Annotated in this window: 99 protein-coding genes and 2 pseudogenes; 61 read left to right on the top strand and 40 right to left on the bottom strand. The window is 68.8% G+C overall.

The window, feature by feature from the left end:
- From AC067Z_RS31940 to AC067Z_RS31855, 18 genes and pseudogenes are all read right to left on the bottom strand, one after another.
- Positions 1 to 736 (bottom strand): annotated as a pseudogene (locus AC067Z_RS31940) (DNA primase); the annotation flags it as partial.
- Positions 733 to 1,806, bottom strand: coding sequence for a bifunctional DNA primase/polymerase (locus AC067Z_RS31935; RefSeq protein WP_478793139.1), 1,074 nt, complete (start codon positions 1,804 to 1,806; stop codon positions 733 to 735). The pseudogene AC067Z_RS31940 and the gene AC067Z_RS31935, both read right to left, overlap by 4 nt.
- Positions 1,807 to 2,914: 1,108 nt before the next feature.
- Positions 2,915 to 3,856, bottom strand: coding sequence for a replication-relaxation family protein (locus tag AC067Z_RS31930; protein ID WP_478793138.1), 942 nt, complete (start codon positions 3,854 to 3,856; stop codon positions 2,915 to 2,917).
- 13 nt (positions 3,857 to 3,869) lie between these two features.
- A complete protein-coding gene (locus AC067Z_RS31925; RefSeq protein WP_478793137.1) occupies positions 3,870 to 6,038 on the bottom strand; it encodes a type IV secretory system conjugative DNA transfer family protein in 2,169 nt (722 codons plus the stop codon).
- On the bottom strand, positions 6,035 to 6,502 hold the full coding sequence (locus tag AC067Z_RS31920; protein ID WP_478793136.1) for a hypothetical protein: 468 nt from the start codon (positions 6,500 to 6,502) through the stop codon (positions 6,035 to 6,037). Before AC067Z_RS31920 ends, AC067Z_RS31925 begins: the two co-directional genes overlap by 4 nt.
- A gap of 337 nt (positions 6,503 to 6,839) precedes the next feature.
- Positions 6,840 to 8,495 (bottom strand): UvrD-helicase domain-containing protein, encoded by a 1,656-nt coding sequence (locus AC067Z_RS31915; RefSeq protein WP_478793135.1) that lies wholly within the window; start codon positions 8,493 to 8,495, stop codon positions 6,840 to 6,842.
- A complete protein-coding gene (locus AC067Z_RS31910) occupies positions 8,492 to 10,378 on the bottom strand; it encodes a hypothetical protein (RefSeq protein ID WP_478793134.1) in 1,887 nt (628 codons plus the stop codon). Before AC067Z_RS31910 ends, AC067Z_RS31915 begins: the two co-directional genes overlap by 4 nt.
- Before the next feature lie 414 nt (positions 10,379 to 10,792).
- A complete protein-coding gene (locus tag AC067Z_RS31905; RefSeq protein WP_478793133.1) occupies positions 10,793 to 11,938 on the bottom strand; it encodes a C40 family peptidase in 1,146 nt (381 codons plus the stop codon).
- The gene (locus AC067Z_RS31900) at positions 11,935 to 14,280 is read right to left on the bottom strand and encodes a hypothetical protein (RefSeq protein WP_478793132.1); all 2,346 of its coding nucleotides are present in this window, start codon (positions 14,278 to 14,280) and stop codon (positions 11,935 to 11,937) included. Before AC067Z_RS31900 ends, AC067Z_RS31905 begins: the two co-directional genes overlap by 4 nt.
- Positions 14,277 to 16,820, bottom strand: coding sequence for an ATP-binding protein (locus tag AC067Z_RS31895; RefSeq protein WP_478793131.1), 2,544 nt, complete (start codon positions 16,818 to 16,820; stop codon positions 14,277 to 14,279). The genes AC067Z_RS31900 and AC067Z_RS31895 overlap by 4 nt, the downstream gene beginning before the upstream one ends.
- Before the next feature lies 1 nt (position 16,821).
- Positions 16,822 to 17,418, bottom strand: coding sequence for a hypothetical protein (locus AC067Z_RS31890; RefSeq protein WP_478793130.1), 597 nt, complete (start codon positions 17,416 to 17,418; stop codon positions 16,822 to 16,824).
- Complete coding sequence (locus tag AC067Z_RS31885; protein WP_467233172.1) at positions 17,415 to 17,705, bottom strand: hypothetical protein; 291 nt, start codon at positions 17,703 to 17,705, stop codon at positions 17,415 to 17,417. Before AC067Z_RS31885 ends, AC067Z_RS31890 begins: the two co-directional genes overlap by 4 nt.
- 15 nt (positions 17,706 to 17,720) lie before the next feature.
- Positions 17,721 to 18,854 carry a conjugal transfer protein gene (locus tag AC067Z_RS31880; protein WP_478793129.1) on the bottom strand — a complete coding sequence of 378 codons (1,134 nt, stop codon included), beginning with the start codon at positions 18,852 to 18,854 and terminating at the stop codon, positions 17,721 to 17,723.
- Positions 18,851 to 19,117, bottom strand: coding sequence for a hypothetical protein (locus tag AC067Z_RS31875; protein ID WP_478793128.1), 267 nt, complete (start codon positions 19,115 to 19,117; stop codon positions 18,851 to 18,853). Before AC067Z_RS31875 ends, AC067Z_RS31880 begins: the two co-directional genes overlap by 4 nt.
- A gap of 53 nt (positions 19,118 to 19,170) precedes the next feature.
- On the bottom strand, positions 19,171 to 20,082 hold the full coding sequence (locus AC067Z_RS31870; RefSeq protein ID WP_478793127.1) for a hypothetical protein: 912 nt from the start codon (positions 20,080 to 20,082) through the stop codon (positions 19,171 to 19,173).
- Positions 20,083 to 20,553: 471 nt separating this feature from the next.
- Positions 20,554 to 22,182: a DUF2637 domain-containing protein gene (locus AC067Z_RS31865; protein WP_478793126.1), complete on the bottom strand. Its 1,629-nt coding sequence runs from the start codon at positions 22,180 to 22,182 to the stop codon at positions 20,554 to 20,556.
- A 124-nt stretch (positions 22,183 to 22,306) separates the two neighbouring features.
- Positions 22,307 to 23,401, bottom strand: a complete 1,095-nt coding sequence (locus tag AC067Z_RS31860; protein ID WP_478793125.1) for a ParB/RepB/Spo0J family partition protein — start codon at positions 23,399 to 23,401, stop codon at positions 22,307 to 22,309.
- The gene (locus AC067Z_RS31855; RefSeq protein WP_478793124.1) at positions 23,398 to 24,546 is read right to left on the bottom strand and encodes a ParA family protein; all 1,149 of its coding nucleotides are present in this window, start codon (positions 24,544 to 24,546) and stop codon (positions 23,398 to 23,400) included. Before AC067Z_RS31855 ends, AC067Z_RS31860 begins: the two co-directional genes overlap by 4 nt.
- A 269-nt stretch (positions 24,547 to 24,815) precedes the next feature.
- Here AC067Z_RS31855 and AC067Z_RS31850 point away from each other — a divergent pair, with 269 nt between their 5' ends.
- The 3 genes from AC067Z_RS31850 (at position 24,816) to AC067Z_RS31840 (ending at position 27,122) form a co-directional block, all read left to right on the top strand.
- A complete protein-coding gene (locus AC067Z_RS31850; RefSeq protein ID WP_478793123.1) occupies positions 24,816 to 25,364 on the top strand; it encodes a hypothetical protein in 549 nt (182 codons plus the stop codon).
- Positions 25,361 to 26,341 (top strand): CopG family transcriptional regulator, encoded by a 981-nt coding sequence (locus AC067Z_RS31845; protein ID WP_478793122.1) that lies wholly within the window; start codon positions 25,361 to 25,363, stop codon positions 26,339 to 26,341. Before AC067Z_RS31850 ends, AC067Z_RS31845 begins: the two co-directional genes overlap by 4 nt.
- Positions 26,342 to 26,717: 376 nt before the next feature.
- Entirely contained in the window at positions 26,718 to 27,122 is a 405-nt protein-coding gene (locus AC067Z_RS31840) for a hypothetical protein (RefSeq protein ID WP_478793121.1), read from the top strand.
- A 468-nt stretch (positions 27,123 to 27,590) separates the two neighbouring features.
- Here the strand turns inward: AC067Z_RS31840 and AC067Z_RS31835 are convergent, their stop codons facing one another.
- The 3 genes from AC067Z_RS31835 to AC067Z_RS31825 are packed head-to-tail and all read right to left on the bottom strand — an operon-like array spanning position 27,591 to position 29,562.
- Positions 27,591 to 28,454, bottom strand: a complete 864-nt coding sequence (locus tag AC067Z_RS31835; RefSeq protein WP_478793120.1) for a hypothetical protein — start codon at positions 28,452 to 28,454, stop codon at positions 27,591 to 27,593.
- Positions 28,451 to 29,353 (bottom strand): sigma-70 family RNA polymerase sigma factor, encoded by a 903-nt coding sequence (locus AC067Z_RS31830; protein WP_478793119.1) that lies wholly within the window; start codon positions 29,351 to 29,353, stop codon positions 28,451 to 28,453. Before AC067Z_RS31830 ends, AC067Z_RS31835 begins: the two co-directional genes overlap by 4 nt.
- Positions 29,350 to 29,562, bottom strand: coding sequence for a hypothetical protein (locus AC067Z_RS31825; protein ID WP_478793118.1), 213 nt, complete (start codon positions 29,560 to 29,562; stop codon positions 29,350 to 29,352). The genes AC067Z_RS31830 and AC067Z_RS31825 overlap by 4 nt, the downstream gene beginning before the upstream one ends.
- A 1,086-nt stretch (positions 29,563 to 30,648) precedes the next feature.
- Between AC067Z_RS31825 and AC067Z_RS31820 the strand changes: the two genes are divergently transcribed.
- The 4 genes from AC067Z_RS31820 to AC067Z_RS31805 all read left to right on the top strand — a co-directional run bounded on the left by AC067Z_RS31820 (position 30,649) and on the right by AC067Z_RS31805 (position 42,086).
- A complete protein-coding gene (locus tag AC067Z_RS31820; protein ID WP_478793117.1) occupies positions 30,649 to 34,254 on the top strand; it encodes a laminin G domain-containing protein in 3,606 nt (1,201 codons plus the stop codon).
- A 122-nt stretch (positions 34,255 to 34,376) separates the two neighbouring features.
- Complete coding sequence (locus AC067Z_RS31815; RefSeq protein ID WP_478793116.1) at positions 34,377 to 40,889, top strand: RHS repeat-associated core domain-containing protein; 6,513 nt, start codon at positions 34,377 to 34,379, stop codon at positions 40,887 to 40,889.
- Positions 40,890 to 40,937: 48 nt separating this feature from the next.
- A complete protein-coding gene (locus AC067Z_RS31810; RefSeq protein WP_478793115.1) occupies positions 40,938 to 41,408 on the top strand; it encodes an SUKH-4 family immunity protein in 471 nt (156 codons plus the stop codon).
- 414 nt (positions 41,409 to 41,822) lie between these two features.
- Positions 41,823 to 42,086, top strand: coding sequence for a YrhB domain-containing protein (locus AC067Z_RS31805; RefSeq protein ID WP_478793114.1), 264 nt, complete (start codon positions 41,823 to 41,825; stop codon positions 42,084 to 42,086).
- A gap of 159 nt (positions 42,087 to 42,245) precedes the next feature.
- On the opposite strand, the gene AC067Z_RS31800 is transcribed toward AC067Z_RS31805, so the two are convergent.
- From AC067Z_RS31800 to AC067Z_RS31770, 7 genes are all read right to left on the bottom strand, one after another.
- Positions 42,246 to 43,055, bottom strand: a complete 810-nt coding sequence (locus AC067Z_RS31800; protein ID WP_478793113.1) for a hypothetical protein — start codon at positions 43,053 to 43,055, stop codon at positions 42,246 to 42,248.
- The gene (locus AC067Z_RS31795; RefSeq protein WP_478793112.1) at positions 43,052 to 43,297 is read right to left on the bottom strand and encodes a hypothetical protein; all 246 of its coding nucleotides are present in this window, start codon (positions 43,295 to 43,297) and stop codon (positions 43,052 to 43,054) included. The genes AC067Z_RS31800 and AC067Z_RS31795 overlap by 4 nt, the downstream gene beginning before the upstream one ends.
- Positions 43,294 to 45,504 carry a Mucin-19 gene (locus AC067Z_RS31790; protein WP_478793111.1) on the bottom strand — a complete coding sequence of 737 codons (2,211 nt, stop codon included), beginning with the start codon at positions 45,502 to 45,504 and terminating at the stop codon, positions 43,294 to 43,296. Before AC067Z_RS31790 ends, AC067Z_RS31795 begins: the two co-directional genes overlap by 4 nt.
- 66 nt (positions 45,505 to 45,570) lie before the next feature.
- Positions 45,571 to 45,984: a restriction system modified-DNA reader domain-containing protein gene (locus tag AC067Z_RS31785; RefSeq protein WP_478793110.1), complete on the bottom strand. Its 414-nt coding sequence runs from the start codon at positions 45,982 to 45,984 to the stop codon at positions 45,571 to 45,573.
- Positions 45,985 to 46,029: 45 nt separating this feature from the next.
- Positions 46,030 to 46,746 (bottom strand): GIY-YIG nuclease family protein, encoded by a 717-nt coding sequence (locus AC067Z_RS31780; protein WP_478793109.1) that lies wholly within the window; start codon positions 46,744 to 46,746, stop codon positions 46,030 to 46,032.
- On the bottom strand, positions 46,743 to 48,062 hold the full coding sequence (locus AC067Z_RS31775; protein WP_478793108.1) for a helix-turn-helix domain-containing protein: 1,320 nt from the start codon (positions 48,060 to 48,062) through the stop codon (positions 46,743 to 46,745). The genes AC067Z_RS31780 and AC067Z_RS31775 overlap by 4 nt, the downstream gene beginning before the upstream one ends.
- Before the next feature lie 785 nt (positions 48,063 to 48,847).
- Complete coding sequence (locus AC067Z_RS31770; RefSeq protein ID WP_478793141.1) at positions 48,848 to 49,576, bottom strand: GntR family transcriptional regulator; 729 nt, start codon at positions 49,574 to 49,576, stop codon at positions 48,848 to 48,850.
- Between the two features lie 281 nt (positions 49,577 to 49,857).
- Between AC067Z_RS31770 and AC067Z_RS31765 the strand changes: the two genes are divergently transcribed.
- The 25 genes from AC067Z_RS31765 (at position 49,858) to AC067Z_RS31645 (ending at position 66,939) form a co-directional block, all read left to right on the top strand.
- On the top strand, positions 49,858 to 50,337 hold the full coding sequence (locus AC067Z_RS31765; protein WP_478793107.1) for a hypothetical protein: 480 nt from the start codon (positions 49,858 to 49,860) through the stop codon (positions 50,335 to 50,337).
- Positions 50,334 to 50,756, top strand: a complete 423-nt coding sequence (locus AC067Z_RS31760) for a hypothetical protein (RefSeq protein WP_478793106.1) — start codon at positions 50,334 to 50,336, stop codon at positions 50,754 to 50,756. The genes AC067Z_RS31765 and AC067Z_RS31760 overlap by 4 nt, the downstream gene beginning before the upstream one ends.
- Positions 50,753 to 52,336 (top strand): hypothetical protein, encoded by a 1,584-nt coding sequence (locus AC067Z_RS31755; RefSeq protein WP_478793105.1) that lies wholly within the window; start codon positions 50,753 to 50,755, stop codon positions 52,334 to 52,336. Before AC067Z_RS31760 ends, AC067Z_RS31755 begins: the two co-directional genes overlap by 4 nt.
- On the top strand, positions 52,336 to 52,725 hold the full coding sequence (locus AC067Z_RS31750) for an RRQRL motif-containing zinc-binding protein (RefSeq protein WP_307710902.1): 390 nt from the start codon (positions 52,336 to 52,338) through the stop codon (positions 52,723 to 52,725). The genes AC067Z_RS31755 and AC067Z_RS31750 overlap by 1 nt, the downstream gene beginning before the upstream one ends.
- Positions 52,726 to 52,836: 111 nt before the next feature.
- Positions 52,837 to 55,458, top strand: a complete 2,622-nt coding sequence (locus AC067Z_RS31745; RefSeq protein WP_478793104.1) for a DNA translocase FtsK — start codon at positions 52,837 to 52,839, stop codon at positions 55,456 to 55,458.
- 192 nt (positions 55,459 to 55,650) lie between these two features.
- Positions 55,651 to 56,763, top strand: a complete 1,113-nt coding sequence (locus AC067Z_RS31740) for a hypothetical protein (RefSeq protein WP_478793103.1) — start codon at positions 55,651 to 55,653, stop codon at positions 56,761 to 56,763.
- Between the two features lie 184 nt (positions 56,764 to 56,947).
- Positions 56,948 to 57,760 carry a DUF4097 family beta strand repeat-containing protein gene (locus AC067Z_RS31735; RefSeq protein WP_478793102.1) on the top strand — a complete coding sequence of 271 codons (813 nt, stop codon included), beginning with the start codon at positions 56,948 to 56,950 and terminating at the stop codon, positions 57,758 to 57,760.
- Between the two features lie 105 nt (positions 57,761 to 57,865).
- Positions 57,866 to 58,417: a hypothetical protein gene (locus AC067Z_RS31730; RefSeq protein ID WP_478793101.1), complete on the top strand. Its 552-nt coding sequence runs from the start codon at positions 57,866 to 57,868 to the stop codon at positions 58,415 to 58,417.
- A gap of 123 nt (positions 58,418 to 58,540) precedes the next feature.
- Positions 58,541 to 58,789, top strand: a complete 249-nt coding sequence (locus tag AC067Z_RS31725; RefSeq protein ID WP_478793100.1) for a hypothetical protein — start codon at positions 58,541 to 58,543, stop codon at positions 58,787 to 58,789.
- A 90-nt stretch (positions 58,790 to 58,879) separates the two neighbouring features.
- Positions 58,880 to 59,128, top strand: coding sequence for a hypothetical protein (locus AC067Z_RS31720; protein WP_478793099.1), 249 nt, complete (start codon positions 58,880 to 58,882; stop codon positions 59,126 to 59,128).
- 14 nt (positions 59,129 to 59,142) lie between these two features.
- Positions 59,143 to 59,340: a hypothetical protein gene (locus AC067Z_RS31715; RefSeq protein ID WP_478793098.1), complete on the top strand. Its 198-nt coding sequence runs from the start codon at positions 59,143 to 59,145 to the stop codon at positions 59,338 to 59,340.
- Between the two features lie 120 nt (positions 59,341 to 59,460).
- A complete protein-coding gene (locus tag AC067Z_RS31710; protein WP_478793097.1) occupies positions 59,461 to 60,138 on the top strand; it encodes a DUF6197 family protein in 678 nt (225 codons plus the stop codon).
- A 38-nt stretch (positions 60,139 to 60,176) separates the two neighbouring features.
- Entirely contained in the window at positions 60,177 to 60,713 is a 537-nt protein-coding gene (locus AC067Z_RS31705; protein WP_478793096.1) for a hypothetical protein, read from the top strand.
- Positions 60,714 to 60,736: 23 nt separating this feature from the next.
- The gene (locus AC067Z_RS31700) at positions 60,737 to 61,732 is read left to right on the top strand and encodes a DUF6919 domain-containing protein (RefSeq protein ID WP_478793095.1); all 996 of its coding nucleotides are present in this window, start codon (positions 60,737 to 60,739) and stop codon (positions 61,730 to 61,732) included.
- Between the two features lie 108 nt (positions 61,733 to 61,840).
- A complete protein-coding gene (locus AC067Z_RS31695) occupies positions 61,841 to 62,335 on the top strand; it encodes a hypothetical protein (protein WP_478793094.1) in 495 nt (164 codons plus the stop codon).
- A complete protein-coding gene (locus AC067Z_RS31690) occupies positions 62,335 to 62,607 on the top strand; it encodes a hypothetical protein (RefSeq protein WP_478793093.1) in 273 nt (90 codons plus the stop codon). The genes AC067Z_RS31695 and AC067Z_RS31690 overlap by 1 nt, the downstream gene beginning before the upstream one ends.
- A gap of 90 nt (positions 62,608 to 62,697) precedes the next feature.
- Positions 62,698 to 62,979: a hypothetical protein gene (locus tag AC067Z_RS31685; RefSeq protein ID WP_478793092.1), complete on the top strand. Its 282-nt coding sequence runs from the start codon at positions 62,698 to 62,700 to the stop codon at positions 62,977 to 62,979.
- Positions 62,976 to 63,659, top strand: a complete 684-nt coding sequence (locus AC067Z_RS31680; RefSeq protein ID WP_478793091.1) for a hypothetical protein — start codon at positions 62,976 to 62,978, stop codon at positions 63,657 to 63,659. Before AC067Z_RS31685 ends, AC067Z_RS31680 begins: the two co-directional genes overlap by 4 nt.
- A complete protein-coding gene (locus AC067Z_RS31675; RefSeq protein WP_478793090.1) occupies positions 63,656 to 63,937 on the top strand; it encodes a WhiB family transcriptional regulator in 282 nt (93 codons plus the stop codon). The genes AC067Z_RS31680 and AC067Z_RS31675 overlap by 4 nt, the downstream gene beginning before the upstream one ends.
- Positions 63,934 to 64,530 carry a hypothetical protein gene (locus tag AC067Z_RS31670; RefSeq protein WP_478793089.1) on the top strand — a complete coding sequence of 199 codons (597 nt, stop codon included), beginning with the start codon at positions 63,934 to 63,936 and terminating at the stop codon, positions 64,528 to 64,530. Before AC067Z_RS31675 ends, AC067Z_RS31670 begins: the two co-directional genes overlap by 4 nt.
- A 182-nt stretch (positions 64,531 to 64,712) precedes the next feature.
- On the top strand, positions 64,713 to 65,021 hold the full coding sequence (locus AC067Z_RS31665; RefSeq protein ID WP_478793088.1) for a hypothetical protein: 309 nt from the start codon (positions 64,713 to 64,715) through the stop codon (positions 65,019 to 65,021).
- Positions 65,018 to 65,590, top strand: coding sequence for a hypothetical protein (locus tag AC067Z_RS31660; protein WP_478793087.1), 573 nt, complete (start codon positions 65,018 to 65,020; stop codon positions 65,588 to 65,590). Before AC067Z_RS31665 ends, AC067Z_RS31660 begins: the two co-directional genes overlap by 4 nt.
- Positions 65,580 to 65,828 carry a hypothetical protein gene (locus AC067Z_RS31655; protein WP_478793086.1) on the top strand — a complete coding sequence of 83 codons (249 nt, stop codon included), beginning with the start codon at positions 65,580 to 65,582 and terminating at the stop codon, positions 65,826 to 65,828. The genes AC067Z_RS31660 and AC067Z_RS31655 overlap by 11 nt, the downstream gene beginning before the upstream one ends.
- 64 nt (positions 65,829 to 65,892) lie before the next feature.
- Entirely contained in the window at positions 65,893 to 66,678 is a 786-nt protein-coding gene (ku, locus tag AC067Z_RS31650) for a non-homologous end joining protein Ku (protein WP_478793085.1), read from the top strand.
- Positions 66,679 to 66,732: 54 nt separating this feature from the next.
- The gene (locus AC067Z_RS31645; protein WP_478793084.1) at positions 66,733 to 66,939 is read left to right on the top strand and encodes a LexA family protein; all 207 of its coding nucleotides are present in this window, start codon (positions 66,733 to 66,735) and stop codon (positions 66,937 to 66,939) included.
- A gap of 372 nt (positions 66,940 to 67,311) precedes the next feature.
- Here AC067Z_RS31645 and AC067Z_RS31640 read toward each other — a convergent pair whose 3' ends face one another.
- Both AC067Z_RS31640 and AC067Z_RS31635 read right to left on the bottom strand, forming a co-directional pair.
- The gene (locus AC067Z_RS31640) at positions 67,312 to 67,530 is read right to left on the bottom strand and encodes a hypothetical protein (RefSeq protein ID WP_478793083.1); all 219 of its coding nucleotides are present in this window, start codon (positions 67,528 to 67,530) and stop codon (positions 67,312 to 67,314) included.
- Positions 67,531 to 67,891: 361 nt separating this feature from the next.
- Positions 67,892 to 69,262 (bottom strand): pentapeptide repeat-containing protein, encoded by a 1,371-nt coding sequence (locus AC067Z_RS31635; protein WP_478793082.1) that lies wholly within the window; start codon positions 69,260 to 69,262, stop codon positions 67,892 to 67,894.
- Between the two features lie 305 nt (positions 69,263 to 69,567).
- On the opposite strand from AC067Z_RS31635, the gene AC067Z_RS31630 reads away from it, so the two are divergent.
- The 7 genes from AC067Z_RS31630 to AC067Z_RS31600 all read left to right on the top strand — a co-directional run bounded on the left by AC067Z_RS31630 (position 69,568) and on the right by AC067Z_RS31600 (position 73,422).
- Entirely contained in the window at positions 69,568 to 69,933 is a 366-nt protein-coding gene (locus AC067Z_RS31630) for a hypothetical protein (protein WP_478793081.1), read from the top strand.
- Between the two features lie 11 nt (positions 69,934 to 69,944).
- A complete protein-coding gene (locus AC067Z_RS31625; protein ID WP_478793080.1) occupies positions 69,945 to 70,280 on the top strand; it encodes a DUF6233 domain-containing protein in 336 nt (111 codons plus the stop codon).
- 158 nt (positions 70,281 to 70,438) lie between these two features.
- On the top strand, positions 70,439 to 71,560 hold the full coding sequence (locus AC067Z_RS31620; RefSeq protein WP_478793079.1) for a type IV toxin-antitoxin system AbiEi family antitoxin domain-containing protein: 1,122 nt from the start codon (positions 70,439 to 70,441) through the stop codon (positions 71,558 to 71,560).
- Positions 71,561 to 71,598: 38 nt separating this feature from the next.
- Positions 71,599 to 72,516: a nucleotidyl transferase AbiEii/AbiGii toxin family protein gene (locus AC067Z_RS31615; protein ID WP_478793078.1), complete on the top strand. Its 918-nt coding sequence runs from the start codon at positions 71,599 to 71,601 to the stop codon at positions 72,514 to 72,516.
- Positions 72,517 to 72,651: 135 nt separating this feature from the next.
- A complete protein-coding gene (locus AC067Z_RS31610; RefSeq protein WP_478793077.1) occupies positions 72,652 to 72,789 on the top strand; it encodes a hypothetical protein in 138 nt (45 codons plus the stop codon).
- 10 nt (positions 72,790 to 72,799) lie between these two features.
- Complete coding sequence (locus AC067Z_RS31605) at positions 72,800 to 73,051, top strand: hypothetical protein (protein WP_478793076.1); 252 nt, start codon at positions 72,800 to 72,802, stop codon at positions 73,049 to 73,051.
- The gene (locus tag AC067Z_RS31600) at positions 73,048 to 73,422 is read left to right on the top strand and encodes a PIN domain-containing protein (protein ID WP_467866660.1); all 375 of its coding nucleotides are present in this window, start codon (positions 73,048 to 73,050) and stop codon (positions 73,420 to 73,422) included. The genes AC067Z_RS31605 and AC067Z_RS31600 overlap by 4 nt, the downstream gene beginning before the upstream one ends.
- A gap of 532 nt (positions 73,423 to 73,954) precedes the next feature.
- Here the strand turns inward: AC067Z_RS31600 and AC067Z_RS31595 are convergent.
- Together AC067Z_RS31595 and AC067Z_RS31590 are read right to left on the bottom strand one after the other, a co-directional pair.
- The gene (locus AC067Z_RS31595; RefSeq protein ID WP_478793075.1) at positions 73,955 to 76,033 is read right to left on the bottom strand and encodes an NACHT domain-containing protein; all 2,079 of its coding nucleotides are present in this window, start codon (positions 76,031 to 76,033) and stop codon (positions 73,955 to 73,957) included.
- A 204-nt stretch (positions 76,034 to 76,237) separates the two neighbouring features.
- Positions 76,238 to 78,913 carry an ATP/GTP-binding protein gene (locus tag AC067Z_RS31590; protein WP_478793074.1) on the bottom strand — a complete coding sequence of 892 codons (2,676 nt, stop codon included), beginning with the start codon at positions 78,911 to 78,913 and terminating at the stop codon, positions 76,238 to 76,240.
- Between the two features lie 201 nt (positions 78,914 to 79,114).
- On the opposite strand from AC067Z_RS31590, the gene AC067Z_RS31585 reads away from it, so the two are divergent.
- Positions 79,115 to 79,390 (top strand): hypothetical protein, encoded by a 276-nt coding sequence (locus tag AC067Z_RS31585; protein ID WP_478793073.1) that lies wholly within the window; start codon positions 79,115 to 79,117, stop codon positions 79,388 to 79,390.
- Here AC067Z_RS31585 and AC067Z_RS31580 read toward each other — a convergent pair.
- Positions 79,354 to 81,189 (bottom strand): zeta toxin family protein, encoded by a 1,836-nt coding sequence (locus tag AC067Z_RS31580; protein ID WP_478793072.1) that lies wholly within the window; start codon positions 81,187 to 81,189, stop codon positions 79,354 to 79,356. The two genes, AC067Z_RS31585 and AC067Z_RS31580, sit on opposite strands and share 37 nt — an antisense overlap.
- A 434-nt stretch (positions 81,190 to 81,623) precedes the next feature.
- Here AC067Z_RS31580 and AC067Z_RS31575 point away from each other — a divergent pair, with 434 nt between their 5' ends.
- Both AC067Z_RS31575 and AC067Z_RS31570 read left to right on the top strand, forming a co-directional pair.
- Positions 81,624 to 82,079 carry a hypothetical protein gene (locus AC067Z_RS31575; protein WP_478793071.1) on the top strand — a complete coding sequence of 152 codons (456 nt, stop codon included), beginning with the start codon at positions 81,624 to 81,626 and terminating at the stop codon, positions 82,077 to 82,079.
- 65 nt (positions 82,080 to 82,144) lie between these two features.
- On the top strand, positions 82,145 to 83,188 hold the full coding sequence (locus AC067Z_RS31570) for a DUF6292 family protein (RefSeq protein WP_478793070.1): 1,044 nt from the start codon (positions 82,145 to 82,147) through the stop codon (positions 83,186 to 83,188).
- Between the two features lie 7 nt (positions 83,189 to 83,195).
- Here the strand turns inward: AC067Z_RS31570 and AC067Z_RS31565 are convergent, their stop codons facing one another.
- From AC067Z_RS31565 to AC067Z_RS31555, 3 genes are all read right to left on the bottom strand, one after another.
- The gene (locus tag AC067Z_RS31565) at positions 83,196 to 83,420 is read right to left on the bottom strand and encodes a DUF4113 domain-containing protein (protein WP_478793069.1); all 225 of its coding nucleotides are present in this window, start codon (positions 83,418 to 83,420) and stop codon (positions 83,196 to 83,198) included.
- 1 nt (position 83,421) lies between these two features.
- Entirely contained in the window at positions 83,422 to 84,213 is a 792-nt protein-coding gene (locus AC067Z_RS31560) for a DNA polymerase Y family protein (RefSeq protein WP_478793068.1), read from the bottom strand.
- Between the two features lie 510 nt (positions 84,214 to 84,723).
- A complete protein-coding gene (locus tag AC067Z_RS31555; protein WP_478793140.1) occupies positions 84,724 to 85,155 on the bottom strand; it encodes a tetratricopeptide repeat protein in 432 nt (143 codons plus the stop codon).
- Positions 85,156 to 85,287: 132 nt separating this feature from the next.
- Here AC067Z_RS31555 and AC067Z_RS31550 point away from each other — a divergent pair, with 132 nt between their 5' ends.
- Positions 85,288 to 85,815: a hypothetical protein gene (locus AC067Z_RS31550; RefSeq protein WP_179436212.1), complete on the top strand. Its 528-nt coding sequence runs from the start codon at positions 85,288 to 85,290 to the stop codon at positions 85,813 to 85,815.
- Here AC067Z_RS31550 and AC067Z_RS31545 read toward each other — a convergent pair.
- Both AC067Z_RS31545 and AC067Z_RS31540 read right to left on the bottom strand, forming a co-directional pair.
- Positions 85,763 to 86,557 carry an IS5 family transposase gene (locus AC067Z_RS31545; protein ID WP_093868527.1) on the bottom strand — a complete coding sequence of 265 codons (795 nt, stop codon included), beginning with the start codon at positions 86,555 to 86,557 and terminating at the stop codon, positions 85,763 to 85,765. The two genes, AC067Z_RS31550 and AC067Z_RS31545, sit on opposite strands and share 53 nt — an antisense overlap.
- A gap of 633 nt (positions 86,558 to 87,190) precedes the next feature.
- Positions 87,191 to 88,099: a LysR family transcriptional regulator gene (locus tag AC067Z_RS31540; protein WP_260326308.1), complete on the bottom strand. Its 909-nt coding sequence runs from the start codon at positions 88,097 to 88,099 to the stop codon at positions 87,191 to 87,193.
- Between the two features lie 197 nt (positions 88,100 to 88,296).
- Between AC067Z_RS31540 and AC067Z_RS31535 the strand changes: the two genes are divergently transcribed.
- The 3 genes from AC067Z_RS31535 (at position 88,297) to AC067Z_RS31525 (ending at position 91,158) form a co-directional block, all read left to right on the top strand.
- Complete coding sequence (locus tag AC067Z_RS31535; protein WP_095849785.1) at positions 88,297 to 88,992, top strand: type 1 glutamine amidotransferase domain-containing protein; 696 nt, start codon at positions 88,297 to 88,299, stop codon at positions 88,990 to 88,992.
- A gap of 227 nt (positions 88,993 to 89,219) precedes the next feature.
- Positions 89,220 to 89,903 carry a type 1 glutamine amidotransferase domain-containing protein gene (locus AC067Z_RS31530; protein ID WP_093868131.1) on the top strand — a complete coding sequence of 228 codons (684 nt, stop codon included), beginning with the start codon at positions 89,220 to 89,222 and terminating at the stop codon, positions 89,901 to 89,903.
- Between the two features lie 289 nt (positions 89,904 to 90,192).
- Positions 90,193 to 91,158, top strand: a complete 966-nt coding sequence (locus AC067Z_RS31525; RefSeq protein ID WP_095849784.1) for an NAD(P)H-quinone oxidoreductase — start codon at positions 90,193 to 90,195, stop codon at positions 91,156 to 91,158.
- Here AC067Z_RS31525 and AC067Z_RS31520 read toward each other — a convergent pair.
- A complete protein-coding gene (locus tag AC067Z_RS31520; protein ID WP_478793067.1) occupies positions 91,139 to 91,741 on the bottom strand; it encodes a tetratricopeptide repeat protein in 603 nt (200 codons plus the stop codon). The two genes, AC067Z_RS31525 and AC067Z_RS31520, sit on opposite strands and share 20 nt — an antisense overlap.
- 88 nt (positions 91,742 to 91,829) lie before the next feature.
- On the opposite strand from AC067Z_RS31520, the pseudogene AC067Z_RS31515 reads away from it, so the two are divergent.
- From AC067Z_RS31515 to AC067Z_RS31505, 3 genes and pseudogenes are all read left to right on the top strand, one after another.
- A pseudogene (locus AC067Z_RS31515) lies at positions 91,830 to 92,012 on the top strand (IS701 family transposase); the annotation flags it as partial.
- Between the two features lie 488 nt (positions 92,013 to 92,500).
- Positions 92,501 to 94,189: a cutinase family protein gene (locus AC067Z_RS31510; RefSeq protein WP_478793066.1), complete on the top strand. Its 1,689-nt coding sequence runs from the start codon at positions 92,501 to 92,503 to the stop codon at positions 94,187 to 94,189.
- Between the two features lie 475 nt (positions 94,190 to 94,664).
- The gene (locus AC067Z_RS31505) at positions 94,665 to 95,165 is read left to right on the top strand and encodes a hypothetical protein (protein WP_478793065.1); all 501 of its coding nucleotides are present in this window, start codon (positions 94,665 to 94,667) and stop codon (positions 95,163 to 95,165) included.
- A gap of 544 nt (positions 95,166 to 95,709) precedes the next feature.
- Here the strand turns inward: AC067Z_RS31505 and AC067Z_RS31500 are convergent.
- On the bottom strand, positions 95,710 to 95,913 hold the full coding sequence (locus AC067Z_RS31500; protein ID WP_386227958.1) for a hypothetical protein: 204 nt from the start codon (positions 95,911 to 95,913) through the stop codon (positions 95,710 to 95,712).
- Positions 95,914 to 96,225: 312 nt separating this feature from the next.
- Between AC067Z_RS31500 and AC067Z_RS31495 the strand changes: the two genes are divergently transcribed.
- From AC067Z_RS31495 to AC067Z_RS31440, 12 genes are all read left to right on the top strand, one after another.
- Positions 96,226 to 96,615 (top strand): WYL domain-containing protein, encoded by a 390-nt coding sequence (locus AC067Z_RS31495; RefSeq protein WP_478793064.1) that lies wholly within the window; start codon positions 96,226 to 96,228, stop codon positions 96,613 to 96,615.
- Between the two features lie 118 nt (positions 96,616 to 96,733).
- The gene (locus AC067Z_RS31490; protein WP_478793063.1) at positions 96,734 to 97,054 is read left to right on the top strand and encodes a hypothetical protein; all 321 of its coding nucleotides are present in this window, start codon (positions 96,734 to 96,736) and stop codon (positions 97,052 to 97,054) included.
- Between the two features lie 93 nt (positions 97,055 to 97,147).
- On the top strand, positions 97,148 to 97,522 hold the full coding sequence (locus tag AC067Z_RS31485; protein WP_478793062.1) for a DUF6409 family protein: 375 nt from the start codon (positions 97,148 to 97,150) through the stop codon (positions 97,520 to 97,522).
- A 105-nt stretch (positions 97,523 to 97,627) separates the two neighbouring features.
- Positions 97,628 to 98,125, top strand: a complete 498-nt coding sequence (locus AC067Z_RS31480) for a hypothetical protein (protein WP_478793061.1) — start codon at positions 97,628 to 97,630, stop codon at positions 98,123 to 98,125.
- 142 nt (positions 98,126 to 98,267) lie between these two features.
- On the top strand, positions 98,268 to 98,657 hold the full coding sequence (locus AC067Z_RS31475; protein ID WP_478793060.1) for a DUF3846 domain-containing protein: 390 nt from the start codon (positions 98,268 to 98,270) through the stop codon (positions 98,655 to 98,657).
- 73 nt (positions 98,658 to 98,730) lie between these two features.
- A complete protein-coding gene (locus tag AC067Z_RS31470; RefSeq protein ID WP_478793059.1) occupies positions 98,731 to 99,000 on the top strand; it encodes a hypothetical protein in 270 nt (89 codons plus the stop codon).
- A complete protein-coding gene (locus AC067Z_RS31465; protein ID WP_478793058.1) occupies positions 98,997 to 99,230 on the top strand; it encodes a hypothetical protein in 234 nt (77 codons plus the stop codon). The genes AC067Z_RS31470 and AC067Z_RS31465 overlap by 4 nt, the downstream gene beginning before the upstream one ends.
- Positions 99,231 to 99,826: 596 nt before the next feature.
- The gene (locus AC067Z_RS31460; RefSeq protein WP_478793057.1) at positions 99,827 to 100,249 is read left to right on the top strand and encodes a hypothetical protein; all 423 of its coding nucleotides are present in this window, start codon (positions 99,827 to 99,829) and stop codon (positions 100,247 to 100,249) included.
- 125 nt (positions 100,250 to 100,374) lie between these two features.
- Complete coding sequence (locus AC067Z_RS31455) at positions 100,375 to 100,782, top strand: hypothetical protein (RefSeq protein WP_478793056.1); 408 nt, start codon at positions 100,375 to 100,377, stop codon at positions 100,780 to 100,782.
- Between the two features lie 184 nt (positions 100,783 to 100,966).
- Positions 100,967 to 101,320: a DUF3846 domain-containing protein gene (locus tag AC067Z_RS31450; protein ID WP_478793055.1), complete on the top strand. Its 354-nt coding sequence runs from the start codon at positions 100,967 to 100,969 to the stop codon at positions 101,318 to 101,320.
- A 107-nt stretch (positions 101,321 to 101,427) separates the two neighbouring features.
- Complete coding sequence (locus AC067Z_RS31445) at positions 101,428 to 101,733, top strand: hypothetical protein (protein WP_478793054.1); 306 nt, start codon at positions 101,428 to 101,430, stop codon at positions 101,731 to 101,733.
- Between the two features lie 103 nt (positions 101,734 to 101,836).
- On the top strand, positions 101,837 to 102,754 hold the full coding sequence (locus AC067Z_RS31440; protein ID WP_478793053.1) for a hypothetical protein: 918 nt from the start codon (positions 101,837 to 101,839) through the stop codon (positions 102,752 to 102,754).
- Positions 102,755 to 103,571: the final 817 nt, after the last annotated feature.

Here is a 103,571-nt window from a genome sequence, read left to right as displayed (position 1 = left end):
TGCCGTTGGCGCCCTTGCCCCACAGGAAGGGCAGCACCTGCGCGCCGACGTCCCCGGTGATGGAGTAGCCCAGTAGCAGGTGCAGGAAGTCGATCATTTCCTGGCCTTTGGCGTCGTCGCCGAAGGTGTCGTCCAGGAAGGCGTGCCAGCGCGGGGTGGGCATGGCTTGGGGGGCCACGTTGGTGGCGCGGGAGTGGAGGTCGCGTAGCGGATCGGGCTTGCGTAGACGGCCGTTGCGCAGGTCGATCACGCCAGCGGGGGTGCACAGGGCGTAGGCGTCGCCGTCGAGGACGTCTGGGTCGAGGCTGAGCGCGGGTGCGGCCTTGGCCTGATGGAGCAGGGCTTTCATGCCGCTGGTGGACATGGTGCGGCGGCGGTGCTGGGCGATCTCCCTGTCGCTGAAGATGCCGCGGGGGTCGGTGGCCGCCATCTGTTCGGCCATGTCGCCGGCGGCCCACAGGGCGGCCTTCTCGCCGCCCACTCGCTTCCAGCGGAACTGGTCCCAGCAGTACCAGCCGAGGCCCTCCACGTGGCGGAACTGGTCGCTGTAGAGCTGGGCGAACAGTTTGGCGTTTCCCCGGTCGGTGAGCATGGGCGGCAGCAGAGCGGGGCTGTCGGCCGCGGCGGGGGGCTGGACTTGCTGAGGAGGGACCCAGGCAGGGGCGGCAGCCTCGATGTCGAGCATCTGCTGAGCGGCGGCGGCGGCGTCGAAGCGGCTGCTCTCGGCGCTACTCATGCGAGTCCTTTGGGGTGGAACGGGCGGCTGGCGCCTGCGGAAAGGGCTGCGTCGATGATCGTTTCGCTGCGGCGGGTCTGGTGGGGACGAGCATAGTGAGCGGCTTCTGCCAGCTCTTGGCGGGCTTCGGTCTGGTTGAGGTGACCTGCTCCGACAAGTCCGCCTGCTGTGTAGGCGGCTCGGTTGAGCTTTTCGGTGAAACTGGTTCCTTCTGCTTGAGCGGCGCATTCACGAACGGTCTCGATGAGTGGCTGGAGGAGTGTCTGAGCCGCGCCGGATCGGGGGCGGGGGCTGCTGTGCGGGCGCGGGCCGGGGACGGGCCGCGGTTGTATGACGTGTCCGGTGCGCGTCAGTTCGGCTGCCAGCCAGGCGGGGAGGGGTGCGGCTTCGCGTACGGATCCGAGGGGGGTGTAGACGCCGGCGGAGGTACGGGTGGCGGGGGCGACGATGTATCCGCCGTGCGCCCGTACGTCGACCTGCCAGGCCAGGGCCGTCTTGGGGCTGGAGCCGGTGGACGAGCGGTAACGGACGTGGGGGTCAGGGTTCAGGTACCAGATGTGCAGCCCGCCTGAGGGGGTGCGTACGCGCAGAGTTGTGTCGTCCTCGGCCGGGTTCCTCTCCTGCCGGTAGGCCGCGAGGAGAGCCAGAGTGTCGAAGCCTGACGCAAGTCCGTCGAGGTTCACCGCGTTCGGGATGGGGATGCCTGGCAGGAGGCGGTCGCGGGTTGGCACTTGGGTGGCATGGGCGTCAACGTCCAGGACGACCAGATGCGCCGGACCGCAGGACACGCCAACGCCTGCGCGGGGCTCCCTGGTCCACCAAGAGTCGATCAGGACGAGGTCGGTGGTCGCACTGTGGAATCCGTGGCACCACAGGCCCTGAGCGTGGCAGGGGCACTGCGAGGGATCGTGTGAGCGGGTGCGGCACAGTTCGCAGTTGGCGGCCGGGGTCTTGCGCCCAGGGGCAAGGGGATGGACGGGCCACTGACGGTCTGCGAGCCACCGTGCGACGTCCACGGGTCGCGGCGGCTGCGCGACTCCGGGAGAAGCCGTGCCGGCATGGCGCTGCACTGTCGTCGCGTCCGTTCCTCGTGTGTCTGGCCAGGGGTTGGGTCCTTCGACTCAGTCCCCGGCATTTTGCCTGGTCAGGGGGCTGTTGAGACGGACTGAGGGACTGAAGGGACTGACTTTCCCTTATAAGGGGCAGAGCCTAGCGCAGACGTCCCTTGCTTCGTGGGAGGCATGAGCACTTATTGAAAAATCAGTCCCTTCGGTCCCTGAGTCCCTCGCGAGGGGGCGAGGGGGCCGAGAAACCGGAAAGGACTCCAGTAAGGGGGCTCTTCGGTCCCCTTTCAGTCCCTCATCCGTTTGTGCAGGTCAGAGGCTTGCACGTCTCAGAGGAGGGACTGAAGGGACCCAACTTCCTAGTTATGAGCGCACCAGAGGTATGTGCAGGTATGCCTTGTGTACGCGGGCATACACACGCGCGCACGCTGCTGGAAACAGGCACCTTCGGTCCCTTCGGTCCCTTCGGTCCCTCGTCCGGCGCTCTGATCTGCGTTTTTTGTCGAGGGACTGAAGCAAGGAGGGACCGTTTTCCAGGGCAGGTGGTGTAAGTCCCCTCATACGTCGCCAGCCAACAGGTGGCGGCGTATGGCCTGATGCGGGCCCATCACTTGAGGTCGCCGACCGGTAGAGGAAGTTTCGACGTGCGGGGCCGGGTGCCGGCGAGTCGGCATCTTCGGTTCGTTGGCGGCGCCGTGGGGGCCAGTGAGTCGTCTGCCCGAGGCAGTAGGGGGCCGCAGGATCGCTGTTGCCCGGAGCTCGAGATTTAGTACGAGAGCACGTCCGGCGCGGGCCGGGTCACTGTGTGTCGCGTTTGGAGGAGGAGGTCCTCTATCGTGCCGCGGCCCTCTGTCTGGTTCTGCCAGCCTTCCAGGATGTGGTGAATGACCGAGCGCGCGATGAGCTGGTACTCGGCCGGGCACCGCTCGTCCTGTGAGAGGGCGCCGAGTGGCCGCGTGTGGCAGTACAGCGCCATGAGTTCTCCGATCAGCGGTGAAAAGGGTGCGGTGAGCGCGTCGAGTCCGTCGCAGGTTCGTGACCGTGGGACCGGGGGCGTGGCCGGTGCTGCCGTGGTGCGCCTGAAGCGACCGAGGAACATGACTGACTTCCTTTCTCAAGCTGCGAGGCTGACGGGACTCAGCCATGCGTCGGTAGGGACGTCTGGCCCGAGGACTGGGGTGAAGATGGGCTCGAATGGGCCGTGGTCCTGGAGCTGCCCGAGCGCGGCGACTCCGGCGCGCAGTCCGGTGTTGGTGAGCGTGGGGTCGCTGGCGGCGAGGCTGCGCAGGTCTGCGACACGACGGGCCAGGCGGGAATCGGAGGCGCCGGTGAGGACCATAAGCAGGCGGGGGAAGGCTGGATAGCGGTAGCGCCAGGCTGGGGTGGTCGTGGAACGGCGCCCTGCTCTGGCCCCGCGGCCGGGCTGCTGCGGGGTGTACGCGTGGTAGACGGCGTAGGAGTGGAGCTTCTGCGCGAGGCGCGCGATGGTCATCTGGGTGCGGTCGACCTCGATGAAGAAGGTGAGCAGGGTGCGTTGCCTGGCCTTGGTGTCGGTGTGGACGTAGTTGAGCACGGCGTCGGGTACGAGGCTGAGGTCCTCGCCTGGGCGGGTGTCGTCGCGGTAGTAGTGCGCGGTTTCGGGTGACCAGTCGAGCGGGGCGCACTCGTGGCCGAGGCGCCGGGCCCATTCAACGAACGCTAGGCCCGTGTCGACGGTGGCGAGGGTGTGTTCCTGCAGTGGGCCGAGGGCGGCTTCGGGGCTCATTCGGTACGGGCGCTGTGGGAGCAGGCCGACCGATTCGACGGCGCCCGCGCCCTTCTCTGTCAGCCACCACAGCAGTTCGGTCTGGCCGGACAGGCGCCGGCCGACGGTCTCGGCGAGGCCGGCTTCCCGCAGGGTGTGGAGCTGTCGGCGCAGGTATTCGGTGCGGGTGTGGTGCGGGGTGATGAGCTGGTGCAGCTGGCGGGTGGAGACCAGGCGGTGCTGGTAGAGGACTTGGGCGGCTTGCTGGGCGATCTGGCCCAGGCCAGTGGGGCCGGTGTGCGGGTACGGCATCGCATGCTCCCTTTCAGTCGATGAGGGTGGTGGGGTCGTCGGCGGTGCCCGGTCTGCGGCCGGTGTGGTGGGCGAGCACGACGGCGTCCAGGTCCTCGAGGGCGGCGAGGATTTCCCCGACGGGCCGGCGCCGGAGGTTGGTGTCGATGGCCTTGTCCAGGTCAGGCACGCCGGCAGGGTTGTCGTAGTGGGCGAACAGCTCCTCGACCGGCAACCCGCGAACGCGGAAGGGCTTGGTCGGGGTGCCGTTGAGGTTGATCGACATGACGTAGTGGTATTTCGGGAGCTCGGTGATGATTTCCGGCGTAATGTGTCTGTTCCAGCGGCGGGCGACGAAGGCGGCCTCGTCGAAGTCGGCGGCACACGTCGACAGCAGGGACTGGTTCTGCAGCAGGGACTGGCGGGTGATGGCCGACAGGCGCAGTGCCATCTGTGTCATGCCGATGAACCGCACCTCGTACTTGCGCAGCTGCTCGGCGATGGCGGCGAGGAAGCCCTTCGACGAGGAGTCCAGGGCGGTGAGCTCATCTCCCCAGGCCCAGAACGTCTTGCGCTCCTCGCGCGGGGTGTCCTGGCGGGACAGGCCCGCGCGGTGCAGGTCGTGGATGAGCAGGCAGGAGACGAGAGCGTCGCTCTCGCTGCCGGAGGGGCAGACGAACACGACGCGGCTGGTGTCCATCGCGGTGCGGACGTCGTACGCGGAGCGCGGGCTGCCCAAGAAGGCCTGCAGCGCCGGGGAGGTGTCGAGCCGGTCGATGGCGTAGGTGACGGTCGGCACGGCGTCCTTGGCGAGTTTCGGGAACGTCTTCTCCCAGTAGTCGCGCACCCGCTGCGGCAGCTTCGGGAGCAGTTGCTCGCGCCAGTCCTCATCCGTCAGCCAGCTCCGCAGCTGGAACAGGGTGCATTGGGTGTCCGGTTCGCCGGCCTGGACGGCCTGGTGGTTGAGCAGGGCCAGGGCCTGGGCGCCGCGGGCCAGGATGGTTCGGGCGCGCGGGGCGTTGTCGCCCCAGTCCTGGGCTGCGGCGATGCCTTCGGTGACCGAGCGGACAACGTCCTTCACGGCGCTGAGGGTGCGGCCTTCCATGGACAGCGGATTCCAGGACGCCACCAGGTGGTCCGGCTCGGCGTGGGCGAGGTTGATCTCCCAGACGCGTGAGGCGATGTGGGGGTGGGCCAGATACGGCTTCGCCCGCACCCATCCCTCGCCGTGCGGGTCGAGGAACCAGGTGCCGTATCCGGAGTGGGCCATGGCGATGCACTGCACCAGCGCGGCCTCGGTCTTGCCGTGGCCGGACTTGCCCAGCTGGAGACCGAAGAGCAGGTCTTTTACGCGGGCGGCGCCGATCCGCTCGCGGCCGTCGGAGTAGATGACGGCGCCGAGCGGCACCAGGTCCGGCTGGCCGGTGTAGACGGGCAGGTCCGACGGGGCGGGCGGGACCAGGCCGCCGGAGCGCACGACGCTGGAGGCGCGGCATTTCACGGTCGGCGGCTTGAGGAAGCCGGCGAGCTCCGGGACGGTCAGCCACTGGCGTTTGCGGGGGGCGAACTCGCCGGTGGCGAAGCGCCGGTCGAAGTGGGAGATCCGCCAGCGGGTGCGCGGTCGGCGGGGCTTGAGGTAGTTCTCGCCGGAGGTGGCGGCGAACGCGGCGAGCAGCTGGTTCATGCGGGCCAGTGCCGCCTGCGGGTGTCCAGCCTCGGTGCGCAGCAGCAGCTGGACAGCGAACACGGCGCCGGCCGCCGGGTCGAACTTGCCGACTCCGTCGCGCAGGTCGGTCATGCGGGGCAGCCGCTCGCCACGACCGCCGCCGGACGTCTTGCCGCCGGACCAGGCGGCGGTGACCGAGCCCCACACCCCTCCCCCGCCGCGGCCACCGGACAGGCGCTCGCCGTATGCGGAGGGACCGCGGCGTTTGGACTGGGCGAGCAGCCGGCGGCGGCGGCGGGAGAGATGCCGTTCTCGAACGGGGACCAGGTCCAGGACGACATCGGCGCGCTCGCCGGCCTCGGTGCGTACCGAAGCCATAGCGGCGGCCAGTTGCTGGAGCGGATCGGGGTTGAGGCCGAGGGATGCCAGCGGCTTCTGGTCGCCCATGGCCACAGTGAGCTCGGCGCGCTGCACGTAGCGGCGGGCGGGCGGCCGCGGGGCGGCAGGGGGCTTGGCGAAGTCGGCGGTGGCGGTCACTTCGCTCCCTCGCGCGGTGCGGGGAAGCGGACCGGCTGGATGTCCTTCTGCGCGCGGTGGGCACGGACTTCGACCTCGGCGAAGCCAGGCATGGACAGGACGGCGGCCGCGGTGGCGGGGCCCTCGAGGAAGCAGCGCATCTTGCCGTCTTCGGCGCTGTAGCGCAGCCGGGCGGCCGAGCCGCGAGCCGGGACGCCTTGAGTGGAATGGTGGACGCGCCCCAGCTGGCGTGCCCAGCGGCCCACTTCACCCTCGCTCGGGTCGAAGGTGGACGTGGGCACGACTTCCACGGTGACCCTGTGGGCGAGGGCGGCCCGTACGAGGCGAGCACGCCTGATGGCCCACCAGAGCCACGCTGCCAGGGCGGCTGGGGAAGCGGCCGCCAGGTACGGGGCTGCGGTACTGGCCCAGGTGCCGGCGTCGGCGAGGATTTCGGCGGCTGCCGACAGGTCGGCGATGTTCATGCCGGCAGCCGGTCGGTCATCCAGAGCGCTGGGATGTCCTGCACGGTGGCCTCCTGATCGGTGCGGGTTGAACTCCCTTCACCTGGACCAAGTCAGGCCGCACGGCCGATTCAGACACCGACCGTGAGACTTTGTCATGCCTTTGCATTCGGTCGGGGTGCTGCGGCGGGCTGCTGTCCCTCGCCATTCTGAGTCATTTGACAGCGAATCCAGCCGCATTGGGATACCTGCCAGCGAACCTAGTCGTGCCTTCCTGCTTCGGCCCGCAGCCGGACGGGACCCGTGCCCGGTGGGCCCACTGTGCTCCAGCCGCTGAGGAATCGCCGGCGGGCTGGGCCTACCGCACTGCCGTGACGAGAGGTTCCCAAAGGCCGTGCACCAGGTTGGGAACGACGAGGTACGCGTTCCTCCTGGCGCGGGTCATCACGACGTACAACAGCTTGGAGCCGGTCGGGTACGGCTCCCCCTCCTGACCGTGGAACTCGTCGCTCCCGAGCAGCAGGATCGTGGTGTCGGCTTCGCGGCCCTTGGTCTGGTGAAGGTTCATGACCTGGATTGGTGCTCGCCGGACTGCCCCTGCCCCGACCAGGGCTTCGTCGCGTGCTCGGCGCAGTTCCTGCTCGACCGCGGCAGTGTCGCAGCCCTCACCGAAGTGACGAAGCGCGATGCGCGTCTGACGGGCCGCCTGAATCCAGGTCTCCTGGCCGCGGGAAGCACCGACCATGTTGTAGGCGTTCGTGACCACCTCGGCGAGCGTCGTAACGCCCGGCTGACCACCTTCGCCGACAGAGGCTCGTAGATCCCGCGCCAGTCGCTTCAGCGCGTTGTGGAGGGGCGGGTTGGTCGTCGGGTTGAGCATCTGCTCGGCGAGCGGCACCACCCTTCTCCCCTTCCGCTCCGTGGCCTGGACGTAGACGGCCAGCGCGCGGAGAACCCCAGAGTCAGCGACGCTCGCTGCGTACTTCACCAGGGCGAGCTGTGCGGCGAGGGCTTCAGCGTATGCCTCGGTGAGACCGACCTGCTCGTGTACGAGGCCGTCGGCCATGAGTGCGTCGGACAGGCTGGAGGTCGCCAGGTTGGTGTGGGTGAAGATGCTGACGGTGTGGCCGTCCTTGCGAGCGCGACGCGCGAGGTCGATGACCTCGGCGTGTCCGTGGCCGTCGGTGTAGTCGGTGACCGAGATGCGACCCGCGGCGGCGGCCGTGCGGATGGCGGGGTGGGTGAAGTCGCGTCGCAGGGCGGCTTCGGCGGCGGCCGGCAGGGTTCCGCTTGGGTCGCGGTAGCTGAGCGGCGGCAAAGGGATCTTGTCGGCGCCAGGCAGCTGCATCGCCGTGGCGATCCGGGCGTCGGCGTCGATGTGCTTGAAGCCCGCGTAGATGCACTGGTTGGCGTCGCCCAGCAGGATACGGCGCGCGGCCGATGCGATCTGCTGGAAAAACTGCCATTCCTGGTCGTCGGTGTCCTGGAACTCGTCACAGATCACCAGGCCGTACCGGCCGCTGTAGTGGTCGCGAACCTTCTCCAGGCCGAGCAACTCCAACGCTGCCGGGACCAATTGGTCGTAGGTGAGGCCGTGCTGTGCCCCGCCGAAAAGGCGCTGCGCTTCGCTGAGCACGGTCAGGGGCTGGGGGTAACCGTGATGCGGTCCGAAGCTGTTGATGATGCGCCACGCAAAGCCGTGGAAGGTGGCGACTTCCAGGCGGGGCGCCAGCGGTCCGATCACGTCGGACGAGCGGTCGATGATCTGCGCCACTGCGGTGCGGGAGAAGGTGAGGAAGAGGACGTGTTCAGGGGCGGGCAGCTTCGTCCTGCGTCCCGACAGATGTGCCGCCCGGCGTTGGAGTGCCAAGCGTTCGTCGGCGTCTTTGAGGTGGCGGCGCGCTGCTGCCACGGCGGTGGTGGTCTTGCCCGTGCCAGCACCCCCGAGCACCACGAGCACCGGCGCGGTGCTTTGGATGATGTCTAGCTGTTCGCCCTTTGCCTCGTAACTCACGCTGCGCCCTCGCCAGGGCGGCCGACATCCTCAAGGTCGATCAGCGTGGGACCGGTGTAACTGGAGCTGGCGGCCGTGGCGATGGCGTCCAGAATGGCCACCAGGAGAGGCGGGTGTACGAAGGGCTGCTCTTCTTCCGGCTCCTCCCCATTGTGCTCTTCCGCGTCCGCAGGTTCCGGCTGCAGCTCTCGGTAGAGGGTGTCGAGGAAGGGCTCGTGCAGGCCCTTGCTGTGGAGCACCAGGCAGAGCTTCTTGACGGTCTGCTCGGTGGCTTCGGCTGACAGGGGGTCTGTCTGCCCGAACGCGGTAAGGACCGAGCTAGCGGCCTCGAGATGTGCCAACGAGACGCCGGCGGTGATCGCGCGTTCGATCGCGGTCTTCTCCGGGAGCCTGATGACGACGTCGCACGCCTTCGCGACCCTTTCGAGCTGCGCAACTGACTGCTGCGACGGCTTGTCGCCATCGACAACGCCAACAACGCGGAAGCCTAGTTGCTTGGCGAGGTTGGCGATTTGAGGGACCTGGTCGATGCCACCGTCGTTGCCAGTCCCGGCGGCGACGAGACGGACTCCGTAGGCGGACAGAGGCAACCTGCTCGAAGAGGACCGACGGTTGGCCATTCCGAGGACCGCGACATCGTGTGGGCCCTCGGTGACCGCGACGACTGGCGCTGTGAGCGCGGGAAGCAGTTGAGTGTGGAGCTGTCGGTGGGCGACAAGCTGCTTGCGGTCACTGGCTTGGGGAAGCTGGTGGTGCGCCCGGTGGCCGCCGTGGCGGACGAGGCGGACCACCTCGCCGGGTTCGAATGCTCGCGCAACTTCGGGCCGGCGGGTCGACAGCCAGGTTTGTCCGGATCGGTTGCGGATCAGTGAGGCCAGATGCTCGGCGGTGGCGGCGTCGAGCTGGTCTCCGAAGTCGTCGGCGAGCACGACCGCGCCAGGGACGTCGGCGAGGAGCATGGCTTCCGCCGTGGAGAGGACGGCGGTCACAGTACTGCCGTGGTTTGCCAGGGCCAGCGGTCCGGCGGAATCCAGCCGCAGCGCGGCCCGCAGAGTGCGCAAGAGCGCAGTGACAGAGCCGTCCTCGGCGAGGAACCCGATGTCTTCGGCGGTGATCGGGCTGTCCCCGAGCCGTTTGCCGGTGCCGCCGACAGCCAGCACAGCGTCCACGGCCTCGGTGATGGCCGGATCCGCGGACAGATCGGCCACCGCTTGGCCGACCGCGTCGCGCAAGATCTCGAACGTGGCGACGGCCGCCTTGGGGTCGCGTTCCTCGACGTACCGGCGCAGGTTTCCGCCCGCTCGAAGCTGCAGGGGAACTTGCGCATTCAGAGTAATGACGGGAAGCGCCCGGCGTACAGGAGCCGGCACCCGCGCATACTGCCCGGTCTCCGGGTTACTGCGCGCCGGGTAGTAGACCACGGTCTCCAGCGTCTCGGTCTCACGGTCGTAGCTGAGCCGATACGTAAGGCGAACGCACTGGGGAGCGGAAGAGTCCGCCTCATCGCTCTCGGAGGCGGACCCAGAATGGTCGAGCGGCTGGAGATAGCCGTCGGCCAACTGCTCGACCTCCGGGTCGAGGTCAGCAAGGGTGACCTCCACCTCGGCAGCGGACGCCCGGATCGACGCCGCTGACTCAGGAAGTGCCCCCTCCGGGCCGGTATCGGAATCGACACTCTGGCTCTCCTCCTCCCCTTCCGGCGCACTCTGGTGGAGGTCGGACAGGGACGGGGGATGCGCAACCCCTGGGTCGAGCACGCGAGCCAGCGCCTCGATGACATCGGTGCGGCCGGCACGCGGAACGCCGGCCACGACCGCGTGATCGCGCGGGCGCAGGTCGAGGGATTTCCAGCCCCGGAAGTCAGATATCAGCAGTCGGGTCACTCGCACTACGACATCATCGTGGACAACGCCATGGGACGCGGGGGTATTTGCTCAGGCAGACGCCGTTCCCTGTCCGACCTCGATCGGGCTCGGTTCGTTGGCAAGCGACTGGGTTCGCTGTCAAGGGACAGCTGCCTGTCCGTGCTCGGCGCCCAACAGGCGCCATGAGGGGAGGAGTTTGCAGACCCCTCCCCGCGCCCGGGAGTCACCTGAGTTGCATGCACACGCGGGGCTTGAGGCGGGACTTCGCGACCCAGCTTCATGCCGGATTTGGACTTACGCTCAGGGTCGCAACAACCAGGGCATATATGATCAGTTCTTGCATAACCTGTTCAACCCGCCTGTACCCGGCGGCCGTTTCGGTCGGCGCTGTCCGATCACCACCCGCATGTGCGACCGCGGCGCGGTGTGCGGTCAGCTGACGATCCGGCGGGCCACCAGCAGCTTGCCGTGGCCCGCGAGCTTGGCCACCTCCACGACCCGCCCCGGCCGTGGTGCATGCACGACCAGGCCGTCCCCGATGAACATGGACACGTGCTCGGGCCGGGACGCGCTGCCCTCGGTGAAGACCAGGTCACCCGGCTGAAGAGCGCCCGATGGTACAGCCCGCCCGTCGTTGATCTGTTTGTACGTGGTGCGTGAGATCTCGATGCCGGCGATGCCGTAAGCGCGTTGCATCAGGGAGGAACAGTCGCACCGGTCGCGGGGGTTGGTGCCGTGGGCGTTGGTGCAGGTGCCGCCCCACTGGTACGGGGTGCCGAGCTGACCGAGTGCCCAACGGATGGCGTTGCGGACCTGAAGAGGGGCGTTGACGGGAACCTGGTAGCCCTCGGGCAGCTTGCCTGCGGGGATTTCGCCGTAGTCGGTGGTGGTCTGCGGGACGCAGCCAGCGCCGAAGCCTCCGGCGAACGCGGGCGGGCCGGCGGGTGCGGTTTCTGCGCCGAGCGTTGGAGCGATGCCCTGCTGCAGGACGGTGGCTAGCGGTTCATGCTTGGCATACGCGTCGGGGAATCCGGACTTCTGTACCTTCTGGGCGGCGACGGTGAGCGGCATGCTCTCCCAGTCCTTCAGGGACTTCAGTGCCTTGTAGAACTTCGTCGAGGCGTACACCGGGTCCAGAACCTGCTCGCGGGTGCCCCAGCCCTGTGAAGGCCGCTGCTGAAACAGGCCGAGGCTGTCGCGGTCGCCGTAGTCCAGATTGCGTAGCCCTGACTCCTGCAGTGCCGTGGCAAGCGCGATGACTTGGCCGCGTGCCGGGATCCTCATCTGCACGCCCGTTGCCACGATGGCTTTCGCGTGGGGGATCTGTTCCTTGGGGGAGGGCAGGCCGGAGACCTTGACATCTCCCCTGCTGCCGGCGAGTACCGCTTTCACCTGCTGGGCGACCTGGGCGGTGTCGGCGTCCATGCCTGCGTCCCCGGTGGTGCACTGGGTCTGTGCGGCCGCGGCTTCACTCTGCCCGATGCCCGTGACGTGCGCGGCGATCGCGCCCAGAAGGACGATCGCCAGCACCACCAGGCTGGCGCCGCCGGCCAGCCACTTCTTGCCCTTCTTCGTCATGCTGAGCCCTGCGGAGCGTCCGGGTCCTCGGGACCGGCGAGATAGGGGTCGACGTCGTACGGACCGTTCGTGTCCGTACGGGGAGGCGTTGCCGCCTGCTGGGTACGGCGCGAGACGGCTCGGTGTGCCTGTACATGCAGTCGGGGACGGTTCGGCCGGCTGGCAGCGGGAGCGCTGCCGGTCGTGCCCGAGCCGGTCGCCCGTGGAGCGGTGGGAGCGGTCCGCGGGCGAGGAGTCCGGCCCGCCGGGACGGGCCGGGTGTGCGAGGGGGCCGGCCGGGGCGACGGGCTGGCTTGGGGCAGCCGAGCAGCCTGGGGGGCGTTCGGCTGGGGCCCTTGCGGGGCCTGCGGGGGTCGGGAGGCTCCTCCGGGGCTGCCCGACCGATTCCCGGGCTGTGTGCCAGGAAGGGACGTGGGGCGCCCGGCTGGACGGGCGCGATGGGGGTGGCCGCGGCGGCCGGCGGTCTGCATGCGGGACATCAGGGCGGTGGCGCCCACGGTCTGCGGCATGGCGTAGGCCGCGGCGGTAAGGACGTTGCCGTGTGCGAGGGAGACGCCGACCACGGCGGTACGCACGGCGCCGCGGGCGACCTTGCGACCGATGTGGCGGTTCTTGGGCACGGTTGATGTCGCTGGCGCCGTGAAGATGGAGCCGTGTGTGCCGCCGACGCGGGTACCGGACATCTTGGCCCGGAAGTTGGATGCGACCTGCTTGGAGCGGGCTGCGAGCTGCTTACGCTTTTTGATGGCGCCGATGCACACGATGTCCACGACGAGGAATCGCAGTGTCAGTTCGCGCCCCTCCCATGTCTCATGGATCGGGTCGAGGCTGGGATCGAGCTCGGGGTTGAGGACGGCCTGGACGATGACGATGAGCACGGCGAGTGCGAGGACGGATACGAGCATCTGACCCAGTGAGCGCAGGACGGATGCGGCCCAGTTCCAGAGGAAGGCGCGGCCGGCGCCAGGGATGGTGCCCGCGATCAGGGCGGGCTCTCCCCGGATGGCATCCCAGGCGATGCGGCACTGGGCGATGAGGAAGCTGCCGGCCAGCGCAGAGATGAGGATGGTGACGATGATGGCGGCGATGAGGAGAAATACGGCGCCGCCCACCTTGTCCCAGGACGCCTTCTTGGCGGCGTCAACGTCGCCCGGTACGCATTTCTCCTCGAAGCGGTCCATCGGCGGGTCGCCGAAGTGGTCGACGCCCCAGCGGGTGGAGGCGTCGACGCCGGCGTTGATGACGTCGGAGGCGCCGGGCAGGCCGACCCAGCTGCTCGGGCTGAGGTAGTCGGCGTATTCGCTGTACTTCTTGATCTTTTTGGACTGTGAGTTGACGGCTCGGTCGAACGCGAGCTGCTCGAGCCGGGTATCGGCGTACTCGGTGGCGCATTTGTCGTCGAAGACGCGCCCGTACTGCAGGAGCATGGCCGGTTTGACGATGAAGGCGTCGGTGAGTGCGTCGGTCAGCGGCCGCGACAGTGTGGTTCCGGTAGCCGGGGTGGTCACCCCATCGTTCTTCTCGGGGGTGCGCGGGCTGGCGTCGAGGATGACGTCGGCGACTTCCAGAGCCAGGTTGCGGGTGACGGCGATGGCTCCGGTCTCATCCCCCAGCAGTGTCTGCGGCGGCGAGGCGAGCAGGGTGGCCGTCAGCCCGGCCAGGAGGAGCGACAGGGCGGCGTCGCCCCAGCCACGGGCCTTGTCGCCGAAGAAGATGCGTGCGACGCAGACCAGGGCGCACACCGACAGGAACAGCGCCGGGAGCCCCATCTCCAGAATCACGCGCGTGTGCAGGGAGTTGGCGACGGAGAGCACCGGGGCGAGCAGGAGCTTGGCCAGGCCGAAGGACAGGGCCCAGGCAATGAGCCAGCAGCAGAACGCGATCGCCCATTTGGTGAACATGAAGCAGAGCTCGGCGAGCACGTTCTGGATGCCGAGGTCCCAGTCGAGCAGGTCGCCGGTGTCCGACTTGACGGTGTAGACGCTGATCGGCAGCCCGTTCTTGTCGGTCACGTTGAACACGCCGAGGACGCCGCCCTCGTCGGGCAGTAGCTTGCGCAGCCGCTCCTTCTCCCCTTCGAGCATCGCCGCCTGGGCGGACTTACTCAGCCGCTCGCCCTGCTCCTTGAGGAACTGCTCGATCTCCTCCATCTCCTCCGGCGTGGGCGTGCGCTGCCCCGGGGCGGCGGGCGTACTCGGGGTGGGGGTGGGCTCGGCGTGCGCGGGCAGGGCGGTGAGCAGGGTGAGGGTGGTGGCGGCGACAGCTGCGAAGAGCAGCGCAAGGCGCAGCCGTGCGGAGCCCAGCGCGCGCAGTCGCATGCGCCAGTTGAGGATCGTGGTCATGCTGCGGCCCGGTAGTCGCTGGGGGTGGTGTGGATGACGCGCTTGACGGCCTCGTCTTCGGGGATGAGGACCTTCATCAGGCCGATGCGGCCGGCCAGGTCGCGGTAGAGGCATTCGCCGGCGCGGGCGAGTTTTTCTTCGTCGGGCAGGTCGAGGGGTGACAGGCCGGCGGTGACCAGGTCGAGCAGTTCGGCGTCGGTGGCGTCGACGCCGAGGAACTCGAGCCCGCGGGAGGCCAGCGCGCGGGTGGTCTGACGGAACAGGAGCCGGTGCGGGATCAGGCCGCGGATGATGGCGCCCTTCTCGCTGTCGGCCGGGCCGATGTCGTCCGGGTCGTGGCTGCCGACGTAGGCGGCTGCGTTGTGCTTGCGGCCATCCCGCATGAGTTCCAGGAGCAGCTCCAGGCCCTCGTCGCTGGAGGTGAGCCACCAGCATTCGTCGAAGACGGCGACGCCGAACTCGTTCTTGTGGCGCATGACGGTCTCGCGCGCCACGGCGGCGATGAGGTACATGAGTGAGCGGCCCAGGACCTTCTCGAACTCCAGGCGTTCGATGCGGTGGTCGGAGGCGAGCTCGCTCTTCTTCGGCAAGGCGAGGGAGTTAACGAGGAAGACGACGGAGTCGGCGCGGGCGGTGTCGACGACCGGCAGGGTGTCGTCGAAGACGACCGCGGCGAGGTCCTTGCGGGCGACGGCCTTGAGCTTCCGGCCGAGGTTGCGGGCCGGCACGTCGTGCTCGCCGCGGCGGGTGAGTTCGTCCATCAACGCTGCCATGGACGGCTCGGGCCGCTCCAGGACGGCCTGGACGGCCTCGGACAGGGCGACTCCTTCCAGGTCCATCGGCTTCACGCCGAGCAGCAAGGTCAGGAACGATTCGCAGAAGCGGGCCGCGACCTTGGGGCTGTCCTTGACGTACAGGCGCAAGGGATCGAGGGAGACTTCGGCGCTCTGGTCGATGCGGAGGACCTGGGTGGTGCCGGGGCAAGCCTTGGCGAAGCGGGCCCATTCCTCTTCCTTGGTGCGGTCGACGATGACGGCACGGCCGCGCGATCCGGGCTTGCCGGGCTGGTGGCCGCGGGCCAGGACGTTGTAGACCGCCGACTTCATCCCGACGGATTTGCCGGCGCCGAGCTCGCCGATGAACGCCATTGATGCGGACGCGTTCTCGCGGGGTCCGCGGGCCGGGTCGATCATGACGGGGCGGGCGCCGCCGGAGGCGAGCTGCAGGCCGAACAGGCCGCCGCGCTCGTCCCCGAGCTGGGAGCCGCACCAGGGCATGGCCATCGCGAAGTCGCGGGCGAGCAGGTACTGGGCGTACCCGGTCATCACCCGGGGGGTGCGGCAGCCGGGCAGCATGGCGTGCCAGAGGTTGGCCTGCTCCCCCACCGGCCGGCTGAAGGTGTAGTCGGTGGCGCCGAAGTCGGACGCGAGGGCGGCAGCGCGGTCCTGGGCGTCGTCCGCGGTGGCGCCCCACACGGCGAGGGTGACCATGGCGCGGATCTCGACCTCGCGGGCGGAGGCGGTGAGCCGGTCGCGGTACTCGTCGTTGTCAGCCTCGTTCTTCGCCAGCGCGGCAGGCGGGCCGGCCGGGTCGCCCTGGTACTCCGCCGCCTGCGCCTTCAAGTGCCGGGCCCGCTTACGGGTCTTGGCCTCGGCCTTGGAGCCGGGGGTGACGACCAGGCGGGCCGTCCAGTCGACCGGATAGGCCAGATCGTCCAGCTGCTGCAGGTAGGCCGCCCCGGGCAGCGCGAAGGCCTCCGGCATCTCGGACAGCGCGAGCATGGCCTGGTAGGAGTCGCCCCACTCGGAGGAGACCTGCAGGAAGCGGCGCTCGAACGGATTGCCGGGCACGGTCTTGCGGTCGGTGAAGTCAGCGCCGCCCTCGGCGAGCAGGACCTCCCCGAGCGCAGCGACGGTGCGGCCGCGGCCGCGCACGCCCGGCTCGGTGCCGTCGGGCAGGAACGGCTCCGCCAGCCCGCGGCGGGCGCTGTGTCCGTAGATCCACAGAATCTCTGCCTCGGTCGCCGGGCGCATGGAGACTCCCGTGGGCCACTGGGCGTGCATCCGCGTGGCCTGCTCGGTGCGCCGCTCGATCTCCCCTCCGGTGATGGGCGCGGGCATCAGCCCGAGCTGCAGGGCCACTTCGGCCTTGGCCGCAGAGAAGGCGGACAGGGCGGCGTCCTTGCGGGAGGTCGGCGGCAGCGGGATCGCGAGCCAGTCGGTGCGGCCGGTGAGCTCCATGGTCTCGAGCTGGTCCAGGACCGCGTGGCCGAGCCGCTCGTAGCGCGGCGACTTCTTCAGGTCGACGTCGGCGACCATGGCGCGGACCACGGCGATCGGGTCGACCTGCGGGCACAGCGACATCAGCATCGGTTCGCCGGTGAGGCTCTTGAACAGCGACTCGAGTGCCTTCAGCCGGCGCTTCTTTGCGGTGGTCGGCGCGTGGGAGTAGTTGGCGGCGGCCACGCGCCAGATCGCCCAGGTGGTGCCGTGGGTGGTGAAGACGAGGTTGCCCTCGATGTGCCGGATCGGCAGGCGCATCTCAATCCTCCTTGGTTGCGGATGCGGTGCGGCGGGCCAGCAGGGCCTGCACGCCGGACGCCACGGGGGCGTTGGCAGCGGCACCGGTGGCGGGCGCGACCGCGGCGGGTCCGGTGGCGGCGGTTGTCGGCCGCGCCACGGGGGCGGCAGGGGTCGGGCGTTCACCGGAGGGGGCGAGAGTGATGCGGGCGTCACGGCGGGTGGGGCTGGTGTGCCGGTAGGGCCGGCCGTGCAGCCGTCCCCACTTGGGGCCGGTCAGCATCGTCATGACGCTGACCAGAGCGGCGGCGGGGTTGCGGCCGTCGATGTGCAGGTGCCGCAGCGCGAAAGCGGCCGCGAACGGCAGGCCGAGCAGCAACACTGCGTCCATGAACCCGTGTCCGCCCCAGACGGCGCGGGTGAGGATCAGCACCACGAAGGTCGTCACGATCGCCGCGAGTTGGGTGAGCGTGTACGGGCCTCCCGGCAGCCGGATCCCGCGGCCGCCGTTGACGTCCCGGATGACACCGTGGACCAGCGGGGCGCGGCGGGCCTTGGTGTAGCAGCGTCCGATCAGCTCGCCGTCGGCCTCGGCGGCGTCGACCAGGTGGGTGGTCACTGGTCACCCGGCCCAGTGAGCGTGCCGCCTCCGCCGTCGTACTGGGTGATGTCCTCGGTGGTCTTGTCCTTGAGGGTGTCCATGTTCGCGGAGCCGCCCCAGACGATCGCCGCGAAGATGACGGCCATGATCGTCGGGCCGGGGGCCTTCGTCTTGAAGCCGACGATCACAACGAACGCGCCGCACAGCACGGGGATGGCGACGTTGAAGATCAGGTCCTTGATGTCGTTACCGAGGCCGGTACCGGTCTGGATCCAGCCGGCGGCAAGGATGACGGTGTCGTTCACGGGGGCTTCTCCTTCTCAGGGCGTGGTCGTGGCAGGGGAACTGGGAGTGGGGGCCGCGCTGGGCGCAACCGGGGGTGTGGTGGACGTCGCGGGCGGGGTGGCAGGCGTGGGGGCGCCGTCGAGGCTGGCGATCTCCCAGCGGCCGGCCCGGGCCTTGAGGGTCAGCGCGTAGGTGAGCGGGGCGCGGACCTCGTCGTGACCGGTGGCGCGCAGCGCGACCATCAGCCGCAGCTGGGTGCCGTCGCCGGGCACGTTCGTCACAGGCTCGGTGCCCTTCTCGCCCTCGATGGCGAGGCTGTCGACGGCGATGCCGGTGTAGGGCGCGGGGGCGATGGCGGTGAGCTTCGTGCCGGGGGCGAGGTAGCGGTCGAGCTCCCCGGCGCCGGTGAGGTAGGCGGTCAGGAACTCGGTGACCGCCTGCGTGCGCGGGTCGGCGGGCAGGGCCGGCCGCATAGGCCCGTAGACGAGTGCCGGGGCCTCGATCCGCTCCGGGGCGGCGACTTCGGCCGGCATCGCGAGGGCGGTGTAGCCGATCGCGCCGCCAGATGTGGGGGCGGTGGCGACGGGCACCTGGAAGTACCTGACTGCCTGGGCGGCCGCGGTCTTGGCGTCGTCCTTGTCGTCAGGCCGGTCACCGTCCTTCGGCTCGGCCGGGGGCGTCGTGTCGGTGATCCGGGCGGCCACCGTGACGGACCAGACGCCGCGGTCGGTCTGCCGCAGCCGTACGACGGTGAGCTGCTCGCCGCGGCGGCGGTCTGAATCTCCCTCCAGCCGCAGGCTCGTGGCCTTCGGGTAGTACGCGGTGAGCTTGTCCTGGTCGTCCTCCCCCGCGGAGATGAAGGCGGCGACGAAGAGTTGGGCGAATCCGGCCGCGCCCTGGGCGCCGGTGGCAGCCACAGCGGTGGGTGCCGGCTTCTTCTGCGACGGCCCGGCCCCGGCCGGTGCCGACAGGTACGCAAACGCGCCGAGCAGCGGGCCGAGAACGAGCAGGCCCCAGGCCGTCCAGCGGATGGCGGCGACCGTGTTCGCCTGGGCGCCGGTCGACCAGCCGCCCACATCCTGCGGTCCCTCGTCGATGTCCCAGTGCTCCGGTTCGGTGTCGGATGCGACTGCTTCCTTGGCCGGGCGCCGGTTCCATGCGGACTTCATGCCGAGCCTCCAACGGGCAGAAGGGTGTGACCGGCCAGCTCGGCGATCCGCCGGTGCAGCTCGGTCTCCGGGCGCTGCCGCAGCACTTCCAGGGAGGCGAGGACGTCGTCGGCGTCGTCGGCGAGGAAGGCGCGCAGCCGGTCGTGGGTGTGGGTGTCGAAGGGGTGCGAGACCAGCGCGGCGCCGAGTTGGATGAGCAGGCGCTGGGCGCGGGTGACGCGCTCTTCGTCTGCGTCCAGGGGTGCCTTGTCGGTCTGGGGCATGCGGTTCTCCTGTCGCGGGAGCGGGCGGACGGTGGCCGGTGGAGAAGTCGGGTTCATGCCGCAGGCCTCAGTTGGAGGGAGGCGGTGAGGCGGGCCACGGCGCGGGAGCGGCGGCGCTGCCACGCGCCTGCCGTCGTGCCAGCACGTGCGGCGGCGACGGAGTCGGTGACCGGGTCGGCGCTGTAGTGCCAGGCGACGGCGCGGCCGTCGGTCGGCGCGAGGGTGCCGGTCTCCATCGCATCCAGGACCAGCTCGAGCAGCTCCAGACGGGCACGGCTGGCCTCCCCTTCGCTGACGACCCCGGCGGGCTGAAGGCCGGCGGCGGCCGCGGCCGCACGGATGGCCCGGGCTTCGGCCGTCTCGGCCGGTCCGGGTCTGCTGTCGGCCAGGTCCTCGGCGACGGCCAGGTCCTCACCGTGCTCTTCGCGGTCGGCGGCGAGCTCGCGACAGACGTGACGCAGCGTGTCCAAAGCGAGGTTCGCGGCAGGCCGACCGGGCCGGGTGTGGATGCGTCCGGAGCGGGCGACTTCGTAGAGGGCGGCCACCGTCATGGAGGCGATGTCGTCAAAGGAGCGGCCTCCGAAGGGGCGGACCTGGCCGCGGGTCATACGGACGGCGGCCGGGATCATCGCCTGCACGACGATGCGCGCGGCGAGGGTGGCCGATCGGTCACGGCCGGCCGCACGGCGCAGCAGAGCGCGCAGGACGGCATCGGTCAGCGCGTCGGTCATGGCGCCGTCGCGCGGGCGGAGTGCGGCGAGCAGCTGGGCGGGACCGAGGCTGCGCACCCAGGCATCGGTCACGGCATCAGTCACGGCCGCGACGTCGTCGGCCAGCTGATCGGTCACCAGCCAATCGGTCACCGCGGCCTGGACGGCGGTGTCGGCGCACAGTGCTGTCCACTCCGCGTCCAGGCGGTCAAAGATCCCGCCGGCGGTGCGGGCGGGGTGCAGTACGTCGAGCACGGCACGTCTCCTTTCGGATCTCGTGCCGTGAACTCTCCTCAGAGCGGCTTGCCCGAAGGCTTGCCCAACTCCCTAGGCGAGCAGGTGGGAGGCTTGCCCATTCGCTGGGCAAGCCTCTTGGGGCCGATTGGGCAAGCCTGTCGGGGGGTTGGGCAAGCCTGCGTGACCGGTCGATGCAACCCTGGGCAAGCCTGCACCCCGGCGCACGGGAACCCTGCGCGGGGCGGGCGATCGGTCACGGGCGAGGGGTGGCCGATGCGCGGCGGATCGGTCATGACCGATGGCCGATGAGGCCTGGATCGGTCACCGGTCACGGTCGCCTGGATCGGTCACCGGGCCGTCGGTCATCGGTCACTGGTATCGGTCACGCGCCATCGGTCACCCGTCTATCGGTCATGGCCGACGGGCTGCGGACATGACGGTGGCCGATGACCGCGCTCGGTCATCGGCCACTCTGTGTCGGTCGGTCGGTCAGCTTCTGACCGACCGGAGGTGTGCGCGGCCCTGCTGCTGCCGCTGCTCTTCGAGGTACTCGGCCGCAGCGTTCACGCGCCGCTGTCCGGTCTTCGGAGACAGCCCGAGCCGGCGGGCGACTTCCGCACCGGAGAGCTTGTTCCCGGCTTCCTCGGCCTCGGCCAGCCACTCGGCGACGGTCACGATCTGTTGCTGGACGGGGTCCAGTTCGGGCTCTTCGGTCTGCTGCTCGGGCAGCCGCGCGGTCGCCGCTCCGGTGTCGGTGACCGAGGTATCCCAGGCGGCCGGTTCACCAACCGGTGCCGCGGTCACCGGCGCCGCCGGAACATCGAGAGCGGTCTGTTGTGGTACTCCCCCACCGGCACGTCGGTCCTCCCACGCCGAAGCACTCGGCACCGGCACCGGCTCGGGTGCGGACGGCCGCCCGTCCGCCGACGGTGTCATCGACGGCTGCGGGGCAGCTGCTTCGAAGAACGGATGAGGCTCTGAGCCGGCGAACGGGTCACCCGGCACTGGGGCGGTGATTCGATCCTGCGCCTCGGTCGTGACCGGCTGGGGCGGCAGGTCATCGGTCACGGGCTTCAGCTCCCGGCTGAGCTCTTCCAGCCAGGGCTCCAGCTCGATGGCGGGGACAGGGCCGCCCGATTCTTCGTCGGTCACGCCGTAGGCGTCGGCGAGGAAGAACGCGAACTGCCCTGCGGTCGGGAAGGCACCGTGCTGGGCGATATAGGCGCGGCACGCCTCTGCCGGGTCGACCACAGGGACATCCTGCTGCTCGGACGGCGCCGGGACACTCACCGGGGCCTCCTGGGCACCGCGGCTGTCGTCGTGGGCGATGGCCTCCTCGGCCGCACCGGCCTCCACGGCCCTCTCGCGCTCGCCGACCACCGGCTCGGCCGGCGCCTGGACGTCGAGACGCTCCACGGGCACGGCAGGGCTCAGGGCCAGCCCGGCCTCCTCCAGCGCATGCGGCGCGGTTTCGGCGAGCGGTACGCCGTACTTCGCCAGCCGCAGCGGCATCAGCGCTTCCACGGGAGCCTTGCGACGCCAGCGGCGCCCGAAGCGCGCTTGCAGTTGCGTTTCGTAGACCAGGCGGTGCTGCTCGAGCCGGACCGCCTGCTCGTAGTTGCGGATCTCCCACAGCTTCATCCGGCGCCACAGCTTGAACGTCGGTATGGGCGACAGCAGCCAGCGGGTGAGGCGCACGCCCTCCATGTGCTTGTCGGCCGTGATGTCCGCGATCCGACCCACCGCATGGCGGGCGGCCTCGACGGAGACGACGAACAGCACCGGGATCACGGCGTGCATCCCGACGCCGAGCGGGTCGGGCCAGGCGGCCGCACCGTTGAACGCGATCGTGGCGGCCGTCAGCAGCCACGCCGTCTGCCGCAGCAGCGGGAACGGTATCCGCATCCAGGTCAGCAGCAGATCCAGCGCCAGCAGCACACAGATGCCCGCGTCGATACCGATGGGAAAGAAGTACGAGAAGTCGCCGAAGCCCTTCTGGACAGCGAGCTCGCGCACGGCCGCGTACGAGCCCGCAAACCCGATCCCCGCGATGACGAGCGCGCCGACGACGACGATCCCAATCAGAATCCGGTGCGCTCGGGTCAGCCGCTGCTGCACGGATAGGTTCCTCTCCCCCACGGCGGATGACTCGAGCCATGACCGCACTCATCTGAAGATCCAGCCTTGCATGATGAGGGCCGTTGTCTCAGCAAACCGTGAGACAACGGCACTCGCTTCCATCTCAGTCCTGGGCGAGCAGCTTCGCCAAGGTGACCCGGTCCTCTCGGGACATGTGCTCGCGGACCAGCCGGTTGATGGCCTGAGGGCTGCGCCACGGAAGCCGCTCCGTCTCTGTAGAGCCGAAGGGCGCCGGGCTTTGCGCATCGCCGCCCGCCGCTCCGCTGATTACGCCGTTATCACTCCTGCTGGCAGCCGAAGCCAGGCTGTCGCCGCCGGGGGCGATTACGTCGTTATCAGTGCCCGGGACGTCGTCCGCCGCGGCGGGGGAGTCCTGCCGGGTGATTACGTCGTTATCACCCGGGCCCGGGGGCCTCGACCCACCGGTCGCCGCCTGCGAGGTGATTACGTCGTTATCAGCGGGCGCCTTGCCCCGCTCCGCCTTACGCTGCTGCTTCTTCGTCTCAGCCTGCTGTGCTCGGGAGTCTGCCGTCGCACGCTGCTCGTCCGGCGAGAGTTTGCCCAAACCGCGGACGTGCTCCACCTTGCGACGTCCCGCTTCCAGGTCGGCCTGGAGGTCGGGTTGCAGGTCGAGTAGGGACAGGCGCTGCGAAATGTAGGGCTGCGTCACGCCGAGACGCTTCGCGGCCTTGTGCTGCGAACCGTAGAACGCGACCAGGGTCTTGAGGGCCTGAGCCTCCTCAAGGTCGGAGAGATTCTCGCGCTGGGCGTTGGCGACGAACGCAGCTTCCAACAAAGCTTCGTCGGTGGAGACTCGGGCGTCGTCGACGGAGACCTTTATGTCCGCCAGGCCGGCTTGGCGGGCCCCTTCAAGGCGACGGTGGCCGTCGACCACGACGTACTCGGCGCCCGGATCCAGTTCTGACGCTCGCTCAGGCCTGTCCCGCAGGTATGCCTCGACCGAAGCGACGGTGATCGCCTGAATCTGGCCCACTTCAAGAAGGCTCGAGGCCATTCCCGAGAGGTCGCCGAGACTCTCTCGCGGGTTATCAGGGTTCACACTGATCTGGTCGAGCGGCAACAGGCTTGGATCGCCTCCGCCGAAGGCGGCGTCCGTCAGCTGCCGGCGCACACTTCGAGCTTGGCCTGCCCGCGCGAACGAGGAGGAAGCTCCGAGCTGGTCCTTCTTCGGGGTCACGAAATCTCCCTCGCGATCTGCCTCATGAGCTCGGACTGATCGCTGTGTGGGGCGTACGCGAGGAGCGGCCGACGCATCCGGACAGCTTCACGCTGCTCCTTGAGGTCACCGACGACGGCGAGCACGCGCGGGTCTCCGATGTTGCGCCACTCCTGCAGCGAGGACGTCGCAACGTAACCGCGGCGGCTGTCGTACAGGTTGACCACGAGCCCCAGGTATTCGATCTCCAGGCGCAGGTCGTCGCGAAGGGACTCGATCTGCTCAGCGAGCATCGTGTACGCGGTGGCCGAGGTGTCCTCGGCAAGGACAGGAATGACCATTCCCGAGATGGACGCTGCCTCACCCTGACGGCGCCGGCCGAAATAGATGGCCGCGTCGGTCGCCATTCCCAGACTCGGAGGACAGTCGATCACGATCGCGTCGAAGTCCTTCTCGAGGGGCTGCAGCGCCCGCTCGAGAGCGGCTTCCTTGTTCCGCATGCGCGCGACAGCGATCTTGGCGTCCAGCAGGAAGCCGTCGGGGCAGGCAGGCAGTAGATGAAGCCGCTTCTCGAAGCGTGGCTCGTCAATCGTCGCGATGAGGTCCCTGAGTGCACCCTTGCCTTCGCCGCACATGTGCAGCACCAGGCTGTCTGTGCCGGGCGGGAGCTGTTCGACACCGAGTTGGTCGGTCAGGTGGCCTTGGGGGTCGTAGTCGACGAGCAGGACGCGCATGCCGTCTTCGGCCAGCGCCTGGGCGATACCTGCGGCGATGGCGGTCTTTCCGACGCCGCCCTTCTGGTTTATGACGACCTTGCGCTGCGGGATGCCGGTGACCGGTCGGTGCTTGGGGGAGGGGTGAGTGGACATCCACAACTGGACGGACTGTGCGAGGCCTTGCACGAAGGGGATTCCTCGAGCAGTGCAGGTGTCCTTGAGCTCCTCCCACTGGCCGGGTGGCAACCATGTGGAGAACGAGGAGGAGCCGGCGGTGTCGATGGGGGAGTACTCGGTCTCGGTGGCTTGCCAGGAGGCGATTCCTTCTGACACGGCGTCCTGGATGTCGACGCTGAGTTCGGCGGCGCGAACCTTCAGGTCCTGGCGCAGCCAGGACGGCAATTTGGAGACGACCTTCTCTCTGTCTCCGGAGGGGCTTGGAGTGACCATGAAGGTAGCTTACTAACTTGCGAAGCCGGCGTCGTGAACGCTCGTCACATGGGCGTGTTGCGTGCCGAATCGTCCGGTTCCTGTGACCTGTCCCGCTGAGCGTGAGCCAATCTCGATTCTGGCCTTCAGGAAAGGCAGGAGGACACCGCGGAAGGTCGCCTATCCATCGCCAGGCAACCGCGAGGGCGCGCGGACGGGAGGGCTGGCTCGTCTCCCGGGTGGGCATGGTTCGAGCGACATACCGCCACACCGCAGACGAAGGAGTGCCAGTGGGAGACATCCGGCAGGGGATAACCAACGAGGTCGTCCGCATGCAAGGCGACATCTCTGCCGCGCTGAGCAGACTCGAAGGCTTACCCGACGAAGATCCCCGCTATGAAGCTGCGTTCAACGACCTCATTCAGGCATCGTCAACACTGCTCGCGTACGAGGCCGAGATCCCGGCAAGGCTCCAGGAGCCGCACCGCCAAGTCAGCAAGAAGGCGATCCGGTGGGCAGCATGGGCGCACCTGGTAGGCGCCGGTCTGCTCGCCTTGGTACCACTGACGGGCTGGATCAGTTGGTGGTGGCTCGTCGTGGCAGCCATCCAGATAGCCGTGGGCGTCCTCACAAGCGGCACGGATCCGGCGGCAGGCGATCACCACAACCTGAGGTTCGCCGCCGGAGCGCTGACACTCGTCACCCTCCTGGTGCCGCTTCTCGCCTTCGACGTGCTGTCCGGCTGGTTCTGGATCGCTGCAGTCATCGGCTGGTTCATCAGCTGCGCGCTCGCGATCGACTCGGCGGACAACAGGGCCGGTAACGGGGGGCACTCATGAGTATGGACACGGCGTCGTACGACGGTCTCAACCGCAGGCTCAGCAGCATGGAGCGCGACCTGGAATACAGGCTCGACGAGGTGCGGTCCAAACTGTCGGACCTCGAGGAAGCCGTCGAACTGCTGGAGCCGGCACCCAGGCGCCTCGACAGCCTGGAATACGAACTCCAAGAGGCCAAGCAGGAGATCGAGCGGGTCGAGAGCGACCTGAGCGACACCGTCTCCGACGTAGAAGCAGGCCTTGCCCGGATGTCCCGCAGGGTCTCAGCCGTGGAGCGGCGCCTGCGGCAGGGCGAGGGCGCTGTCGTCGTCGACCTGGACGGCGATCCCGCCGGAGAACTCCGCAAGCTCACCGCCACCACTCAGCAGGGACTCGCCGCCCAGGAGCAGATACTGCTCCACTGGCAACGAGCCAGCCTGGAGGCGCCCATCGGGCAACTGTCACGCACCCTTGCGGAACGAGGCGAGCAGCGCCGTGCAGTCCTGCAAGCCGCTGCCGTGCTGGCCAGCACACCACCCGGACACCCCAAGCGAAAAGCGGCCGAGCAGAACCTCCGCACTGCTGCCCCCAAGGCCCAGCAGGCACAGAGCCGACTCGCGCCGCTCAGGGACAAGGCTGAGGAGAACAGCGCCGAACTTGCCGAAGACGACGCTGCACGCACGAAACACCACAAGACGATCAGTGCCGGGCAGCGAGCCAGTGCCAAACTGCGGGCCGCCCTACGCAGCCGACTGTCCGAGGCGGTAGCCGGCTCAGATCTGCTGCCCGTCTGGTTCGTGACCGCCTTCGGCCCCCTTCCGCCGGCCCGCAAGCCGGACGAGTGGCTCGAGGCGGCGACAGACGTCCTGGCCTATCGCATCACCTTCCAGGTCAGCGATCCCGTGGTGGCCCTCGGCGAACTCCCGTCTGCAAGCGCTGCCCCTCGGCGCCGGTCGTGGCACCAGGAGCTCACCGCTGAGCTCAAGCGCTGGAGCTAGTCAGTCCCATGCGCCGCTGCCTCGCTGCATGCACAGCGGGGCAGCACCTTCGCGGGCATCAGTCACAACGGCATGGAACTCACGCATTTGACGCAGTTGCCGTCCGGCTCGACATGAGAGAATCGCTTACACGGCTCCCTGAGGGCCTGGCGCGAGAGTAAACGTCGCGCCATACCGGCGGCTCCAAGTTCGGCCCTCTGAGCGCCCATTCTGCGCGTCGCATTTCTGACGTGATTCCGGATTTGGGTCATTCACCCCCTCGATTGCCCAGTCTCATCGGACCTTTACCTGACTCACCGAAGTTGGACGACCGTCGTGTTCGTCTCTTCGTCGATCACCGCTAGGGGATGTGGATCAGGCCGGTACTCTCGGCTCCGTGCCCCGCGATCCGAAGAGGCCCCGCCGGTTGGTAGCGGGCGGGCGCGCGTACCTGTGGACACTCCGCCACAGCCACCGCGTGCTGGACAGTGGCCTCTCCGCGGACTGCCGGGAGACCCTCACGATGTATCCACAGCCGGCCGGGAGCGGCGCCCCGCTGCGCATCGTCTTCGCCGAGGGCCCGGGCCGGTATGTGCCGGACGGGTTCCCCATGGGCTCCGGGGACGTGGGGTATGTCGGGGGCGACTCTCTGAACCTGCATGAACCGGGCGCCGTCCGGGCCCTGCTCGACGCTGCGTCGGCCCGCGGGTGGCAGCCGGGGGAGCAGCTGGCGGTGGAGGTCGACGGCTGGCCCCTGCTGGAGGCTGCGGCCGCCGCGCGAGCCGGGGACGCCGGCTCATAGCCGGGATCGCCTCATGCAGGACGAACCCGTCGCGCACAGAACCTGCAACGCCGCTGAGCGCTCTCGTCGTCTGACTCCATGTCCTCGGACCGGCCCACCGCGCCGCGATCAAACTTCGGTGAGACTGGTCAAACTCCGTTGAGACGGGAAAACCTGGCCCCGCCGTCCTCTGCCATCCAATTGTCCCGTCTCCGACGATCTGGTCCCTGTCTCAGGTGATCTGGTCCGATTCGGTCCTTGCCTCGGACGCGAGCCTTGTATCCGGCCTTGCTCAGGCGAGGCTGGACGTAGCTGGCGGCCAGGCCTTGAGGCTATGGACTCACGCACCGCCTGGGGATGGCGCGGCTGCGCAGGGATTCGGAAGAGCAACTGCACGCGAGGGCACTACCTGGACAGCGAGAAACGTCCGGCCTGAACCTGGGGGGTCGCGACGGGCGCTCGGGCCCGGTGCGCCCGGCTCTGCGTCCTTCAGCGTGTAGCGGTCTCTCCCGTCGGGGAGCGCACCGGTTCGGCGGAGTCAGGTCGCGAGATGGGCTGGTTGGGGGCACTGACGGGAGTGCGTGTGCGCAGTGGTTGGCGGGCGGGGAGTCTGGCCGGGGTGTCGGGCCGGTTTGTGGCCGCGTCGAGGAGGGTGTTGATGCGGTCTGCGAAGTCGGGGCCGGGCATGGGGAGGTCGATCCCAGGTTGGCGGAGATAGCCGGCTGCGACGGCAGTGGGGATGTAGGCCATGAGTTCGGTGACCACAGCGGAATGCGGGCGGGTGGTGTACTTCGAGAGGTGGCGCAGAACGCGCAGCATGGTTGTGGTGGAGGCGGCGGTGACTCGCCGGCCCGCTGGGTGCCAGGACGAGGCTGCTGGTTCTGCTACATGCGCTGCGTGGTCGGGCTGGTCGGCTGAGGTGTGGACATCGTCGGTCTGCTGGTGCCACCAGTCGGCTGTGTCCTTCTCGCCCAGGGCCAGGTGATGGAGGTAGAGGCAGTAGGCGGCGGCCGGCTGGCCGCCGCCTGCGGCGTATTGCCACCAGAAACGGGCGCCGTCGTCGGTGTCGGTGAGCTGCAGGACGCAGGCGAGGATCATGGCGCTGCGGGGTTCGGGGAGCTGTTCGGTGACGAAGTCGGCGACGTCGTCGGCCAGGGTGTGGGTGACGAGGGTTTCGCACAGGGCTTTCAGGTCTTCCGCGGCGGCGGTGAAGGTGCTGTTCTTCACGGGGGCTTCGCCGGCGGGAGACTGGTTGGGGGAAGTGGTGTGGGTGGTAGGCGGGACGATGTCCCGGGGCACCGTCCGGTCTCGGACCAGCAGGGCCCGGGAGAGGATCTCTTCGATGTGTGTCATGCGGTGTTCCCTTCGGCCTCGGGGGACGGGCAGATGATGCTCTCCAGGAAGTGGGCGGCGTGTCGCTCGCAGGAGCGGACTGCGGCCAGCGGGACGCCCAGTAGAGCGGAGACGCCCTCCGGGCAGATCCCGTACAGCTGGCGCAGCACCATGACATCGAGTTGCCGGTCGGGGAGCCAGCTCATGGCTTTGAAGAGCTGCAGGCTCTCCGCCATCTGGTGCATGCGCTCGGTCTCGGTGGTCAGGTACCGCAGGGCGACGGTGTCGAATGCTGCTGCCCCGAACTCGGGTCGGCCGTCGATGTGCGGGGTGCGGGCCATGACGGTCGTGCGCAGGGTGTCCCAGGCGAAGCGCCGGATATCGGGGCTGGCGAGGGCCTCGTTCCAGCGCAACCACAAGATGTCGAAGGTGTTTGAGACAGCCGTGTCGCGCTGGCCGTCGTCGAGGAAGACCTGGGCGTAGAGGCTGTAGTCGCTCTCCATCATTTCCCGGAACGCGCGGTGATCCAGCGGCGGCGTCTGAAATGTGGTCACCGATGCCTTGTCGCTGGACCGTTCGACCCACTCGCTGGACTTCTGCGCCTCGAACGCCGCATGCCGCCACAGCCGGTACAGGGGCCAGCTGGGAAGTTGCAGCTGGACGGACAGGCTGAGGATGATCTCCCACCGGGGATACAACCCGGTTCCGCGCAGCAGCTCGGAGATCTTCGACTTGGCGAGTGGGACCCTGAGGCTGAGATCGCTGAGGGTCAGGCCGCTCTTCAGATAGGTGTAGCGCAGCGGTTCAAGCCAGGCGCGGTGCACGCTGCCCACGCCGTCCGCGATCGGCCCGAGCTTGCGCCCGGGCCGCGGCGGTGCCGGGTCGACCTGAGGCACGGGTGGTTCGATGGGCGTCGTCACGGGGTGCTGCCCTCCGTATCCGTCACCGGGTTCCCGCGGTGTGCCGGAGGCGGGCCGGCCTGGGGACGGGCAGCGCGGACGATCTGCTGCACGACGAGCCCGAGAACGGGCGCCAGAGCAGCGATCGCAGCCGCCTGTCCCATCGCCGTCATCACGAGGCTCCAGGTGAGCACCGTGACAGTGATGATCAGTATCTGCTTGAGCGCCATGCACAACTCCTAGGTGTCGGCCGCACTGCACGGCCCATCCGGAAGCCCTCCGGAGCGCGGGTGCCGATCCGCTCTTCCGGGGAAGGGCAACCAGCTTGTACCGCAAGGGAGTTGTTACGCCACGTGATCATGAATTCACGGAACAATGACAGTCATAGGTTGGCCCCGGGGTGCACGGCGATGACCATTCCCGTGCGCATGGGGCACAAGGAGCGCGCCTCCGGGTTGAAGTTCCCGGTTTTCCTTGCAATCCCTCGGCAGACCCCCGTCAATGGGTACAGGACACCTTTGGTGTCGGCCTTCCATCCGGGAGGGCTCGCTCCCGTGCCGAGACTGATAGGGAGCGAGCGTGCCGCTCTCGCCTGGCCAGCCTTGAGGCCAGGCGAGAGCGGACAGTCCCCACGCGAGGACAACGAGACCGTAGCCGAGGACACTGACACTCACCCCAACCGTTGCCAGTCGAGAAGCCGGCATTGAAGTGCCAGCGGCAGTCGGTGACCGCACGCCGAGCGAAATCGGTCGGGGACTATCCACTGCTGTCGGCAATGCAGGTGTGATCTGCATCTCATAGCTCTGTGTGCGGCGATCCCACTCTGACTGGTTATGCCCGTCCGCGTGGGGACTGCTCGGCAATGCCTGGGCGGCGCGAGCCGGATTCCCAGCTATGGCTTGCTGGCTGAGAGTTGAGCAGCCAGCCCGTTGCCCCCCTGGGTTGCCCCTCGGCGCCGCTGGGCCTGGTTGCCGAGCGTGACGGCGGTGATGACCTGTGGCCCTCGCCGGTTTGGATCATGTTCGGGCATTACGGCAAATCCACGGCGTCTGGGCGTCAGGCGTAAACACAGGTGCCTTGACGTGGGGTGGTGGTTGGGCGTTCACTCACGGAACTTTTGAAGATCTTGTGACTCTGGGGTGGGGACTGTGGGGTTGGGGTGGGGGCGTTTTCGTGCGCCTGGTGGTCGTCGTCGATCGGCGGTGATGGCGGTGGCACTGGTGCCCATGCTGGTGCTACCAGCGACTCCTGCCACGGCAGGCGTGGTTCCGGCTGCGGCGCCTGCTGCGTTGCTCTCGGGGAGTGAGCAGGCTCTGGTGCAGGCGGCAGAGTCGGGCGAGCGGGTCGAGGTTGTTGACGAGCGCACCGAGCGGGAAACCGTCTTCGCCAACCCCGAGGGAACGTTCACGCTGGAGCAGTCCATCGTGCCGGTCCGGGCGGCGAAGCCCGGAGGCGGGTGGGACACTCCGGACGCGACGCTGGTCAAGCAGGCGGACGGTTCGATCGGGCCGAAGTCTGCAGTGGTGGACCTCGAGTTCTCGGCCGGCGGGCGGGGCGCTGACATGGTCACCATCGGCAAGGACGGCCGGTCGGTCACTCTCGGCTGGCCCGGCACACTGCCCGCGCCCCGTCTGGAGGGCGAGCGCGCGATCTACGAGAACGTGCTGCCCGACGTGAACCTGATCTTGACGGCGACGGTGGAAGGCTTCCGGCAGCTGCTGGAGATCGAAACGCTCGAGGCCGCTGCCCACCCGGAACTGAAGTCCATCGAGTACGCGATGGAGACGGACGGCCTGTCCCTGCGGCAGGGAGCGATCGGCAGTCTCGAAGCGCTGGACGGCAATGGTCAGGTGGTCTTCCGCTCACCGTCAGCGCAGATGTGGAACTCCGCGGGCACGGACGAAAGCTCTGGGGAGTCGTCGGGTCTCGCGCCCCTGGCCGGGTACGCGAGTGAGGACGATCCGGTAGCGGTAGCCCCGGCCGAGGAGGGCGATCCGCTGGCCGGCCCGGGCATGGGGGATGAGTCCGCAGTCATGGACGTGGCCGTCTCGACCGACTCGGTGACGGTGAAGCCGGATGCCGACCTGATCGCTGCCACCACGAAGCACGAGCTGCCGCTGTACATCGATCCGTCCGTGGAGATGAACGAGTCGGAGCGCACCGTGCTGTCCTCGGACGGCGATGTGTTCTGGGACTTCTCCGGCGGCACGAACGGGATGAGTGTCGGCCGGTGCGGCTCGGCGGTCATCGGGGGCACGCGCTACTACTGCACCAGTGGCACGCCGTACACGAACCGGATGTACTTCGAGTTCGCGCCGGACAAGCTCAAGGGCAAGCACATCCTGGACGCCGAGTTCCTGGTGACCGAGACGTGGTCGTTCTCCTGCGACACGCGCGCAGTGGACCTGGAGCGCACCGACAACATCTCCTTGTCCACGAAGTGGCCCGGGCCCACCAAGCGGGACCAGATGGGCGACCGGGACGTGTCGGCCGGGCGCGGTGACAACTGCTCACCGGCGCAGCCGCGGGCGGCGATTCGGTTCCACGACTACGCGCCCGAACCCGACGAGAATCTCACGCCCACGGTGCGGGACTTCGCGAACGGCAAGTTCAGCCGACTCACGCTGATGCTGATGGCGAAGGACGAGACCGACCCCGTCGCGTGGAAGCGTTTCGACGATGACGCGGTGCTGAAAACCACCTACGTCAGCAAGGCTGCCGCTCCCACGGCCACGGGGATCAAGGCCGGCTCGGGCACTGTGTGCAACAAGAGTGAGTCCTCGCCGAGCATCATCACCACCCCCAAGCCGAATCTGCTGGCGACGCCGGAGACCGCGTCCGGGGGAGAGGGCGGGGGGATGCTGCGGGCCTACTTCGACATCGACGTCAAGAACAGCGACGGAACCTGGTCGGATGCACCGCCGCCCACGACCGGATCCTTGAAGCCCACGAGCGGCCACGCCGCGTACAGCAGCACGCTGAAGAACTTTCCGTCGCAGGTCAAGTACTGGGACACCGCCCTGGCCGACGGAAAGCTCTACCGCTACAAGGCTCATACCGAGTCGTACTACGACACTTCCTACACGCAGTTCCTGGGCAGCCCGGGCAGCGCCTACTGCTACTTCAAGGTCGACAGTTCGGCGCCCAAGCCGCCGACAGTGACGTTCAAGACCACATACACCGAGTGTGTTTCCGGAGGGGCGTGTGTGCCCGGGGGTGAGCCGGGCAAGCCGGGCACGGTGGCCTTCGGCCCGGCATCGGGCGACACGAACACGGGCTACCGGTACAAGCTGTCCACGGAATCCGCCTGGTCACCCTGGAAGGACGGCGCCACCTACACGGCAACGATCACGCCCCCCATCTCCGGGTCACTGCTCCTGCACGTGCAGGCCAAGAGCGCCGCGTATCCCAACGGTGGTGACGAGAACCTCGTCAAGTTCCTCGTCAGCGAAGGGCCCAAGGAGATAGCCAGGTGGAACTTCCACACGTACGACGGCCTCTCCGGTGACGCGGTCGACATCTCCACCTCGGACCCTGCGCTGCGCAACAACGCCACACTGCACGGCGCCACACAGAGCACCAACGGCCGCCGCGGCGAGGTAGTTATCACGCCGGCCACCGACACCACCCCGGCCGTGACCGGCACGGACAGGGGCCTGGCTCTGGCGGACCAGGACTACGCGGCCACGTCGAAGAAGGTCCTGGAGACCTCGGCCTCCTACACGATGACGGCCTGGGTACGGCTGGAGCAGTACGGTCGCAACGCGACCGCACTGAGCCAGGACGGGACGCACACCAGCCCCTTCTTCCTCGGCTACTGCGAGGACAAGAAGACCTGGTGCGCGCGGCTGGCCGACGCGGACTCCGCGACGGCTGGCACCAGCAGCCAGCGGGTTGATGGCCTGAACCCTGCCCAGCTCAAGGTGTGGACCCACCTTGCGGCGGTGGTGGATCAGGAGAAGAACACCGTGACCCTGTACGTGAACGGCCGACCGCAGGCCACTGCCCCGGCGACAGCCAACTGGTCGGCCGCCGGGGCGTTGCAGATCGGGCGCGCGAAGCACCAGGGCGCTCACACCGACTACTTCCCCGGCCAGATCGATGAGGTGGCCATCTGGCAGAGCGCGAAGTCAGAAACGCAGGTGGCTGTGGAAGCGAAGCTGCTGGACGGCGGCGAAACCGGTAGACCCCATGCCGAGCTCGTCGCGCACTGGAACGCCGTCGGGGCCGCCAGCAGCACGACCCTCACGGACACGTCCGGCTATGACAACACTCTGAACCTGGGCGCAGGCGCCACGCTCGACGGAGAGAGTCTTGTCCTGACCGGCTCGGGCGGCGCCGAGTCTGCAGGGGCGCGTCCGCTGGTCGATGACTCGGGCTCGTTCACGGTGGCGGCCGAGGCCCTCGTCGACGGCGAGGCCTTGGTGGACAAGCCGAACGGTCACAGGGTCCAGGTTTTGGGGCAGCGCACAGCGACGGGTTCCTCGTGGGGACTGTGGTTGGAGAAGACGGGAACCGAGGAGTCTCCGGTCTTCGACGAGAACGGCGACCCGGTCATTGACGAGTCGACCGGAATGCCCCAGGTCAAGGTCGGGCCGATCGGGAAGTGGCACTTCGGACGGCTGACAGCCGACGGCTCCGGCACGTCGGTGAAGAGTGACGAACTGGCGGCGGTGGACGCGGAAGTACGGCTGGTGGGCGTGTACGACGCGCAGGACCAAGAGATCAGGCTTTTCCTCTCTGATCGTCAAGGTGCCCCGCTCGCCTACACGGCAGCCGTCGGCACGGGCGCGCTCGCCGTGGGCAAGGGCTGGTTGAACAGCACGTGGGGCAATCAGCTGCACGGCAGGGTCAACGAGGTCCGGCTCTGGGCCGGCGCGCTTGCCGACGCGCAGCAGGTCAGCGACGTCGTCGGCAGCTGAGGCCTGCCTTCCCCACCCGTGGTGTGGTCCGGAACGCCGGGCCACACCACGCACCCTCAAACGCTCTGCCCCTGTACTCGGGCCGCCCCGTAGCCGGCCACAGCACTCCTTGGAGCATGTACATGCCTGCAATATTTCCTGGGCGACGGCGCCGCCTGCCGGTGATCCCAGCGCTGGCGCTTGCACTGTCGGTACCCACCTCGCTGATGCCCCTGAGCACTGCTGCGGCCCTGCCCGGCCCTCCCGAACCGGCCACCTCGCGAGTCAGCAAGGTCACCACTGCCGACGGTCTCGGCGCGAAAGCGGCCCGGGCACAGGTGGCCAAGGACAAGGCGGCGAACAACCGCTGGGCCGAACAGGCGCGCACCGAGCGCCGCGCCAGCTGGCCCAAGCCGGCCACCCTCACCCAGGACGTGGCGGACAAGGCTGGCGACGACGCGCTTGTCGACGTGGCCGCCCAGCCCAGCACGACCTCCCGACGCCCCCGGGCAGTTGCCGGCGGTACCGCCACGGTCAAGGTCCTCGACCAGAAGACCGCCCGTAAAGCTGGCATCACCGGCGTCCTGTTCACTGTGGCCGCCGATGTTCCCGGCCCGGCACAGGTCACCGTTGACTACAGCGCTTTCGCCTCCGCGATCGGCGGCAACTGGGCAACGCGACTGGGCCTTGCCGTCCTGCCCGCGTGCGTGCTCACGACGCCGGAGAAGCCGGCCTGCCGCACCGCTACCCCGCTTGCCTCGGACAACAACCTGGCCAAGGAGACGGTCAGCACACGGACGACCCTCGCCTCCAAGGCCGGCTCCCAGCCCACCGTCCTGGCCGTTCAGGCCGCCAGCACCACCACCTCGACCGGGGGCGGCGGCGACTTCACAGCGACCCCGCTGGCCGCTTCGTCCACCTGGGAGGCGGGCGGCAACTCAGGGTCCTACACGTGGTCATACCCGCTCACTCTGCCTCCGGCAGCCGCCGGACCCGTACCGTCGCTGGCCCTGTCCTACGACTCCGGCAGCATCGACGGACGCACCGCGAACACCAACAACCAAGGCACCCTGGTCGGTGAAGGATTCGACCTGACCAGCAGCTACATCGAGCGGAAGTACGGGACCTGCGAGGACGACGGACATGCCGACAAGCTCGATCTCTGCTGGAAGTACGACAACGCCTCACTCGTCCTGAACGGCCGGGCCAGCGAGCTGGTCAAGGACGACACGACCGGGAAGTGGCGGCTGAAGAACGACGACGCCTCCCAAGTCACCCGCCGCACCGACGCGGACGGCGGCGAGTACTGGACCGTCGTCACCGGCGACGGCACGACCCACACGTTCGGTCTCGACAAACTGCCCGGCGCCGGAACCGAGCGCACCAACTCCCGCTGGAACGCCCCCGTCTTCGGCGACGACAGCGGCGAGCCCGGCTACGACGACGGCAGTACCTTCGCGGACCGCACCACAACCCAGACCTGGCGCTGGAACCTCGACCTCGTCGAGGACGTCCACGGCAACGCCTCCACCTACTGGTACACGGCAGAGAACAACCACTACGCCAAGAACGGCGATAAGACCAAACTCGCGCCCTACACCCGCGGCGGCTACCTCGAGGAAATCCGCTACGGCCAGCGCGTAGACACCCTGTTCACCGGCACCGCCTCCGGCAAGGTCACCTTCACGCACAAGGAGCGCTGCTTCGCCGCCGACTGCTCCGCGCTGACCGAGGACACCGCCGACAACTGGCCCGACGTCCCCTTCGACGCGATCTGCACCGCGGACGAAATCGACTGCAAGACCACCTCACCCGCGTTCTTCACCCGCAAGCGGCTGACCAGCATCGACACCCATGTGTGGTCCACCGCAGCCACACCGGACGCCTACACACCGGTCGACACGTACACCCTCGACCAGGGCTTCTACGACGGCCAGGACATCGGCAACAGCACCGACCACCACCTGGTCCTGAAGTCACTGCAGCGCACCGGAAAGAACGGCACCGCCATCGCGCTGCCGGCCATCGGCTTCACCTACCACCAGCGCGCCAACCGCGTCGCCGGCGGCACCCTGCCCGGCGGCGGCACCATCCTCCCGCTCACCAGGCCGCGCCTGTCCACCATCACGTCAGAATCCGGCTCCGTCACCACCATCTCCTACTCGGAGCCGGACTGCGTCCGCGGCAGCCGGATGCCCGCCGCCGAGGACAGCAACAACCTCTCCTGCTTCCCCGTCTACTGGCCCGCCAACGGCGGCGACGAACTGCTCGACTGGTTCCACAAGTACCGGGTCATCGCCGTCAGCATGAACGACCCCGCCGGCATGAGCCCCGGCGTCGAGCACAGCTACGAGTACGCCTCCCCCGGCTGGCGCTACAACGACGACCCACTGACCAAAGAGGAGCACCGCACCTGGTCCGCCTTCCGCGGCTACCAGAAGGTCACCGCCTACACCGGTGAGGCGGGCGGGGTCCGGTCCAAGACCGTCAAACTGTTCATGCAGGGCATGAACGGCGACCGCCTGCTCACCCCCGCAACCGACGACGGCCGCACCCTGGACCCCACGGCCCGCCGCACCGCCGTCGTCCGCGGCATCGACCTCGACAACGACGACGCGACCACCACCGACAACCTCGACCTTCCGGACGCCGACGACCACGACTACTACGCGGGCCAGATCCGCCAGCAGATCACATACAACGGGTCGACCGCGATCTCCAGCACCTTCAATAACCTGTGGGCCAAAGAGACTGCCAGCCAGCAAAAGTCGTACGCCCACGTCAAGGCCCACTTCGTCCGCCCGAGCCGCAACTACGGGTACACGTACCTCACCGCAGCCAAGAAGTGGCGGGCCACAGCCACGTCGTACACCTACGACGGCACCTACGGCATGCCCACCACGTCCGAAGGCCACGGCGACTGGTCCACGACCGGCGACGAAACCTGCACCCGCACCTGGTACGCCCGCAACGACGACAAGGGACTCACCAGCCTCGTCTCCCGCACCCGCACCGTCGGAGCACCCTGTACCACCACCGACGCCCAGCTGAACCTGCCCGCCTCGAGCGGCACCCGAGGCGATGTCCTGTCCGACACCGCCGTCGTCTACGACGACCCCAATGCCACCGGCTGGACCGCATCCCAAACCCCGTCGCTGGGCCTGCCCACATGGAGCGGACGCGCCAAGGCATACCCCGCAGCAAGCGGCACGAATGACCGCGACCCGGCCGGCAGTAGTGGATGGCAGAAGGTGTCCGCCACCACCTACGACACGGCCACGGCCAAACTCGGCCGACCGCTCACCGTCACCAATGCCAAGGGTCACGTCACCACCACGGCCTACTACCCGGCCACAGCAGGCCCGGTCACCGGTGTCATCGTCACCAGCCCCAAGCTGGCCGCCAACGGCCAGGAGCACAAGTCCTACACCTACTTCGACGTCGCACGCGGCTCGGTCACCTCGGCCCTCGACACCAATCTGAAGAAGACCGAGAACACCTACGACGCACTGGGACGCATCACCGCCACCTGGCTGCCCAACCGCTCCAGGACCGGCGGGGAAAGCCCCAACGCCAAATTCGGCTACTCCCTGACCCGCACCGACGCGCCGTGGACATCGGAAGCTTCCCTCAAGGCAGACGGCACGAACTACAGCACCAGCTACGCGCTCTACGACTCCCTGCTGCGCCCGCTGCAGACACAGACGCCAGCGGCCATCGGCACCGGCCGCATTCTGACCAACACCCACTACGACACCCGCGGCCTGGCCTACCAGCAGCAGGCGGACGCCTACGACAGCGCCAATTCCCCCAACGGGGAGTACGCCCTCGTCGCCAACGCGCAGTCGCCCAAGCAGACGGACACCGAATTCGACGCAGCTGGCCGGCCGGTGAAGACCACCCTCTCGTCCTGGGGCGTAGCGAAGGGGTCCACTACCACCAGCTACACCGGTGATTCCAGCGCGACCACCGCCCTCCAAGGCGGCACCGCCAGCCGCACCATCGTCGACCCACAAGGCCGCACCACGGAAACCCGCACCTACGGGGGAACCGAGCCCGCCGACACGCAGTACGGCGCCACCATCGGAACCGGGTACACCCGGGTTGCCCACCAGTACACCCGCGATGGCATGCCCACCAAGATCACCGGCCCGGACGGGGCAGAGTGGACCTACGCATACGACCTCTTCGGCCGGCAGACCACCGCGACCGACCCTGACAAGGGCACCGTCACCACCGGCTACACCACGCTAGACCAGGTCGACACCACCCAGAACGCCGAAAACCTGCTGCTGTTCGACTACGACGAACTCGGCCGCAAAACCGGCCAGTGGCAGAAAGACCGCACAGCCCCCAACAAGCTCGCCGAATGGACATACGACAGCCTCGTCAAGGGACTGCCCCACGCCTCCACCCGCTACGAGGGAGGCACCGGCGGCAAGGCATACAGCAAGAAGGCAGTCACCTATGACGCCCTCGGCCGGGTAATTTCGGCCTCGTTGACCCTTCCCGCGGACGACCCGCTGGTGACTTCCGGGGCTGTCACCAGCACTGTGACCCTCGGCGCCGACTATCGGTTGGACGGCACGGTCAACAACACAAAGGAGCCTGGAGCCGGCGGGCTACCCGCCGAGATTGTCGAAACCCGCTACAACCCCGCGGGTCTGCCCATCGAGCAGTCCGGCCTGAGTAACTACCTCTTGGGAGTCGACTATTCAGCCCAGGGACACATTCACCAACTCCACCTGGGCACCTCCGTGTCCGCCAAGCGGGTCTTCATCAACAACACCTTCGAGCCTGGTACAGACCGGCTGCTGACGACCAGCATCGACGACCAGACCCGAGGACCTGTCCAAGACCTGGCCTACACGTACGACCAGGCAGGCAACGTCACGTCGATCTTGGACCGGGCCAACATCGGGACGGGCACGGACAACCAGTGCTTCACCTATGACAACCAGCGGCGACTCACTGAGGCGTGGACCCCGAAGACCGCAGACTGCGCAGCTTCCGGGCGTTCCGCCCCCAACCTGGGTGGCCCCGCCCCGTACTGGACCAGTTACACGTACAACAACTCAGGCCAGCGGGTGACGGAGAAACAGAGCACGGGTACCCCGATCACCACTACGTACTGCTACGACGCAGTCCGCCGCCATGCTCTGACTGCAACCACGACCACCGGCCAGTGCGAGGGCCTCACAGCCCAGTATGAGTACGACAAGACCGGTAACACCACCAAGCGCGCCAAGAGTGCTGGCAGCACCACCAACCAGGCTCTGGTGTGGAATGCCGAAGGCAAACTCGCCCAACTCACCGAAGGCTCCACTGCAACCGGGTACATCTACGACGCCAACGGGGAACTCCTCATCCGCCGTGGCACTGGCTCCTCCGGCGAGACGGTTCTGTACCTCGGAGCAACCGAGGTACACCTGAAGGCTGGCAAGAAGTGGGCGAACCGCTACTACGCCGTCGGGGGCACGACGGTCGGTCTGCGCAGCAATGAAACGGGGACCGAAACGGTCTCGTTCCTTGCCGGAGATCACCACGGCACCAGCAATGTGTCAATCGGAGGCACCAACCAGACCCTCTCCAAGCGCTACCTCGCACCCTTTGGTGCGACCCGCGGTACACCTACCGGAAAATGGCCGGACGATAAACAGTTCCTTGGGAAATCAGCCGACACTGGAACAGGGATCACTCACATAGGGGTTCGCGAATACGACCCCAGCACAGGCCAGTTCCTCACCGTCGACCCAGTGCTCCAACTGGAATTGCACCAAACCCTGAATGGGTACAGTTATGGTGCTCAGAATCCCGTATCTAACGCCGACCCGACCGGGGCGAGAATCCCATGCGGCGGCAATGGGGGCGGCCCGGAAGGGTGCCCCTGGAAGGACCCGAACGGGGACGGTGTAGTAAATCCAGGCCAATCAAACACTAATCAGCCGGTCGGTGAGGATTCGGGAGGAGGGGTGGAATGCCACTGGGCAATGGGAACGGGCAACTGCACTGCCTCTGGTGAGCCGATTCAGTACGGACCGACAGATTCGACAGATATTGACTGGTCGAGCTTGCTGCCGGACAGCCCTCTGGGGAATCTCCTCAAAGGAGACTTGGACGCAGCGTGGGAAAGCCTCTTCGAGAATGAGAGCTGCGCTGATGGAATCCATTTCGCAGAGTGCATGCGGACCGGCACTGTTGAACCAGGGGGCGCAGGAGCCCTAGGTAAGGCGCTTCTCAATGCCCTTGGGAAGTCGGCCGCCAAGAGGGCGGCCGCAGAGGTCTTGAAAGGAAAGGTTTCCTACGGGGCAAACTTCCTGAGTCGAGCCGTCGGTTTGAAGCGCCTGATGGAAAAAGACAAGGATGGCAACTGGGCTGCGGCTGTACTCGAAAACGGTACGATTCTGTATGGGCGCTCGGCGGGGAAGGGACGCAACGGGATTCACGCCGAGGAGGATATCCTCGAGCAAGCTGCCGGCCGGAAGATCAGTGCCCTGTATAGTGAGCGCGAGCCATGTAGCAATAAGTGTGCGGGTGCGCTCGAGGCCGCAGGCGTCTCCAATATCTCGTGGTCCTTTGCTCATAACGGCGGCGCTGAGGCCAGAGCTAGGGGCACGAAAGAGTGGCAGGCGGCGATGAAGGAACTGTTCAAATAGCACCTGTGTCGTTGGTCGATCGTCGGCGCTGGCGCCCCACTACTGTACGTGGGTGCCAGCGCCGATCCTGCGGAGGATGACAATATGAAGTTCAGTGAAGTGCAACTTCATGATCGCGACGGTTCGGGTAGCATCGTCGTTCCGAGGGAATTTCTAAACTATGCGGCATTCGAGTGTACTGAACCATTTCTCGTGAATGATATTGAGTATGTGAAATTTGGCGTCCTCGGCCGTAATGGAAGCGCCCTGCTGCATCATTCAGGAAGCGTGTGGGGCTGTTATCCTCACGGGCCACTTTTCTTCATCAACTCGTCTCTGGGTGCATTTTCGGAATGCGTCAAGAGGGTATTGGCGCTCTATCCGTTTTATTCAGCAGATGCCGACTATGAGGATTATGAAGCGGCCGCCCAAAGAGTGGAGGAGTCGGTGCGGGGCGTGGATCCCGACGCGTACGCCGACGACACCTTCTGGTTCGATTTTCGGTGGGACGTTGTTCTGGGAGATTACGGCGAGGAGTGATCTGAGGGTTGGGCAGGAGTCGCCGCCGGATCGCATGTCGCGACCCGGGGCCGTGGCCAACTAAATCGCTCAGCCACATCTCCGGCGGCACTCGTTTGGAGCACTCAAGGGCCCCTCAGGAAGTGCGAGATGGCCTGCGTGGTGTTTTATCGGCCTGCCAGCAGCTCCGACATCTATCCTTACCGGCGTATTCCAGGACGTGGCGCCGGAGGCTCCGGTGCGTGCGCACGGCGGTGGCCGCCGGCGGTGCGATGACCGTGCGGTGTTGGCCACGGCGGTTTCTAGCCTCGATCTTTCGTGATGGGCCCCCGACTTCGTCGGCGGCCCATCACGAAAGATCGAGGCTAGGGTACAAGGCAGTCGTGGTGCTCAGCCGCCTAGCTGGTGACGGAACAACTGTATGAGGAAAGACTGATGATCTCTGAAGAGGTAGCGATGGGGATCGCTGACGAATTTCTTCAGCAGAGTCGCCAAGCCGATGAACCGGAACTTGCGATCGATGTGACACGAGTGAGGGCCAAGGACGGATACCTCATTGCGCCTTACAACTCCACGCTCTATCTATCAACGCGGCGCACGCACGACATGCTGCTGGACTGCTGGCCCATCCTGGTAGACCTGTCCACCGGGACCGCCCGCTTCGGTGAACTGATGGAACGGGATTTCTGGAGAAGTTGAGCCGTCGGTCGACCGTCTCCTGGCAGTGTGCAGTCGCTCGCCCACCGTGACGATGTCGGCGCGGGACAGGCGGACCAGGCAGCCAGTGGAAGTGGCGGAGTAGATAGAAGAGCAAAATGGTGGTCCGGAGCAGCGCTCCGGACCACCCGCATGTGTGCGTCAGTCCTCTGGCTTCCAGGCGCGGATCTCCAGGCCGACGATGGGAGCGTCGGGGTCGAGGCGGCCGGTCATGACGAGCCAGTTTCGTACCGCGGCGGAGACATCCCCGCTGGCGGCATCGACCATGGCCTTGAACTGGACGGCGTCAAATCCTTCCATGCCGGAGCCAGGGCCGCCGATGTTGTTGGCGTACGCGCGTTCCTCGGTGCCGTCGGTTCGCTGGACCACGTAGCGTCGCACGCCGGGGGAGTCGGCCCTGCGGCCGGCGTCGTGTGTGAAGGCGCCTTTCCGGGCCCGCACGGTGAACGCGATCTTTCCGCGGTTCGCGGCCGCGTCGTCGACGATCGGCCGCAACCGCGAGGCACCTGAGGCGATGTGCTGCTTGCCGGCCTTGGCCAGGGACGAGCTCCACGCCTTCACCGGCTTTCCGTCCGGACCGAGCACGGGCCGGCCCTTCCTGTCCTTCAGGGTCTTCTCCGCCCGGACCTGATTTTTGGTCCGTACTCGGGCCTTCTTGCCCTCGCGGTCCAGTCGCGGCTGGACATGCCCGGCGGCCAGGGCCTTCAGGCTCTGCATATCGCGCGGGCCGCCGGCCTGGACCTCCTGCACGACGGCCCGCAGGGCCTCCACGAAGCTGGCGCCCTTGTTCTTCGTGAAAAATTGGGAGACCAGGCTCGGGTTGCGGCCGATAATCTCGCCGACCTGTTTCTTGTTGAAGCCCTCCGCGATCAGCTGGTCGGTGAGCCGCGCCGCCTCATTGCGCTGCGCCCGCCGGCCGCGGCCCGTCGCCCTTCTCCTTCGCGGCGTCACGCTGCCACCCCCTCGTCATCGGCGCACTCATGGTCGGGGTACGTCGTGGTGTCGTCGTCGAACTGGTCGTCACCGCCGGCGCCGCAGCCGTGGCACACCCATTCCGCGCTCCAGGTCACCTCACCGTCGCGCCCGCAGTCGTGCTCCGAAGAGGCGGTGTCCTCGTCGTCCCACACCGCCTCACCAGAGGCACCGCACGCCGGGTGCTCCCACTCTCCGCCCCATGCCACCTCGGCGTTCACAGCTCCTCAGCCTCCAGGGCCTGCCGGCCGAGGTCCTGCAGCACGTAGAACTCAGCGTCGGTGGTGGGGGTGGTCTGCTCCCAGGACATGGCTCCCTTGAGCAGGTAGTCGCCCGGCTCCCCGCTGTACGGCCAATCCGGGCGCACCGAGCTGTAGATGGCGTCGGTACGGAACGCGAGGATCGACCCGGCGGGCAGGTGCAGCGCACCGGCGCGGGCCGGCTTGCCCGTCTCGGGGTCCTTCGTGCCGGTCGGGCCGGACAGCAGCGCGGCCCGGGCTGCCGACCACACGCCGGCCGCCCACTCCGGGTGGGCGTACGGGTCGCGGGCGAAGCCCGCGTTGCGCTCCCAGGTGACATGGGTGTCCGTCAGGCTGGTCAGACGGGCGCCGTCCGGGATCTCAGGAACCTCGCCGCTGGCGGCGAGCTCGAGCGAACCGGTAGTGATCCGCGGCCGCTGCGCGAACGTCCCGATCCCGTACAGCAGGATGCTGCGGACCGCGCGGGAAGCGAGCCGCGCGGCATGGCGCTGCTGCTCGTCACCGTGGACCTCGCCCACGGCGCGCAGGGAACGCCACGCGTCCTTCAGCTTGTTGGACCACTCCTTGAGCGGGTCGCCCTTCTCCCAGACCAGCCCGTCGAGGATCTCGATCCGCCACGGCTGCAGTGGGTTGCGCAGCGCCAGGTTGACTTCGGCGCCGCCCGCCCAGGTGGTGAAGGTGCGGCCGCCCTCGTACGGGTAGTGCCAGGACCGCTCGCCCGGGGCGGGTGCCGGCAGCAGACCGACGTGGTTCCAGTCCTTCGGGATGGTCACCCGCACCTGCCAGTGGCCGGGCGAGAACAGGGCGTCGGCCTGCTCCTTCTCGCACATGGCCGCGAACGAGGCTGCCGTCACCCGCTGCGGGACGCCGACGCCGCTGGTCCAGGTGTGCTTGGCGTAGGCGAAGGTGCGGTCGGCCTCGTACCAGCCGGGCACCCGCTCCGCCACGCGCGGCGGGGTGATCAGTTCGGTGCGTCCCTGCCCAGCGGTCGCGTGCATGAGGCCGCGGATCTCCTGCGACATCACCGGGTAGCCATCCGCCCACTTTGCACCCGCCTTGGCGGGGATGGTCCGCGACCACAGGTCCCGGCCCGTCTGCGACGGCGACCCCATCAGCACCACGTCGTCCCAGTGCCGGCGCAGCGCCTTCCACAGCTCGACAAAGGCGGCGCGGACAGTGGCCGGGTCGGCACCTTCCGGGTCGAACCACTCACCCACGGACCGGACTTCGGTGTGCTGGTCCTTGCCGCGCTGCCAGCGGCCCACCGGGTTGCGGGGGTGGACCAGGTGCCCGGCCTGCCGGTCCTTGCCGCGCGACGCCTCGACCTGCCAGCCCTCCGGCAGCGGCCCGTTCAGCCACTCGGCCACCGCGTCCTTGAGGAACTGGTGGCGCCCTGCGTCCTGGTGCCAGGGGTCACCTGCCGTGATGTAGATGCGCTCCACATCCGCTGGCACCGTCGCGTAGACCGCAGTGAGGATCTCCGCGACGCTCGCCCGCCCCAGGTCCAGCGTGACACTGCCGGCCTGCCAGACGAGCACACCAGTTGCAGTGTCCAGAAACGCCATCTGCCGCGTGGCCTGCTTGAAGTTGGGCCGCTTCGACGTCAGGTTCGGCTCTGCGTAGAACCAGCGGTCCCCTGCTTCAGCCGCCGGGATCGACGGCAGCGTCCGCTCCTGTCCCCCGGCCGGCACCACGTGCGCAGGTGCGGGGGCGGGGGAGGGCGCGACCGTCGCGGCGGGCGCATCGCCGGCCGCCAGCTCCTGGTCCTCGGTGGCGTCAGCCTGCTGCCCGGCCTGCTCGGCGGCCGCCGTCGGCTGCGCCGCAGGGCGCAGGGCGGGTGCCGGAGCGCCGGCCGGTTCCTTGATCTCCTGTACGGCCGTCTGAGGCTCCAGGTGATCACCGTCGGCGGAAGCGGCCGAAGCAGCCCTCACAGGCACGCTGACGGCCCCCTGGGGGCCGAGAGACGGCGCCAGGGCGACCACGTCGATCACAGAAACGCCGGCGGACGTCGCAAGCCGGTCGGCCTTGGCCTTCTCGTACGCGCCCAACTCGACGATCTTCTTGTCGCGCTCGGCGTGCAGCTTCGCCAGCTGACGCTCGAGCGGCTTGATCTCATCACGGACCTCGCGAAGTTCGGCGAGGCCGGCACTATAGGCCTTGCTGTCCATGTCCAGCGTCCCTGGTCGGTGAGAAGACTCCGCCGCGTTCCGGTCGGAGCAATGTGGTCAGACCGTCTACGCCTCGCGGTTCCGCGCCTCTTCGCGGAGGTCCTGCAGGCGGCGGCCGCTGGGAACGTGCATGTACTGGCCCCAGCCGTTGATGTCGATGCCGGTCTGGGCCTTGAGCGCAGGGGAGGGCTGAGCGAAGACTTGCCCACTGGGGATCTCCACCCAGCCATCAGCAGTGATGGTGGCCTCGTGCGTGCGCTGCCGGCGGGGCTGATGGTGCTGCAACTTGTCGCCGGCCGCGGCCAGTCCGGCCTCGATGATGAACATCAAGGCCCCCGAGCCGCGGGACACCCGATCCACGTCCGTCCTGTTCTTGCCAAGAAGCTCGCGGCGCAGCACGTCGTTGGGGGTATCAACGAGCGGTTCGCTGTGCCGCTGCAGATAGGCGAACACCTCGTCGTCGATCTCGATCCGCCGCATACTCAACCCTTCACTCTGAACTCTGAATCTCAAAGTCTGCCAGATTTAAAGTTCGGAGTGCAAGAGGTCCTGAGGGACAAGGGCCGGCTCGTAGGCGTAGGAAAGATCACCAAGCTCAAAGTCCCTCCGGACACCACGGAAAGAACCCGGACGCACTCCTCGAGGAAGGCAGCGAGCAGTGAAGCGCTGTCGCGTGGTGTTGACATACGCTCCCGGTTCCACCCCCGCGGGATCAATGAACCGCTGCTCAAGGAGGCGGCGCATCCTCCCCCTCACGACACACTCCACCTCGCCAAGGCGAGCTGCCGCGGCCCGATAGGTGAAGGCTGCGTCGCCAAAGACGCGGCGGATCTGGAGGTAGAACGCAACGTTGATGGTCAAGTCGAGCGGAGTGCCGCAGTCCCAGCGCACCAACCTTTGTCCAGGAGTACCAGGCGAGCGGGTCTCTGCCATGAGCCCGTTCGGCAGCGTCTCACTCTGGGGGAGTGCCGACTGGAGCCCAACCGCTGCCTCCACGACCGACGGCACAGGATCACCAGGAAAACTGAACCATTCGCCGTGCGAGCGATACTCGGCGAAGCGCGAATGAAGCGCACCCTCCAGCTCCTTCCCGCCCTCGCACGACCAGAGGACTGAGAGCTCGATCGGGCACATCAACTGGATGGCGCGCAGTCTTCGCTGAACGTCAACCGAACGCCCGATCTTCACCGTCGCGAGCCCAGGGGCGCCGATGACATAGACCCATTCGAGAGCCCTGCTCATTTCGCATCGCCGTCATGCGCTTGCATCGCCATCTCCCGCAGAGCCAGCTCGATGCCCTCCTCGAGACTTCCGTGCTTCTCCCTGCAGGCCGAGCACATACGGGTCGGCTCGTCAGGCCGTACCCGCCGTTTCGAAGTGCCGGGGATTCCGCAGTAGTTGCCAACGCACTCTGGCCAGCCGAGACATGCCGGGCACATGTCGTGCCCATCAGCGAGGGCCGGACTCCCACAGTCCCTGCATTCGGCCAGGATGTGCTGCACCTCGCCCGTCCACGCGGGCGGTGTCCATGTCGCCGCCGTGTCCCCCACCCCGTTGTCCCAGGACTCGCCACGATTCGGGGCAGACGGAGCTGGAATGGTCGGCGCAGCTGCAGGAACCGGACCGTCGGCCGCACGGCGCAGCCGAGCAGCGATGAGGGCCTCGCGGCTCGTCTTGATCACGCTCGGCCACCCTGGGCCCACAACGACGTGCCGGATCTGTGCCGCAGTCCAGCCCGCGGTGAGCATTGAGTCCACAGCCGCAGCCTGATCAGAAAGAATCTTTCCGGTCAGCAGGAACTCGGGGCCGCACTCCTGCGCAATCGCGTGGAGAACGTTCACGCCCGGCGAAGCTTGCCCCGTCTGCGGGCTGGCGTCCGATGTCGCCGACGAGTCGACCGCTGCATCCTCGTGCTGCCCCTGCTCCTCGATACCGCTGCCGCTCCCGTCCATCCCTCCATTCCCTCCCGTAGGAACCGCAGATGACGGCGAGCCGGAAGGATGGAGGGATGTCTGCGGGTTCTCTGAGGGATGGATGAGGGTTAGTGGCTCATCCTGAGCCGGGGGTGGGCTCATCTTGATCGGGGGGTGGGCCCAAGTTGAGCCAGGGGTGGGCTCATCTTGAGCCATCTGCAGGTCAGGGTCGGGTTCAGAATGAGCCCTCACCTGGCCAGAGGCGCTTTTGGCCTTCTTGCGCTTCGCCGGAAGCGGGGTGGCTTCCGCGAACGTGAGCTGCTCGATGACGTTGTCCTCGTAGGCCGTCTTCGACCGCGCCATCTGCTCCAGGAGCCGCAGGTTCACCCGCGTGAGGTTCGTGATCGGATCACCTGTGACTGGGTGGACGCGGCGGACCGAGCTGATGAGGCCCTTGTCCACCAGCGACTTCTTGACGCGCTTGACGGTGGCCGCCGATGTTCCACAGTCGTCGACGAGCCTCTTCTGCCCCGGCCAGCAGTAGCCGTGGTCGTCTGTGCGATTGCAGTAGGCCAGCAGTAGCAGCTTCTCGGCACCGTCCAGGCCCTCGGCCGCGAACACAAGACCCATGTGTGCAGCCGTCATCGGGCCCCCTCCGGCACCCGAACGACCATGCGCCCCAGGACTTCTGACGTAGGCGCCGCGGCATGGAAATCAGCGCCGCCCGGACTGGCCGCGGCCGCGCTTGAGGCACGCTGAGGCTCCGACCGGACCAGGGGAACCCTTGCAAAGCCACCGTGCCGCGGGCCATCCGACCGACGCCCGAGCGTCGCCCAGTTGCCAGTGATGTACGCGTCGCGGGGTCCCTGCGCGTGTCCGCAGTCGAGCATGGCACACCTCCTCTTGGATGCTGTGCCGTGAAGCCTCCTCAGCCTGGCTTGCCCGAAGGCTTGCCCAGGGCGCGAAGAGAGTAGGGGGGAGGCTTGCCCATTTGGGCTGGGGGCGGGCAACCCCCATGTGGGCAAGCCCGCCGAGCTCACGCTTCGACGGGCGAGCGGAGCTCCTGAAGCTGCAGCTGTGAGAGCTGCGGGGATGTGCTGGATTGGCACTTTGGTCCCTAGATTTCTAGGGAGCCGGGATCAGCAGATCAACGTGACGCGGACCACCGAGCTGGACCCGTACTGGGCTTTGCGAGCGATCGTTGTCTATTCTGATGTCGGTGACCGACGGGCCCTGTGTCCAGGCACCCAGCGCGGTCACCGCGCTGACCACGACTCCGATGCTTGCCGGCGGGAGTCGCTTCGACGGCCGTTCCTGTGTCAGCAGGAGCGGCCGTCACCCTTTTACGGGGTGCTCGTGAAGTTCATGTCGGGCATTCTCCACTTCGGTTCAGGAGCGGCGGACTGACGACGCGCCGCAGAGGATGGGCGCTAGGCGTCGAAGTCGTACTCGAGTACGTAAGCCTGAGAGTCCAACGCCATTTCGTTGATCTCCACGGCACGACCCTCGTCGGTGTAGGCGGTTCGACAAACCTTGATCACCGGAGTGCTGCCTGACAGATTCAGGGCCGCTCTCTCGTCGTCGGATGGCATGCGGACCTGGATCTCTTCGCGAAAGTGGGCTGGTGCGTAGCCCAGGTCGGCGAGCCGTGCGTAGATGCCTCCTGGGCCTGTGTCCGCCTCCGTGATGGCAGTCCCTTCGACCAGAGCAAGGGGCAGGTACGAGGTCGATAGCAGCACTGGGCGGTCCTCAACGATGTGACGGCGATAGCGCGCGAAGGCGCGTTCGCCAGCCTCGAGTTGCAGGACCTCCGCGATCTTGTCGGGAGGCGATACCGGGCCCAGCAGTGTGGTTTCCGCGGTCAGGTTCCGACTGTCATCAGCGGAGAAAATGGAGGCGCCAGACGCCCACTGCTCCCGGGCGAGCCGAGCGACACCTCGCCGACGGATCGGCGTGAACGGAGCGAGGACGAAGAAGCCTGCCCCCTTTCGAGATTCGGCTACGCCCTCAGTAGCGAGCGTTCGCAGAGCCTGACGGGCGGTCATGGCGGCTACGCCATGTTCCGCGGCCAGGGGGTTCTCGCCTGGAAGCCGATCGCCAGGGCCGTACTGGCCCGCGTCGATCGCCGCCTTCAAGGCATCGGCAATCTGCCGGTACATCGGTTTCTCGCGCTTTCGGCCAGTCACTCCCTCTCCCTACCTCGCTAGCGATCCTATGACCCACAGGAAACGCCGATCACGTCGGCATCCGACACGGATACTACATCGCTAGCGAGGTGTTGACATCCATAGCGAAGGGGCGTTCCCTGTTCTCGGAACGTCGCTAGCGAGGTCGGAAACGGCTGCCTAGCGCAACGGCACCGCCATACCCAAAACGGCCCCCGGGATTGCGCCCCGGGGACCGTCGCACGAGCCGTCCCGACTGAAACGGAGAACGACCCGTGAACACCATGATTGCAGGTCACCGACCCGCCTCCCAGCCCAGCGAACTTGCCCAGGTTGAGGCCCTCTTCGAGCTCCAGACGCTGACCGGCGTGAAGACCGACCTCTGGGTTGGTGCGTCGGATGAGTCGGACGAGCGGGCCGGGCGGCTGGAGTTCCTGGCCGACGTGATTCTTGGCATCGACGACGGCGACACGATGAGGGCCGGCGAGAAGGCTAAGGCTGCCCGGGTGGCCGAGCTGCACCGGGTGGTGCTCGGCGAGCCGGTCGATGCTCCGGCGCTGCTGTTCCGGCACGCGCATGGAGACCCGGTCGTCTGGACCGAGGCCGACTTCGAGGCCTACGAGAACATCGCGCGCGCGGACGAGCTGCACACCGAGCCGGAGCTGCCGGTCTTCATCGGCAAGGCACGGGTCGGCATGGGTGCTGCCTCTGCAGCCGCCGTCCGTGAGTTGGTGGCGGAGGTGCGGGCCGCATGAGCGCCACGACCGCCACCGACCCCCCGACCACTGACGCAACGGGGCGGTTCCTGATCCGGCTTCAGGCCGTGGTCACCACCTGGTCCATCACGGGTCTGATTCTCTTCGGCGCCGCCTGGGCGCTGGGCCTTGAGGCGAGCTGGTGGCAGCGCATTCTTCTCGCGCTCCCGGTCGCCTGCCTGGCCTACCTGGACGCCCGCGGCATCGACGCCGTGATCGAGATCCGCGCCGGCCTGACCCGCGCACTCTCCGACCTCAACTGGGCGCAGATCCCGCTCGCCGTTGCCGGCGGGGCATGGCTGCTCGGCCTCATGCCTGATGCCGGCCAGCGTCTCGCAGTCGGCGCCGTCATTGCCCTGGTCGCCGCCCTGTACCACTACGCCCCGCATGCGGCGGCCCCCGCTGGAGGTACCCGATGAGCATCACCGACTTCCGTACTGCCAAGCGGGAAGACCAGGAGTCCCGGGCCCGACAGGCCCGTGAGGCCGAGGAGCTGCAGGCCCGGCTGGCTCGTGAAGAGAAGGAACAGGCCTTCAAGCAGGAGCTGGCGCGCAAGGCAGCCGAGCAGGAGGCCAAGGACCGCGAGGCCGATCGGATCCGCAAGGACCGTGAGGCCAAGGAGGCCGCGGACCTCGCGAAGAAGCAGGCCGCCCTGGCCGCCAAGGAGCGGGCGGACAAGGAGCGGCGTCGGGAGCAGGCCCGGCGGCGCAAGGAGCGGCGCGAGCGGTTCGTTGCCCGGCTCAACGCGGCGCCGAAGTGGCTGGCGGAGCACCTGGACTTGGCGGCGGCGCTCGCGGTCATGGCGTGCAGCATCGTGCCGGCGCTTATCTCCCAGGCTGCGTCGCTGAGGCCCACGGGCGTGGTCGAGGAGATGGGCTGGGTCGGCTTCCTGCTGGTGGTCCTGCTGCCGGTGATGCTGGAGTGCTCGGCCTGGGCGGCGACGGCCGGCGAGGCCAAGGCGATGAAGGAGCAGCGCTCGCCGTGGCCGTACCGGATCGCGATCTACGCGTTCGTCGGCCTGGCCGCGTGGGTCAACTACCGGCACGGTTCGCACGTCGGCGGCGAGGAGTATGGCGTCATCCTTGGTTCCGTCCTGGCCGCCTCGTCCGTGATCCCGATCATGGTGTGGCAGCTGGTCCAGCTCGGCCGGCACCGCGAGTACCGCGAGCTGATGAAGCAGGCCCGCCAGGCCCGCAAGGCCGCGGCGAACACGCGGGAGCAGCGTAAGAGCGAACTGCCCAAGGTGTGGGCAACGGCCCGTCGGCTGCGGGCCATTGCGGGACACGAGAAGCTGTCCGAGGAGGACGCCTGGCAGGCCGCGTACGGAGTCCATGAGGGCGCCGGTGAGGACGAGATGCCGGAGGATCTTCTGCGGCTGCTGTCGGCCGACATGCTCGGCCTGCGGGTGGAGGCGGAGGCTCGTCTGGCGGTCGTCCTCGGTGACCTCGCCGAAGCCCGCGCCTGGCGTCGGGAAGCGTCCGCGAAGCTGTGCGGCAGGACGTCCGAGACGGAGCCTGAAGCATCCGTGACCGCGTCCGCCCCGGGGGTCGCAATCCTCCCCACGCGGACCGCCGAGACGTCCGTGACGGGGCTTGTGGACCCGTCTGGAAAGCCCCTGTTGCGGACGGCATCTCCGCAGATCAACCCGTCCGTCCCCCCGTCCGCACGCACGTCTGAATCCGCGCCTGCGCGGACGCGCGATACCGCACTCGCGCGCACGCGTAAGGCCTCCCGGAAGGCGACTGTTCGGAAGCTTTCGGCCGGCGCGAAGAAGGCCGCCTCGGTCACCGCGAAGCGTGCCTCGGTGGACGAGAACGAGGCCATCGAGCAGTGGATCGCGGACGAGCTGAAGGCCAGCCGTGACGTGACGCCGGCGGACGTGAAGACCGAGACGATGCGCCGCCGCCAGGAGCGCAACAAGCGCGACAAGAGCGAGCCCAGCCGGACGTGGGTCTACGACCGGATCGGCAAGGCGAAGCTGCGTCGGCGGAGTGCGTGATGCCACGGGTCAACCGTCGGTACTTCGATCCGGAAGGCAAACGGTTCGGGATCCCGACCTGGCCCTGGCGGATGGGGCCGCCCCCGGAGGAGTGGGCCACGATGCGGCAGCTCAAGGCCCGCGGTCTCCGGCCGGGCGGCCAGCCGGTCGCCGGCCAGCTCGGCTGGCGGACCCGTAGCGGCGACAAGTTCGCGTACCTCTACCGCGTCGAACTGGCCTTACCGCGACGGCAGATGACGGAGGCGATGTGGGCCTCGATCCACACGGCGCTGCGGGCCCGCCGGATATGCCCGGCCTGCAAGAACGAGCGCGATTACGAGATCCCCAAGCGGTACGGCGTCTGCAACGACTGCCCCGGCGGCGCGAACGAAGCGGCCGCCGCTGCGTAAGGCGAAGACCAACCAACTGAAGAGCGCGAGACGAAACCGCCGGTCTCTACCGACCAAAGCGAAGCCCGGCACCCGTCTCGCGCCCACCCCACAGATGGAGGCGTGACCAGCATGACCGAGATCGACACCACGACGGAAATCGGCAGCGGAGCCCTTGACCGGAAGCTGCTGTGGGACGCGGCCGAGCTGCTCGTCTCCACCCAGTTCGGCTCCCAGTCGATGCTCCAGCGCAAGCTGCGCATCGGGTGGGACAAGACCGCCCAGGTCATGGACGTGATGGAGGACCTCGGGGTTGTCGGCCCGGACCAGGGCTCCAAGGCCCGTGACGTGCTGATCAGGCTGGTCGAAGACCTCGAGTCGGTCTTTGAGGCGCTGTACGGCGACGGCCCGACCGCCACGGTGACCGTGCTGCCGTCGGCCCGTCACGCCGAGGCGGCGCCGGTCGACTTCACCCAGCCGGTTGCCCCGGACGTCGCGCCGGTCGTGCCGGTGTCGGTGCCGGTCGACGAGCCCGAGCCCGAGCACGACCGCCCCGTGGAAGGCACCGTCTACACCGCCGACGAGTGGGAGCTGCGCCCCGACCCTGAGGGTGACCGTCCCTGGATCAACCCGGCGCTGCGCACCCCGGAAGGCCGCAAGGCCCGCCGCCGCTACATCGGCCGGCAGGTTCGCCGGCGGGCGCGCAAGGCCGCCGCCCGGCAGCGCACCGTCCACGGCTTCGTGCCCCGTGTCTTCCGCGGCGAGAAGCGGATGCGTGCCTGGGTCGTCGGGGTCGAGGGCGCCAAGGCCCGCGCGGACGTCAACCTCGCCCTGGCCACCGTGAAGGAGGCCGACCGCGCCGCGCGCCGCGCCGGCCGCGCCCTCATGCAGCGCGACAAGAAGCGGGCCGCGGCCCAGGCGCTGCAGCTGGAGGCCGGCAAGCAGTTGGTCGTCGCGCAGAGCGCGAAGAAGCACGCGCAGAAGGTCGTCGCCATCCGCGCCGGCGTCACCTACGGCCAGCTGGTCGTGGCCGATGCGGCGGCGTACGGATTCGCGGACGTGTGGGGCTTCCTCGGCGCCCTGGTGCTCAACCTCGTCGGTGCCTCCTGGCTGGGCCGCGATGTCGAGGCGACCGAGGAGGAGCTGGAGAAGCTGGAGCAGATCGAGGCCGGCGTTCCCCAGCAGGTCAGCGTCGGCATGACGCCGCGGATGTTCGAGCAGATGATGCGCCAGGCCCTGACCGAGGACCTGAAGGTCACCCTCTCCGCGCTGCGGGTCGACCCGCATGCGTGGGGCTTCGAGATCCACGTCTGGCTGGAGCGGATGAGCCCGGAGAAGATCTCCGCTGGGCTGGACCTGCTGGAGGCCTGCCTGCCCGGCGTGCGTACCGGCAGCATCCTGCTGCAGCAGTCCGCGCAGTCCCGCAACTACTGCGTCATTCGCGTGCCCGGCGACAATCCCTGGCAGGCCGTTCCCGAACTCCCCTACCGCAAGCCGCGGTCCATTTCCACGAAGGACATTCACAAGGCCCAGATCGGCGCTGACATGGCCGGCCGTTCCCTGGCCCTGCCGATGTGCCGCACCAACGTCAATGTCGTCGGCGCCAGCCGTTCCGGAAAGTCCACGATTCTGCGGGCCATTCTGGACGCGCTCACCGCGACCGAGGACCAGATCATCATCGGGATCGACCTGGGCAGCGCCGGATCCGGCTTCGGGGGCCTGCGCCATGCGATGCACGTTGTAGCGACTACTCCGGCCCAGGCCCGGGCTGCCCTGCAGTGGGCGCTGGACATCGGCAAGGGCCGTCCCTCTCTGTTCACCCCGCTCGGCATGGGGGAGAACTGGGTCACCTCCCGCGAGCGGCCCGGCATCACGGTCGTCGTCGACGAGTTCCCGGCCCTGGTCCGCGAGAGCCGTAAAGGCTACTACGACGAGGAGGCCAAGCGGCAGGTGTCCTGGGACCTGGACGGCATGCTCGCCGAACTGGCGATCACCTCGGCGAAGAGCGATGTCACGGAGATCATTGCCGGGCAGGGCGTCACGAAGGAGAAGGTCAAGGACAACACGTGGCTCGTCGAGCTGCCCGTCCAGGTACTCGCCGCCTGCGACAAGGACGACGTCGTCCAGATCCTCGGCGACGGCATGCTCGCCCAGGGCTGGCGCGCGGACCGGCTCGTGCCCGCCATGGGCGACCAGCTCAACGACGCCTCCGTGGCATACGTGATGGCCGGCAACGCGTACTGCGAGCCCATCCCGTACCGCGCGTGCTACGCCACCGACGACGAACTGCTGCGCCGCGGCAAGGAGCGGGCGGCAGCCGGCCTGGTCGACATCGACGCCGAGTCCGCGAAGTTCAGCCGCATCACGCTGAAGCAGCTGATGGACGCGAGCGCCGAGACGTTCGCGACCGGGGGAGAGGCACAGGACACCGTCCCGCAGCTGATCACCTCCATCCGGCAGGTCTTCCAGGCACTCAGCGACCCGAGCGGCCTGCAGCTGGAAGAGATCGCGGCCGGCCTCGGCCAGCTCGACCCCGACCGCTGGGACCTCGCCGCCTTCGACGGCGAGGACACCACCGAGCAGGAGGCCGCCCGCGCCGCCGCGCTCAAGACAGCGATCAAGGCCGTGCTCGCCCCCGCCGGCAAGTCCTGGACCACCGACAGCTACCGGCCGCGGCCCGGCGCGGGCACGGTCAAGGGCTACTGCCTGCGGCACCTCAAGAAGATCACCGGCGAGGACGCGGACGGCTCCTGATCGTCCGGAACAGGTGAGGAACATGCAGGTCAGGGGCCCGGAACAGCTCGGGAACGCGGGCGGAACACCTCGAGAGATCGGGAACAGTGTTCCGCCCCCGGGCCCCCGTTCCGGCAGCGTTCCCCCGCTCTGACCTGCAGGTTCCTCCCCGTTCCCGCCTGTTCCCCGCCCCAAAGATCACGGGAGTCCGTTATGACCTTCAACCCGCTGCGGCCCAACGAACCGGCCGCCGGCTACTACCGGATCACCGCCGAGCGCCGATTCATGTACCTTCAGCAGGACCCGGCCCACACCCTGCGGACCGTGTGGCAGACCCTCCCCGTCACCTGCCCGATCTGCGCCGCCGACACCGGCCTGACCCTCTTTCACGGGCGCGGCGCCCAGGACGTCGTCCAGGCCCTCTGCCCCGCCGGCCACCTCTGGCCCGAACCCCTCGTCGACCCCGGCCACTTCCGCACCTACGCCGAGCTCCACGGCTACGTCGACACGCAGCCCGAGGCGCTGTGGATCATCGACGCCGGATTCGGCGAGGAACCGCCGCCCCCGATCGACTACGCCGCCGACATCGCCGGCGCAGCCAAGTGCGTCGCCAAGTACGCCAAGCGCAAGGCCAAGACCCGGATCAGGCGCGCGGTGCGCACCCCGATCCGCAAGGCGAAGAAGAAGGCCCTCAACCTCGCCTTCGCCCCCGTCTCCGCCGTCCTGCGCGGCGCCTGGAATCTCCAGGCCGGCGGCGTGCCCGCCGACCCGCCGAAGACCGGGAAGTCGGCTGGCACCGAGGGCGGCAGGAAGCGCAAGGGCGAGCCCGAGCTGAAGATCCCCTCGGTCGCCAAGTACCGCAAGGCCTATGGCATGCCCGCCCCTGAAAAGGGCCCGGCCTGCCTGGTCTGCGAGGACAGCGGCCGCATCACCGCACCCGGCATCAGCATCGGCTGCACCGAGTGCGCCGGCCCCGCCGCCGCGGCGATGGCCGCCGCCGAGCGCAAGGCCGAACGGGCCCGGACCGGCAAGACCCCATCGCGCCGCGCCCGCCCGGGCGCCGGCGGCAAGACGACGGGAAAGAGCGACGGTCGCACCCCCGTCACCGGCCAGGGCGTCACGGTCGACGGAGACAACAACCAGCCCATCCGCGTCAACTCCCCCGCCGGCAGCGGCGGTCGACCGCTCACCGCTGACCAGGCCGCCGCCGTCCGGGACGCGGTCAGCTCGGCTGCCTCCCGCAACTCCAGCGGCGTGCACGTCGCCGGTACGAACAACGCCCCCATCACCAGCGTCACCCGTGGGGGCAGCACCCGATCGAGCTAAGGGGTAGTCGTCTGACCAGCCAGAACACATGCAACCCGAACTCAATGTATGCATACTCTTGAAATGAATACTCGAAGTCTGCATTATTGAGGTGTCGCAAGCACCCGGGGCGGCCGCCAGGTCGCCAACTCAGCTGGCCACCCCGGGCCTTCCAACCCGCACCACCCAACTAGGAGAAGCAGAAGTGACGCAGCAGAACCGCACCGCCGCCCGCGCCGGAGCCAGCGAGCTGGGCGTCAAGGTCTCCAACGGCCGCATCAACGTCACGGTCGACCCGAAGGCCACCCACGCCAAGGTCACCGTCCACACCACCGACACCGAAGGCTCGATCGCCGACGCCGTCACCAACACCACGTTCACCGAGAACGGCGCCAAGCTCCGCGTGATCGTCCCCGACGACGAGACCAACAGCGGCACGGTGTTCAACGCCGGGGGCAGCGTCGTCAGTTTCGGCGGCAACAGCATGGTCATCGGCAGCAGCAGCGGCGTGGTCATCAGCGGCGGCGACATCACCATCGGCGGCCGCAGGATCGTCTCCGGCGGCCGCGTCGTCGCCGACCAGGGCACCGTCGTCGCCGGCAGCGGCACCATCACCCTTGACGTCACCCTGCCGACCGGATCCTCCCTCTCGGTCAACACGAAGAACGCCGAGACCACCGTCCGCGGCGACCTGAAGAACCTGCGGCTCGACGCCCGCAACGGCTCCGTCCAGGCCGCCGGCGTCCAGAGCCTGGAGGCCGAGACCCACAACGGCTCCGTCCTGGTCGACCGCGTCGACACCGACATGGAGGCCAGCACCCACAACGGCTCCATCACCATCGGCGCCTACAACGGCCAGCGCGGCTCCGCCCGCACCCACAACGGCGACGTCACGATCAGCGCCACCCCGGCCTCCAGCGGCAGGCTCTCCGCCCGCGCCCACAACGGCAACATCCACGTCCGGGGCGCCGGCCACCTGGAGCTCAAGACCTCCACCCACAACGGCCGCGTCTGGTAACACCCACCGCCCCGGGGGCGGCCGCCAGGTCGCCAACACTCAGGCCGGCCGCCCCCGGGCCCCCGACCCGCAGCCCTCAGCACCACGTCACCGAAGGAGCAGCACATGGCCATCTCCGTCGAGACCCGGCAGTCGCCCAACACCGCCCGCCGCCTCACCACCCGCGCCTTACAGCGACTGCGCCAGCTCACCGACCCGGTAGCCAGCGCAACCCTCGTGGTCATGACCGGCCTGTGGCTCACCCACACGGGCCCGGCCTGGCTCATCACCGCTAACCACTGGACAGTCCTGCTCTACGCCGTCACCGTCCTCGGCGCCAAGACCGCGGCCGACGCCGTCGCCGAGTACGTCGCCGACATGGTCGACCCGGACCGCTGGGACGGCGACATCGCGCACGAACTCTCCCGCGAACTGTCCAAGCTGCGCGTCGACATCGACATGGGCGCCGACATCGACGACGTCCTGGACAGCCTCCGTGCCAGCAACCTGGTGCCCGAACTCGCCGGCACCCTGCGCGCCCTCGGTTCGGCGTACGCCGCCCGCGGCGACGCGGACGAGAAGCAGCGGCTGCTCGCCGCTGCCCTGCACCTGAACAATGCCGACCGGAACATCGGATACGGCCACGACAAGATCGCCGCGCTCGAGGGCGGCGAGTAGCTACGCCCCGGGGACGGCGGCCAGGTCGCCAAACTCAGCCCACCGTCCCCGGGCCTCCCAACCCGCTCCAACCGGAGCAGGGGGCCGGAACCATCGTCCCTCATCACCGCGAGGAGCAGCACCATGACCCCCCGATCCGACGACATCGCCCAGGCCCGCGAGGACCTGAAGAAGACCCTCGCCGAGGCCAAGGCCAAGCGAGACAAGATCTTCGCAGAGGCCGAGAAGGTCCGCGAAGCGGCGGAAGCCGAGATGTGGAAGACGGTCAAGGCCGCACTGGACGGCGCGTACCACGGCGCCCGCACCGACGCCGTCGAAGTCCTCGGCTTCACCCGCGACCACATCCTCAAGCAGACCAAGAAGTACAGCTAACGCACCCTGCCCGGGGCCGGCCGCCAGGTCGCCAACACTCAGCCGGCCGCCCCCGGACCTCCCGACCCGGACCAGTACGAGGAGTACGCCATGGGCCGCCTCAGCGACCGCCTCCGCTCCGCCGCGTACGACGCGATGACGAACCCGGACGGCTCGCCCGCCGGTGCACGCCGCGCCAGCCAGGCCGCTTCCCTGCTTGCCTCCACGGCCGCCGACCACAGCACCGCCGCCGCCACGGCCATCGCGGGACTCGGCGCCGTCGCCGTCGCCTCCGAGGGCGCGCTGTCCAACTACGTCTACCCGCCCGGCAACTACGCCTCCTTCACCGTCAACGACTGATCAGGAGAGTGGCGATGTTCCAGGCAGGCGACGAGGTACGCATTACCTCCTGCGATGACGACCCCCGCGCGGCCGGCCGCACCGGCCGGATCGTGGACGAGGTCCCGCCGGGCCCGCTCACGGGCGGCAGGTGGACGGTGAACGGGATCAGCCTCTTCATCGGGTCCGTCCTGTGCCACACCCACGAACTGCGCAAGACCGGGCGGCGATGACCGCGCTGACCCGCTGAATCTGCACCCTCCCGGGGCCGGCCGCCAGGTCGCCAACCACTCAGCCGCCCGCCCCGCGGACCTTTCCCGACCCGACCCCCTGCCAGACAGGAAGGCCTCGCCATGCCCGCCTCCGATACCGCGACCGCCCCGCGGACCTTCTGGTCCCAAGCGGCCCTCGCCGCAGCAGTCGACGCAGTCTTCGCCGAAGCGCTCGCCGAGGAACTGGCCGCCGCGCTCGCCGACGCCGCACCGGCCGGCAGGCCCGCCATCGACCTCCCGGACACCGACACCCTCATCCGGCAGGCGGGCATCGTCACCGGGCCTTGCCCGCCCGACCCGCGCAGCCCCTCCGCGACCGGCCAGTTCCTGAAGAAGGCATCGAACATCGCCGCCCGGGCCGCTTGGTGGCTGCTCAAGCACACGGCCCTCTGCGCCGGCGTCCTGCTGGTCGGGGCGCTGCGCGTCGCCTGGCACCTCGCCGTCGAGCACCGGCCGAGCCCCGACCGGGCCGTGGCGCCGGCCGACTTCCTTCAGGCCACGTCCGAGCACATCCACACCCGCGGTTGGGCCCAGTACGTCATGGAGTCGAGCCGGGGCGTGTGCGTCCTCGGTGCCCAGCGGGACCTGATCCGCTCCGGAACCGGCACGCACGCCACCGCTGCCGAGGCCAACAGCCACTTGCTCGCCGTGACCGGCTCCCGCTCGGTCCCCGGCTGGAATGACCGGCTCGCCCGCACCGAGGCCCAGGTCCACCAGGCGCTTCTCGCCGCCGCCGCCCGTGCCCGCGCCGTCCGCTGACGCCCACTCACCCCGCCCTGCTCCGGAGAGGCCACGCCATGATCACGGTCACCAGCGACAGCATTTCCTTCTTCCAGCGCCGCCTGGCCAAGCACACCGAGTCCATCACGCCTGACGCCGCACGCCTGGTCGCCCGCCGCTTCGGCGCCCTGCCCCCGACACAGCTGGTTATCGTCGGCGACCCCAACCGATGGGCCCAGCAGGCCGCCGACGCCGAGCTCGCCCTGGTGCCGGGTGTGTCCAGCCGTATGCAGGCCGCGCACCAGAGGACCGTGCGCCGCGGCCGCCGCCGCAACAGCGGCATCACCGTCCTCGGTAGTAACGGCATCGCCATCTACGTCAACCTGCGCCAGCACCGCACCGAACAAGACCTGACGACCACGGTCGTCCACGAACTCGTGCACGCGCACCAGCTCGGCAACCCCCAGGCCCGCGCCGAGCAGATTGCGTACCTGCGGCACTGCTGGGACGTCGACCAGCTGCCGCGCCGGCAGGTCAAGCAGTACGAGCGGCTCATCGACCGCCGCGAGATCGAAGCCCACAGGGCCGAATCCCTCGCCTCCAGCCTCTCCTGATCTGCCGGAAAGGAGTGACGACCATGCGCATCCGGCTCCCCTGGATGACCCGCACCGACCGCGCCCGCTGGCGCGCCGCCCGCTCCCTCGCCGACCTCGCGGGCCTGACCGCCCTCTGGCTCGACGGCGAGATCGGCTCTCACCCCGGCTGCGCCACACGCAATACCGGGCCCGACGAGGAGACCGCGCACCTGATCCCCGTCCTGGCGGCTGCCAACCGTGCCGGCTACCTGACCGACAACTACCAGCCCGGTCTCATCGAGCGCGGTCGTAACGGAGTCCTGTGGGAGCAGCGGGCCGCCGTGACCGGCTGGATCGACCAGGACAACCAGCAGTTGGTGCGCCGCATCACGACCGCCGCGCGGGACGCCGGGCTGCTGGTGTGCAGGAACCGCCGCGGCACCGACATCCCAGTAACGAAAGTCGACGGGCAGGTCTACACGAGCTTCGACACGGTCATTGCGGAGCACCTGCGCGTCCTGTGGCCGGGGCACCTCATCGACGGCGGCCTGTTCGCCAGCCTGATGAACGCCACGCAGGTCACCGTCGTCGATTCCCGGTACGGCCGGGACAACCTCCTGTGGCCCGTCCTCGCTGAGTCCATCGGGTACGTCTGGGCGGATCACTGGAGCGAGATCGGCCAGATGCGCGAGTGCGACGGCCGCAACCTGGACGACGACGTCAGCACCCTCGGCCGCGCCTACGCCCGCGAGTTCACCCACCCCTCGGCCCGCGGCACAGTCACCGTCGTCCACTACATCGCCCGCGGAGCCACCGCCCCCTACGTCGTCCTCCGCGGCCTGCACCACTCCCACATGCGCGAAGGCCGCTCCCACCTGTCGCGGGTCTCCTACATCGGCGTTCTGCACGACAACTCAGCCAACACGCTGCACGCCGCCGAAGCCCTGGCCCACCAGTTCACGGCCCAGGTGAAGCCGACCGACATCCGCTGGGACGGCACCGCCTTCCCTGCCGGCGGCCGCATCGAACCGCCCCACGCCTCGCCCCGGTTCCCCTGATCTGTCCACCCGGCCGTGTTGTCCGGTCCGCAGGCCACCAGCCCGGACGACGCGGGGGACCGGACAGCCCGGCCCTGCCCGCAACCGCTACCCGAAACGGAGCACTCCGTGACCCCGACCACCCTGACCCGCACCGAGCCCGCAGCCCCTATCGACCGCAGCGAACTGGTCCACGAGATCCGCCTGCGCACCGCCGCCGGCACCGGCAATCCCACCGCGGACGTGCCGCAGCTGCTCGCCCACATCGAAACGCTGGAGCAGCGCCTTGCCACGGCCGAGGCCGTCTTCCCCGGCATCACCCGGCTCGCCCCCGGCGAGCCGGTCGAGCTGACCATCTACCGCACCGAATACGAGCACGGCCAGCTGCCGCTCGGCCTCTACACCAACCGCGACGCCGCCCGCGCCCACGGCGAGGACCTCCGTTTCCGCGAGGGCCTGCCCACCGGCGCGATCCTCACCTGGATCCCCGACTTCAGCGACGACGAAGCGATCGAGGAACTGGCCGTGTTCGGCCCCGGCGCGGAGAACGAGAACAGCTCCACCGGCTACCTCGTCACTCCGCTCACCCTCACCGCCGTGTACGAGCCGGAGGCCGAGGAGTGATGGGCCCCCGCACCGTGTGGGAGATCGACGTCCCCATAGAGCACCGGCAGGACAAGACCCGCAAGGGCGTCCACGTCTTCACCGGTCTCGCCGAGAACGGCAGCGACGCCATCGCCGCCGCCCTGCGCGCCTGCGAGATCGCCCAGCTCCACGCCATGTCCGGCCAGCCGATCCCCGCCGGCACCAGCCGCGTCGACTGGTCCGCCCGCGGACTGCGCCCCGACTGGGAGCTCCGCTGGGACCGCGCCGAGAAGAAGCAGATCGTCCTCTAGCTACGCCCCGGGGCGGCCGCACAAGGCCTGAGAAACCACCGACCGCCCCGGGCCCCTCACCCCGCAACAGCGGAGAAGGAGAACCCCATCATGCACGCCCCGACTCTCCGACCGAAGACCACGCAGCGCACCGCCGCCGCCATCATGCGCGCCATCGCCCGCCGCAACCCCCGCCTGCACACCACCGCGGAGTCCGTCTGCGAGCGCGAGCAGTGCTTCGTCGCGTGGGCCGGCGAAGAGGCCGACTGCTGGAACTGCGGTATGCCCGCCACCCTGCGCAGCACCCGGCGCGGCTCCGCCCTCCAGCGCCTCCTGGCCGCCGTCGACGCCGCCGCCCGCCCCCGCAACTCCCGGAAGGCGGCCCTCGCATGAGCACCCTGCAGACCCTCATCGACCTCATCGGCGCCCAAGCGCTGGGCGACCACCTCATCGCCGCCGTCCAGGACCTCGTCGACCGGGAGCAGCTCACCCGCGCCGACGCCTACCAGCGCATCACCGACGCGGCCGACGCCGGCGACCCGGCCGTACTGGCCGCCACCCGCCAGACCTGGGCCCGCCGCGACGACGTGGACCCCGAAGAGGCCCCCGCCCAGCGGCTCTACGTCCTGGAGCGCACCCGCACCAGCATCTTCGTCGCCCACCTGGACATCGACACTGACCCGGAGAAGGCCGACGAGGCGGCCGTGCTCCGCCAAGCTCCCCAGCTGGGCGACGTCAACAGCGGCGACGAGCTGCACCTCGACGTACTCGAGCTGTACCAGCTGGAGGCGTGGGAGCCGTTCGAGTTCCTGCTGCCGACCGTCGGCAGCATCGCCAACGTGCGGCCCCAGGCAGCGGAAGCTATGACTACCGACCCGCCCCGCCCGGCCGCCACTGCCTGCCGCCGGTGCGCCGGCCGCCCCGTCGCTGTGCTGGAGACCGTCTCGGCCAGCAGGCACGACAACACCCGCATCGCCGACCACCTGGCCGCCGAGCTCGGCGACGGCGCCCACAGCCACGCCGACCGCAACGGCGACATTCACGTGGTCCGCCCGATCGGAGCGACGTCGTGAGCGGCCGCCTCGCCCCCTTCCCCCGGTTCACCGGAACCGAGCCCTGCCAGGCACCCGACTCCCACCCCGACTGGTGGACCAGCGACGACACCAACGACCGAGCCGCTGCTCAACTAGCCTGCCGCCGCTGCCCCCTCGCCACGCGCGAGGCCTGCCTGGCCTGGGCCCTCGACCACCCGACCGACGCCGGCGACGCCATCTGGGCCGGCACCACCCGCACCAGGCGCTCCCAGCTGCGCCGCGAATTCACCACCACCACCCCGAAGGAGCCGAAGTGAACGACGCCGACCGTGCCGCCATCGTCGATATGCTGAACAACGGCGCCACCGCCGACGACATCCGCGCGCAGCTGCCCGACGTGACCATGGGCGAGATCGCCGCCATCGCCGAGACCGAGGGACTGACCCGAGCCCACGCCAAGGCCGGAACCTCCCCGATCCCGGACGTCGACCCGCAGCTGGCGCACGCTCTGGCCGCCCTGGCCTGGGGCGAGAACAGCCACACCGCTCGCATCCGCAACCTGGCGGCCCGCACCCGCGCCAGCCTGACCGAGCTGCAGCAGCTGAAGCGCGACGCCTCCGCGATCGAGGCGGCCGAGAAGGAAGTCGCCGAGGCGACCCAGACTCTGACCAAGGCCCAGGCCAAGCTGCGGCGCCTGAAGAACGGCGGCAAGGCGACGAAGCCAGCCGCCAGCGCCAGCGGTCAGTCGCTGGACGACAAGCGCCAGCGTGACGAGATCCGGGCCTGGGCCTGGGCCCGCGCCCAGGGGATGGCCGTCTCGCAGGTCGGCTCCATCTCCAAGGACGTCATGGACGCCTGGAACAACCGGGACGGCAAGGCGGCAGTCCCCGCCCAGCGCCGGGCCGGGTAACCGATGGCCGCCTTACCCGCCGACGCGGAGGCCAGCCAGCCGCTCACCGGTACGGGGCGGATCACCCTGCTCCGTACCGGCGGCGGCGCCGGCTTCGTAGCGCACGCGCTGCTCTGCAACACCCGGCCGGACCGCTGGGCCGGCCAACAACCGGCCAGCCCGGCCCGTCCGGAGAGAAACCGATGACTCTTCTGCCCCGCACCGTCTACGTCGTGGCCTGCGACAGCTGCGGCGCCACCTACTACGTCCAGGGCCCCGACGAGGACAGCGATTACGAACTCACCCTGCCCACCCGCCAGCTGGATGCGGCCTGGGCCCGGCGCATGACCTCCGAGGGCTGGATGGCCACCATCCGGCACCTGTGCCCCGAGTGCATCACAGCCCGCGGTAACGCGTTCGTTGAACGCCTCGAGCTCGAGCGCACCAACGTCCCCCTCTTCGACCTCCCCGTCCACCGCCCCGCCCAGCGCGAAGGTACCGACCCGTCATGACGTTCGAGCAGCAGCTGCGCGACAAGCACGCCACCACCCTCCTCACCCACACCAGCCAGATCACCGACGACGCCACCGCAGCCGCCTTCCTGCGCTCGCTGCCGGTCCAGTACCCGTCGGACCGGCCCACCGTCGTCTGCCTGGGCGGCTCCACCCGCTTCTGGGACGAGCTCGCCGAGACCAACCTCCGCGAGACCGCCGCCGGCCGCAGAGTCCTCGCCCCCGGCTGCGACATGAAGAAGCCGCACCCGCTGTGGAGCGACCCGCAGCGCGCCGAGGGTTCACGCTCGCTGCGTTTCGCCGGTAAGCGCGGACTGGCCGGAAGGGCCGCGCTCTCCAACGGGCGCCGCTTCGCCCCAATTGGGAGAGCGCGCGGCGACGCACCCAAAGCGGGGTCCTTGCATTTCTCCGTCACTGCGGAGGATAGAGAAGATCGCAGGTCACGGGCTGCCCAGAGGTCGAGGGCCTCGGAATGGCCGCGAAACGGTGAGCCCCCGACTGGTTGGCGAATTCGAGGGCTCCGCCGTGACCGGGCCCGCCGCTGGCCGTTGAGGTGGCATGGATCTTGACGACCTGCTCGATGCGCCCGGCGACCGCCTTCCCCTGCTGACCGCGGGGGAGGCCCATGCCGTTCTGCGCCTCCTGTACCCAGTTGCCGAGGGCAGGGGTGAGCAGGCGGCCGCGGCCGACGCGGTGATCATGAGGCTGGCTCGGCGGCTTCCGGAACCACCAAGCGATGAATCCATCCGCCGCCTCGTCGGCAACGAATACAAAATGGGACGTCCGCTGTCGGCCCCCGGAGAGTAGTCAGTTGCTGCAAGGCCCAGGTCCTTGAGATGCGCTGCGATGAGCGGCGGCCGAGGCTGGGGGTATGAGGGCGATGTGGTCCGGCGTGATCCAGTTCGGGCTGGTCGCCATGCCGGTCCGGCTGTATGCGGCCACGGAAGAGCACCCGGTGCGACTCCACGAAATCCACACCGCGGACGGCTCCAGGGTCGAGCACCGACGCTTCTGTCGGACCGAAGGCAGGGAGATCCCGTACGAGGAAGTGGGGCGCGGCTTCGCGATGCCGGACGGCCGCATGGTGCCGCTCAGCGACGAGGACCTGGCGCATCTTCCGCTCCCGACGAAGCGCACCATCGAGGTGCTCGGCTTCGTCCCGGGGCAGGACATCGACCCCATCAGCTACGCCAAGCCGTACTGGACAGGACCGGACGGCCCGGGTGCCGACCGCCCGTACGCCCTGCTCGTCGAGGCGCTCGCCCGGACCGGGTACGTGGCCGTGGCCAAGATCGCCATCAGAAGCCGCGAGCGCCTGGCCCTGCTACGACCACGACACGGAGTACTCGTACTGCAGACCTTGCTCTGGGAGGACGAGCTGCGGGAACCAGGCGACCTTGCCCCGTCCACACCTGTCACCGACCGAGAGCTGGCACTCGCCGAGGTCCTGATCGGGGAGCTGACCGGCATCAACGTGAGCGAACTCCACGACGAGTACGCCCACGCCCTGGAGCAACTGGTTACGGCCAAGGCCAGCGGCGGCATGCCGGCCGCGCTGGCGGAGGCGTCACCGGTAGTGGACCTGATGGCCGCGCTGGAGGCCAGCGTCCAGGCCGCCCGGAAGCAACGCAGCGAAGACGATCAGCCTGCAACGTAGCCGTGAAGCCCGGCAGGCTTGCGCAGAAAATCGAACGTATGCCCCCATGGGGGAATGGGCCTCACCGACCGCCAGCGCCGCATCCTCGCCGTCATCCGCGACCACATCGCAGAGACGGGGATAGCCCCCAGCGTGCGCGAAATCGGTGCCGCCGCAGGACTCAAGAGCACCGGATCGGTCATCTACCAACTGCGGCAGCTGGAGCAAGCAGGCCTCCTCTCCCGTGACCGCTACGGAGAAAGAGCGCTCCGCCTGACGTGACACGGCCACTGGGGGCGGTTTACGTGGCGGGCGCGCTGCCGACTGCAGCGGCCGCCGTGGCGCCGGAGAAGAGGCTGGCTAGGGGAGGGGGAGGGGTGGCCCGGGTCCGGCCCGCCGTCGACCCCGCCGGAGTCGGGCCGGGCGCCGTACTCCCGCCGTCGTACATGACGGGTGCGTGAGGAGACCGCACCGCCGGCCGTGGCCGGAGGGGGGCAGCTGCTGCCGCGAGGTGGTGACCGGGCCGTGGGGCGCTCCGCTCAGCGCGGCACCGTGAGATGACCCGTTCGACGGTCGCCAGCGCCGGCGGCCCCGTACCGCCTGCAGCTGCGGTGTCCCAGGCCTCCGCCCCCGGGACACCCAGCGCCGGGCATGTCACCTGTTCCGAACTGCGGCGAGTACGAGACCCAGGGCCAGGGTGCCCAGCCCGCCCACGGCCGCCGCGGTCTCCCGCAGCGCGGGGTGCTGGTACAGGACGTAGCCGATGAAGCCAGCCGCCAGGAGCGCGGTGACGACGTAGTGGAGCAGTCGGCCCCGGTCCTGGCCGGGTTCCGGAGCGCGGGGCGGAGTCGAGGCCGGGGGAGTCGTGGTCATGGTGGTGTCCCCATGAGTCGGGCGTGCGCCATCTGCACGCGAATGATGAAGAGCGGCTGTCAGCCCTTACGTCTTGCGCAGGCAGTGCGACAGCAGTGCCCTGCTGAAATGGCTCTAGAGAGTCGATTACCTGCCGGGCCATCAGCACTGTGCGGGACAGCCCTGCTAGCCCCGCAAGGCATGGCCCGCGCTGGACATTGCCGCCTCCTCAGCCCTCATTCGAGAGCGGAGGCGGACCAGTTCGTCTCCACCCCCGGGGAGCCATGCCGCGCACGTTCCTGTATTGGTTCCGCAGTTGAATGACGGCCCGTACACCGGCACGGGGCAAGCCGCGCGACCCGGCTTCTCCACTCTCTTTTGGTCAGGGGGCCGCATGGCCCTGGGCTTCCTCAAGGATCCCTCCACCACCGGGAAGGGGCCGGACGCCCCAGCCTGGTGGCCAGTGGTGGGGTTGGGCACCCTCCGGCGTTGGTAGACGTGTCACCCGGGCGCCCCCGAACTGGGCAGTGCGGGTGAACGTCGCGCCCCAGAACCAGGCGTTACTGGTGAACGTCGCACCGTCGAACCAGGCGGTACTGGTGAACGTCACACCCTCGAACCGCGCGGTACCGGTGAACGTCGCGTCCCTGAACTGGGCGGTGAGGCTGAACGTCGCACCCACGAACTCGGCGTCGCCCGTGAAGGTCGCGCCCACGAACCAAGCGTCGTTCGTGAAGGTCGCGCCCACGAACTTGGCGTCGCCCGTGAACGTCGAGCCCCCGAACTGGGCGTAGCCCGTGAATGTTGCGTCGCTGAAGTTCGCCTCCTCGACGTGGCAGTCGTCGAAGTCCCAGTCGGTGAGCATGGCGTGGGTGAGGTCGATGCGCATGCCGTCCCAGAACCGGTCGTCGGGCGGGATGCGCTCTCGCTGCTCCGGGGGGCGGGTGTCACGGAGGTGGGCGGCGAGAATGCGCTGGGCGGTCACCCGCACCTGGAGCTCCTGGCGCCGCTGGTCGTTCGCCTTGCCCCTGATGAGCGCCCGGGCGGCCTGTCGGGCACGGGACAGCGCCGCCGGCCGCGGTTCCCTCGGCGTGGGGTCCGCGGGCGGGGTGTAGGGCATGCGCAGGTAAGCGCAGATGACGTCCACGATGGTCTGGCGGTGGTCGGGGGCGGACTGGCCGAGCCGCTCCAGTGCGTACAGGCCGCCCAGGCGGACGGGGGCCTGGGGGCTGCCGAGCTGCTCGACGGCCCTCGTGTAGAGCTCGGTGATACGCCGTTCGGTGGCGTCGTGTTCGGTTTGCTCAGTGGCCGTCTCGTGATGGTGCTGTCGGCGGAATGCCAGCAGCACCGTGACTGCGGCACCCATGCCGGCACCTGCGGCCAGCGCGGTACGTACGATGTCGATTCGCTGCCGTGTCCGTTCGCTGTCCGGCTGGATGCCGTCGGTCTGGGGCATCAGCAGGGCCGTGGTGATCCACACCGCGGCCGCCACGGCCGCGAACGCCAGCACCACCCACCACCAGCGGATCCGCGGGGCAGAGCGCCTGTACCGCTGCGGCCGCGCTCGCCGGTACAGCTGGCCGGCCACCGCAGCACAGGCCACGGAAGCGACTACGAAGACGAGCGGGACGACAGGGATGCCGACGGCCAGGGCGACCAGCCGATTCCAAGAAGCTACGGCCACGATGAGGAGACCGGCCGAGACCGCCGTCAGCACGTGTGCGGTGCATCGTTCCCACCGGACCGGACTCACGGCGCCTCCTTCCTGGCTGAGCCAGCGGGCTTCAGCCTCGGAGGACACCGTGAGCAATGTCGACGCGCAGGAACCGCCGACTCGCCGTCGCCCAACGTCCGTCACCCGAGCAGGCCACCGTGGCTACGGCCGGGCGTCGTGGGGGTCAGGATGGTGCCGGCGAAGGCACATTGCCCTGAGGGAGCGTGCTGACACCCCGCCCGAGGGCACGGTCGCGCGGTGGCATGGTCACCGTCCACGATCGGCAGAGCGGTGCGCGTGTCGTCACACGCCTGCCAAAATCGAACAGGAGTATGGTTTCGGGTATGGCCGGAACCGACTTCCCCGAGGACCTGTGCGACGCTCAGACGCGCCTGCACCAGGCGACCGCCGAGCTGGCTGCGCTGTGCCGGACGCTGCCGTGGAGTGTGGAGCCGATGGCCGGCTGGCCGGGTACTGAGCATCCGCACACCGGTGAGATCAGCGGCGGCCGCGAGGGCAGCCCCGGCTGGACCAAGGAGCAGAAGCAGGCGGTGAAGCGGCTGCGGATGGAGTGCACCGACCTGTCGATCCGCATTGCCGCCCATCCCCACTGGGATTCCGTCGAGGGCGAGAAGCGGGTGTCGGCTCGCATGGAGCTGAAGGCTGTCACCCGCTCCGTGCCCGTGGCCGACGTCGCTGCCGTCGCCTGATCCGAGCCCGCATGTCCGACCTGCCTCCAGACCTTCCCCGGCTCCGCACACTGGAGACGTGGCTGGTCATGAGCCTGGACCGCGTACGGGAGCGGATCGCGGCCGAGGAGCAGCGCGAGCGTGAACACCGACGAGGGGCCAGGGCGCGGCCGCCGGTCCCGGACTGGCTGGTCGAGATGGGCATCGGTGCGCGCCACGCCCCGCTCTATGTGCACGTCGGGGGCTGCCACATGGCCGGCAGACGAGTGCGGGAGATCTCCCGGCAGGAGGCGACACGGGCGGTCGCCGACGGGGTCGAGGCATGCTCGCACTGCCGGGCCGATACCGAGCTCGGAATGCTCGACTAGAAGGGCGCGCAGAGTCCTGCATCCACATGCCGGCCGCCTGACGAGGTGGAGGACCGTGTGAGGAATGGTAGGGATAGTTACATTCGAGTGCGTGATTCTGCAGAGATAGTTACTCCTGGATGTAACTATCCCTGCGATGCTTGTGTAATTATCGATGCATGGACCGTGGTGAGCAGCTGGCGTTGCTGGGTGGCATTGCTGCTGATCAGTGGGGGCTGGTGACATCGGCGCAGGCGAAGAGCGCCGGTGTGAACGGTGTGCAGCTGCTGCGGCTTGCCGAGGCGATGCTGGTGGAGAAGGTCGGCCGGGGTGTGTATCTGCTGACGGCCGCAGGGCAGCCCCAGCACGTGGAGATCAAGGTGGCCTGGCTGCGCCTGCAGCCGGCGGTGCCTGCGTGGGAGCGGACCCCCGGCGGCCCCGACTCCGGGGTGGTCTCCCACACATCTGCCTGCCGTCTTCACGACCTCGGCGATATCCCGTCCCCGCAGGTGGAGATCAGCGTGCCGCGGCGGCGTGTGACCACTGAGGAGTTCGTACGCCTGCGTACCGCGGAGCTCCAGCCTTCGGATGTCGTGCTGGTCGACGGACTTCCGGTCACCACCGCGCACAGGACGATTCTTGACCTCCTGCGAGTCAAGGCCGACGGCGGGCATGTCGGTGGTGTGATCGCAGAGGCCGAGCGCCGCGATCTGATCACCACAGCGACGCTCGCCGACGACGTGACTCCTTTCGCCCGGCATTACGGGATGCCCCGCGGCAGCGACGGAGCAGCCCTCATCGAGCATCTGGTGTCCCAGGCCGGCGAGAGCCTGCGGAGCCAGCAGCTCGAGCGCGCGAGCCAGGAAGGGTTCAACAATGCACTGGAACTCTTCAGGGCCACCGGCCCCCAAGGTGCACTCCTGCAGGACATCTTCCGGCGCCACCATGAGGCATCCCTCGCTCCTGTCCTCAGGCGATTGGCCGAGACCAGCCCTGCCATCGAGGCGGCCAACCGATCCGCCGCGGCCGCAGTGCAGCAGGCATTGCCGGAGCTGACTCGGTCCCTCACGCCCGCGCTGGACCGCATGCCGAAGAACATTGAGCTCCTGGCACCCGCGTTGTTGCAGGCTGCCAAGAACCTGCAACGCCTCCAGGCAGACCCCGTGTTGCTGCGGATCGTCGGAGAGCTGCAACGCCTGCAGCCCACGCCTGTCTCCCCCCACGTCGCGCCTGCCGATGCGGGTGAGCACGAGCCGGACGAGAGCAGGGAACCGGCTGACGGCGAAGACCGCGAGCCGTAGGGTCGACAGACGCGAACGGCACCAAGCGGGGGGCTTGAATGGGCAAGTACACCAGCCCGGTTCACTTCAGAACGGCTCTGACCCAGGCCGCCAAGAACACCGCCAAGGGCACCGGGATGAGTGTTGCCGACCTCATCAACGTCTTCTACTTCAACCGTCTTACCGCCCGCGTCTTCACCGCCGATCCCGACGGCTGGCTCATCAAAGGCGGCCAGGCCCTCCTGGTCCGCTACGACGGCGCCGCCCGGCTCAGCCGCGACATCGACCTGCAGTGCGCCTCTCCCGAACGGACCGCGGAGGAAGCCGCCGCCCAACTGATCGAGGCCGCAGCGCTGGACCTCGGAGACTTCCTCCGCTTCACCCCCACCAAGTTCCAGGGCCACAGTGAAGAAGGGCGGGGCGGGAAACAGCACTTCAAGGTCTACGTCGGCACCACAGCGAGCGCGGACATCAAGGTCGATCTCGTCGTCGGACGCACCCTGACCGGGACGCCCGAAACCCGCCCGCTCAAGTCAGCCGTTGCACTTGAGTGGCCCGACGACTGGCCACAGATCCGCCTCTACCCGGTCATCGACCACGTGGTGGACAAGATCTGCGCCATGTACGAACGCCACGGCGCCGACGACCAGTACGGATCGAACCGGTACCGCGATCTCGCCGATCTCCTGTTGATCACCCAGCAGGAGACGGTCGACGGGCGACACGTCCACGAAGCTCTGCACCGGGAAGCGGACCGGCGGCGCGCTCTGGGAACGACGGTACGGCTTCCCGATGCCTTCGAGTCGCCCGGTCCCGACTGGCCCGACGGCTACCCGAGCGCGGCTGCCTTGGTGCTCGGGCTCCAGGGTTGCCGCACCTTTGCGGAAGCGGCGCAGGTGGCGGAGGTCTTCCTCAACCCCCTTCTCGACGGATCCGTGAAGGGCTCCTGGGACCCACGGCACGCGGACTGGTCATGACGCCGGTGCCAGCAGAGACGCCAGGCCGGTTCGCCTAGACACGGATCTGGACTGAAGGGCACCTACCCGATGGGGGGTGCCCTTCAGCATGCGCACCGGGTTCCAGTGCCCCAACCGCATCGCGCTCACCCCGCGATGCGCAATCCCCCCAGGTCCACTCTCACCATCACCGCCGACGGCGACAGCTTCGGCCTGCGCATGACGCAGACGACCTTCTCCTGCCGCCCTTTCCGTGAGGGCGAGCGCCGGACCGATGAGTTCTACCGGCGGTAGAATCGTCGGCATGAGTAAGCCGACGAGCATCAAGACCAGCGAGGCCGTGCGCGACCGGCTGCGCGCCCTTGCCGACGAGCGCGGCACCACCATCACGGAGCTTCTGGAGGAGCTCGCCACCCGTGAGCTTACGGCTGCCGAGCGGGAGCAGCGTGCCCTCGAGGCCGCTCGCGAGCTCGGCGTCGAGTACACCGAGCAGGTCGAGCAGGCCGGCCAGGACGCCTGGGCGAAGATCCGCGCCCATCAGGGCAGCGCCGCGTGAATCTGACGGCCGTCCTGGACCACACAGCGCTGACCGCTCTCTATCGGGCGGACCCGTTCTTCACCGGCCTGTACATCGAGGCCTCGCGCGGCACCGGTCGTGTCCTGGTTCCGTCGCTGTCCGTCCTGGCTGCAGAGCGTCAGGTTGCAGGAGCGGGCAAGCACGCCGCGTCGCTGCGGTTCGCGGAGAGCGTCCCGTTCAGCACGGCGCACGCCGTCGATGCGATGGACTGGAGAAACGTGGACTGGCCGGTGGCTCACGCCGCGGCGATCGCCTGGCAGGCGGTCAAGGCGGGTGAGCCGCTCACGGTTTTGTCACTTGAGCCCGAGCTGTACGCGGGAACGGGCATCACCCCGCTGAATCCCACCTGATCGCGCAGCGTCCAGACGCCGGCGCACGTCGCAGGAACGGCGGCCGTTTCCACTGGAAGCGGCCGCCGACTGCATGCTCAGAAGCTGTGTCACATCCTCTTTCCGCTGGTCACCGTGCCATGAAGTGGGGGGTGATGCTGCTTTCGTTCGGATGGGCGTCGAGGGACGGGCATCCAAACGGCAGCAGAGGCCTCAGGCGGCTGCCGCGAGGGGGACCGAGGCTGCCTCGGGTCGGCGGTGCTTCCGGGCCAGACGGCGGGACATCAGCGTGCTGAACGCCCACCGGATGTGGGCTCCGGCATGGGACATCAGGTCGCCCGTCGCCCCGCGCGTTGCGTCGGGTCCGCATCGTCCAGCTCACCGGCGCGGCCATCAACCTCACCCGCATCGATGCCTGGCTTAGCGCGACGGCCCCGGGCGAGGACCAGAACCTCGCACTTAGCGGCCATTCGGCCCGTGACGGACGAACCGGATTGACCAACAGCGTCCACGTTCCGGGCATCGGCCACAGCTCCGCTTGAGCGCACTGCTGCTACTGGGCGAGATGGCGTTGCAGGTCGATGTGCCGGAACTGGTATACCGCCCCAACTCGACGCAGTACCCCGCGGTGTTCATGCGCATCATGCAGAAACGCGATTAGGTCCCACGGTGTGCTGCGACGTACCGCTAGGTAAGCGCGGACCATGACGAAGTACCCCCGTGCTGTGCCGCCATGCAGCCCGGAGTCGAGCCCGGCCACGAGCCCGTACGCGAGCCCGACTGCGAGCCCGGACGCGAGTCCGGACGCGAGTCCGGCCACGAGCCCAACCGCAAGTCCGACCGCAAGCCCGAACGCGAACCCGAAACCGAGCCCGACGACGAGGCAAGTGCGGCGGTCCAGGGAAAACAGTGTGACTGGCCCGGAGGCCGTAGTCAGGTCGGGATTGACAATGTCAAGCCCGGCCGAGAGCCCGTACGCGAGCCCGAACGCGAGAACGGAGTCGAGCCCGACCGCGAGCCCGACCACGAGCCCGAAACCGAGCCCGAAACCGAGACCGACCACGAGCCCGACCACGAGCCCGACCGCGAGCTTGGACAGTGACAGTCGTACCCGCATGCCCGGTACAGGATTCATTCCCCGGGCCGCGAGCCCGGCCACGAGCCCGGACGCGAGCCCGACCGCGAGCCCGACCATGACCCCGGAGGCGAGCCCTGCCACGAGCCCGAACGCGAGCCCGACCGCGAGCCCGACGACGAGGCGGCGGATAGTTCGCGGGATGGCTCTGGGGAGCTCCCACCATGCGAGGTCGGGGCTGCCTGCACACTCCTGCTGTAGGAATTGGGCGAGGAAGACGAAGGTGTGGTGGGCCTGTTCGGGTGTCCAGCGGGGTGGTCGGGACTGGTGAGGGGTGTAGGCAGTGGGGATGTACGCCCGGAAGAGGTGAGTGGCGATGGTGCCGGGATCGGGGTAGGCGGTGGTGTCGCACAGTTCGTCTGGGTGCGGTACCAGGGCGGCTCCGGGGAGTGTGCCGGGGCGGGGGTTGTAGATGGTGCGGGCCAAGAACAGGCCCAGTGGTGTGGCCAGGGCCTGCCCGACGGGGCTGGCGGTGCCCAGATGTGTGATTACGGAGTTCCACCGTTGGGCGGCGGGTGTGTGGGAGCCGCCGGCGTCGCGAAGTAGGTAGTCGGCGGCGGCCTGGGCATCGAGGGGGAGGAGCTGGATGGCGGCGGCGCCGTTGAGGCGGACGGTGGTGCCTGGGCGGGTCAGGGCCGTGCGGTAGGGGTCGGTGCGGCTGGTCAGGACCAGGGGCTGCTTGGCGGGCAGAGCGCGGTTGAGCATATCGAGCGTGGTGGTGTGCCGGGCGGGCGGCAGTTCGTCGAAGCCGTCGAACAGCGGCAGGATGAGGCCCGCCTTCAGCAGGTGCACCGCCAGATCACCGGGCCCGTTTCTGTTGCTAGCAGTGTCCGTGAGGGTGACCGAGGACGGAGCGCCGGAGGCCAGGCCGGGGTGGGTACGGCGTAACTGATCGGCCATCCATGTTTCCAAGGGCTGTTGGGCATCCCAGGAGGCCAGGGAGAACAGCATCGGTACGGGGGCGTCGGGGCTGCGGCGTGCGATGAGGTCTTGAAGCAGCCGGATCAGCAGCACGCTCTTGCCAGCCCCGGGTTCGCCCAGGATCACCAGGCGCCGGGTGGGCACCCACTCGGAGAAGACCTGCCCGATCTCCGCATTCCGACCCGCCAACCCGGCAGCGTCCGCCGGCCAGAGGGCAGGGTCGCCCGGGGGGCCGCCCGGCCAGGCACGCGCCAGGTCCGCAAGCAGTGGCCAGGGCTCGCCTAGGTCACCGTCCGCGGCCCGCCAGGCCACGGGTAGCGGATAGGGGTCGTTGACCCGGCGCACGGCCGCCTCACCGTCCCACTGGCTCTTGACCGCCACCGCCAACTGCTTTAAGACTTCGTCCAGCTCGACAGGGTCCGCCTCGGTGCGGTCGGCACGAAACGCTGCCCAGCTGAGGTAGGCCGGCGCCAGTCCGAGCAGCACGGACACGGCAGTTGCGGCCACACTGAGATCAAAATGACGAGCCAAAACAAGCGCCGCAACCGGCCCGAGCACCGACAGCAGCAGATACACCCTGCCCACACGCCCCGGCTCCCGGCCGCGCCCCCCGCGTCTCATAACAGGACATCATGGCCTACCCCGCGCAGGCCGGGAGGCTTTCGGCCGTACTTCCGGACACGGCTTCACCGGCCAACCTGCGCAGTGGACGGCCCCGCCCCTGCACAGCGCTGCGAGCTGCGAGCTGCGAGCTGCGAGATGAGGATGTGACACAGCTTCTCAGCGCGCGTTGCGCAGGTACTCGCGTCGTGCGGTGACCAGCGTCCGCCATCGGCTGCGGGTGGGCTGCTCGCCGTCCAGCCACCGCGCTGCTGAGGCGCCGCTGAGAGAGCGGTCGGCCATGAAGTGGGCGATGTCGACGTAGCACATGTAGTCGCCGCCGCGAGTGAGATCGCGCAGCCGGGAGATTGCAGCGCTGAGCTTGTCGTAGTCGTTTTGGACGGCGTGGTGGAAGCACAGGGCCAGTTCCAGCGCGGCTTGTGCGGCGGGCAGGCCGGCGTTGCTGATTTCGGTGCGGAGCAGGCGGACGGGCTCGAGGCTGCTGATTGCCCCGGCGTCTCGGACGAGGGCAGCGATCTTCGTGGTGAGGGTGGTGGCGCGGAGGTCGAGCCCCGTCAGCAGCTGTTCGGCAAGGTGGAGTTCGTCGTCGGCGGCATCGGGGTTGGTGAAGGCCAGGACGAAGGCACGCTGGGCCTGGCTGGTGGCGCGTTCGCCGGCGACATTGTGCTGTTCGGCCTCATGGCGGGCGGCTTCGTATGCGGCGGCCGCGCGTTCCATGTCGCCGTGGGGCCAGAGGATGTCGCCTGCGACGCGGTGGTGGCGGCCTTCCCAGCCGAGAGTGCGGGCGGTGTCGTACGCGGTGGGGAAGTCGCCGGCGAGGCGGGCGAGGTGGGCCAGGCCGCGCCGGGCGGCGGGGGCGAGGCGGCCGCCGCCGTCGGCGACGAGCTGCATTCCTTGCCGGGAGTCGTCGGAGCGGCCGATGTCGCGCTGGGCCTTGGCGAGGTAGTAGACGGCCATCTCGTGCAGGTCGGTGGGGAGCAGTCCGGTGTTGACGACGGTGGTGAGCCGGTCGGCGGTGACGGTGCGGTGCTCGTGCTGGCGGCGGGCGAGCGCGCTGAGCAGTTCGACCAGGGCGTCGGCCGCGGTCTGCGACCTCTCAGTGTCTGGCCGGGCGGGTGGGGCGATGGGCTCCCACACGGAGTCGCTGACGTAGCTCCATGCCGCGCTGGCGAGCCAGTCAAGGTCGAGCCGGAAGTCGCGGGCAAGGGCGAGGCCTTGGCGCAGACACCCGACCAGCAGCACCCGGTCCCGCCCGGAGCCGGCGGCCCACTGCCCGCCGAGCGCTTCGAGGGCCCGTTCGGCGGCCTGCTGCCAGTCGCGCGGGGACCAGCGGTCGTCGGCCTGGTCGTCAGCGCCTTTGACGGTGGAGCGGATGAGGCCGTGCAGGTGGTACGGCCACAGCCCGAAGGGCTGCTCTCGGACGAAAGGCCGCTCGATCAGCCGCATCGCCGGCGCCTCGTGGGTCATGCCTGCAGCCCGAGTTGCCAGGGCGAGGTCGAAGGCGTCCAGCAGCGCGACGGAGCGCAGGACGTGACGCTCATCCGGGGTGAGGTCGGACAGGGTGCGGGCGATCAGGGCCGGGAAGTCGTGGTCGAAGTCGGCCGGCTGCGGGTCGCGGCCGGTACGGCGGATTTCCAGGAACCGCATCACCGACAGGTCGAGGTAGAGCGGCAGGCCGTGGGACCGGTCGGTGATGACCTGGCGGATCTCGTCGCCGATGAGCGGCTGTCCGTCGCGGGCGAGCCGGCGGGCGAGGTAGTCGTCGCAGTCCTCGGGGGAGAAGTCGCCGATCAGCACCTGCCGCCTGCGGCCGCGGCCGGCGAGCGCGGATGTGGTGCGGGCAGCTGGGATGTCGTGCGCGACCAGGCCGGGCCAGGCGGTGGGCCCGGTGTAGTCGAGTTGGCCCTGGAGAGCGGAGTCGGCCCACTGCAGGCGGGAGCGGCCGGTGATGACGAAGAAGGCATTGGGCATGAGCCACACCACCCGCTGCAGCAGGCGCTCCATGTCCCGGTGGGTGCGGTCCCCGACGTCCTCGAAGGTGTCCAGCAGGATCACCGGCGTCACCTTCTTGTCCGCCGGGAGCTGCGCCAGCTCCCAGGCCAGCAGGTGCGGGTAGAAGGAGAGCGCCTCCAGGTCCGGCTCAGCTTCCAGCAGGTCGGCGAGCCGCGCGCATCTGGCGAGTGCCCGGACGGTCTGCCGGCGCTCGCGCAGCGCCCGAACGAGGGAGCCGGTCACCGCACCGACCGCTGTGCCGATGCTGCCCGGTAGCAGCAGTGCCTGGGCGACGTCCGCGAGCGCGGACTGCATCTGCTGCGGCATCGCCTTGCCGAACCGGCCGGCCAGGCCGCCGCGGCGCAGGTACTCCTCCAAAGGTTCGCCCGGGTGCTGCTGCTCCCAGTAACGCCGTAGCGCCAGGTCGAAAGCGGGCAGCGGCCGGCCGAGTTCAGCGAGCGCGGCCCGGATCGTCAGCACGACCTGCTCGAAGTCGGTGCCGGCGGAGCGGGCCAGGTCGATTCGTACGGGCAGGATCCGCTCACCGGACCAGGTGGGCTCCCCCCACTGGGCTGGCCGGTGCTCGGCACCGGCCAGCGCGGCCTCCAGCTTGCGGGACAGCGTCGTCTTGCCGATGCCGCCGACTCCGTGGAACACCTGCAGGTTGTCACGCGGGGCCTCGAGGTCCTCGGCGTCGAAGGCTGGGTCAGCGGTGCGCCGCAGGTGCTCGGCGAGCGCGGCAGCCACCAACTCCCACTGAAACTGGCGGTTCGTGAACGCCTCGGCCGTCGACAGGCCGCGGTCATTCGTACTGAACAACGCCCTGAGATCCCGACCTGCCACGCCCAACCCCCGAGAAACGATGATCACCTGGGCCCAACCTATGCCGGAGCGAGCCCCCTTGAGGGAAGCATCTCCTGGATGCTGTGACGTGCGCAGGAGCTCTGCCCGCCGATCGTGGCGCGTCGTGGCACTGGGCCACCGGAATCGGCCAGGGAGACAATGGCCGTTTCACATCAAGATCAACACAAAGGTGGTACTGCCGTGTCCGACACCCCCAGTCCCGACTTCTCCCGGCTGGAAGGCGGCGATGAACTGCAGGCGGCGGACGTCGTCCGGGACGTGGTGACCTGGTACAACACCCAGCTCGCCGCCGAACGCAAGGCTCCCGTAGCCGACGAAGACCGGATCGAGGAGCTCAAGCAGGCCCGGCAGGCCGCGCTAGCCGACCAAGCGCAGCTGGCGACCGCCGACCCGGAGGAGGCGGCCCGGATCGCTGCCGTCTACGCCGCGCGGCTGAAGGAACTCAACGAGTCGTAGTCCGGGGCCGTCCTCAGCACGGGGAGCGGCCAGACGGGCGGGTGCGGCCGGTCGATCCGGGCCGGCTGCACCCGCGCGGGCATCAACGGCCGTGCCAGCGCGGCGATCTCGTCCAACTCGCGGCGGTGCTGGGGCAGCGCCAGGCGCAGCGCGTGATGGAGTCGGAGGAACTGGGCGGCCTCCTGGTCGGTGTAGGGCCGCAGCCGTTCTGCGGCCAGCGCCCACGATGCGCGCCCGGCTCCGCCGGCTTCGTGGCGCAGCAGCGCCTGTCCGTCCCGCCGGATCACTGTCACGGCCGTGATCGCCGGATGCCGCTCGGCGAGCTCGACGACGTCGGCCAGCGCGCAAAGGCACTGGTCGTGCCCGGCCCGGGAGGTGAAGCGGGCGTAGCCGCCGATCTGCAGGGAGCGGGCGTAGCGCAGCGCCGTCGACAGCAGGCTGTCCGCCTCCCGGACGGCCAGGACCACCAGCTCGATGCCGTAGCGGTCGGTCGCAAGCGGCAGTGCGCTGGAGAGGAATTCGTCTGTGCTGCCCGGCGCGCCCTCGATGAGCATGTCGCCGCGCCGGGCCCGTACGTACGCCTCGGCCTCGGCGAACCATGCGCGGTAGTCGGCCCGGATCGCGGAGCCGGCAGTGCGGGGGTCCTCCTTCAGGAGTCGCAGGTAGTCCGGGTGCGACGCCTTGAAGTCGTCGCCGACCAGGTGAGTCGTCCCCGGCCTCATGGCCCGCCTGACCATCCTGGCGGCAAGCAGCTTTCCCGCTCCTGGCTGGCCCAGCACGTACACGGCTCGCGGGTCATCCCGGCCGACGATGTTGTTCAGGTAGGACGGTGCGATCAGCTCGTCGAAGACCCAGCGGTGTTCCTCGGCGGACAGTCGGTGGTAGTCCACGCCCGGCGCCGTCCGGCGCGGCTGGGCGATCCGCCGGACCGGCTCGGCGAGCGCGGCGGCGCGCTCGGCGTCCCGCTGGACCGCAAGGCGCCCGTCCTCATCGGCCAGATCGCGGTGCAGGCGCTGGTCGGTACGGGCCAGGTCACGACGGAAGACTTCCGTCTCCCGGGCGCTCCACGGCCGCCTCCACTCGTATGTCACCGCTTTCTCGGCTGCGGGCCGACGCCGCCATGTCCCGTCGATGAGCTCGTTGTCGTACAGGACGGTGCCGTCTCGCCGTACGACGGTGATGCGGTCGGCCAGTTGCTTGGCCTCGATGACCGACAGCGTCGTCAACATCTCCTTTGCGCAGGAGTCATGGTTCTCCCACGACACGTACCGCCCGCCCGCTCCACTGATCGCCTCGGTCAGGAAGCGGTCCAGGATCCCGAGCTGGCTCAGCGCCTGCGGGGTCGCGAGCGCGACCACCTCGATCCGGGAGCCGGCCTGCCGGTACGCGGCAGCGGACGTACGGAACTCGGCGGGATCGGCCAGGGCCGACTCAATCACTGCGTCGAACCGGTGAATGCGGACGTACTCCTCGACGGCAGCCTGCCAGCGGCGCGTGTCCGGCCGGACCTTGACTCCGGCCGTGCGCACATCGACGGCCAGGAGTGCGGCGTAGTGCTGGTGCGCGGCCTTGTAGAGGTCGCGACAGACCCGTACCGCGCCGCCACGGCGGGCCAGCGCCGCCTGGACGAGGTCGGCGACTTCGGTCTTCCCGGCGCCCGGCTGGCCGCCGACGATCACCACGACCGGCCGTTCCTGACGGACAGCCCCCTTCGTCCACGCCGGAAGGATCACCCGGGTCAGAACGTCGCGGCTTTCGTCGTCGGACAGCATGACCGATACGACGTTCCTATCTCTCACCGGTTCTCCTGGCGGCAACGAGCGTCTCCTTGCTGATCTGCAAGGCGTGCTGTTCGTACATGTCTTCGCGTGCTGGCCAGCCGCCAGACGATAAGACAACTATACCACACACGCATCATAATCGTGGAATGCGGCATGCCAGAAGGTGTCTGCTGTGCGGCCCGGCTGATGCGCGACGGGCGGCCTGGCGATTCGCGGGCACGCAAAAGGCCGGCGCCCAATCCGCCGAAGCGGGTGGCAAGGGCGCCGGCCAACCGAAAACACACACTCCGCGGGAAAACCCGAGAGGCGGTCTCATTAGCGAGTGTATCCGTCCGGCGCCACGTGAGGTACATGCTTCCTTGCCGACGGTGACGCAAAGGGGGTATTGTTGTCTCGCTGGCGTGTCGTGGCAGCGCGCCAGCACCGAACACACCTCACACCAGGAGCAGCCCATGCCCATCTACCTCACCCGGCGCGATACAGACCACCACGTCCAGGAGCTCGAAGCCCCCGCCGTCACCGACGCCGCCGAGCGCGCCTCCGGCGAGAGCGCGCAGCTGGCCTGGCCGGCCACCGCCGCGGCCGCGTCCGCCGAACTCGCCGAGCTCGCCCGTGACCTGGCCGACGCCGATGTCATCGTGCAGTGGCACCCCGACGGCCTCCTCCTGCCGGACCTCGCCTCGGGCCCGGGCGACACCGCCGGTATCCGCGTCCGCGCCACCGGCCGCGCCCCGCACGCCCTCTACGTCATCACCGCCGCCGCCCTGGTTCCGCTCACCCACGCCGCCGGCGCCCTCGCCTACCTGCGGCCGCTCATCGACGCCGCCGCCCGCAGCTGCGACGGATGCGGCGCCGAGCCCGGTGAGCCGTGCTTGCCGAACTGCCTGCCGGACCCCTCAACCACCTGACGCCCACCCTGGGCGGGGCGCCCTCGCCGGCGCCCCGCCCGCACCGTGATGGAGAAACGAAGAAGATGATCCGCGCCGGACGCCTCAAGTACGCACAGACCATGGCCGACCTGGCCGCCCAACTGGGCATGCCGCTCGGCACCTTCCGCAACAAGAAGCCCCACACTCAGGAGGGGCACCCCGCCCCGATCAGCTCGCCAACCTCGAGGGCGCTGCTGTGGGACAGCGAGCAGACCGCAGCCTTCCACGCCGGCCAGCCCGTCCCGGCCCTGCCGGAGGTCGACGACGAGGAGGACCTGCTGGACCGCCACGAGGCCGCCGCCGAGCTCGGCGTCTCGCCGGCCAGCTGGAACAAGTACAAGAGCGACCCCAAGCTGGCCGAGCACGTCGTCCTCGTCCCCGAAGAGGACGGTACGGAGCACTGGCCGCGCCGCGTGGTGCGCGAGTACAAGGCCGACCGGCCCGGCCGCGGCGCCGGCGGCGGCCGCCGCACCGGCAGCGGCGACATGATTCCGCGCGATGAAGTCCTGCCCCGGATCGCCGAACTCCTCGACGACAACCCGGCCATCACGCTCACCGAGGTCGCCGACACCCTGGGCATTGCGAAGTTCCCCACCGCCCAGGCCGGCCTCGCGCAGCTCCGCGGCCGGCGCATCGCCGACCTGGTCGGGGCCACCCCCGAGATCACCCCGCTCGAGGCCGCCGAGCGCCTCGGTTACCCCACTGTCACCCACCGCGGCGCCGCGACGATCGCCGAGGCTGAACTGCGCATCCGCCGCGCCCGCCCGTACCTGCAGCAGGTGGCCGACGCCCTGGCCGAGGCCGACGTCGCCGAGCCGGTCCAGGTGGAGGTGCGCCAACTCGCCGACGAGCACTTGGTGGCCGCCGTCCCGCTCACCGTCGGCCAGAGTTCGCCGGCGTTGGTGTGGGACGAGCGGTACGGATGGCGCACCGCGACCAGCCGGCGCCACCCCATCGGCAAGGACGCCGGCACCGCTCCCGAAGGCGAGGGCATCCGCTACCTCGGCAGCAGCATCCGGCCGGAGCCGACCGAGCTGCTTGAGGCGCTCGCCGACGGCCGCAAGGGCTCCAAGCGCCCCAAGGCCTGAAGAGGAGTCAGCCGGCCTGCAGGTAGCTCGCCGCGGGGCCCACGGTGCCGGAGCCGAAGCGGGCGTTGAGCGCGTCGATGGCCTGCTCGGCGCGCAGCCGGTGCTCCCGGTCGGTGTCGAAGGAGAGCTGCTCGCTGGCCGCGGCCGCGTCCACGAGCTGCTCGCAGCGCAGGGCGACCGCCCGTACCCGGGCCCGCTGCAGCCCCAGGGCCCGATACATGTCGTACGCCACGTCACGCAGATCGTCGGTGCGCGCGGACGGCCCGCCGGGCAGCTGGCGGGCGGTGGATCTGGGTGCGGTCGGCGAAGGTCACGGTCATGGTCACCGCCTTCGCCGCCTGCCGGCGCGTGCGCAGCCGCTCGCCGAGCTCGACCGCCAGCGACAGCAGCGCGGAGCGCACCAGCTCCGGAGCCAGGGTGTCGGTAGGGAAGCGGCGCTGCGCGGCCGCGCTGTGCGGCAGCTCGGCCGGCACCACCCTGCGGCGGTCAACTCCGCGGGCGCGTTCGCGCAGCAGCCGGCCCGTCTTCCCGCCCAGCACCCGCTGCACCGTCGCCTCCGGCAGCCTCGCCAGCAGCCCGATCGTGTGCACCCCGTACGTCGTCAGCGTCCGCTCCTGAGCGCTGCCGATGCCATGGAGCTCACCGACCGGCCGCGGGTGAAGGAACGCGGCCACCGCCTCCGAACTGGAGCCGACCGCACGCACGCCGCCCCGCCCCGGCTCCCGGGATGCCATCGCCGCGACCGTCCAGTTCGGGCCCACCCCGATCGCCACGGGCAGGCCGTACAGCGCCAGTGCCCGCGCGCGGATCATCCGGGCCAGTTCCGCCGGATCGCGACCGAAGAACCGCACGCTGCCGGAGACGTCCGCCACGGCAGCGGACGGCGGCAAGGCCTGCACCACTGGCGTCACATCCGCCACCAGGCCGAGCAGCAGGCGGTACAGCTCGGGATCGACATCCTGCGGGCAGCGCAGATGGAGGATCGGCGAACCGGCCCCCACGGCCTGGTCGTACTGCTCGTCCACGGCGACACCTCCCACCCTCACCGTACTCGAACAAGAATCGAACGCGCATCGTCCGGTCAGAGCAGTTGCCGGTCCGGCTGCGACCTGTGACTTAGCGCTTTGGATGGCCGGTTGGCGATCAAATTGGCCGGGGTCAGCGCCGGAGTTGGCCGCAGGGTAGCGATTGCGCTACTTTCAGTGATGTTTTCGTAGAAGTGCGGCGGGAGTGCCCGACAGGCGTGTGTGTGGGCATGGTTCCCGTCCTTGCTCAGCCCAGCCCTTGGTGCGGGACCGTTGCCCACACTGGCTCTCTCGGCGATCTCGCGGTCGTGTGCGCGGGTGCCGGACACGGCTGGAGATTTGGACACTGGGGCGGGGCCCGACGGTGGGTTGCCGTGTGGAAGTCGGCTCACGGGGCGGTCGTGAGCCCGGTACGAGATTTCGCCGCCTTCGAGTGGCCAGCTTCGCGGCCCGCCCGGCTGGCGGGCGGGGTAGTGGCACCGCCAGGGTAGGGACGAGTGCATGCGCTTTTTAGTCGGCCAGGCCTGTGGCCTCCAGGGAGTCAAGGTTCTTCCGGACAACGATGGTGTCTGGGTGCTCCGGGCCCAGCACCTTTTCGTACACAGGTACCAGTTGGGCGAGTTCGTCGCGTGCTGCACCCGGATTCCCGGCATGCCTATTCGCTCGGGCGAGGCTCGCTCGGGTGTAGAGGGTGTGAGGGTGCTCCGGGCCCAGCACTTGCTGGCGCAGGGGCAGCAACTGGGCGAATTGGTCCCTGGCGGCATCCCAATCCCCAGCTTCTCCCGTCCAGCCGGCGAGGTTTGACCGGGCGGTGAGCGTGTCAGGGTGCTCCGGCCCCAGTATCTCCTCGTACACAGGCAGCAACTCGGAGAACTTCGCGCGGGCGGTGACTGGATCGTCTGCCTCCCCCGTTGCATTTCCGAGGTTGGCCCTGTGGTTCAGAGTGGCAGGATCCTTAGAAGCCGTATCTCAACCGAACGTGATCACTTGATTTCCGCTGGTCAGGCATGGTCTAGCTCGGAATGAGGGAGGCATGCGACGTCTTGTTTCGGCTCCGTGATCGAGGGGTGCACGATGGCGTCGGTGTTGGGAATGCTGGGGGAGCGGGAGACAGCGGCCCGGGTGCGGGTGGAAGGACTGCGCGAGGAAGTCGCGCGGCTGTCCGAGGTACTGGAGGCTGCGGAGATCGAGCTGGACCGGCGGGTGATCGCGCGGGAGGAACTGGTCGAGGCCCTGGCGGCCACGGCTGCCGAGACCACCGCTGTGACCAAGGCGGAGACGGAAGCCGTGTCCTCACCTGCGCCGGTGCCGGGCTCGATCGTGCCGCCTTGGCGCGAAGGACTGCCGGTGACGGTGCTGGCGCCGGACTATCAGCGGATCCTGGGTGTGCTCGAGGAGCGGCAGTCGGCGGGCCAAGGACCGGTGAAGGCCAAGGAGATCGCGGTGGTGCTGGGCCTTCAGCCGACGTCGGCGAAGGTCGAGGGGGTGCGCTCGAAGGCCAGGCGCCTGGCGGAGCGAGGGTGGCTCGTGCAGGAGACGTCGGGGATGTTCAGCGCGGGCCGGCGGCCCGCGGCCGTGCCAGGCGCCGTCCCATCCGCGTGACCATCGACCATCGGATCATCGCCTCGCTGCTGGCCGGCAACGTCTCGTAGTCCCGGGCCAGCCGGCGTGAATGCATCAGCCATGCGAACGTGCGCTCTATTACCCAGCGCCTCGGCAGCACCACGAACCCCTCCATGTCGTCGGTTCGCTTGACGACCTGAAGGGTAAGCGCGAGTTTCGCCCGTGCCCAGTCGACGATGCCGCCGGTGTAACCGCCGTCGGCCCAGACCAGGCAGATGTCACGGTGCAGGCGCCGCAGCCGTATCAGCAGGCCCATCGCGGCATCCCGGTCCCCGACGTTCGCGGCGGTCACCGCGACGACCAGCAGCAGACCGAGACAGTCCGTCACGATGTGCCGCTTGCGGCCACCCACCTTCTTCCCGCCGTCCCAGCCGCGCGAGACGGACGGCACCGAGGCGGCGGCCTTCACCGACTGCGCGTCGATGATCCCCGCCGTCGGCTCCGCCTCACGGCCCTCGCGCTCACGCACCCGTCCGCGCAACCGGTCGTGGAACTCGGTGAGCAGCCCGTGCTCGCGCCAGCGGCGGAAGAAGGCGTAGACGCGGCCCCAGTCGGGGAAGTCCGCGGGCATCGCCCGCCAGGAGATCCCGCCCGCGACCAGGTAGCGGATCGCGTCCAGCAGCTGGCGGTGGCAGTAGCCCTCGGGCTGTCCGCCTCTGCCCTGGAGCCAGGCCGGCACCGGCAGCAAAGGCCGGATGGCCGCCCACTCCGCATCCGTCATGTCCGACGGATACCGGCGCACCCGATCGGGATGATCGGCCGCGTTGCCGTACACGTGCGCGAGGCAATCACACGATGGAGCAGCCGAGTTGAACTGAACGGGCTCGGACGCGTACAACAAGGACACTAGGGCCTCCCGGCACCACTCGGTTAGATTCGCATCCCCGAGCTACCGAGAGGCCCTGCCTTCATGCGCGTACAGCGGGAAGATCACCCCGGCGGGAAACCTGTTCGAACCGCACGTTCCATGATTGGTTGAGATGCGGCATCTAGCGGCAGCGCAAGCCGTTGACCTGCGTCAATGTTGTCGCTGACGGGCTTTGGAAGGCCGCAAAGTCACCGGCAACGCCATGCGGGAGTTGGACGAGACGGGGACCGTGACGCGAGACCGGAACAACAGGACCTCCTGGCACTCCAGTGGTCGCAAACCCGAGCTAGGGGCCCCGTACTCACCACCCGGCCGAGATCGCCCGGCCAAGGACCGTGTTCGATCAGAACCAGCCTCACGATCGGTAGAGGGTTGTTACTCTGCGTTACGAATGGCGCTGTGTTGGCTCGTAGCCCCAGCTGATCGGGAGTGCCGGCGACGCAACCCGATGTCAGCCCGACATGACCTCGGGGTACCGGCTTGGGCTCACCAGGTCTTCGCAGCGGCGAGCAGATGCTCACGGACGAGCGTGACGTGAGGATTGATGGAACTGCCTGGGCGTTGGACGAGGTAGGCAGTGTTGATCGGGGGGTCCTCCGGCTGGTGCAGTAGCCGGAGGGCGCCGGAGGCGAGTTCGGTCCGGCAGAGGTAGCTGGGCACGACGCTCCAGCCGGCGCCGGCCGTGAGGGCGGTGAGGACGCTGCGCAGGTCGGGGATGGTGATCGCGGCCTGGACGCGCAGGCGGCGGTCGAAGACGTGGCGCCAGTAGCGGCGGGCGATGGGCAGGTCCTCGGCGTAGGCGATCATGGGCAGGCTTTCCAGGGCAGTAGGCAGTTCCTGTCCCATGAGCTGTTCGGCCCAGACGGGGGCAGCAACCAGGACGAACTCCTCGTCGGCGAGGAGTTCGGCCTGCAGCGTCCGGCCCCGGGGCCGGCGGGTGGCGACGACGAGGTCGTGGCGTCCGGCCCGCATTTCCTCGAGCAGCGGTTCGGTCAGTCCGATGGCCACCCGCAGCCGGACGCCCTGCGCGACCAGCGGAGCCAGCGTCTGAAGGCCGAGGGTACTCATGAACTCTGCGGGCCCGGCCAGGTGCACCGGTCCCGCGGTGCTGCTCGGCTCCTCGCCGGTGATGTCGGCCAACTGATCCAGGGGGCCTGACAGTCGCGTGGCAAGTTCGTCCGCGTGGGGCAGCGAGGTGACACCGTGCGCCCGGCGTTCGAACAGTTCACGGCCCAGACGGTTCTCCAGCGCCCGGATCTGCGTGGTCACGGTGGACTGCGACAGCCCCAGCCGCCGTGCAGCGGCGGTGAAGGACCCCAGGCGGTGCACGGCAAGGAAGGTGCGCAACAGGTTCAGGTCCAGCGGACCCAATCCATGAGTGTCCTGATCGCTCACGGCGTCGAGCCTACGAGGTACGCACGGCAGCCACCTGCCATTCGTCCCCGTGCAGGGCATCGGTTCGTCGATACCTGGTATCGATGCCTTCATTGGCGCGATTTCTTCGGCGGCTTTAGTTTCGAACGTAGGAGCGCTGACGTTCTGAAGTCGAAACGTCAAAGCGTGAACCCCCAGCTCTCGGAGACCACCACACCATGTCGAAGATCCTTTTTGTGATGACCGGCGCCGACCACTGGACGCTGGCGGACGGCACCAAGCGCCCGACCGGCTTCTGGGCCGAGGAGGCCGTGGCCCCGTACCAGGCGTTCACGGCCGCCGGCCACGAGATCGTCGTCGCCACACCCGGCGGCGTCGTACCGCCTCTGGACCAGGGCAGCCTGGCGCCGCAGTTCAACGGCGGAGAGGTGGGGGCGAAGAAGGTGGCGGACGCCCTCGCCTCGATCGACGAGATTCAGCACCCCATCAGGCTGGAGGACGTCGACCTCGCCGACTACGCCGTCGTCTTCTACCCCGGTGGCCACGGCCCGATGGAGGACCTGGCCGTCGACGCCACCTCCGGCAGGCTCCTCATCGATGCCCTCGCCTCGGGCAAGCCGCTCGGCGTGGTCTGCCACGCACCGGCCGCCCTGCTCGCCGCCACCACGGCCGACGGCGGCAACGCCTTCGCCGGCTATCGGCTCACCGGTTTCAGCAACGCCGAGGAGACCCAGACGGGCCTTGCGGCCAATGCCAAGTGGCTGCTCCAGGACCGTCTGGTCGAGATCGGCGCGGACTACCAGGAGGGCGAGCCGTGGGCCCCGAACGTGGTCGTCGACCGCAACCTGATCACCGGCCAGAACCCCGCCTCCGCCGGACCCGCCGCAGCCGAAATCCTCAAGAAGCTGGCCTGAACCTCGCATATCCGCTTGCGCCTGGGAGGGGCACCAGACGCTGCTTTCGCCAGCCGGCCCCGTACGGGCGCAGTGAGGCACGCGGACGACATCGGCACCTATGACAACGGCGACTGAGGCGGCCGACTCCTCACAAGCCGTCTCACTCTTGGCAGGTCGTGGCCATGAAAAAAGGCTCGTGATCCGGGCAGCCGCCACAGCCCTGCCTCACCGCCGGAGGCACACAGATGAGCAAGATCCTCGCCGTAGTCACCAACCAGTCGACCTACGGAACGAACCCCCACCGGACCGGGCTGTGGATCGCAGAGCTGGTTCACTTCTACGACCGAGTCCGCCAGGCTGGATTCGAGGTCGACATCGTCAGTCCGGAAGGGGGACAGGTACCGCTGGATCCGCGAAGCGTCAGATTGGCCGACAAAGAGGTTCGCAAGTACATGAACGATCGCGCGTTCATGTCGAGCCTGGACCACACCAGGAAGGCGGCCGACGTCGACCCGGCCGAGTATGCAGCGATCTTCTACACGGGCGGGCATGGCGTCATGTGGGACTTCCCCGGCAGTGCCGCGCTTCAGCAGGTCGCGCGGGATATCTATGAGAACGGCGGCGTGGTCTCCTCGGTCTGCCATGGTGCCTGCGGACTGCTGAACATCACGCTCTCCGACGGCTCCCTGCTCGTCGAGGGCCGCACGGTCACCGGGTTCTCCACCGCGGAGGAGCGAGTCGCCATGGTGAAGAGCCGGGTGCCGTTCCTGGTGGAGGACGAGTTCCGCAAGCGGGGCGCGAACTATGTCAAGGCCACCATCCCGATGACCCCCTTCGCCACCGCTGACGGCAGGCTCGTGACGGGACAGAACCCCGTTTCCACCAAGGTCGTCACGGCAAAGATCATCGAGACGCTGCGCCAACTTTGACCTTGATCCGCATCGGCCGGACCGGTCCTGCTCGTGAAGTGTCTCGGGGCGTTTGACGGTTCTGCTCGCGTCTTGTCGGTGACAGGTGGCTTGTTCTTCGAGCTCAGGGCTGTCCGGGTCCTGGGCTCGTCAGTTTCCAGTGCGCGGGCTGGACAGGCAGGCTCGGGCGGAGTTTCTGCGGCGGCCCCGGACCAGCGTGAGCCTGCCGGGCGTGCCCTCTCACTCGCATTTTCACAACGTCGGACCGGCGTATGTGCCGTCCGTCAGGCGGCGCACTCGGAGGAATGTCTTGAAAGCAGTTTCGATCAAGGAACCCGGTGGGCCGGAAGTCCTGCAGTGGATCGATGTGGAGGACCCCGTCCCCGCGAGGGGTGAAGTGGTCATCGACGTCGTTGCCAGCGCCGTCAATCGGGCCGATGTGGCACAGCGGCTGGGGCTGTACCCGGTTCCGGAGGGAGCGTCACCTTACCCGGGCCTGGAGGTCTCCGGACGGATCAGCGCTCTCGGCGAGGGTGTGACGCGTTGGCAGCCCGGCGACGAGGTGTGCGCACTGCTGACCGGAGGCGGATACGCGCAGAAGGTCGCTGTCCCTGAAGGGCAGCTGCTCACGGTGCCCAAGGGCGTCAGCCTGGTCCAGGCGGCAGCGTTGCCGGAAGCCACCGCAACGGTGTGGTCCAACGTCTTCATGACCGGTGGGCTGAAGCCAGGCGAGACCTTCCTCATGCACGGCGGAGCCGGCGGCATCGGCACGACAGCCATTCAGATCGCCAAGGCCCACGGTGCCCGCGTCGTCACCACCGTCGGCGGGCCCGAGCAGGCTGCCAGGGTCCGAGAACTCGGCGCCGACCTCGCGATCAACTACCGCACCGAGGACTTCGCCGAGCACGGCCCCTACGACGTGATCCTCGACGTCATCGGCGGCGACTACCTTCCGCGCAACATCCACTCCCTGGCCCTCGACGGGCGCTTGGTCGTCATCGGGCTGCAGAACGGCCTGACGGCCGAACTCAACCTCGTCGAACTCCTCGCCAGGCGTGCATCCGTGCACGGCACCACCCTGCGCTCCCGCCAAGCTGGACAGAGGGCAGCCATCGTGGCCGAAGTCCAGGAACATGTATGGCCATTGATCGAGAACGGAACGGTGCAGGTCGTCATCGACCGGACCCTGCCCATGGACCAAACCGCAGAAGCCCATCGCATCCTGGACGCCCACCACATCGGCAAAATCGTCCTACTCAACCCCGACGCGGCATGACTCCAAGAGTCGGCCGACCGACCCCGAACCGGTGCACGAGGCGATCGCACCGCGCCAAGCGGGAGGTTTGGACGGAGCGGGGACCGGCACACGGGACTGGAACAACAGGGACTCCACTCGAGTGGCGGCGCGACCCCGAGCTTCCCAGGAGGCTCTGTTCTCGTGCCAGCCACCCGGCCGAGATCACCCGACCTGGGCCGTTGTTCGATCCCAATTGTCCTGATGACCGATAGAGATACGGCTTCTTAGGGCCGAGCACGTTCTTGATGACGGGAAGTAGCTCAGCAAACTGGTCCCTGGCGGCGGCCCAATCCCCAGCCCTGCCTGTCGAACTAGCGAGGTTTGACCGGACTGACAACGTTTCTGGGGCTTCCGCCCCGGATACAGACGTACGCAGAGGAAGCAGCTCAGCAAACTGGTCTCTGGCGGCAGCCCAGTCCCCAGCCTCCCCCGTCCAGGTGGCGAGGTCGGATCGGACTGTCAAGGTCTCAGGATCCTTAGGGCCGAGCACGTTCTTGATGACGGGAAGCAGTGCAGCAAACTGGTCCCTGGCGGCGGCCCAATACCCAGCCTTCCCCGTCACCTCCGCGAAGATGGCTCGGTTGTGGAGGGTGTCGGGGTGTTCCCGGCCCAGCACCTGCTCGTAAAGGGGTACGAGCTATCACCACACCCGGGGCAGCAACCCGATCTCGCTGACCGTTCCGGAGATCCGCCACCTGTTCACCGCCGTCTTCAACCCACCAGTCGTGTCCCCAGCCAGACTGCTGCACTGGTCGAACTGGCGCAGACGCCACCAGGCAACAGCCCGGTGCAGCCACTACCGACGACGCTCAGCCCACGAAGCCAGCGGATAGATCACGAAACCGCACTGGAGTACTAAGCGGCAGCCAGGCGGGCGATCATGGCGCGGGCCTGGGTTGTGCCGAGTCGGCGGCCGTGCAGACGCCGTGCGGATCAGGCCAGAGCAGCTGCCGTGAGCTGGCGCATGAGCTCAGCGGCGGACTGAGCGCGTACCTGGCCGGACGGGCCAACTACGGCGCTCAGTCGCAGTGATCCCTTTTCCGGTAACGGAGCACGGGCGGCTGTACGCCGGGCTGTGCCCGAGGGCACGACCACGTTTGGCAGGCGGTCCGCGCGCCGCAGACTGAAGAGCCTCAGTCACACGAACCCGCTGGATAGATCACGAAACCGCACCGGAGTAATAGCCGTACCGTCTCAGCTGCGATACCAGACTCCGGCGGTGCAGGCCCGTGAGATGCACGGCGCGGAGCCCTGTGATGTTCTGGGAGAGTCCGAGGGTCCAGCTCGGGGTGGGCCGACCGCACTTACGGAGCCACCGGACATGACACGGAATGCCTGCCTAACAATCGCCCTCGCCGCGGCTCTGGTGGTGCCTTCCGGGCTATCCGTGAGCCTGCCGCCCATACCTGCCGCCGCAGCCACTACGTGCCCGGTTCACTTCCTGGGCCTGCACGGCCTGAATGAGGAGAGCGATTTGCGGTCTCCGCCCATCAACGCGACCTGGAAGACGTTCGAGTCCGTGGTCGCCGCGAAGGCGGCCCGACCAATTCGGAACCTCATCTTCTTCCCCAAGGTGACGACGCAGGAATTCCTGGACAAGACCTCCAAGAGCCGGACCGGGGTTGAGCCAGATGTGAACGCAGGCGTCTCGGCCGTCCAGCACGCCATGGACCGGGCTGTCAGACAGTGCCCGTCCACGAAGTTCGTGCTCGCTGGCTACTCCTTGGGTGCATGGGTCGTCGACAAATTCCTGCTCACCGACTCTCGCCGTCGTCCCCTGGTGCTCGCGGCCCAGTTGTATGGTGACCCGCAGTGGAACGATCCCGGAAAGGGGCAGGGGCTGGCCGTCATCCTCGGCCGCGGCCTGCGTACCCCCTACCCTCCATTCGCCGACCGGGTGCAGAGCCTGTGCAATTACCGCGATCCGGTCTGCGGGACGGGTTACCGAGCCGGGACACTGGACCTCACGCTGCGAGCGGTGGATCTGAAAAACGTGAAGTGCCCCGGCTCCGCCCACTGTTATTCCGGTCGGTCCACCACGCAGGGTGGGCAGTTCCTGGCCTCCACAGTCAACGTTGACTGGAGCAACCGCACTTACCGTTTGACCTGCGACGACATCGTAAGCAAGGCGGCGCCAGTCACGGTACGCAACGGCCGAGGGACCGCGCGAGGAAGCGGTATCGGGAACTATGATCACTGGCAGGTCCAGATTCAGCGGATCACCCGGGGCACAGTGCCGCGCCTCGGTGATGTGACCGCCGTGCTGTTCTCCTGCAGCCCGCAGCCGAGCAACTTCAGGCTCCAGGAGTTGCGTGTCTACCGCACGACTGACGGCCGGGAGATCGGCCGCACACCGACATTCCAGGTCGCCGAACTTTCCCCGCAGTACCAACCGGACACTGTGAGGTTCCGCGGCGGACGCCTCCTGGCAGACGTCAAGTTCTACGGGCCGGGCGACAGCCATGCCACCGGCCCGTCAATACTCCGCCACGTCACCTGGCGCTGGGATGGCAGCCGGTTCGTCAAGCAGTCCGAGATCGACGTCAAGAAGCCCAACCGGACTGATCTGAGCACACAACGCGTCACCGTCGACGGAATTGGCCCCCTGCAGATCGGCATGACCCGCACTGAAGCCGAACGGTCGATCGGAGCCCGCATCCCTGAAGGGCCAGGCGGCCCGGACTGTAAGGACCTGTCCATCGAAGGGGGTCCGGAGGGCCTGCTGCTGCGTTTCAGCAACGACGACCGACTCGTCGCGATCTCTGTCCTCTCACCCGCGTCAATCTCGACCGCATCGGGAATCCATCGGGGCAGCACACGAGACGAGGTACTGGCGACATACGCCGGGGAAATCAAGGAGCCAAACACGGACGAACTCGTCTTCACCCCGAGCGGAGCACAGTTCCAAGGCAAGGTCATCACCTTCGCCTTGGACGACAACGGCGACGTAGACCGCTTCATAGCTGGGGAAGAGGAGTTCGCTGTTCCCCTGCCCTGCGGTAGCGATTGACGCCGATCTGATTGCGGTACCACAGGTGACGTCGTCAGCAGGAACAGCTACGTCGCAACAGCTTGCGCGCTCCCGAGGCTTGCCCAGCACCCTGACCAGCAGCAACGCCATCGGGTACATGTACCGGTATGGGACGCCTCCACTGGCCCGCCATCGTCGACCGCGCCCGGGCAATCGTGACCGCGTACGGGGAACTGGGCTGCACGCTGCGCCAGGTCCACTACCGCCTCGTCGCCGAAGGACTCATCCCCAACACACCACCCACCTACCGGCGCCTGTCCTCCCAACTCGCCCAGACCCGCCGCGACGGCCACTTCCCCGAGCTGATCGATACCCTGCGCGAAGTCCACGTCCCTGCGGCCTGGCCGACGCCCCCGCGTTCCTCGCCGACGTCCCCGGATGGTTCGCCCTGGACCGCACCGCCGGCCAGAGAACCGCGCTGTACGTCGCAGCCGAGAAGGACACGCTGCGCCGCATGTTCACTGACTGGCTCGCCGACCTCGGCATCCCCGTCCTGGTCGTACGCGGCTTCGGCTCCCAGTCGTACGTGGACGTCGTGCGGGCCCGTACCGCCCGCGATCCGCGCCCCGCCGTGCTGCTCTACGTCGGAGACTTCGACTGCTCCGGCGCCGACATCGAACGCGACTGGGTCGCCCGCACCAGCTGCTGGTCGAAGGTCGAGCGCATCGTCCTCACCTACGAACAGACGCAGGCCTACGAACTTCCCGCGGCCGCGGGCAAACGGGACGACCCCCGCTGGCCGGCCTTTGCGCGACGGTACGGCTTCGACGTCGACCGGCCCGTCCAGTGGGAGGTCGAAGCCCTCGAACCGGCCGAGCTCCAGCGCCTGGTCCTCGAAGCGGTGGAGTCCCATATCGACCGCTCCCAGCTCGCCCGGCAGCTCGCTGAAGAGCAGCGCCAGCGTCGGCAGCTGGCCGACTTCCTGCGCCATTTCGACGGCTCGGGCGGTCCGTGAGGTCTGGGCAAGCCTGCCGGCGTGCCGCCGGAAGAGGGTTGCACCCACAGTTGTCTGCACAGTTGTCTGCACAGGCGGACCCAAAGTTGCGCCGGAGGTACTACCGGAGGTGTGAACCCCCCTTTCGTGATCTTGGGCGTATTGCCTGGTCAGACCCCCTGGGCAAGCCCATTTCCTACGCCGACACCTCTTTCTCCGCGATAGTCGGAGGAAGAGGCTTTCTGCTCTGACGGTCCGGCGCGGCCTGCTCGCTCTGTCGTCCCTCCTCTTGTCCCTCCTCGGCTCCCGCATCACGTCGGCGCCTCGTCCGCCGGCCCCCGCCTTCCTGCCCCGGCTCCGCTCGTCCGCCGCGCCAGGCTCGCCAACGCGCGGCGAGCCAAGCGGCAAAACGGGCACGCTCGTAGCACTCTCCTGCCACACTGAATGCGCCCCGCCGCCTCCCCCGTCGGCGGGGTTCTTGCGTATCTGGCCGCCGCTCATCCCGCGCTGCTGGCAGAACGCGAAACGGCCCCGCCGGTGGGCGGGGCCGTTTCGTCGGGCCGACTCAGTGTGCGTCCCAGTCGATGCGGCGGCGCTGGGGGCGGGGCGGCTCGCTGCCGGTGCGCAGCGCCCGCTTGAGCGCCGCGCGGTCCCGCTTGTGCGCCGCCCTCTGAAGCCACGTCCGGCTGCCGTCCTTCAGGAAGGGGGTCAGCCAGGGCCGCTCCTCGTACTGGAGGTGCGCGGGGCGGTCGTGGAAAGTACGGGCCATCTCGGGGGCTCCTGTCCGCTGTTGACTTGTTGAGGTGCGTGTTTCTCGGTCGCCGCCCGGCTGCCACTGCCTGGCGACTGAGACAACTATATCCACTACACGTCACGGTGTCAACGGGGTGGGTGCTCCGGCATTGCGGCGAGGGGGGGTGGTCCGGGGGGTGGCCGCCGGGGCCGATGGGGCTTCCGGGGAGAGTCGAATCAGAGGGTGTGTTCGCTTCCCTTTGTGATGCGTACGGGATATAGTTGTCTTGTTGGTCGGCGGTGGCAGTCGGCCAACACCGAAGACACACCACGTCGCTGGGAGATCCCGATGTTCAACACGATGAAGCGCACCGCCCGTCAGACCTCCACCCGCACCCTGGCCGACCTGGTCCGCGCGATGGACGGCAAGCGGGCCGTGACCATCACCTACATCGACAGCGACGGCGAAGAGTCGGTGCGCACCATCGAGATCCACGACATCCGCACCACCAGCAAGGGCCGCATCATCGTCCGGGCCATGTGCCGGATGCGCGGCGAGATGCGCACCTTCCACCCCGCTCAGATCGTCGCCTACACGATCCACCGGATGCGCTTCGTGCTGGACGCCCCGACCGGCGAGACCCGCTTCACCCACGCTGCGCAGACCGAGGCAGAGCTGATCTCCCTGGAGATGGACCGCGATTACCCGGACCTGAAGCCGCTGGTGCTGGCCGCGTAGGCCGCGCGGGCCCACCCCCTGGGCGGGCCCACCGCCCCGGCCCACCCCTTCAGCACTGCGCGGCGGCGCGGAGCGCACCTCCCGCGCCGCCGCTCCCCGAACTCCCGGAGTCACGCGCATGTCCGTCCACGCCCCGGCGTCCCAGCTCGCCCCCGCCCGCACCGCTCCCGGCGTCTCAGGCATCCGCCGCGCCCACTACCTGCCCGGCATCGAAGGCCTGCCCCGCATCGAAGCGTTCATCGTTGCCGCGCCCGCCGGCGTCGTCGACAAGCTGCGCCCAGGCTTCGAGAAGAAGTGGGCCAAGCACACCGGCCGCAGGCTCACCCGCTTCCGGCCGCTGCGTGAACTGCCGCAGCCGGTACGCCGCAAGAGGTCATCCGGCGGCCCCGCCCCGGTGCACCGTGCCAGGACGATCGGGGACGTCGTGCTGATCGCGTGATGCCTATTGGCATTTGTGATGAATATGGGATATAGTTGTCTTGTTGGTCGGGCCTCCCGCCACCACATCCCCCTCATCCCAAAGGAGTTCGCCATGACCGTCGCCACCGCCACCACCACCTCCCAGGTCATCCTGGCGGCGGGCACGGTCGTGCGCGCCCCGCGCTACATCGGCGGCAAGAATACCGGCCTGCGCAAGGCCGTCGTGCTCGGCCTGTTCAACGAGAACGACCCCAAGGGCGGGTACCGCGTGTACTTCTACACGCTCGGCCCCGCCGGGTTCGACCCGCGCACCGTCGGCTTCGCCTTCCCCGGCGAGGTCACCGCCATCGGCGCGATCGAGGACATGTCCGAGCGCACCGTGATCAAGCTCTACAAGGGGCTGGGGGAGTTCCCGGGATCCGCTGCCGTGCGGTACCGGGCGGGCCGCTGGGCCTACTGGCTCCGCAAGGCCCGCCTCGTCCGATAGGGCCCCGCCGCCGGGGGTGGGCCTCCCCGCCCCCGGCCATACGCACCACCACCACGGCGGCAGTGGCAGCCGCCCCACCGAGCACACACACCGAGAAGAGGGCTCATGTCCCACACCCTTCAGTGGAACGCCAACTGCTTCGAGCGCACCGCCCGCAGCACGATGTGGACCGTCACGGCCTACGACGCCCATAACCGCCAGGTCTACGCCACTCTCCCCCTGGAGTCGGCCGACCCTGTCCGGTACTGGCACGACTACTGGAGCGGCAAGCACTTCGTGCAGCGCGTAGTTCTTGCTGAGCTCACGACCGACATCACCGAGCGCTTCATCACCTTCGACGACCTCCCCGCCCCCGGCCAGCCGGCCGACCTCCCCGAGCTGCCCGACGGTGCCCATCAGGCCGGTCGTCACTACCGCGTCACGTGGGGCGTCAAGGTGCTCCGCACCCCCGACGACGTCCGCCGGTACTACAAGTGGCTCGCAGACGCGCAGATCAGCCCGCTGCCGTCCTCCCCCCGCATCGACCTGGACAGCCTGAGGCTGCTGGAGGTCACCCTGATCCGCTACGCGCGCCCCATCGAGCTCCCCGACCTTCCCGCCTGACCCAACCCTGCCCGGCCCGGCCTACACCGGGTCGGACGGCCGTTGGCACCCTCCGTGATGCATGTGTGGTATTGTTGTCTCGTTGGTCGGCGGTGGCAGTCGGCCAGCACCGAAACCCACACTCCGAACAAAGGGGACAGCTATGCCCGCGACCGCAACGGCCACCCAGACCTTCGCGCTCTGGGTGTCGCCCACCGGCACGTTCCGCCTGCTCGACTGGGACGCCGCCACCACCCCGCGGCACGCGCTGTGCTGCGACACCGCCCAGCCGGTGAGCCTCACCGGCGAGCTGACCATGTGGACGGACGAGGACGCCATCGGGCTGCGCCGCCCGCGCAACCCGCACGCTTCGGCCCTGCTGCTGGCCTACCAGCCGCACCCGGGCCTGCACTTCGGCTACGTCGTCTTCACCGGCGCCACGGACCCCAGGACCGACACCGTCCACGGGCTCACCGAGGACCAGGCCCTGACGCTGCTCGACCTCTACCTGCTGCGTATCAACGCCCACGTACCGGGCGCGCGGCGCCACTGACGCCAGGTCACCCCGGGCCCCGGACGTGAATTGCGGGGCCCGGCCCTCCGGATTAATCGAGAAAGGGAAATCCATGAAATACACGATCGTCGGCGACTGGTACGACTGCTGGGATCTCGCATCGACTTTCGCCGTCGTCGCCGAGGGGGAAACCCTCGACGAGGCCAAATGGAACGCGGCGGAGGCTGTTCTGGAGCACTTTCCGCACCGCGCCGAGGGCGAGGACGGCGAGAGTCCCGAAACCCTCTGGGGCGGCGACAACGGCGCCTACGTCGTCGCGGCGTTCGAGGGAGACCTGCGAACCCGGGCAATCGAGAGCGCGACGTTCGAGCTGATCGCATGACCGCAGCAGCCACCCAGACGTTCACCGTCATCGGCCTGACCCTGGACGTCGACTGCACCGAGCTGCTCATCGCCGCCGTCCTGCCCGGCCCGGTCGCCGACCAGATCGAGCTGCTCGCCGCCAGCGAGGCCGACTTCACCCGCTGGGCTGAGGAGTTCGACGCCCCCGACCCTGACACGGCCGCCGCCCTCGCCTACGAGCACTGCCGCAGGTGGGACGACGAGGTCTGATCCACGGGGCGCGGCCGTCCGGCTGCGCCCCTCACCTCTCCGGCCCACGTCGGCTGCCGGGCGAAGGGAGGCCGGCCGGAGCCTCGCCGAAGCCGCCGGCCCCCGCGTCGCCGCCCGCGGAGAGCCCGGGCGCAGCAGTCCGGCAGGCGCAGCACCGCGGGGCGCAGCTCCCGTTCTCTCCCCGGGGGCGGGGCGCTGCGCCGTCCGCGCCGCCCAGGTGGGGCGGTCCGCTTCGCTCCCCGCCCCACCTCGCTGCGTGCCGGGCGCTCCGCTGCGCTGCGGCCCGGACCGAGCGCTGCGCGCTCTCACGCACCGGGGGCCCGGCAGCCGGTCGACGGGGACGCTGCGCGCCCCGCTCCCTCGCTTCGCGCTGCCGTTCCCCTCGGCCCACGGCGCTGCGCGCCATGGGGCGACGACACGGCCCGCACAGTGCCCCGCCCCCGGGGCCCAAAATCCGCCCCGACCACGGGAAATGCAGCCGCGAATTGACCAGAGCCCTTGAAATGAATACTCGGAGAATGCATAATTGAAGTATGCGGATCGGGGGGGCAGCCGATCCGCAGCCGAAAGCGCACACTCCGATCCGAGGGAGAACCATGCCGAACGAGAACGCCCGCCGTCACCTCTCCGCCGTCCCCGCCCCAGCACCGGTCCCCGAGCCGGAAATGCCCTACACCGAGGCTGAGATGGAAGACGCCATGGGCTACCTCCTGGCCCGCATGGTGCCGCTGACGCAGCGCACCGGCTGGAAGATCGAAGAGATCATCGAATCGGACATCTTCGGCCTGCTCGCCCTGGCCTACGTCGCGGCCCTGCGCACCAACCCGCCGCTCCCCAAGACCGGCCCGGCCAAGGAACTCGACGCGCTCGCGTTCTCCTACTACGTCCGCATGCTCGCCAGCGCCCCCAAGGGCTTCGACGACGTCACCGACCTGATCGTCCTCGACAGCATCCAGTGGTGCACCCCGGCGCTCGACACGACCGCCCAGGCCCGCGCCCTGCGACTCGTCCAGGACTGACCCCAACCCCGGGGCGCAGCCGACCCGCTGCGCCCCGGCCCCGGCGGCGGGGGAGTGGCACCCCCGCCGCGCCGAGAACACCCACTCGAAAGCGAGGCAGACCCATGACCTACAGCCTTCCCCCGATGCCCTCCGCCGTGGAGCGCGCCGCCGACCTGCTGATGGGCCTCTTCGGCGCCGTCGGCGACGGGTGCCACACCCTGACCGTCTCGGTCACCGGCCGCGCCCGTGGGGCCGTGTCCGTCCTGCCGTTCCACAACTTCGGCGAGTACACCGACGTTGACACGGAAGCCGCCCTCGACGTCATCGCGCTGCTCTCGCTGACATCCGGCCGCATCGGCGGCGCGGTCGTGCGCACCAACCACGCCGACGACACCTCCCGCGTGCTCGGCTGGCGACTGAGCGACTGCACCGCCCACCCGCTGGGCAGGGCCGAGATCTTCAGCGCCTACTGCACGGACGCCGCCACCGGCGAGCCGATCCCGCCGGAGCCGGGCACGGAGTACGCCGACGCCCCGCCCGTAGAGGCCTGACGCCCGACACCGGGGCGCAGCCCGACCGGCTGCGCCCCGGCCCGGATCGGCCGCTCGGATTTCCCGCCGCCGAAGGGAGGTTCGCTAGACACGCGTGATCTTTAGGGGATATAGTTGTCTTGTTGGTCGGCGGTGGCAGTCGGCCAACACCGAGAACACACCTCTGCGAGAGATGGAGTCACCCATGACCCGCACGCCCGACGCCCTGCTCATCACCCCCGAGGCGGACATCGTCCCGGTCAACCTGCCCGCCGACACCGACAACAGGCTGGTCGTCATGCGCTCCGTGATCCGCTGCGAGCGGGTGGACGTCGTGGGGCTCACCAGCCAGCTCGACATGTGGCTGGACGACGAAGGGCTCTACAACCACCCGGTCAACAAGCTCGCAACGCTGCTGGCGGTCCGCTTCGGCTTCACCTACCAGGACTACCACGGGCCCGTCCTGCTGACCGGCGGCGCGGACGCCGAGGGCGAGACGGTGCCGCTCAGCAAGGACAAGCTTCTGGCGCTGCTGACCAGCCTCGAAGAGGAGCTCTAAGCCCCACACCGCCGGAGCAGCCGGGAGGCTGCTCCGGCCCCCTTGCGGCGGGGGAGTGGCACCCCCGCCGCAGCCGGAAACACCCACCACTCTGAGAGGAGCCCACCATGTCGGTCACCTTCACCGCCGAACTCACCGGCGCGCCGGTCAACATGGCCAACTCCAACGCGGCCCGTGTGCTGGGCACCCTCGGATACGCCGAGCCGTACGGCGACGAGGACGCCCAGCTCTTCCTCGGCCGCGTCCTGCTCGCGCTCGCCCTCGAACCCGAGGACGCCGGACGCCCCGCCGTCACGGACGGCCGCTTCATCGACTGCGGCCGCTCCCAGGGCTACGTCCAGTCGCGGCTGCACGAGCTGCGCGAGCTCGCCGAGTACGCCCAGGCCCAGAGCCTGCGCGTCACCTGGGGCTGACAGCCCACCCGGCCCCACCCGGGGCGCAGGCCCGAACCACCAGCGGCGGGGGAGTGGCACCCCCGCCGCGCTGAGAACACCACCCCGAGAAAGGGCACCCGTGATGAGCGCGCACACCGCCGAGACCGTCAGCCAGTCCGTGAGCGTCCTGACCCTGTCGGCCCGTATCGCCGAGTCCGGCAGCATTACGCACCTGCCGGAGACCGTCCGCCCCGTGGGCTGGGCGGCGCACTATGCCGGAGCCGAACAGCCCTGGGAGCGGGTAGCAGAGGCCCGCGTGAACCAGGAAGTCGCCCCGCTGCTCGCCGAGATCGCGAGGGCCGAGCCTCCGGCCGACGTCACGCACCTGTACGCGTCCGTGGAGAGCTGGCGGCGCGCAGCGGTCGCAGAGACGCGCCGGACCGCCAGCAAGGAGGCGCACGAACGAGTGGTGGACGGGATGCGCCGGGAGGCTCTGGCCGCCATCGACGCCAAGGGCGCGGCCTTCCAGCCGGTCGAGTGGGAGGAGTCCACGCGCATCTTCCGTGTACAGGGCGAGTGGACCGTCTCGGTGTCGGTGAGCGGAACCGACCACACGGCCGTACGGGAGGCGTTCGCGGCCGGCCTGCCCGGTAGGCGGGATGAGATCCTGGCAGACGCTCAGAACCGCATCCCGCGCGTCTCCGGCACCGTTCGAGCCGCCGCCGACACCCCGGAGCGGGTACGCAAGGCGTGGCAGCGGGACCGCCGCAAGGGCACCGCACCGAAGCCCGCCACCGGCTGCTACTCGCCCGGCAGTTGGGTGACGTGGCAGCACCCCGAGACCGGCCAGACGCTCACCGGGATCGTCACCAAGTGGCTGCTCGGCGAGCGGACCGACCCGACCCGCCGCACGGTGATTCCCTCGGACGGCAGCGAGCCAGTCGTGATGGTGCTGGAGCCCCGAGGGAATCCCACGGCAGGCCCGTGGAACGTCGTCTACGGCCCGGAGACGTCCAGCCCGGTGCAACCGGGCGCGCAGCAGCTCGAATTGACGACGTGAAACCCTCCGGAAAGCGGCCCCGAAAGGGGCCTTTTCCTTTGTCTGCCCCCTTTCTTTCGCCCCTTCGTTTTGCCTTTCTTGTGGCGCTCTAATTCCTTTGAATTCTCTCTGACGTGTCGTCATGTTCGATGATTTATGATGGGGCGTCAGATGGTGGTGTGGGGAATTGTTCGGGTGGGTGCTGCGCCCCCTCGGCGGGGTTTTTCTGGGTCCCGATTTTCGGCCGTAAGGTCGTGTTTGAATTCCGGGGCCGACGTGTCTGTACGGGGGAATTCCGGTGCGTGCCGGAAAGGGGGGAGTGGCCTGCCCGTCAGGGCGGCAGGGAAGCACTCCGTACCGCGCCCCGGAACGGGGCGGCGGCTCCCTGGCACGTACCGCCGTACCGGTACCGTCACCCCACCCCGTCCCCCTCGGCCCCGACAGGGGCCCCCACACACCGCCCGACACCCCATCACCCCGCCCAACAGGCAGGGGACATGGGGACAGAACCCAGACTCTAGCCACGCCACCACTACGAAACACCCCCGCACCCCCGGCCCCGACAGGGGCCCAACCCCCACCCCCACCATGTCCGCCACCGGCGGACACCCCGTCACCTCACACACCGTCAAATCCCGTAACGCGGGAATTGAAAAGAAAGCCTGAAAGGCTTTCAGAATTCACAACCTAGAATTGCCGAAAGGCAATTCAACCCCGCTCAAAATAAGCCCCGAAGGGGCTTATCATAACCCACCCCGAATTCGCCGACAGGCGAATTCCTGCGGAATTCCGCCGAAAGGCGGAATTCAATAGGGAGCTTTAGCTCCCTCCGCCCCCC

The organism is Streptomyces sp. NPDC043812 (genome assembly GCF_056436245.1).
The sequence above is the reverse complement of the archived record's forward strand: the minus strand, read 5'-3'. Positions and strand labels throughout refer to the sequence as shown.

Excerpts from the sequence above, each read along its gene's own strand:
- AC067Z_RS31930 (WP_478793138.1), bottom strand. The coding sequence starts at position 3,856 with ATGCCGTACCCGCACACCGGCCCCACTGGCCTGGGCCAGATCGCCCAG.
- AC067Z_RS31920 (WP_478793136.1), bottom strand. The coding sequence starts at position 6,502 with ATGAACATCGCCGACCTGTCGGCAGCCGCCGAAATCCTCGCCGACGCC.
- AC067Z_RS31905 (WP_478793133.1), bottom strand. The coding sequence starts at position 11,938 with ATGACGAAGAAGGGCAAGAAGTGGCTGGCCGGCGGCGCCAGCCTGGTG.
- AC067Z_RS31900 (WP_478793132.1), bottom strand. The coding sequence starts at position 14,280 with ATGACCACGATCCTCAACTGGCGCATGCGACTGCGCGCGCTGGGCTCC.
- AC067Z_RS31895 (WP_478793131.1), bottom strand. The coding sequence starts at position 16,820 with ATGCGCCTGCCGATCCGGCACATCGAGGGCAACCTCGTCTTCACCACC.
- AC067Z_RS31880 (WP_478793129.1), bottom strand. The coding sequence starts at position 18,854 with ATGAAGTCCGCATGGAACCGGCGCCCGGCCAAGGAAGCAGTCGCATCC.
- AC067Z_RS31875 (WP_478793128.1), bottom strand. The coding sequence starts at position 19,117 with ATGCCCCAGACCGACAAGGCACCCCTGGACGCAGACGAAGAGCGCGTC.
- AC067Z_RS31855 (WP_478793124.1), bottom strand. The coding sequence starts at position 24,546 with ATGGTCACTCCAAGCCCCTCCGGAGACAGAGAGAAGGTCGTCTCCAAA.
- AC067Z_RS31845 (WP_478793122.1), top strand. The coding sequence starts at position 25,361 with ATGAGTATGGACACGGCGTCGTACGACGGTCTCAACCGCAGGCTCAGC.
- AC067Z_RS31835 (WP_478793120.1), bottom strand. The coding sequence starts at position 28,454 with ATGACACACATCGAAGAGATCCTCTCCCGGGCCCTGCTGGTCCGAGAC.
- AC067Z_RS31825 (WP_478793118.1), bottom strand. The coding sequence starts at position 29,562 with ATGGCGCTCAAGCAGATACTGATCATCACTGTCACGGTGCTCACCTGG.
- AC067Z_RS31815 (WP_478793116.1), top strand. The coding sequence starts at position 34,377 with ATGCCTGCAATATTTCCTGGGCGACGGCGCCGCCTGCCGGTGATCCCA.
- AC067Z_RS31805 (WP_478793114.1), top strand. The coding sequence starts at position 41,823 with ATGATCTCTGAAGAGGTAGCGATGGGGATCGCTGACGAATTTCTTCAG.
- AC067Z_RS31790 (WP_478793111.1), bottom strand. The coding sequence starts at position 45,504 with ATGGACAGCAAGGCCTATAGTGCCGGCCTCGCCGAACTTCGCGAGGTC.
- AC067Z_RS31785 (WP_478793110.1), bottom strand. The coding sequence starts at position 45,984 with ATGCGGCGGATCGAGATCGACGACGAGGTGTTCGCCTATCTGCAGCGG.
- AC067Z_RS31780 (WP_478793109.1), bottom strand. The coding sequence starts at position 46,746 with ATGAGCAGGGCTCTCGAATGGGTCTATGTCATCGGCGCCCCTGGGCTC.
- AC067Z_RS31775 (WP_478793108.1), bottom strand. The coding sequence starts at position 48,062 with ATGACGGCTGCACACATGGGTCTTGTGTTCGCGGCCGAGGGCCTGGAC.
- AC067Z_RS31770 (WP_478793141.1), bottom strand. The coding sequence starts at position 49,576 with ATGTACCGGCAGATTGCCGATGCCTTGAAGGCGGCGATCGACGCGGGC.
- AC067Z_RS31760 (WP_478793106.1), top strand. The coding sequence starts at position 50,334 with ATGAGCGCCACGACCGCCACCGACCCCCCGACCACTGACGCAACGGGG.
- AC067Z_RS31755 (WP_478793105.1), top strand. The coding sequence starts at position 50,753 with ATGAGCATCACCGACTTCCGTACTGCCAAGCGGGAAGACCAGGAGTCC.
- AC067Z_RS31750 (WP_307710902.1), top strand. The coding sequence starts at position 52,336 with ATGCCACGGGTCAACCGTCGGTACTTCGATCCGGAAGGCAAACGGTTC.
- AC067Z_RS31745 (WP_478793104.1), top strand. The coding sequence starts at position 52,837 with ATGACCGAGATCGACACCACGACGGAAATCGGCAGCGGAGCCCTTGAC.
- AC067Z_RS31740 (WP_478793103.1), top strand. The coding sequence starts at position 55,651 with ATGACCTTCAACCCGCTGCGGCCCAACGAACCGGCCGCCGGCTACTAC.
- AC067Z_RS31730 (WP_478793101.1), top strand. The coding sequence starts at position 57,866 with ATGGCCATCTCCGTCGAGACCCGGCAGTCGCCCAACACCGCCCGCCGC.
- AC067Z_RS31725 (WP_478793100.1), top strand. The coding sequence starts at position 58,541 with ATGACCCCCCGATCCGACGACATCGCCCAGGCCCGCGAGGACCTGAAG.
- AC067Z_RS31720 (WP_478793099.1), top strand. The coding sequence starts at position 58,880 with ATGGGCCGCCTCAGCGACCGCCTCCGCTCCGCCGCGTACGACGCGATG.
- AC067Z_RS31715 (WP_478793098.1), top strand. The coding sequence starts at position 59,143 with ATGTTCCAGGCAGGCGACGAGGTACGCATTACCTCCTGCGATGACGAC.
- AC067Z_RS31710 (WP_478793097.1), top strand. The coding sequence starts at position 59,461 with ATGCCCGCCTCCGATACCGCGACCGCCCCGCGGACCTTCTGGTCCCAA.
- AC067Z_RS31705 (WP_478793096.1), top strand. The coding sequence starts at position 60,177 with ATGATCACGGTCACCAGCGACAGCATTTCCTTCTTCCAGCGCCGCCTG.
- AC067Z_RS31700 (WP_478793095.1), top strand. The coding sequence starts at position 60,737 with ATGCGCATCCGGCTCCCCTGGATGACCCGCACCGACCGCGCCCGCTGG.
- AC067Z_RS31690 (WP_478793093.1), top strand. The coding sequence starts at position 62,335 with ATGGGCCCCCGCACCGTGTGGGAGATCGACGTCCCCATAGAGCACCGG.
- AC067Z_RS31685 (WP_478793092.1), top strand. The coding sequence starts at position 62,698 with ATGCACGCCCCGACTCTCCGACCGAAGACCACGCAGCGCACCGCCGCC.
- AC067Z_RS31680 (WP_478793091.1), top strand. The coding sequence starts at position 62,976 with ATGAGCACCCTGCAGACCCTCATCGACCTCATCGGCGCCCAAGCGCTG.
- AC067Z_RS31665 (WP_478793088.1), top strand. The coding sequence starts at position 64,713 with ATGACTCTTCTGCCCCGCACCGTCTACGTCGTGGCCTGCGACAGCTGC.
- AC067Z_RS31660 (WP_478793087.1), top strand. The coding sequence starts at position 65,018 with ATGACGTTCGAGCAGCAGCTGCGCGACAAGCACGCCACCACCCTCCTC.
- AC067Z_RS31655 (WP_478793086.1), top strand. The coding sequence starts at position 65,580 with ATGGATCTTGACGACCTGCTCGATGCGCCCGGCGACCGCCTTCCCCTG.
- ku (WP_478793085.1), top strand. The coding sequence starts at position 65,893 with ATGAGGGCGATGTGGTCCGGCGTGATCCAGTTCGGGCTGGTCGCCATG.
- AC067Z_RS31645 (WP_478793084.1), top strand. The coding sequence starts at position 66,733 with ATGGGCCTCACCGACCGCCAGCGCCGCATCCTCGCCGTCATCCGCGAC.
- AC067Z_RS31640 (WP_478793083.1), bottom strand. The coding sequence starts at position 67,530 with ATGACCACGACTCCCCCGGCCTCGACTCCGCCCCGCGCTCCGGAACCC.
- AC067Z_RS31630 (WP_478793081.1), top strand. The coding sequence starts at position 69,568 with ATGGCCGGAACCGACTTCCCCGAGGACCTGTGCGACGCTCAGACGCGC.
- AC067Z_RS31625 (WP_478793080.1), top strand. The coding sequence starts at position 69,945 with ATGTCCGACCTGCCTCCAGACCTTCCCCGGCTCCGCACACTGGAGACG.
- AC067Z_RS31620 (WP_478793079.1), top strand. The coding sequence starts at position 70,439 with ATGGACCGTGGTGAGCAGCTGGCGTTGCTGGGTGGCATTGCTGCTGAT.
- AC067Z_RS31615 (WP_478793078.1), top strand. The coding sequence starts at position 71,599 with ATGGGCAAGTACACCAGCCCGGTTCACTTCAGAACGGCTCTGACCCAG.
- AC067Z_RS31610 (WP_478793077.1), top strand. The coding sequence starts at position 72,652 with ATGCGCAATCCCCCCAGGTCCACTCTCACCATCACCGCCGACGGCGAC.
- AC067Z_RS31605 (WP_478793076.1), top strand. The coding sequence starts at position 72,800 with ATGAGTAAGCCGACGAGCATCAAGACCAGCGAGGCCGTGCGCGACCGG.
- AC067Z_RS31575 (WP_478793071.1), top strand. The coding sequence starts at position 81,624 with ATGCCCATCTACCTCACCCGGCGCGATACAGACCACCACGTCCAGGAG.
- AC067Z_RS31570 (WP_478793070.1), top strand. The coding sequence starts at position 82,145 with ATGATCCGCGCCGGACGCCTCAAGTACGCACAGACCATGGCCGACCTG.
- AC067Z_RS31550 (WP_179436212.1), top strand. The coding sequence starts at position 85,288 with ATGGCGTCGGTGTTGGGAATGCTGGGGGAGCGGGAGACAGCGGCCCGG.
- AC067Z_RS31545 (WP_093868527.1), bottom strand. The coding sequence starts at position 86,557 with ATGACGGATGCGGAGTGGGCGGCCATCCGGCCTTTGCTGCCGGTGCCG.
- AC067Z_RS31535 (WP_095849785.1), top strand. The coding sequence starts at position 88,297 with ATGTCGAAGATCCTTTTTGTGATGACCGGCGCCGACCACTGGACGCTG.
- AC067Z_RS31530 (WP_093868131.1), top strand. The coding sequence starts at position 89,220 with ATGAGCAAGATCCTCGCCGTAGTCACCAACCAGTCGACCTACGGAACG.
- AC067Z_RS31510 (WP_478793066.1), top strand. The coding sequence starts at position 92,501 with ATGACACGGAATGCCTGCCTAACAATCGCCCTCGCCGCGGCTCTGGTG.
- AC067Z_RS31505 (WP_478793065.1), top strand. The coding sequence starts at position 94,665 with ATGTTCACTGACTGGCTCGCCGACCTCGGCATCCCCGTCCTGGTCGTA.
- AC067Z_RS31500 (WP_386227958.1), bottom strand. The coding sequence starts at position 95,913 with ATGGCCCGTACTTTCCACGACCGCCCCGCGCACCTCCAGTACGAGGAG.
- AC067Z_RS31495 (WP_478793064.1), top strand. The coding sequence starts at position 96,226 with ATGTTCAACACGATGAAGCGCACCGCCCGTCAGACCTCCACCCGCACC.
- AC067Z_RS31490 (WP_478793063.1), top strand. The coding sequence starts at position 96,734 with ATGTCCGTCCACGCCCCGGCGTCCCAGCTCGCCCCCGCCCGCACCGCT.
- AC067Z_RS31485 (WP_478793062.1), top strand. The coding sequence starts at position 97,148 with ATGACCGTCGCCACCGCCACCACCACCTCCCAGGTCATCCTGGCGGCG.
- AC067Z_RS31480 (WP_478793061.1), top strand. The coding sequence starts at position 97,628 with ATGTCCCACACCCTTCAGTGGAACGCCAACTGCTTCGAGCGCACCGCC.
- AC067Z_RS31475 (WP_478793060.1), top strand. The coding sequence starts at position 98,268 with ATGCCCGCGACCGCAACGGCCACCCAGACCTTCGCGCTCTGGGTGTCG.
- AC067Z_RS31470 (WP_478793059.1), top strand. The coding sequence starts at position 98,731 with ATGAAATACACGATCGTCGGCGACTGGTACGACTGCTGGGATCTCGCA.
- AC067Z_RS31465 (WP_478793058.1), top strand. The coding sequence starts at position 98,997 with ATGACCGCAGCAGCCACCCAGACGTTCACCGTCATCGGCCTGACCCTG.
- AC067Z_RS31460 (WP_478793057.1), top strand. The coding sequence starts at position 99,827 with ATGCCGAACGAGAACGCCCGCCGTCACCTCTCCGCCGTCCCCGCCCCA.
- AC067Z_RS31455 (WP_478793056.1), top strand. The coding sequence starts at position 100,375 with ATGCCCTCCGCCGTGGAGCGCGCCGCCGACCTGCTGATGGGCCTCTTC.
- AC067Z_RS31450 (WP_478793055.1), top strand. The coding sequence starts at position 100,967 with ATGACCCGCACGCCCGACGCCCTGCTCATCACCCCCGAGGCGGACATC.
- AC067Z_RS31445 (WP_478793054.1), top strand. The coding sequence starts at position 101,428 with ATGTCGGTCACCTTCACCGCCGAACTCACCGGCGCGCCGGTCAACATG.
- AC067Z_RS31440 (WP_478793053.1), top strand. The coding sequence starts at position 101,837 with ATGAGCGCGCACACCGCCGAGACCGTCAGCCAGTCCGTGAGCGTCCTG.